This window comes from Pedobacter sp. B4-66 (assembly GCF_018492665.1).
In the GTDB taxonomy this organism is placed as follows: domain Bacteria; phylum Bacteroidota; class Bacteroidia; order Sphingobacteriales; family Sphingobacteriaceae; genus Pedobacter.
The window spans coordinates 57,672-173,014 of record NZ_JAFVME010000003.1 but is presented as its reverse complement, the minus strand read 5'-3'; the positions used below and the strand labels follow the sequence as shown (position 1 = coordinate 173,014).

108 protein-coding genes and 1 tRNA gene (2 of these 109 cut by a window edge) are annotated in these 115,343 nt (G+C 38.0%); 43 read left to right on the top strand and 66 right to left on the bottom strand.

All coding sequences use genetic code 11. The annotated features are described in order from the left end of the window. Positions 1 to 588, top strand: partial view of a hypothetical protein gene (locus tag J1905_RS05280; protein ID WP_214226186.1) — the 3' portion only. 69 nt of this gene lie to the left of the window's left edge; 588 of the gene's 657 nt are visible here — the last part of the coding sequence; its start codon lies beyond the left edge, outside the window; it ends in the stop codon at positions 586 to 588. Positions 589 to 735: 147 nt separating this feature from the next. After that, a complete protein-coding gene (locus tag J1905_RS05275) occupies positions 736 to 1,692 on the top strand; it encodes a protein NO VEIN domain-containing protein (RefSeq protein WP_214226185.1) in 957 nt (318 codons plus the stop codon). A gap of 6 nt (positions 1,693 to 1,698) precedes the next feature. Here the strand turns inward: J1905_RS05275 and J1905_RS05270 are convergent, their stop codons facing one another. The 21 genes from J1905_RS05270 to J1905_RS05170 form a co-directional block, all read right to left on the bottom strand. Then, positions 1,699 to 2,607 carry a DUF4231 domain-containing protein gene (locus tag J1905_RS05270; protein WP_214226184.1) on the bottom strand — a complete coding sequence of 303 codons (909 nt, stop codon included), beginning with the start codon at positions 2,605 to 2,607 and terminating at the stop codon, positions 1,699 to 1,701. Next, positions 2,604 to 3,008, bottom strand: a complete 405-nt coding sequence (locus J1905_RS05265) for a TIR domain-containing protein (RefSeq protein WP_214226183.1) — start codon at positions 3,006 to 3,008, stop codon at positions 2,604 to 2,606. The genes J1905_RS05270 and J1905_RS05265 overlap by 4 nt, the downstream gene beginning before the upstream one ends. Beyond that, positions 3,008 to 4,228: a tetratricopeptide repeat-containing protein gene (locus tag J1905_RS05260; protein ID WP_214226182.1), complete on the bottom strand. Its 1,221-nt coding sequence runs from the start codon at positions 4,226 to 4,228 to the stop codon at positions 3,008 to 3,010. Before J1905_RS05260 ends, J1905_RS05265 begins: the two co-directional genes overlap by 1 nt. Positions 4,229 to 4,235: 7 nt before the next feature. After that, complete coding sequence (locus tag J1905_RS05255; RefSeq protein ID WP_214226181.1) at positions 4,236 to 4,823, bottom strand: TIR domain-containing protein; 588 nt, start codon at positions 4,821 to 4,823, stop codon at positions 4,236 to 4,238. Positions 4,824 to 4,832: 9 nt separating this feature from the next. Then, a complete protein-coding gene (locus J1905_RS05250) occupies positions 4,833 to 5,366 on the bottom strand; it encodes a toll/interleukin-1 receptor domain-containing protein (protein ID WP_214226180.1) in 534 nt (177 codons plus the stop codon). Positions 5,367 to 5,530: 164 nt separating this feature from the next. Then, on the bottom strand, positions 5,531 to 5,683 hold the full coding sequence (locus tag J1905_RS05245; RefSeq protein ID WP_214226179.1) for a hypothetical protein: 153 nt from the start codon (positions 5,681 to 5,683) through the stop codon (positions 5,531 to 5,533). Positions 5,684 to 5,931: 248 nt separating this feature from the next. Next, positions 5,932 to 6,732: an endonuclease/exonuclease/phosphatase family protein gene (locus J1905_RS05240; RefSeq protein ID WP_214226178.1), complete on the bottom strand. Its 801-nt coding sequence runs from the start codon at positions 6,730 to 6,732 to the stop codon at positions 5,932 to 5,934. A 17-nt stretch (positions 6,733 to 6,749) separates the two neighbouring features. Next, a complete protein-coding gene (locus J1905_RS05235; RefSeq protein ID WP_214226177.1) occupies positions 6,750 to 7,397 on the bottom strand; it encodes an OmpA family protein in 648 nt (215 codons plus the stop codon). A gap of 14 nt (positions 7,398 to 7,411) precedes the next feature. Further along, positions 7,412 to 8,062 (bottom strand): TerD family protein, encoded by a 651-nt coding sequence (locus J1905_RS05230; RefSeq protein WP_214226176.1) that lies wholly within the window; start codon positions 8,060 to 8,062, stop codon positions 7,412 to 7,414. A 15-nt stretch (positions 8,063 to 8,077) separates the two neighbouring features. Continuing rightward, a complete protein-coding gene (locus J1905_RS05225) occupies positions 8,078 to 8,644 on the bottom strand; it encodes a TerD family protein (protein WP_214226175.1) in 567 nt (188 codons plus the stop codon). A gap of 2 nt (positions 8,645 to 8,646) precedes the next feature. Further along, positions 8,647 to 9,909 carry a hypothetical protein gene (locus J1905_RS05220; RefSeq protein ID WP_214226174.1) on the bottom strand — a complete coding sequence of 421 codons (1,263 nt, stop codon included), beginning with the start codon at positions 9,907 to 9,909 and terminating at the stop codon, positions 8,647 to 8,649. Positions 9,910 to 9,913: 4 nt separating this feature from the next. After that, positions 9,914 to 13,798 carry a hypothetical protein gene (locus J1905_RS05215; protein ID WP_214226173.1) on the bottom strand — a complete coding sequence of 1,295 codons (3,885 nt, stop codon included), beginning with the start codon at positions 13,796 to 13,798 and terminating at the stop codon, positions 9,914 to 9,916. Between the two features lie 7 nt (positions 13,799 to 13,805). After that, positions 13,806 to 15,443 carry a hypothetical protein gene (locus tag J1905_RS05210; RefSeq protein WP_214226172.1) on the bottom strand — a complete coding sequence of 546 codons (1,638 nt, stop codon included), beginning with the start codon at positions 15,441 to 15,443 and terminating at the stop codon, positions 13,806 to 13,808. A gap of 18 nt (positions 15,444 to 15,461) precedes the next feature. Continuing rightward, positions 15,462 to 15,800, bottom strand: coding sequence for a hypothetical protein (locus tag J1905_RS05205; RefSeq protein WP_214226171.1), 339 nt, complete (start codon positions 15,798 to 15,800; stop codon positions 15,462 to 15,464). A gap of 34 nt (positions 15,801 to 15,834) precedes the next feature. Next, positions 15,835 to 17,376, bottom strand: a complete 1,542-nt coding sequence (locus J1905_RS05200; protein WP_214226170.1) for a hypothetical protein — start codon at positions 17,374 to 17,376, stop codon at positions 15,835 to 15,837. 37 nt (positions 17,377 to 17,413) lie between these two features. Next, positions 17,414 to 18,430: a TerC/Alx family metal homeostasis membrane protein gene (locus J1905_RS05195; protein WP_214226169.1), complete on the bottom strand. Its 1,017-nt coding sequence runs from the start codon at positions 18,428 to 18,430 to the stop codon at positions 17,414 to 17,416. Next, positions 18,427 to 18,738 (bottom strand): membrane protein insertion efficiency factor YidD, encoded by a 312-nt coding sequence (yidD, locus tag J1905_RS23790; protein WP_214226168.1) that lies wholly within the window; start codon positions 18,736 to 18,738, stop codon positions 18,427 to 18,429. The genes J1905_RS05195 and yidD overlap by 4 nt, the downstream gene beginning before the upstream one ends. Continuing rightward, positions 18,710 to 18,976: a hypothetical protein gene (locus J1905_RS05185; RefSeq protein ID WP_214226167.1), complete on the bottom strand. Its 267-nt coding sequence runs from the start codon at positions 18,974 to 18,976 to the stop codon at positions 18,710 to 18,712. Before J1905_RS05185 ends, yidD begins: the two co-directional genes overlap by 29 nt. 311 nt (positions 18,977 to 19,287) lie before the next feature. Next, on the bottom strand, positions 19,288 to 19,956 hold the full coding sequence (locus tag J1905_RS05180) for a response regulator (RefSeq protein ID WP_350027968.1): 669 nt from the start codon (positions 19,954 to 19,956) through the stop codon (positions 19,288 to 19,290). 6 nt (positions 19,957 to 19,962) lie between these two features. After that, the gene (locus tag J1905_RS05175; protein WP_214226166.1) at positions 19,963 to 21,657 is read right to left on the bottom strand and encodes a tetratricopeptide repeat-containing sensor histidine kinase; all 1,695 of its coding nucleotides are present in this window, start codon (positions 21,655 to 21,657) and stop codon (positions 19,963 to 19,965) included. A gap of 65 nt (positions 21,658 to 21,722) precedes the next feature. Continuing rightward, positions 21,723 to 21,884 carry a hypothetical protein gene (locus J1905_RS05170; protein ID WP_214226165.1) on the bottom strand — a complete coding sequence of 54 codons (162 nt, stop codon included), beginning with the start codon at positions 21,882 to 21,884 and terminating at the stop codon, positions 21,723 to 21,725. Positions 21,885 to 22,164: 280 nt separating this feature from the next. On the opposite strand from J1905_RS05170, the gene J1905_RS05165 reads away from it, so the two are divergent. Both J1905_RS05165 and J1905_RS05160 read left to right on the top strand, forming a co-directional pair. After that, positions 22,165 to 22,938, top strand: a complete 774-nt coding sequence (locus J1905_RS05165; protein ID WP_214226164.1) for a hypothetical protein — start codon at positions 22,165 to 22,167, stop codon at positions 22,936 to 22,938. A 116-nt stretch (positions 22,939 to 23,054) separates the two neighbouring features. Then, positions 23,055 to 23,726: a hypothetical protein gene (locus tag J1905_RS05160; RefSeq protein WP_214226163.1), complete on the top strand. Its 672-nt coding sequence runs from the start codon at positions 23,055 to 23,057 to the stop codon at positions 23,724 to 23,726. Positions 23,727 to 23,951: 225 nt separating this feature from the next. On the opposite strand, the gene J1905_RS05155 is transcribed toward J1905_RS05160, so the two are convergent. Continuing rightward, the gene (locus J1905_RS05155; protein WP_214226162.1) at positions 23,952 to 24,644 is read right to left on the bottom strand and encodes a hypothetical protein; all 693 of its coding nucleotides are present in this window, start codon (positions 24,642 to 24,644) and stop codon (positions 23,952 to 23,954) included. 20 nt (positions 24,645 to 24,664) lie between these two features. Next, a complete protein-coding gene (locus tag J1905_RS05150; RefSeq protein ID WP_214226161.1) occupies positions 24,665 to 25,570 on the bottom strand; it encodes a hypothetical protein in 906 nt (301 codons plus the stop codon). Between the two features lie 145 nt (positions 25,571 to 25,715). Here J1905_RS05150 and J1905_RS05145 point away from each other — a divergent pair, with 145 nt between their 5' ends. The 10 genes from J1905_RS05145 to J1905_RS05100 all read left to right on the top strand — a co-directional run bounded on the left by J1905_RS05145 (position 25,716) and on the right by J1905_RS05100 (position 35,065). Then, positions 25,716 to 25,946, top strand: coding sequence for a hypothetical protein (locus J1905_RS05145; RefSeq protein ID WP_214226160.1), 231 nt, complete (start codon positions 25,716 to 25,718; stop codon positions 25,944 to 25,946). A 3-nt stretch (positions 25,947 to 25,949) separates the two neighbouring features. Continuing rightward, positions 25,950 to 26,591: a hypothetical protein gene (locus J1905_RS05140; protein WP_214226159.1), complete on the top strand. Its 642-nt coding sequence runs from the start codon at positions 25,950 to 25,952 to the stop codon at positions 26,589 to 26,591. A gap of 98 nt (positions 26,592 to 26,689) precedes the next feature. Further along, positions 26,690 to 27,709, top strand: a complete 1,020-nt coding sequence (locus J1905_RS05135) for a glycoside hydrolase family 5 protein (protein WP_214226158.1) — start codon at positions 26,690 to 26,692, stop codon at positions 27,707 to 27,709. Between the two features lie 200 nt (positions 27,710 to 27,909). Then, positions 27,910 to 28,662, top strand: a complete 753-nt coding sequence (locus J1905_RS05130; protein ID WP_214226157.1) for a hypothetical protein — start codon at positions 27,910 to 27,912, stop codon at positions 28,660 to 28,662. A 683-nt stretch (positions 28,663 to 29,345) separates the two neighbouring features. Then, positions 29,346 to 30,836 carry a DUF4231 domain-containing protein gene (locus J1905_RS05125; RefSeq protein WP_214226156.1) on the top strand — a complete coding sequence of 497 codons (1,491 nt, stop codon included), beginning with the start codon at positions 29,346 to 29,348 and terminating at the stop codon, positions 30,834 to 30,836. Then, positions 30,833 to 32,173, top strand: a complete 1,341-nt coding sequence (locus J1905_RS05120) for a hypothetical protein (protein ID WP_214226155.1) — start codon at positions 30,833 to 30,835, stop codon at positions 32,171 to 32,173. Before J1905_RS05125 ends, J1905_RS05120 begins: the two co-directional genes overlap by 4 nt. A 39-nt stretch (positions 32,174 to 32,212) precedes the next feature. After that, positions 32,213 to 33,262, top strand: coding sequence for an alpha/beta hydrolase (locus J1905_RS05115; RefSeq protein WP_214226154.1), 1,050 nt, complete (start codon positions 32,213 to 32,215; stop codon positions 33,260 to 33,262). Then, complete coding sequence (locus J1905_RS05110; protein ID WP_214226153.1) at positions 33,246 to 33,812, top strand: alpha/beta hydrolase; 567 nt, start codon at positions 33,246 to 33,248, stop codon at positions 33,810 to 33,812. Before J1905_RS05115 ends, J1905_RS05110 begins: the two co-directional genes overlap by 17 nt. A 49-nt stretch (positions 33,813 to 33,861) precedes the next feature. Beyond that, on the top strand, positions 33,862 to 34,551 hold the full coding sequence (locus J1905_RS05105; RefSeq protein WP_214226152.1) for a hypothetical protein: 690 nt from the start codon (positions 33,862 to 33,864) through the stop codon (positions 34,549 to 34,551). 79 nt (positions 34,552 to 34,630) lie between these two features. Continuing rightward, entirely contained in the window at positions 34,631 to 35,065 is a 435-nt protein-coding gene (locus J1905_RS05100) for a VOC family protein (RefSeq protein ID WP_214226151.1), read from the top strand. 19 nt (positions 35,066 to 35,084) lie between these two features. Here the strand turns inward: J1905_RS05100 and J1905_RS05095 are convergent, their stop codons facing one another. The 3 genes from J1905_RS05095 to J1905_RS05085 all read right to left on the bottom strand — a co-directional run bounded on the left by J1905_RS05095 (position 35,085) and on the right by J1905_RS05085 (position 38,135). Beyond that, positions 35,085 to 36,506, bottom strand: coding sequence for an RtcB family protein (locus J1905_RS05095; protein ID WP_214226150.1), 1,422 nt, complete (start codon positions 36,504 to 36,506; stop codon positions 35,085 to 35,087). 40 nt (positions 36,507 to 36,546) lie between these two features. Next, entirely contained in the window at positions 36,547 to 37,641 is a 1,095-nt protein-coding gene (locus tag J1905_RS05090) for a slipin family protein (RefSeq protein ID WP_250318010.1), read from the bottom strand. Between the two features lie 434 nt (positions 37,642 to 38,075). Then, positions 38,076 to 38,135, bottom strand: a tRNA-Ser gene (locus tag J1905_RS05085). A gap of 435 nt (positions 38,136 to 38,570) precedes the next feature. On the opposite strand from J1905_RS05085, the gene J1905_RS05080 reads away from it, so the two are divergent. The 3 genes from J1905_RS05080 to J1905_RS05070 all read left to right on the top strand — a co-directional run bounded on the left by J1905_RS05080 (position 38,571) and on the right by J1905_RS05070 (position 41,492). Continuing rightward, positions 38,571 to 39,617, top strand: coding sequence for a helix-turn-helix transcriptional regulator (locus J1905_RS05080; RefSeq protein WP_214226149.1), 1,047 nt, complete (start codon positions 38,571 to 38,573; stop codon positions 39,615 to 39,617). Positions 39,618 to 39,701: 84 nt separating this feature from the next. Further along, a complete protein-coding gene (locus J1905_RS05075; protein ID WP_214226148.1) occupies positions 39,702 to 40,517 on the top strand; it encodes an SDR family NAD(P)-dependent oxidoreductase in 816 nt (271 codons plus the stop codon). Positions 40,518 to 40,595: 78 nt separating this feature from the next. Then, complete coding sequence (locus J1905_RS05070) at positions 40,596 to 41,492, top strand: helix-turn-helix domain-containing protein (protein ID WP_214226147.1); 897 nt, start codon at positions 40,596 to 40,598, stop codon at positions 41,490 to 41,492. Between the two features lies 1 nt (position 41,493). Here the strand turns inward: J1905_RS05070 and J1905_RS05065 are convergent, their stop codons facing one another. The 3 genes from J1905_RS05065 to J1905_RS05055 are packed head-to-tail and all read right to left on the bottom strand — an operon-like array spanning position 41,494 to position 46,918. Beyond that, complete coding sequence (locus tag J1905_RS05065) at positions 41,494 to 44,646, bottom strand: error-prone DNA polymerase (RefSeq protein WP_214226146.1); 3,153 nt, start codon at positions 44,644 to 44,646, stop codon at positions 41,494 to 41,496. A 14-nt stretch (positions 44,647 to 44,660) separates the two neighbouring features. Continuing rightward, complete coding sequence (locus tag J1905_RS05060; protein ID WP_214226145.1) at positions 44,661 to 46,169, bottom strand: Y-family DNA polymerase; 1,509 nt, start codon at positions 46,167 to 46,169, stop codon at positions 44,661 to 44,663. 11 nt (positions 46,170 to 46,180) lie between these two features. After that, entirely contained in the window at positions 46,181 to 46,918 is a 738-nt protein-coding gene (locus tag J1905_RS05055; protein WP_214226144.1) for an ImuA family protein, read from the bottom strand. A 239-nt stretch (positions 46,919 to 47,157) separates the two neighbouring features. On the opposite strand from J1905_RS05055, the gene J1905_RS05050 reads away from it, so the two are divergent. Continuing rightward, a complete protein-coding gene (locus J1905_RS05050) occupies positions 47,158 to 47,598 on the top strand; it encodes a pyridoxamine 5'-phosphate oxidase family protein (RefSeq protein ID WP_214226143.1) in 441 nt (146 codons plus the stop codon). On the opposite strand, the gene J1905_RS23575 is transcribed toward J1905_RS05050, so the two are convergent. Beyond that, a complete protein-coding gene (locus tag J1905_RS23575) occupies positions 47,595 to 48,110 on the bottom strand; it encodes a helix-turn-helix domain-containing protein (RefSeq protein WP_250318009.1) in 516 nt (171 codons plus the stop codon). The genes J1905_RS05050 and J1905_RS23575 overlap by 4 nt on opposite strands. 562 nt (positions 48,111 to 48,672) lie before the next feature. Here J1905_RS23575 and J1905_RS05040 point away from each other — a divergent pair. From J1905_RS05040 to J1905_RS05010, 7 genes are all read left to right on the top strand, one after another. Beyond that, entirely contained in the window at positions 48,673 to 50,316 is a 1,644-nt protein-coding gene (locus tag J1905_RS05040) for an alpha-L-fucosidase (RefSeq protein WP_214226141.1), read from the top strand. Next, positions 50,300 to 51,403: an endo-1,4-beta-xylanase gene (locus J1905_RS05035; RefSeq protein WP_350027967.1), complete on the top strand. Its 1,104-nt coding sequence runs from the start codon at positions 50,300 to 50,302 to the stop codon at positions 51,401 to 51,403. Before J1905_RS05040 ends, J1905_RS05035 begins: the two co-directional genes overlap by 17 nt. Continuing rightward, a complete protein-coding gene (locus J1905_RS05030) occupies positions 51,404 to 52,261 on the top strand; it encodes an alpha/beta hydrolase (RefSeq protein WP_250318008.1) in 858 nt (285 codons plus the stop codon). Positions 52,262 to 52,381: 120 nt separating this feature from the next. Further along, positions 52,382 to 53,686 (top strand): sensor histidine kinase, encoded by a 1,305-nt coding sequence (locus tag J1905_RS05025; protein WP_214226140.1) that lies wholly within the window; start codon positions 52,382 to 52,384, stop codon positions 53,684 to 53,686. A gap of 152 nt (positions 53,687 to 53,838) precedes the next feature. Beyond that, on the top strand, positions 53,839 to 54,102 hold the full coding sequence (locus tag J1905_RS05020; protein WP_214226139.1) for a hypothetical protein: 264 nt from the start codon (positions 53,839 to 53,841) through the stop codon (positions 54,100 to 54,102). A 236-nt stretch (positions 54,103 to 54,338) separates the two neighbouring features. Further along, on the top strand, positions 54,339 to 54,935 hold the full coding sequence (locus tag J1905_RS05015; protein WP_214226138.1) for a hypothetical protein: 597 nt from the start codon (positions 54,339 to 54,341) through the stop codon (positions 54,933 to 54,935). 186 nt (positions 54,936 to 55,121) lie between these two features. Continuing rightward, the gene (locus J1905_RS05010; protein WP_214226137.1) at positions 55,122 to 57,494 is read left to right on the top strand and encodes an ABC transporter permease; all 2,373 of its coding nucleotides are present in this window, start codon (positions 55,122 to 55,124) and stop codon (positions 57,492 to 57,494) included. 35 nt (positions 57,495 to 57,529) lie between these two features. Here J1905_RS05010 and J1905_RS05005 read toward each other — a convergent pair whose 3' ends face one another. From J1905_RS05005 to J1905_RS04990, 4 genes are all read right to left on the bottom strand, one after another. Then, positions 57,530 to 59,101, bottom strand: a complete 1,572-nt coding sequence (locus J1905_RS05005; protein WP_214226136.1) for a YncE family protein — start codon at positions 59,099 to 59,101, stop codon at positions 57,530 to 57,532. A 12-nt stretch (positions 59,102 to 59,113) separates the two neighbouring features. Beyond that, the gene (locus tag J1905_RS05000; protein ID WP_214226135.1) at positions 59,114 to 59,956 is read right to left on the bottom strand and encodes a ribonuclease E inhibitor RraB; all 843 of its coding nucleotides are present in this window, start codon (positions 59,954 to 59,956) and stop codon (positions 59,114 to 59,116) included. A gap of 155 nt (positions 59,957 to 60,111) precedes the next feature. After that, positions 60,112 to 60,819, bottom strand: a complete 708-nt coding sequence (locus tag J1905_RS04995; protein WP_214226134.1) for a peroxiredoxin family protein — start codon at positions 60,817 to 60,819, stop codon at positions 60,112 to 60,114. 54 nt (positions 60,820 to 60,873) lie between these two features. Further along, positions 60,874 to 61,620, bottom strand: a complete 747-nt coding sequence (locus J1905_RS04990) for an LCIB family protein (protein ID WP_214226133.1) — start codon at positions 61,618 to 61,620, stop codon at positions 60,874 to 60,876. A gap of 883 nt (positions 61,621 to 62,503) precedes the next feature. Here J1905_RS04990 and J1905_RS04985 point away from each other — a divergent pair. After that, positions 62,504 to 62,860, top strand: coding sequence for a hypothetical protein (locus J1905_RS04985; RefSeq protein ID WP_214226132.1), 357 nt, complete (start codon positions 62,504 to 62,506; stop codon positions 62,858 to 62,860). Positions 62,861 to 62,889: 29 nt separating this feature from the next. Here J1905_RS04985 and J1905_RS04980 read toward each other — a convergent pair whose 3' ends face one another. Beyond that, positions 62,890 to 63,546: a hypothetical protein gene (locus J1905_RS04980; RefSeq protein WP_214226131.1), complete on the bottom strand. Its 657-nt coding sequence runs from the start codon at positions 63,544 to 63,546 to the stop codon at positions 62,890 to 62,892. A gap of 172 nt (positions 63,547 to 63,718) precedes the next feature. On the opposite strand from J1905_RS04980, the gene J1905_RS04975 reads away from it, so the two are divergent. Together J1905_RS04975 and J1905_RS04970 are read left to right on the top strand one after the other, a co-directional pair. Further along, entirely contained in the window at positions 63,719 to 64,657 is a 939-nt protein-coding gene (locus J1905_RS04975) for an alpha/beta fold hydrolase (RefSeq protein WP_250318007.1), read from the top strand. A gap of 45 nt (positions 64,658 to 64,702) precedes the next feature. Beyond that, on the top strand, positions 64,703 to 65,386 hold the full coding sequence (locus J1905_RS04970; protein ID WP_214226130.1) for a hypothetical protein: 684 nt from the start codon (positions 64,703 to 64,705) through the stop codon (positions 65,384 to 65,386). Between the two features lie 16 nt (positions 65,387 to 65,402). Here J1905_RS04970 and J1905_RS04965 read toward each other — a convergent pair whose 3' ends face one another. The 15 genes from J1905_RS04965 to J1905_RS04890 form a co-directional block, all read right to left on the bottom strand. Further along, positions 65,403 to 65,888 (bottom strand): hypothetical protein, encoded by a 486-nt coding sequence (locus tag J1905_RS04965; RefSeq protein WP_214226129.1) that lies wholly within the window; start codon positions 65,886 to 65,888, stop codon positions 65,403 to 65,405. A gap of 81 nt (positions 65,889 to 65,969) precedes the next feature. After that, complete coding sequence (locus tag J1905_RS04960) at positions 65,970 to 67,106, bottom strand: efflux RND transporter periplasmic adaptor subunit (RefSeq protein WP_214226128.1); 1,137 nt, start codon at positions 67,104 to 67,106, stop codon at positions 65,970 to 65,972. Between the two features lie 2 nt (positions 67,107 to 67,108). After that, positions 67,109 to 71,440: a CusA/CzcA family heavy metal efflux RND transporter gene (locus J1905_RS04955; protein WP_214226127.1), complete on the bottom strand. Its 4,332-nt coding sequence runs from the start codon at positions 71,438 to 71,440 to the stop codon at positions 67,109 to 67,111. A 74-nt stretch (positions 71,441 to 71,514) separates the two neighbouring features. Continuing rightward, on the bottom strand, positions 71,515 to 71,901 hold the full coding sequence (locus J1905_RS04950; RefSeq protein WP_173087491.1) for a hypothetical protein: 387 nt from the start codon (positions 71,899 to 71,901) through the stop codon (positions 71,515 to 71,517). Positions 71,902 to 71,952: 51 nt separating this feature from the next. Next, a complete protein-coding gene (locus tag J1905_RS04945) occupies positions 71,953 to 72,411 on the bottom strand; it encodes an SRPBCC family protein (protein ID WP_214226126.1) in 459 nt (152 codons plus the stop codon). A gap of 37 nt (positions 72,412 to 72,448) precedes the next feature. Beyond that, positions 72,449 to 73,513, bottom strand: a complete 1,065-nt coding sequence (locus J1905_RS04940; RefSeq protein WP_214226125.1) for a glycoside hydrolase family 5 protein — start codon at positions 73,511 to 73,513, stop codon at positions 72,449 to 72,451. 242 nt (positions 73,514 to 73,755) lie between these two features. Continuing rightward, positions 73,756 to 74,646, bottom strand: a complete 891-nt coding sequence (locus J1905_RS04930; RefSeq protein WP_214226123.1) for an N-acetylglucosamine kinase — start codon at positions 74,644 to 74,646, stop codon at positions 73,756 to 73,758. A gap of 16 nt (positions 74,647 to 74,662) precedes the next feature. After that, on the bottom strand, positions 74,663 to 75,955 hold the full coding sequence (locus tag J1905_RS04925; RefSeq protein WP_250318006.1) for a sugar MFS transporter: 1,293 nt from the start codon (positions 75,953 to 75,955) through the stop codon (positions 74,663 to 74,665). A gap of 4 nt (positions 75,956 to 75,959) precedes the next feature. Beyond that, positions 75,960 to 77,894: a hypothetical protein gene (locus J1905_RS04920; protein ID WP_214226122.1), complete on the bottom strand. Its 1,935-nt coding sequence runs from the start codon at positions 77,892 to 77,894 to the stop codon at positions 75,960 to 75,962. A gap of 22 nt (positions 77,895 to 77,916) precedes the next feature. Then, positions 77,917 to 79,761 carry a beta-N-acetylhexosaminidase gene (locus tag J1905_RS04915; RefSeq protein WP_250318005.1) on the bottom strand — a complete coding sequence of 615 codons (1,845 nt, stop codon included), beginning with the start codon at positions 79,759 to 79,761 and terminating at the stop codon, positions 77,917 to 77,919. A 27-nt stretch (positions 79,762 to 79,788) separates the two neighbouring features. Further along, positions 79,789 to 80,607 (bottom strand): N-acetylmuramic acid 6-phosphate etherase, encoded by an 819-nt coding sequence (locus tag J1905_RS04910; protein ID WP_214226121.1) that lies wholly within the window; start codon positions 80,605 to 80,607, stop codon positions 79,789 to 79,791. A gap of 7 nt (positions 80,608 to 80,614) precedes the next feature. Continuing rightward, positions 80,615 to 82,873, bottom strand: coding sequence for an alpha-N-acetylglucosaminidase (locus J1905_RS04905; RefSeq protein WP_250318004.1), 2,259 nt, complete (start codon positions 82,871 to 82,873; stop codon positions 80,615 to 80,617). A 30-nt stretch (positions 82,874 to 82,903) separates the two neighbouring features. Further along, entirely contained in the window at positions 82,904 to 84,118 is a 1,215-nt protein-coding gene (locus J1905_RS04900; protein WP_214226120.1) for a BT_3987 domain-containing protein, read from the bottom strand. A 20-nt stretch (positions 84,119 to 84,138) separates the two neighbouring features. Then, positions 84,139 to 85,953, bottom strand: a complete 1,815-nt coding sequence (locus J1905_RS04895; protein WP_250318003.1) for a RagB/SusD family nutrient uptake outer membrane protein — start codon at positions 85,951 to 85,953, stop codon at positions 84,139 to 84,141. A gap of 31 nt (positions 85,954 to 85,984) precedes the next feature. Beyond that, a complete protein-coding gene (locus J1905_RS04890) occupies positions 85,985 to 89,035 on the bottom strand; it encodes a SusC/RagA family TonB-linked outer membrane protein (protein WP_250318002.1) in 3,051 nt (1,016 codons plus the stop codon). Between the two features lie 206 nt (positions 89,036 to 89,241). Here J1905_RS04890 and J1905_RS04885 point away from each other — a divergent pair, with 206 nt between their 5' ends. After that, positions 89,242 to 89,991 carry a DeoR/GlpR family DNA-binding transcription regulator gene (locus tag J1905_RS04885; protein ID WP_214226119.1) on the top strand — a complete coding sequence of 250 codons (750 nt, stop codon included), beginning with the start codon at positions 89,242 to 89,244 and terminating at the stop codon, positions 89,989 to 89,991. Positions 89,992 to 90,057: 66 nt separating this feature from the next. On the opposite strand, the gene J1905_RS04880 is transcribed toward J1905_RS04885, so the two are convergent. The 6 genes from J1905_RS04880 to J1905_RS04855 form a co-directional block, all read right to left on the bottom strand. After that, positions 90,058 to 90,822 (bottom strand): hypothetical protein, encoded by a 765-nt coding sequence (locus J1905_RS04880; protein ID WP_214226118.1) that lies wholly within the window; start codon positions 90,820 to 90,822, stop codon positions 90,058 to 90,060. 121 nt (positions 90,823 to 90,943) lie between these two features. After that, complete coding sequence (locus J1905_RS04875) at positions 90,944 to 91,285, bottom strand: hypothetical protein (RefSeq protein WP_214226117.1); 342 nt, start codon at positions 91,283 to 91,285, stop codon at positions 90,944 to 90,946. A 47-nt stretch (positions 91,286 to 91,332) separates the two neighbouring features. Further along, positions 91,333 to 93,753 (bottom strand): DUF5916 domain-containing protein, encoded by a 2,421-nt coding sequence (locus J1905_RS04870; RefSeq protein ID WP_250318001.1) that lies wholly within the window; start codon positions 93,751 to 93,753, stop codon positions 91,333 to 91,335. A gap of 65 nt (positions 93,754 to 93,818) precedes the next feature. Continuing rightward, on the bottom strand, positions 93,819 to 94,340 hold the full coding sequence (locus J1905_RS04865; RefSeq protein WP_214226116.1) for a hypothetical protein: 522 nt from the start codon (positions 94,338 to 94,340) through the stop codon (positions 93,819 to 93,821). Further along, complete coding sequence (locus J1905_RS04860) at positions 94,337 to 95,506, bottom strand: SGNH/GDSL hydrolase family protein (protein ID WP_214226115.1); 1,170 nt, start codon at positions 95,504 to 95,506, stop codon at positions 94,337 to 94,339. The genes J1905_RS04865 and J1905_RS04860 overlap by 4 nt, the downstream gene beginning before the upstream one ends. A gap of 156 nt (positions 95,507 to 95,662) precedes the next feature. Continuing rightward, positions 95,663 to 96,691 (bottom strand): glycoside hydrolase family 18 protein, encoded by a 1,029-nt coding sequence (locus J1905_RS04855; protein ID WP_214226114.1) that lies wholly within the window; start codon positions 96,689 to 96,691, stop codon positions 95,663 to 95,665. Positions 96,692 to 96,806: 115 nt separating this feature from the next. Here J1905_RS04855 and J1905_RS04850 point away from each other — a divergent pair, with 115 nt between their 5' ends. The 8 genes from J1905_RS04850 to J1905_RS04815 all read left to right on the top strand — a co-directional run bounded on the left by J1905_RS04850 (position 96,807) and on the right by J1905_RS04815 (position 103,721). Continuing rightward, entirely contained in the window at positions 96,807 to 98,063 is a 1,257-nt protein-coding gene (locus J1905_RS04850; protein WP_214226113.1) for a hypothetical protein, read from the top strand. A gap of 61 nt (positions 98,064 to 98,124) precedes the next feature. Beyond that, positions 98,125 to 100,035, top strand: coding sequence for an ATP-dependent DNA helicase (locus J1905_RS04845; RefSeq protein ID WP_214226112.1), 1,911 nt, complete (start codon positions 98,125 to 98,127; stop codon positions 100,033 to 100,035). Next, complete coding sequence (locus tag J1905_RS04840) at positions 100,036 to 100,746, top strand: DUF92 domain-containing protein (protein ID WP_214226111.1); 711 nt, start codon at positions 100,036 to 100,038, stop codon at positions 100,744 to 100,746. It abuts the gene before it with no gap. Positions 100,747 to 100,766: 20 nt separating this feature from the next. Continuing rightward, positions 100,767 to 101,006: a hypothetical protein gene (locus J1905_RS04835; protein WP_173087447.1), complete on the top strand. Its 240-nt coding sequence runs from the start codon at positions 100,767 to 100,769 to the stop codon at positions 101,004 to 101,006. Positions 101,007 to 101,274: 268 nt separating this feature from the next. After that, a complete protein-coding gene (locus tag J1905_RS04830) occupies positions 101,275 to 101,664 on the top strand; it encodes a hypothetical protein (RefSeq protein ID WP_214226110.1) in 390 nt (129 codons plus the stop codon). 83 nt (positions 101,665 to 101,747) lie between these two features. Continuing rightward, positions 101,748 to 102,311, top strand: a complete 564-nt coding sequence (locus tag J1905_RS04825) for a hypothetical protein (RefSeq protein WP_214226109.1) — start codon at positions 101,748 to 101,750, stop codon at positions 102,309 to 102,311. Further along, positions 102,284 to 103,093 carry a sensor histidine kinase gene (locus tag J1905_RS04820; protein ID WP_214226108.1) on the top strand — a complete coding sequence of 270 codons (810 nt, stop codon included), beginning with the start codon at positions 102,284 to 102,286 and terminating at the stop codon, positions 103,091 to 103,093. The genes J1905_RS04825 and J1905_RS04820 overlap by 28 nt, the downstream gene beginning before the upstream one ends. Further along, on the top strand, positions 103,086 to 103,721 hold the full coding sequence (locus J1905_RS04815; protein ID WP_214226107.1) for a response regulator transcription factor: 636 nt from the start codon (positions 103,086 to 103,088) through the stop codon (positions 103,719 to 103,721). Before J1905_RS04820 ends, J1905_RS04815 begins: the two co-directional genes overlap by 8 nt. Here J1905_RS04815 and J1905_RS04810 read toward each other — a convergent pair. Beyond that, a complete protein-coding gene (locus J1905_RS04810) occupies positions 103,716 to 105,083 on the bottom strand; it encodes a PhoPQ-activated pathogenicity-related family protein (protein WP_214226106.1) in 1,368 nt (455 codons plus the stop codon). The two genes, J1905_RS04815 and J1905_RS04810, sit on opposite strands and share 6 nt — an antisense overlap. 121 nt (positions 105,084 to 105,204) lie before the next feature. On the opposite strand from J1905_RS04810, the gene J1905_RS04805 reads away from it, so the two are divergent. Continuing rightward, positions 105,205 to 105,576: an iron chaperone gene (locus tag J1905_RS04805; RefSeq protein ID WP_214226105.1), complete on the top strand. Its 372-nt coding sequence runs from the start codon at positions 105,205 to 105,207 to the stop codon at positions 105,574 to 105,576. A 7-nt stretch (positions 105,577 to 105,583) separates the two neighbouring features. Here the strand turns inward: J1905_RS04805 and J1905_RS04800 are convergent, their stop codons facing one another. Beyond that, a complete protein-coding gene (locus J1905_RS04800) occupies positions 105,584 to 106,051 on the bottom strand; it encodes a rhodanese-like domain-containing protein (protein WP_214226104.1) in 468 nt (155 codons plus the stop codon). A 113-nt stretch (positions 106,052 to 106,164) separates the two neighbouring features. Here J1905_RS04800 and J1905_RS04795 point away from each other — a divergent pair, with 113 nt between their 5' ends. Genes J1905_RS04795 through J1905_RS04785 form a run of 3 tightly spaced genes read left to right on the top strand, consistent with a single transcriptional unit; the run spans position 106,165 to position 108,380 of the window. After that, the gene (locus J1905_RS04795) at positions 106,165 to 106,833 is read left to right on the top strand and encodes a class I SAM-dependent methyltransferase (protein ID WP_214226103.1); all 669 of its coding nucleotides are present in this window, start codon (positions 106,165 to 106,167) and stop codon (positions 106,831 to 106,833) included. A 21-nt stretch (positions 106,834 to 106,854) separates the two neighbouring features. Continuing rightward, entirely contained in the window at positions 106,855 to 107,277 is a 423-nt protein-coding gene (locus J1905_RS04790) for a DUF1801 domain-containing protein (RefSeq protein ID WP_214226102.1), read from the top strand. Positions 107,278 to 107,321: 44 nt separating this feature from the next. Beyond that, positions 107,322 to 108,380 (top strand): carboxypeptidase-like regulatory domain-containing protein, encoded by a 1,059-nt coding sequence (locus J1905_RS04785; protein WP_214226101.1) that lies wholly within the window; start codon positions 107,322 to 107,324, stop codon positions 108,378 to 108,380. A 14-nt stretch (positions 108,381 to 108,394) separates the two neighbouring features. Here J1905_RS04785 and J1905_RS04780 read toward each other — a convergent pair whose 3' ends face one another. After that, positions 108,395 to 109,108: a YqjF family protein gene (locus tag J1905_RS04780; RefSeq protein WP_214226100.1), complete on the bottom strand. Its 714-nt coding sequence runs from the start codon at positions 109,106 to 109,108 to the stop codon at positions 108,395 to 108,397. Positions 109,109 to 109,216: 108 nt separating this feature from the next. Between J1905_RS04780 and J1905_RS04775 the strand changes: the two genes are divergently transcribed. Together J1905_RS04775 and J1905_RS04770 are read left to right on the top strand one after the other, a co-directional pair. After that, positions 109,217 to 109,432 carry a hypothetical protein gene (locus tag J1905_RS04775; protein WP_214226099.1) on the top strand — a complete coding sequence of 72 codons (216 nt, stop codon included), beginning with the start codon at positions 109,217 to 109,219 and terminating at the stop codon, positions 109,430 to 109,432. 104 nt (positions 109,433 to 109,536) lie between these two features. Continuing rightward, positions 109,537 to 109,731 (top strand): cold-shock protein, encoded by a 195-nt coding sequence (locus tag J1905_RS04770; protein WP_173087421.1) that lies wholly within the window; start codon positions 109,537 to 109,539, stop codon positions 109,729 to 109,731. A gap of 237 nt (positions 109,732 to 109,968) precedes the next feature. Here J1905_RS04770 and J1905_RS04765 read toward each other — a convergent pair whose 3' ends face one another. The 7 genes from J1905_RS04765 to J1905_RS04735 all read right to left on the bottom strand — a co-directional run. Further along, a complete protein-coding gene (locus J1905_RS04765; protein ID WP_214226098.1) occupies positions 109,969 to 110,331 on the bottom strand; it encodes a DUF2784 domain-containing protein in 363 nt (120 codons plus the stop codon). 29 nt (positions 110,332 to 110,360) lie between these two features. Beyond that, positions 110,361 to 110,921 (bottom strand): hypothetical protein, encoded by a 561-nt coding sequence (locus tag J1905_RS04760; protein WP_214226097.1) that lies wholly within the window; start codon positions 110,919 to 110,921, stop codon positions 110,361 to 110,363. Positions 110,922 to 110,923: 2 nt separating this feature from the next. After that, positions 110,924 to 111,400 (bottom strand): RNA polymerase sigma factor, encoded by a 477-nt coding sequence (locus J1905_RS04755; RefSeq protein ID WP_214226096.1) that lies wholly within the window; start codon positions 111,398 to 111,400, stop codon positions 110,924 to 110,926. Positions 111,401 to 111,472: 72 nt separating this feature from the next. Further along, the gene (locus tag J1905_RS04750) at positions 111,473 to 112,702 is read right to left on the bottom strand and encodes a family 8 glycosyl hydrolase (RefSeq protein ID WP_214226095.1); all 1,230 of its coding nucleotides are present in this window, start codon (positions 112,700 to 112,702) and stop codon (positions 111,473 to 111,475) included. Positions 112,703 to 112,706: 4 nt separating this feature from the next. Then, positions 112,707 to 113,483, bottom strand: a complete 777-nt coding sequence (locus J1905_RS04745; protein WP_214226094.1) for a hypothetical protein — start codon at positions 113,481 to 113,483, stop codon at positions 112,707 to 112,709. 72 nt (positions 113,484 to 113,555) lie between these two features. Beyond that, on the bottom strand, positions 113,556 to 114,746 hold the full coding sequence (locus tag J1905_RS04740; RefSeq protein WP_214226093.1) for an FG-GAP repeat domain-containing protein: 1,191 nt from the start codon (positions 114,744 to 114,746) through the stop codon (positions 113,556 to 113,558). A 39-nt stretch (positions 114,747 to 114,785) separates the two neighbouring features. Beyond that, positions 114,786 to 115,343, bottom strand: partial view of a PVC-type heme-binding CxxCH protein gene (locus tag J1905_RS04735; protein WP_214226092.1) — the 3' end only. The gene runs 2,991 nt beyond the window's last position; only the last 558 of its 3,549 coding nucleotides appear in the window; its start codon lies beyond the right edge, outside the window; its stop codon occupies positions 114,786 to 114,788.

Below are 115,343 nucleotides of genomic sequence, written 5' to 3'. Positions count from 1 at the left end.
ACCGCCAATGACAAGCTCAAAGAATTAAGTTCTAAACTACGTAAGCAGCATGTATCCCTAATTGTTGTAGTATTTCTATTTACAATAGGCGCTAAGAGTTCAATTGAATCATTTCAGGTTGGTCCAGTATCAATTAGCGATGTAAGTATTATTATTAAACTTCTTCCAATACTATTTTCATATCTTCTTTTGGATATATTTCTAACTTCCAACCATAAATCTGAAACCTCAACCGCTGTGAAAATGGTCTCCATGGCGATTTATAATCAGGAGTCTAGTTATAAAGATATACATAACAAAAAATCAAATCTCATATCAAGAATTCTATTGCCATTCTCTTATTCTATCGAACTTACAAGATTTAATAATGATAAGACAAATATCTTTCAAGTCATTTTTAAGTGGGTGGTTTACTTTCCCTTAGTTTTTTCCATTGTGTTACCTGCTTCTTTCGAATATTATATGCTGCAGGATATATTTCGGAATCATTTTAATGATGTTCTTGGAAAAATTTCTTTCATTTCAACAATATGGATAAATCTAATCACGATCTACTATATGATTAGCAGTGCTAATAGTAAAGAATAAATTTCGAGTTGAAAATTACTTTAAGATTGTTCCAATTCACTAATAGCCTTAATTAGGCATTGCTCTATTATATCTTTTAATTCCAACAGTATCTCATTTATTTGATTCAAACTTCAAAAATTTGAAATTATAACCATAGTTTTGGTTATGGCTCTTGATAATTATAGAATTTTAGTCGAAAACGAGATATCAGCGTGGGATGATGAAACTGGTGTAAGGTATCATTTTCCAAAAAACAGATACTTCAATCGGTTAAAAACGGGTATGAAATTCGTTTATTACAAAGGCAGAACAAAAACCAGTAAGCCACAATATTTCGGCTACGGTGAGATCGCTAACATTTACCCAGATCCAGAAAGTCAAAGTGACTATTATGCTGATATCACAAATTATATTGCATTCGAAAGGCCATTAGATTTTAAGCGAAATGGTGAATACTTAGAGGATGTTTTAATATCAAATCATTTCAGGCAAAACTCTGTTAGACCAATTAGTGAGGAGAAATTCTATAGAATATTAGAGCTGGCACAGTTAAATTTAAAAAGAACAGGAAGTCCAGAGCAACCAGTTATTGTCACAGAACTCCCTGCAATTGGGGATGTAAGTATAAGCATGGCTTCTACTTCTTTGATAAAAACTACTACCCCAAAATCTAAAGAACCAACTAATGGATCTTCACAGAACTTCTATAATCCTTTAAAATCAACTAAGCATGGTAATCAAGGTGAATTACTAGTTCTTAAACACCTCAGAGCTACCCTAAGTGAAACAGAGGCTAATACCTTAAGGCATCATGCTAAGGAAAACGAAAAGGACGGCTACGATATTTCTTATACAGATTTGAATGATAAGAAGATCTATATTGAGGTTAAAGCGACAAGCGCTCCCTCCTTCCCTAGTTTTATTATCACTATTAATGAATTATTAGCTGCTGAAAGATATGGTGTTGCATATCAGATTTATTTAGTAAATAAAGTGACATCTAAAGATGTCAGTATTCAAATTATTGAAAATATAGCTGGGTTGTTAAAAAAAGGAGATTTTATTAGAACAGCGATGAGCTTTAAGATTGAAAATATCACTAAATTATATATCATAAAATAGTACGATCTACGATTTATTATCTAAGTATTCGGAATTACCTCTACGTGCGAGCCACATTGTGTGTTCTCTAGATATTGCCAACTCTGCTTCTGAAACGAACTCATTAAGTTCTTCATCATTTTGTATTGCCCCAAATCTTGCTCTAATGAAGAGCAATTCAGATTTTGTTAAAGAATACGATTGATAAAGATCCTTGTGTTTATTTAATTCTAACAAGGTAATTGTCGCAGTGGAGAGAAAAATCATTATCTCTGCTAAATTTAAAATTTTTAGATACTCATAAAAAAAGAAAAGATACACTGCTGCTAATAACTGAAAAATGACTAAAAGTGCACCATAAACATCTGCATAGCGCTTGTTAAGGACACTTTTCTTCTGATACCAATTGATTTGATTTTGTATTCTTTCTCTCGAATAAATATCTTTACGTTCTAAATAATTCAACCTGCGAATATCTTTCATTTTTTGAGTAACGATTTCTTGATGTATATCGTTAGATTTGGGAATAAAATGTTCCTTTTGGGCTTCATTCATTATGTCTTGAAATCTTAAGGAAAGCTCATTGATGTCTAAACTTTCATCCGAATTATTAAACGGTTCAGATTTCATAATAAAACGCCAAGTTAATGTCCTAACAGATTCACTAACTGCGCGACCAACATACCAATTTCTTTCTGGTTTGAGCCAAAACATCAGTGTCGAGCCGATAGCTGTTAGTAATAATAAACCTGCACTAATCTTATTTGGAAGATTTGAGTAGATATTAAACATACCTGAAGCGCTATTATAAAACGTAGTAATAAAAAGCAATATCAATATGGCATAGGTAATCCTTTTATATATTCGCTGAGCTGTCAATGACGATCTATCACTATCCAGATAACATGAGGGAAAATCTACTTCTTCAATTTTCATAATGAATGGGTCCTAATTGCTTTTACTATGCTTTCTGTATTCCACCTAACAATTTCTTCCGCATAATTTTGCACGATTTTAGATACTCTTTCTTGTCCATATGGTGCAATTCCAACGATTGGAATATTATTGTTGAAGGCAGTTAGTAATTCCCAATTCATCCAGTCGCTGTGTGTCGCATAGACCCCAGCTATACCTAATACAATATGTGATGAGATAATCTTTTTCTTTAATACTCGCTTTATATATGGTGCGTGAAGTGAATTAATAGGAATATCAGCCGTAGCCTCCAAGAACTCAACATTAAAGTATCCTCTTGTATTAAGAAGATTTCTTAACCTTATAAGGTCATCATGATATGTCCATGAGTGACTGATAAATATTTTAAAATTTGTTGCCATTATAAATCATTTAATTCCATAAGCTCTTTTTTTGTGGATTCAAAAGTTTTAATCTCCCAGTTTAACGGATTTTCATTTATAAACTTTTGTTCATATTCATTTGCTTTAGACAAGTCCCCAAGAGCTAGATAGCAATTAGAAAGTGTAGCGGATCTCCACTTAACTTCTTCTAATTCTTCTTCAGGTACAGACAATAAAGACAAAACAATATTTATTACATCTTTCCTAGTTCTTTTTGCCTCAATTTTGTAGTAAGTTTTTATCTCTAGATCAGCCTCCTTAAGCGCTCTTTGTTCTAAACAATTTGAATAATTTTCACCAGTATAATAATCACTAAAAAGACTCCAACCCTTTTTATATGTCTCTATTGCGATATTTAAGAACTCAATGTTTCGTGTCTCTTTCCATAGATTTTTATTAATTGCACCCGCAATTCCTAGTGATTCCGCGTCATTAAAAGGTTTCAATTTTTCAATAATTGTTAAAGCCGTGGTCAAAGCGACCAATTTATTAGGCACATTACTTTTATAAGTGCAGAGTGCGTATTGTTGGACAAAAAACGAGTCATTTTCAACCATCTCTCCTAATCGTTTCCATTTCAGAGCTGCATCAACGAAGTTATCTTTAGCCATCATTTCTTTTGCGTTCTCCATTAGTGAATAGATAGAGTCTTCTCTTTCACGTAATTCACCTATAATTTCATCAAAATCTTCCTTGGCTAATGTAGGTTGTACCACTTTTGGTATAAAAGAATAGAGAGGACTATCTATCAAAGGGCTACTTGTTACTGTACTAATTAAATTTTTCAACTCTCTAATGCACCTTTTTGCTTCCAGGGTGGATATTTCACTCCCTAAATGTCTATAGCTCAATGTTCTGCTATGATTAATATCAAAAGGATTAATATCTTCTTCCTCTTTAATTATAATTGTGGAGTATGGGCGTACAGCATGTCTAACACCAAGCTCATATAGGGCATTAGGATTATAGGTTGTAATATCAGCAATAACTAATTCGGCATTAATCAGTAATGCAAACATACTACGGTCGATTATACCACTGTCTGAAATCTCATCGGCCCTAACGCAATTGTAATTGCAAGCTATTACCGAAGGCTTTATTATTTTTTTGTATGTTTCATCTAAATCTATTGTTCTGTTCGAAATGGGGTCTTTTTTCTTACCAAATCCCATTATTACAAAACATATTTTTTTTGACATCAGAATACTATTTAGGATAAACTTTAATTTTTTCGACAATAGAATGGTCTCTTTTTGCAAACGCAATTTCAATGTATTGTTCTGGATTAAGAACGAAGTCCCTCCATTTTACCAATACACAGTATCTATCGTCTTCAGAATGACTACATTTATTATTAGGAATATAATAATTATATGAAAACTCCTTTATTACAGTAGTATCATTAATATTAACAGTATTGTGTGAGCTATTACAATTGGAGCATGTATAAGTCCCTTTATAGATGACTTCCTCCATCCCAGGCAACACTACACCTAGTATACCGTTAATGGTATTGCCGTCACCGTGATATAGTGACGCCTGCAATTCCCTTTTTATATAACGCTGTTCATAATCACCTCTGTTTTGTGCTCCATAAGAGCCAATTAGATGTATAGTTACAGTAGAGTCAGAAAGATGGTCTTCTCTGATCTTTCTCATTATATGATTTTCATCATGAGAGTTTATCGCATAATCTAAAGACTTATCAATCATATCGATTTTCAAATCTTCTTGTATAATTCGTTTGTATTCTCTATCCTCAGTTTTAAAGGATATAAAGCATTTTCTCTTCATTTCTTTTGATTAGGACCTTAACCAGTCAATTAACTTAACAGTACTACCATTGGGATAAGTAATAAACCAATCATTATGGTCAGCGACACTAAAAACATATTTACTAGAGACCTGACCGTATATTTTACCATACTCTTGATCTCCAAATGAATTAGAATCATTAGTTAAAGGTAAAATGGCTACATTAGTATAGTTCACAATACGATCACCAAGCCCCAGCTCCCAAGGCATCCACTTTGACTTGCTACTATTCGGAGTGGCAAGACAGAGAAATTTTGTACAATTACTTATATGGGTCCTCAGTTTAACAGCAACTGATTCAGAGGTATTATCCTCCAAAGTCTGATCCAAGTAATCTACATAAATAGAAACTCCTAATCCTGTCAAAAATGCCACAATTGATTGGACCCACTCACGGTCCTCTCTTCTATATGAGAGGAAAACACGTTTACCACCATAAGAACTATTACCATAACTAAGATTCACTGCTTCAGACTTATTAAAAGTCTGCTGTCGTAGGTTCCCGAAGGTTAAAAAAGCCATGTTTTTTTATTTGGTTTGATATTGAATAATTCTAAGATTATATTACTTATGCTGATAACAGTATCCGCCCCCTTTAACCATGCGTTTGCATTGAGCTCCTTTTTTAGTGGTCCCCTTACATTGAGAGCTAGCTGATGTAGTACTTTTAGGTTTCGGTTTAGAAATTAATGTATTGGAAGATGACGACTTAGGGGAGCATACGCCACAACTCCCTCCAGAATTACAATGACCGCAGTAATTGCAAGAACTACATGCCCTGCAATTATCAGCACCTCTACAAGTTGCCACATATCCATAACCAATAGTTTTCTCAGCAAATGCTGAAATATTAGTAAAAGAAAGCATGCTGCAAAACAGCATCAATAATAAAAGATTTTTCATGATGGAGTAGCGTTAAAAAATCTATTTGCATCCCTACGATACAAATACAATATCTGGTTAACTCAAATATTACCAATTTACCTCAGAAAAACAACAATTAACTCAAAATAGTTACACATCAACTAAAACGCAAGTATTATAATATCAAATCTTCTCATTCTTGCCTTAAAACAAAAAATATCTGCTATTTTATTTCAGCAAAAATCGGGATATGATCAGAGATCAGACGAGCAGCTCTTAGACTAGGAAACGACCGATAGAACTCAACAAGGCCACTTCTTACAATGCTAATAAAACTTGAATTGTAATAAAAGTTATCAAATTCTGAAGCAAGGCAACCTTGTTGAATACATTTCTGCCGTAACGTAGTTTTTTGACCAACTAAAACCGACCTGTATCCCATTTTTCTTAACGGATTAAAAACAGTGTGGGATTGTGGAAGATTGAAATCCCCACAAAATATTAGATTATCATTTGAATAAAGTCCTGGAAAAAATTTAAAATATTTTATTTCTGACTCTGGATGCTTAGCTTTTGTGATGGAATGATAATTCACTATGGTAAATATCTTGTCTTTTGATTTAAATCTGCAAAAGAAAGGCTCTCTATCAATTTCCTGAGCATAATGCAACGACAACCAGGATTCACCTATTTTTTTGACTTTACTCGTTTTCCATAAGAAAGCATACCTTTCAGCGCTTCCAGTAAAACCCGATGTAGGATTGCTGATAACGTAATCCCACTTGCTATCCATACGATTCAATTCATCAGCAAGCCTCGCCACTGCTTGAGGACCGCCAGGACCTGCCACCACTTCTTGCAAAGCCACAACATCAAATATCATGATGGTTTTAGCAATAAATTGAATTTCAGAATTACTCTTTGACTTTCCAAAGTCTTTTAAGTTCCATGAACAAATAGAAATATTTTGTCCGAGACAGTTGACCGATATAAAGCATAGAATAAGAAAAATATATTTCTTCATGATATTTACAATAGTAATTATTTGATATCAATTTCTACCCGTCTATTCTTTTTTCTCCCGGCTGCTGTCTGATTTGAGGCAATTGGGTTTTCTATACCTTTCCCCAGCGCCTTTATACGGTCCTCTTTTACATTTTTAGATAGCAGATAATCTTTAAAAGCATCAGCTCGGGCTTGCGAAATAGATTGGTTTATTGCTAGTGATCCCTCACTGCTTGCATAGCCACGAATTTCTAATGATGATTCTGGATTAGTAGAAAGGGCCAATAAAATATCATCTACAGCTGATTGATTGATAGTATCAAATGTGATAGCTCCACTTGAAAATGAAACTGGTATTTTATTTTTTATTGGTACTACATTTGAAATTTCATTAGATGTGATTGCCTTATTATTTTGAGTGGCTGCTGGCGTAATTTTAACGGAATCAGTTGACTGCGCTCCCTGGATGGATGAGGAAGCATTATCCAGCTTCGGCTTATTGTTAAAGAATAGGTACCAACTGCCAACGGCAACGATTAAAAACCCAATTACAATATATACCAAAGTCTTGGTCTTTCCGGTAGTAGCATCTGATTCCACACCAGGAGTATCACTTTTTGAAAGATTAAATTTTGAATTAGCTGATTCGTCGGAACCGTCGCTTTTATTTAAATTGAATGCCATGATCATATTTTTTATTAGGTGTACATATCTACCAGAGTTTGCAAACTTCCCGTATGCGCTCTTCCCATTGCCTCAAATTCCCAACTATCACCAACTCTAAACAGCCTACCGAACTCTACAGCATCTTCGTTGGTGTAGTGGTCTTTTAAATCGTACCTCATGATTTCCTCTCCGTTGAGCTGATTGACAATTCTGATGTAACAATCGTCAACCTGACCAAAATTGAGGTCTAGCGTTCTCCGGTCTTTCTTGTTATCATGGGGGTATTTGCAAATTGTACAGCAAATAATAATCTGTTCAACTTTTGGGTTAACCTTTGTTAGATCGATAAGCATATCTTCATCATCTTCTCCGTCACTCCTGGTTCCGTCAGGATCGTCGATAGCTCCGATGATAGACTGGTCATCAGTGATAGGTCTGTCCAAATGTGTTTCGACAGTATCCTTGATACAATTCCCCATTCTTACCTGCCCATAAAATACGAAGTAAGAATCCGAAGGAATTTTAAAGCTGCTGTTGATTGCGAACGCAGAAACGTCAAGATCAAAATCAGGGCCATTGGGCTGATCATTTGGGTCCCACCCCATACCAATTTTTACTACAGATAGACCAGGTGCGGCCTTCGACAGAGAAAATCTGTCTCCTTTAGATAAGTTAAAACTCATTTCTTTATGATTTAGTTATTGATATAATTCGACTAATGTTTCCAGCCCGCCGGTAAACGCCTGACCCAAAGCTTCAACATCCCAATCGCCATTATTCTTTGAAACAGCAGCGAACACCAAGGAATCCTCATTCGTAAAACTCTCGTCTAGTTTGTATTGGCAAACAATTGAGTTGTCAGCAGAATTTCTGATATTGATATAGGAGTTTTTTACATGACCAAAATGATGTCCCCGCTCTTCCGATTGATCGATGGTAACAGTGAAATAAAGAAACTCTACACGTACATCAATCTTTGCGAGATCAATCTTTATAATCTCATCATCTCCTTCAGCTTCTCCGCCTCTGGAATCGCCTGGATAAAATGCTGAACCATCAGGACTTTCTGTATTGTTATAAAAAACAAAAAATTCATCTGCGATCAACTTTCCATTGGCGTTTAACATAAATAAAGAGATATCCAGATCAACTGAATGTCCGTTGACAACGGCAGGGTCCCAGCCGAGTCCTGCAACAAAGCCCTTGATTCCGGGTGTTTCTTTTGCCAGTGATACTGGTTTTTTCTTTTGTAATTGTATAGCCATTTCTATTGGTTTTTCTTGGGTGGTAACGGTGGTAGTTTAATACTTTTTGTAGGCGCCTGAATGTTTATTTTAGGTTCTGGCAATTTTGGTTTTACAGCTACCACCTCTTTTGCAAGTTCTTTCTTTTGCGGAAGTGGTGGTAAGCCCGGTTTAGTCACTACTGATGGAGCTGCTGGAATTTTAAGACGAACAGCAGTATCGGAAAGATCGATCTGAGAAAAAATATACTTCATCGTATCTTTTAAATGAGCCTGTTCAACGGTCTTAACCTTAGGATACTTTTTTAACAGCTTGTCCAAAAAGTATGTGGTATTTAGCTCTTCGCTACCAAGAATAATCGTTACGTCATCTGTACTTACACTATTTGTTTTGAGGAGATCATCTATTGCAGAATAGATAACCATGTCATTGGAATAGTATTTAAGGCGCTCGTTTAAATTTCTGGTGGTGATTCTGAACCAATATTTATTTCCGTCCGTTAATTCTGCTTCTCCTGTAATGATGGGTATTTCTCGGTCAAGCAAAACTTTACAAAAAGGAAGCAGTACTGCCAGTTCCCTAGTGTTGTCTATGCTTAAAAAAGGATTCAAATTGACGATATATTCGAGGATCATCTCCGCTAGTATTTTAACCCGCGCATCAGCGCCATAACCATCCAATTGAATGCGGGCCGGGTAATCACTAAATCCATTTTTATACAGCTGCATAAAAAGTTTATTATCTATACTCGTTAGTAATAAAATAGAACTCTCCTTTCTAATAATACCGGCGGCTGTTAAGACGGTAAAAAAAGCGGCTGTAAAATCCTCTCTTTTTACGTTGTAATAACCTGCTTCGGTAAAAAGGGCTTCAACTAATACCTTTTCCTTGTCTTCAATGTCTGTATCAAATAGAAACCTCAATGGAAAATGACGGTACGACTCAATAGAATCACTTTTATATAAAACAGTGTTAATGAAATGTGATAAGAATTGTTCAACACCATGATAGAAAAGCTGCTTGACAGGCTTTTTATTTCCATAGATATTGAAATGCTTACTGGGATCTTTTATAATCTCAAAATAGTTACCAAAAGCATTGGGGTCATTTTTATAAAATCTTTCTTTTGCCAAATTGCCGAAGAAAAAATCATTTCCATGAACATAAAAGTACAGGGGTATGCTATTCGTATCCCGAATAGTCAGGGGTGCATAAGGACTTCCCTCTGTTTTATACCAGAAAGAAACGATCCGTTTGGAAACTTTTATGAGGACACAGTAACTCATTGATCTATGGTTTTTGAATTCCTCTTAGTAAGTGCTTCTCAAAAAATTTCATTCCCTCAAGAATGATGATTGGTGCGACAAAATCAAACTCCTTTTTGTCCTCATGTTTTCTTTTTTGAGCCTTGATAAAGCCCGGGTCCCCTTTGATGTAATTTTCAATATTCATATCCAGAAAACCAGCCATGAATTCCCCTGGATTCATTTTTAACCCAAACATAGAGGAAGACACCCTATAAAAAAGATCAGCAAAATCCATGAACCTTGGGCAGTGAGGTTTGCCTTCTGGTGGAAGACAGATAAAATGGTTCCCTACATGTTCCAGCATTTCAGCTGTGATTGAATTTGTGGATTCCAGATACTTGAATGTTCCCTCCGGAGTGACAATGCAGAAATTGTCCTCTCCCAATATTTCAATTGCCTGCTTATTGGTAGGAACCAGAATGCTGGTGATATTCGTTGGAATGGCCAATCCTTTGGACACCTCATATTTAACATCTGAATTGTCTGTCCCTCTTTGGGAATTGATATCGATCACCTTTAACGGGCTGGTTGATATCGGCCGTATCGTGGTCTGTGCAACAGACATTCCCCCCATTCCTCTGATAAACATGTCTGTATAGTACTGTTCAGCTGAATTTGCATTGACTGCTGTAAACCAGTCAAATATTCGGGCACCTTTACCCGCAAAAGCTATTTTAATTTTTGGAGGTAAAGCTTTAACAGAATCTGGAGCATCGTCAGATCTGACAATCTCAGTTCTCAGTTTATAAGCAAGCTGACCAGCATAGAACATAATCAAACCGGTAACGTAAAGGTTGACACTCATCATCTCTTTACAGTCGGCTGCGATCAAGAGATAAAAAGTCTCGAAATCAGCAGCCTCCAACCGGTCAACCACTTGTTCAAAGTAATAAGGAGCCGTGTTTTCTGAATATTTGTTAGTGCCACTGTTTAACCCCTGAATGGAGATCTTCTTTATCTCGCAAATTCTTAATAAGACATTTTTGAAGTTGGGCGAGTACTTCGTTGCTTGTGCAACCCGCTCAGCAGCAAATCTGATGGAGTTTTGCTTTATCATTGCTTTACCTTTCTCCATGTGACATAAAGCAGTGATATCTGTGGTACTTCCTCCGATATCAAAACACAAGACCAGCTCACCGGGATTAATGGCATACCCGCCATTTGGTCGCACCAGATAATTGGCAACTGCGCAAGCTTCTGACAAAGACTCTTCGTTGCTTAGCGTTTTGAAATTGAAACTAATAGGTCCGGTCTCTGAGGCGATGTTTATCGTATTTTTTTGCGGTTGAGGAGTAGTTTGATTTGGAATACTGGTTGGGCTATTTCCCCAACCACTCTCGTCAACTGAACCCCAGCTTTCTTCGGCAACGACTACCGGTGCAGCTCCCCATCCTGTTGAAGTTTCTACCGCACCCCAGGCACTCTCCGATGTAGTGTCTCCGATATCTGATAAATCTGAGGGCGGATAGGTTTTAAGTTTGACATTGCTGACGATTGGCGAGATGTCTCTTAGCGAATCCCAGATCGCCCTGTATTCACTCAGCAGTTCTTTACCCATTGATGAAGGGTAAGACCATTTCAGTGTCTTTGGCTCATGGTTTTCTATAAAAAGCTGTGCGTATACATGCAGTAGTAGCGAGCTCAAATAAGCTGTCTTGTAGCTTTTATCGATGGCCTGAGTAGACCATTTCATATTGTAAACAAGCTCGGCGCGGCCAACTCTGCTGTAGCCTAAAATGTACCGGTCATTCTCTGCATTTTCAATGGGTAGATTCTTTTCAAAACACGGGAACCCTCCTTTTACTGCCTGTGCCATCAATGATTCGGTCAGCAGATGATCATCGTTGACAACCCGCCTGGAGTCGTGTACAGTCAGTACCGATTTAATTGAGTTGGTTAAGATTTCATCGTTTTGAAAAAAGAATATCTCATCTTCAACTGCCGGGCGTACATCGTTATTCTTCAGATCACTCCCAAGTAATGAAACGCGTTTATTTGTTAATTTCAGACTATCACAAACCTCATTTCTATAATCGGAGAAATAGGCTATTGATGAATTCGTACTGCCGAAATCAACTCCCAAAAATGCCGGATATAAAGTTTTGGGAGAGTTTAGCATATTGACAGGCAAATCCTGAGTGTTGCCGGAACCATCATATCTGATGATCCCAAATCCGCAATCTATTCCGGCATGTGCGAATTTGATCCCTTTAAAAGGCTGATTGCTTTCGTAAATCTCGTACTTATATTTGTTGTCAGAGACTGCGTTATTAGAAGAGATATGTAATTTTGATTTGATATCGCCATATTTAGGATCAATTTTAGCCGCTTTTCCATTCTCTCCCAAGTAGAGCGGAATACCCTTTTCATCCAATGCAATTCTGAAAAAGTCGTCCTTAACATTTCCGACAAAAGGAGTAGCCTGAAATTTGGCATCATTGTGTGGAATCTCTGAATAAAGGAAATACCGGTTCCATTGTTTGGAAATGAAATTGGGCCAGGTGAGGATGTCCTTACCGGCAATGGATTCATTGGTAACCCGGTAGACTACCTGTTTGACTATCTCGTTGCCGCTTTCTGTATAGAGACTTAAATTGACAATGAGACGTTCTCCGTCTTTATCATTTGGATCGTATAATCCCGTAATGCGTGATTTAACGTTTGATATCGTGGAAATACCGACCAATGCATCTAAGGTCGCGCCAAATACATTAAGTGCAAGTGGCGTTAATGGCAAAGTAAAATAGGCGTAACTATTAGGTTGCCCTTTAGTTTCAGCGGCTAACAATAAAATCGGCTTATTTTTGAGGTAATTCTTAGTCTCTATTCCTTCTTTCCCAAAATCAATTTGAGCGATCTCGGTCGTATCCGGAAGCAGCAGATCTTTCGGATCAAATACAATTGAACCATCTCTGGATTCACTATAGATGATTCCCTCGGAGCCAAACAGTTCGGTAGAATAGTTGAACAGCAAACCAAATGGATAATTAAAAACAGATCCGATTTCAGGAGGTGACTGGTTATCCAGTTTAGGATATCCCTTCTCTTCCTGATATTTCTGCATGTCTTTTAGCCAGCTTTCAATAGTCCCGGAGATATTACCATACTTAGGGGTTATAAACTCTTCTACCCCGTCAAAATTCCTTCTGAAGCTTTCAATATTATTTAAGATATGCTTCGCATAACCATACAAATTGAACAATTCCTGAGGCGTAAGATCTGACTTTAAAGGGTCAATAAATTTACCGGTCTTTACATTTACAAATGGCAGTTTGTCTTTGATCAAATAAGAAGCAGAGGTAAACAGAAAACTATCGGGAGATGTTCCCCCAATTACTACCCCTTTAAAAGAAATAACATCTATAAATGGTATTTTATCTGTGTTATTTGCTAGCGACTGATCGCACCACAGTGGTTCTCTTTCAAACAGCATATTACCAAATGCACCTGTTGGCTCATAAATATTTGCGGTATCCATGGCTTTTTTACCATCTGAATATGCCAGGTGAATCCTGTTGACTTCAATGTCTTTATAGTTTAAGGCAATGCAGCTGATAAAGCCCTTCCATTCGCTGATCAAAGACTTATAAAAAAGCATTAAGCCCGAAACTTCTGCTTCTTTATCTTGAATGTTATCCAAGGCATTTTTAAACAAATTTGCCCTTGCAAATACTGAAGGGACACCAGATACAATTGTCCCGATGTTAGCAGCGGAATCTCCATGCTGATCCACAGCAATTTCCGGTATTAAAATATGCTTGGTAAAAACTTCAAGTTGAGGAATTTTGTCCCATGCAAACTCCACTCCATTTGGTTCCGTTTTGGGATGAACTTTAATCGCAAGGGCTTTTATTTTTTTATCAGACATCTTCCTGTTAATTAAGGTTGAAATTTTGTGAAATGGTTAGTGCATTATAGATGTGAGCCAGAAACTTCTCTTTTGTCGTATTTACTTTCTGTTCATCTTTTGGTCCGCTATTGATCAGTTTCTTTACAAAAGAATCGTACCTACTGCCAAAGAGCCCGCCTTTAGGCCAATGGTGCCTATCATCTTGAAATATGGCACCCACATCAATACTCTTCAATTCATTTCTGTTGCTTACAAAGGCTTTGCTGTCAAAGATGAATTTACCCGGAGCAACCGTACCTCTAACCTGATAAAGCCAGCCTGGAATGAACTTCGTGTCGTTAAATGAATACGCGAATAATTTAAAATATTCATTGATCTCTTTACATTCAATATCAGTTATGGTACTATACTGATCTAATTTCTGTTCCTGACATCTATTGACAAATCCTTTGATACCGATATCACCATCCGCGGCTCCATTTAAGGATAAGGAGATGTGGGCTAAAGAGAACAGGGCACCTAGTCTGTTTACAAAGTTTTCACCAGCATTATTTTCCTTGCCCACAAAATCATCGAAGGAGAAGTTGAAGGAATTATCTTTAAACTCTACAGCTTTGTACAGGTAATCTGCCTGTTCGTTATCAAAACCTGCAGTTCTGGTAAAAAAGTCATAGGCTGCACAGGCACACAAGAGTTCAGTAATATGACAAGGGTTCTTTTGCTCGCTTCCTCCCGTAATGGTCTTATTTGATCCTTCACCAACTTTTTTACTCTCTATTGGCCAGCCGATATGGTACAATAATTTATAACATTTCTGGACAGTAGGATCGCTTTGATAGAACTGAAGCGCCGCCTGGCTGTTGATTGGAAAAAAAGAAGAGTCTGCTATAATACGGTCACTCTTAGCCGATTTTTGCTTTTCGTCTGGTTTGCCAAAGGTGAAGTACTCCGTCAACAGCGTAGAACCAAATTTGGCTTTAGAAAAGTCTATGCTGGACGCCCCTTTTGACCTTATTTTAACAAAGTCCTGAAGGGCTTTTGGGATTACCGGAATGGATGAGGCTCCTGTTCCGCCAAATACAGATCCAAAGATAAAAACTCTTGCATTTGCTCCAGCTAGTTCCAGCTTTGTCATAAAGGCTTCCAGTTCCCGCTCTTCGATTTGAACATTGGTGCCTTTTAAAATATTTCTGGCTGCCTCAACTATTCCATGATACATGAGCATAGAACCAAGATGTGTCTGAGCTCTGTAACCATGTGCCAAATCGAACTCCTGTACGGTGTCATTATCCAAAAACAGATCGGAGATCAGCTTATTGGCTTTTTGCTGTTCAGGAGATCCTGTTGATAGTTTACTGAGGTTTTTATAACTTTCTCTGCCCGCAGCCGAGTAATTAGTCCAGAACCTGTGGAGGTTTAATTTTGCGGAGAAAAAAGTATTTGCATTAGGCGTGCCTCCACCGGAAGCTCCGGTAGTCTTAATCCTGCTGTACAAAGTAATCAGCTCTTCTACCCTTGCCTTATTTCCGTTATTTTGATCTGTATCCAGGGTAAGCACTTCGATTTCCTGATTGTCGAACATGCCGATGCTGCACAAATGCGTAAAGGACTCCAGGCAGCGCATACCAGTACCACCGATGGCGATGACAAATAATTTATCCATGATATTCTTTTTATAGGGTTAAAACCAGTGACCGATTTTGCCGTTTTTAAAGACCTTGCTCAACACGAACCCGGCGATGATATAGACAAAAAAACCAACTGCCGTGCCTATTCCTAATGCAGCAATATATTTATTGACGATCATGATGTTCGCATCCGGTTTGAATATACAATAGCCCAGCAGGTAAATCACCACAGGGTTTAAAAGTGCCAGAACCCAAAACCAGGTTTTGCGTTTCTGAGCATCTTTAGGCCTACTTCCTCCCTCAAATTTTATAGCGGTTGAAATAAAGGCAGCCAGCAATAGAAAGATAAATGCGATACCAATTGAAATGATGTAAGCGGATACGGATTGCATATGAATGTAATTTAAGGTGTTTGGTTGAGGTTAATTATTGTTCTGTTGTTTTAATGTAGTAGGAGTAAATTACCTGGTTATCAGGTTTGAGATCCTGCAATGTGTTAACAATAGATTCGCGAAGCGCTGTGTTTGGTACACCACTTACGTTGATCCATTTAAACTGATCGAGAATGGGGTTCGATAAATTCGGTTGAGCACTTTTAAGAACCACATCTACCCTTATTAAGCCTTTAGGATTTTGAATATTCTTAACGTTAAACTTAGGATCGAATGAAACACCCAATTCGGTCTTCTTCTTATCGCTGCCTTTCGTATTCTTAAAAAGCAGTTGGTTGAGTGTGAACACTTCAGTTTGAGCAACGGGATTTTTAGGGCTAAATTTCCATTCCGCTTTCAGGGAACCATCAGGATTATAGCATCCTATGGCTATCGGGTCTGTTTCATTGTCAGCAAATTTAGCTTCGCCATCATTTCCTTTGCTGAGTTTGGGTTTATGGTTTTTCGCTTCCAGGCATTTAGAGAATTGCTCAAAATCTTCCGACACATCGTATACCTTTACCTCAAAATCACCATATAAGTAACTATCTTCATTACTTAAGTCAATCAGCAATTTTCTAAAAAAGTCGTTAAACTGGTTCTGTTCTTTATAACTGTCGTGGAGTTCAGCAATAGTTTCCCAATTTACTCCCAGGGGGTAAAACTCAAAATTGCTCCTCTTTTTTTGACCATTTACATAACCATCCTTCAAGTCCAGGACATTCTTTGTGCCTTCGGATTTTCCATTTGCATCATAGAAGATACCACCGGTTTTTTCGCCGGAATAATCTGTGCTTAGTTTAAATGACTTAGTGGAAAGATCAAATTTTGCATTAAGAAGTGATAGCTTCGGTTCCAGCTTACTCAGTAGGCTTTGCGCATTTGAAGTTCCGTAGCTAAAGACAGTAAAATAAATGTGCTTGGTCACTTTACCCTCAGCATAGTTTGCGACGAAGAAATGTATTGAGTTTCCTTTTGCCAGCCACTTTGAGAATGGAATCTTTAAATAAGCTGTACTGGTAACTTCTTTATCACTCTGAAATTCTTCGAAATCAGTGATCAACAAGGCATCATTATTTGATGCAACGATTTTCTCTACAGCCTTCTGGATCGGAGCTCGCTTATTAAGGTATTCCTTAGGGTCATTAACTTTTTGGCCCAGCTCAGTAGAGTTCGTTACCTCTAATGGCGTGACCTCCCCGCTAACTAACCTATAGACATCAAATTTATCTGCTAGGATTGCGTTAAAGCAATCCCCCGTTAAATTCTTGATTTCCGGGTTTGCAAATGCAGTATGCATGCCTGCTGAAAAATCTATGTAAAGAGCTATATTTCCACTTTTGCCGGTATTCAAGTTTGCGAATGTGGCGTTATGATAGGCTTCAATCTTATTGCCTAGTCCAACAGCATATGGATCGAATTCTGAAAATGGATCTTCAGCTGGCTGATTATTCTTATTATTGCATCCATAGCTTCCAATGATCATGAATATCACCATGGCATTAAAAACTGCATAATTTGTGTATTTCTTTTTCATTACTTTATATGTTAATTCCTGATTTATCTATAAGACTTTAAGGATTTTCCGAGGCCTCCTCAATTGCCGCTTCCGGGAAGATTATAGAAAGGAGTACCGAGAGGCACAAAACTGCACCAATCACCAGGAGAGAATAAATCGACTCGATGTGGTAAAATGGTGCGATGATCATCTTCAAGCCAATGAAGGAAAGAATAATGGCCAATCCATATTTCAGCTTGCTAAACAAATGAATGAAGTTATCCAGAAGAAAGAAAAGAGCTCTTAATCCTAGTATGGCAAAGATGTTGGACGTATACAGGATAAACGGATCATTAGAGATGGCAAAGATTGCTGGGATCGAATCCACAGCGAATAGCAAGTCAGTGAACTCAATGACTGCAACAACTACTAAAAGAGGAGTTGCGAGTTTCTTTCCATTCTGGATTGTAAAGAATTTATCGCCATCATATTTATCACTCACACTAAAGAATCTGCGGATTAATTTTGCGCCCCTCGTGTTATTATAGTCCTCTTCATCATCGTCATCTCCGGAAGACCAGGATTTAATCCCAGCATAGACCAGAAATAAACCAAAGAGTGTCATGATGATATTGATATCATATTTTAGGCCTGCAAGGCCAAACAGGGCAAGCAGCTTATTCAGGTAGGTCAGTTCTATTAAAAATGCACCGGAAAAAATAAAGATTGCCCTAAGAACTAATGCTCCGATAATTCCCCAGAACAACACTTTGTGCTTGTTTGAATTGGCGACATCAAAGAATTTAAAGACGAGTATGAACACAAAAAGATTGTCTACAGAAAGTGCTTTTTCGATCCAGTAAGCAGACTGGAATTCGAAAAACTTAACGGATCCGGCTACATAATAAACGAGACCACTAAAGGCCATTGCCAGACTGATCCATACAAGTGACCAGCTTACGGCCTCTTTATTGGACACGACATGGCTTTTTTTATTAAAAACGCCTAAGTCCAGCAATAGCATAACAACAACAGCAATCGCAAAAATTATAATTAGGCCGGGATGCTCTGAGAAAATTGGGTGTTGGTTCATTTTGATCTTGTTGATATTGAATGTTCTTTTTTGATAAATCGTTCTGAAATCTCATTTTGCGGGATAATCTGGCCATTGCGGAGGATCATCAGAGTTGTGGTTTCTGTTGGGTGTTCAAATACTTTAAATCCAGCCCTGCAATTGGAAAATCGATACATGAGGGCCCGAAGACCCTCATAAAGACCGTCTTGTGACGTCTTACTGTATACATATTGAGAGCAAGTGACATTAAAGATACATGGTCGTCTTTTCTCCTTCGGAATTAAGGACCAATAGATCCTAATGACCAGAAGGAGCAGCGCTTTCATGACGAGTTTCTTTGCTAAAAACAACCATCTGGTAAGATGCCATATAACCAGGCTTCGCCCCTATTCCAAAACATCCTGAGTCTGGCTGCACATAAGTAGAAACACCCTCTAACCTAACATACTTCCAGCCCTGGTTACTGTAGCGTTCTATCAGTTTACCTAACTGCTCTGCTACAACCGCTGTAGTTTCTTTTTTCTGATCCAGGGTAGCGGTGAATGGTACTACTTTATATTCCATGATCGAAATAGCTAACTAGTATGACAAGTTGGTGAGCAGTAATAACAGCCGTCAGCTTTTGAATAGTGTCGTTTTGCGGCTGCAACGGCGTCTGCACATGAAGAGAATTCTCCTAAATACAATCTATTAGCAACATCTGGTAGACGGTAGCAAGTTTCATTGTGAACTTCATGGTCACCGTTTGATTGAGCCTTCTTGTTTACGTAATACTTTTTCATAATTTAAAAATTTTAGTTCCTAATTATGATTCGAAAGTAGGCAGGTGAAGAGAGCTTTCCTTACGGGAAACCGTAAAGTGAGAAATTAAGGTATTAGATAATTTTGAAATCTTTACAATAAGCAATAAGTTGCTCATTAGTTGAAAAGCCCAACACCTCTCTAATTAGATTGAGTCGTTTTTCAAGACTACTTAAACCAGATGGTATAATCTTGTTTTCTTGAAGATATTGTGGAATTTCTTTTTGTTTCGCGCCTTGGGCAAGCAAACGTATAATAGTTGTATCGTATGTTGTAAATGCAAATGAATTGTTTTCTCGTGTATTTTGCCTGATTTGAATAGGAAAATAAGTTTTCCCTTTAGCAATCGCCTCTATAGCTGATCTAAGCTCCTGGACATCATGACGGGCCTTACGCACATAAGCATTGATCCCAAGGTCTTTGATCAAAGAAGTAATGACTTCAGGCCTGCCCTCTGCAGAAAACACCAATATCTTTAATTCTGGTTGAATCTCTTTAACGGCCTTAATGAGAGTTGCACCATCAGTAATCTCCTGAATCGTATGGTCTTCTACAAATGAAAGATCAGTGATAAATAAATCATAAGGTTGGGCAATGCTTAATCCTTTTCGAATCCAGGATAAGGCTTGGTCACAATAGGATACATATTTAGGATCCTCAACTCCCAGATCAATTAGAGCCCGTTTAACGGATAGACTGGTATTTTCGTGATCCTCAGCAATTAATACGCGTTCGAACATCATATCTGTTTAGGTAGTAGGAAAAAAAATGTGAATACTTAATCCCCTTTCGTTATTTGAATCAAAAGTAATCTCACCACCTATACTTTGAATACGGTTTCCCGTATTGGTGAGCCCATTATTAAAGTTTGGTATCCCTTTGATGCCAATTCCATCATCAGTATAATAGATATTCAGCTGTTTTTTAATACGCTCAAACTTTATCACCACATTACTTGCAGCACTGTGCTTATCCATGTTTACCATCAGCTCCTGAAGAATGTGCATTATTTCGTATTTGGCTTGTGCACTTACCTGTTCCCATAGCTCATCCTCATTGCCAACAAGAGACACTCTTCTTTTCTGAGTGCCATAGGATGCAATGAGGCTATTAATTTTCCCTTTAAGATCAGGTTCAATAATGGGAGTTTCATCATAAGCGTCATAGGTAATGCCCCGGGATCTTTCATAGAGTATTTCTATTCTATCCAGGATTTTTTCCTTATCCAGCTCTTCCTTATTCTCAATTTCAGACATTACAGTATACAGGCCATTTGCAACAACATCATGTACCTTTTTATGAATTTTTAACTTGTTGTCCCTAATAGTATTTTCAGCCTCCAGTTCTATTTTTTGCTTCCTTTTTTTATACCAAAGCAGACCGATAACTGATCCTCCAATTATTAAAATCAATGCGCCAATAATAAGAAACCGTTGCCTGGTAATCTGATACTTCTTCTCGTTAACATCTTTCTGAAGATTTAGATTTTCGGCTTTATTCTTTTCCGTTTCATAACGAATCAGTGCAAACTGATTTTTAGCTGCACTACGGACAACCTGCACACTATCGTCAAGATGCTGGTAGATTTCAAAATAACGCTTGGTATCTTTGATTGGACTAAGCTTTATCAGCTTTTGAAGAGAGTTGAGTTGATCATCGGCACTTCTTATTGCCTGAGCAATTTTATACTTTTTATGGGTATAGAATAAGGCAGAATCTGGCTTTACATCAATATAGTAATCGACAAGATGGCCTAGACTTGCATTTTGTCCCCACAAATCCTTTTCCCGTTCTCTTATATTTAAGGCTTTTAGAAAATCTGATACTGGTTTATAAGAGGGATTTTGCATCCATTTGGTTTTCGCACTATTGGACAGTATCCGAGAATACGTGATCGGATTCCCTCTGACTCCTTTTTCACCCATTAATTTCTCAAAATATTTCAGGGCTTCGCTATACTTCCCATAACTGCTTAAATTGATCGCAATATTATTGAAATAGATCGCTCGGGAGTTTTCATTTTTCGTGAACTCGATTGATTTCAGATAAAACTGATTGGCCTCCTCATATTTTTTTAAAACATGGGCCATTTTACCCAGGTTGTTGTAGTTCGAGGATAGTATTTCTCTTTGTTCCTGAATACTAGGATTCAGATAGGCAATTGCAGAAAGTGAGATTTCCTGACTGCCAAAATAATCCCCTTTATCGCCGCTAATAATTGCCATGTTGATTAGACATTTGGCAACCTTTACTTTATCTCCATCTTTCAATGACTTCTCTTTCGCTTTATTGAAGTAAATGAAACTACTGTCCGGAAGATTATTGTCCAAAAAAAACCATGCACGATCATAGTATGCATTATCAGCCAACGGCTTTTTTTGCTTCTTTTCTTGATGGCAAGAAATGAGCAGGAACAATAGAAGAGACGTAATTAGTATTTTCAATATTTTTAATTATTCTCCTAATTTATAAAAAATGCGGGCAAAATTTCGCCCGCATTGAAAGATGACTATCTTCTAGGAGGATTGTTACCTGTTTCGCCACCATGATCACCAGGAGGAGTAACTGGAGGATCGCCAAAGGTTGTTACAGTACCGTTACCACAATCTTTTGGAGTAGTATGTTGTGGGGTTGCGAATCCCATTAATAAGGCAAATAAAAATGCAAACATTGTCAAAAATTTTAGAATTGAAATACTTGATAGGCCTCCGCGAGCCATACGCGGAGGTTACTACATTGCATTTCAGAAGCGCTTCTGAAATTTTTGGGAAGTAGATGAGATTCCATTGCGGGAGGCAATAACTGCTTCCCAAACCGATCACGTCCTACCGCAACTTCTTCTCATTTTTTGCAATCTGTTTGTACATGAGTTACGATAGCTAATCGACCCTCGAACTGATTACGAAAGCAAATGTATAGGGGCTGAAATGGTTAATTAGCAAGCGGTTCCGATGATTCCGATAAATCCGCCGGAATTCCGGAAAACCGTAAAAGAATCCGAAAATTCCGGCTACATTTACTTATCAATTATTTGGATAATGCTCGAGGATTATAAAAAGGCGGTGATTTCTAATTACCACCACAAGAAAGAAAAGGGATTACTTTCTTTAAATTTAGCACACCCCACGCCTGCAAAACTGCGGAGTGAATCTCTTGTTGCTTTAAGATCAAGAACCAAGAAGGAGGATGACGCCTTTATCAAAGATTTTTTCAATTTCGGCATCAAATCAGAGGACTATAGCCGCAGTATTGAAAGGTTTGACGCAGATAAATTAAGACCCCTAGTTAAGTTCTTAAAAGGCTTAATAGAAGACACGGACCCCAGAAACGTGGAGCTTCTGGCCTGGCTTATAGATTTCGAACCGAGACCTTATAAGTTTGGAGTAGATTATGTGGATATCAAACTGGACGAAGAACCTAGAGTTCCCGATAATAATGAGGAAGAAGAACCTGAACCGAATGGCCCTAATCCCCCCAGAAAAAACAGGTCGATAACCAAAAAGTCTATTGTGCCGATGATGGTACTTTCATTAGTAACTATCGGGGGGTATTTGTATATAGATCATGGAGCTAAGGCGTACATATGCGATAAGGGTTCTGCCAGAAAGTATCATCTAAGCGATAAGTGCCCAGCTTTGAAGAATTGTAAGGATCACTTTGTTCAAACAACCATAGCCGAGGCGGAGAAAAATGGTAAAACGCTGTGCGGTTTTGAGTTTAAGTAAATCGATGCATATGTAGTACACTGCTTTACTTATGATCAATAAGTAAGGTAAGAAAAGAACTGACCGTGATTAATCAAGAAATCATTATATTCAAATGGGTTTCCAATTATCTCTCCATGAAGAAAACAATTCCATTTATTATATTGCTCTGCTTGTGCTACTCTGCAATATTCGCGCAAGTATCCAAATCAACGAAAAAGCAACTAGCAAAAGCCAAATCAATTGCCAATTGGGAGAAGGATTACAAAGAAGAATACAGTAATTGTGCGTACTACAGTAAATACACTGCCAAACAACGCCTTGCGAAATACCCTTTTTCGAAAGCAGCAAAAGTATTGGCCGTGTCGTATAAGTATCGCGGCTTTGGTCAAGAACCAGAGGACAAACAAGATAATTCCCCTAGAAAGGGTCTATATGTCAACAATGGGGTATTGGACACAACTACATTGATCGAAATAAAACAACTAAGTAAAAAACAGATTAATGAACTTACAAGTCTAATTTTCAATACTGATTATAAGAAAAGAGATGCGACACATTTGGTATCATTTGGAAAATGTTTTGAACCCCGAAATGCTTTTATCTTTCTGAGTGCAAACGATCAAGTGCTGGATTACATTGAAATCTGCTTTACATGCAATCAAAATCAGTCCAGTTCCAATAAAATCGATATTGGTGTTTTGTGTACCCAGAAGTACCAGATGTTTAGCAACTATTTTAAGAATATTGGCGTTGTTTATGGCACTTTAGGAAGGGATTACGACGAGGAAGACATAAAAGTGGAGTAAAGACTTAAAAAAAGTCCTATGAGTTTTAAGATTGCGAATTGGATCTCATAAATAATACTAATGAAATTCGCCATAGCTCACCCTTGATTCTCTAGGCTTTACCCATTACATGGGCAAAAGCAGAAAAGGAAATCATCTGGTGCTAATGCGCAAAACGAGTAACAAAAAGCTAAATTCGGCGCTAATAAGGATGGATGATTTGATCTTACATTATAATGGATAAGCTTATTGGCTATTTAACAGTGCAATCTGTCGTCTCGCCTCAATCTCATAAAGTGTTTTAGGGTATTTTTTAAGGAATGTCTCAAAGCCCTCGACTTTCTGCTCATCAATGGCTTTGTTCCAACTACGGGCTAATAATACTGGATCATGACTAAATGAGCTACCTTCCCTCTTTAAAAAGTGGCAAAGAGTAATGAGTGTATTGTAGAAAGACCATGTTTCATAATCAGAAGGTTTATCTGATCTATGTTCAATCTTTTTAACGTGAAAGTCTACATAATTTTTTATTGTCGATTTGACGAATACCCCCACACTATCATAAATATTTACATTAATATTCGATGCGAACATGACACGAAATACAGTGACCCGCTCGTACGAGTCAATGCGTGAGACTGATATCGCTTTCTTTAGGTTGATATTATCTATTAATTCAAGAATATCCGTCCTGTTTCGGTACTTGTATACCGCCATAGAAGCTAAACGGCTACTAACCAATAAATTGAAGTTTTTTTCTGAAAATTGAACCATAACCTCCCCTTCATCATTTGTATAGGATAGGGTGTCTGCTCTAAATTGCTTCTGACTAATTTCGGCAGACAATGAATCCAGGATTTTGTAAGGAACGACCTGACTTCTTGCTGAAATTGCTAGCTGGGAAATGAATATCATGATCAGTATTATCTTCTTTAACATGCTTGATGATTTTATTATTTCTACTCTGTATAAATGAACTTTTCGATATATCCTTGAGCTACTATTTCCTTTCGCAATTCAGATGCTTCTTTAAGACAGTCTACTTCTTCATCGAAAGTCGACTGTTGTCGCAGGGTGTATTTATCAAATTCCATTTCGTTATAATTAAAGTTGTTAATATGAAGTTCTTTTGTCGTTACTGACACTTTTCCATCGACAATAAGAGCTTTTCTTCTTAAGTAAAATGTAAAAACACAGACTTCTTTTTTTTCCACAGTGTATTCAAGATAATATCTATTTGCATTGTAATACCTGACTAACTTTGGTGCCGCTTCGAAAGGTCCAATCTCCATGACAGTTTTTCCATTTTCATCAACGAAATAGCCCTTGTCGTCCGTTGCCATGTAAAACTGGGATTTCTCATCAGCAAGATTTAATATTTCTACGTATTTAGGTTCAAAAATAACCTTACCTGTTTCACTTTTCATGCCAAACCGCTTCAGGCTATAGTCATAAAATTGAATTAATTTTTTGGGGTCATCTTTCTTGGCAACTTGATTTGATTTGTCCTTGCTGGGTGTGGGACGTGGCACATTTGTAATTTCAAGTACCTTACCTGTTTTGGAGTTTTCAATTCGCTTTTTTTCTTGTGCAGCGGCAAATAACTTAGCTTTTGCCACCTTTTCCCTATCGAATTTCAACTTAGCTGCAGCTAAGTTTTTTATGTCTTCAGCTTGCTTCGCTTTAGTTTCTAACTTAAGCTCATTATCGCAAGCAGCACATCCACCTAATCCCTCTACTGAAATAAATTTGGGTTTTTTCACATATTTACACGCCGAAAAAGCTTTTAGATTATGGGATTGGGCAAAACACATGGAAGACAGGCAGGAACAAATTAGCCAGGTAAACAGTAATTTAACTATCATATGGAAAGAAATAAAAGCGTAATATATTAACCCTTACTAAAGATAAGAAATTCCCATGAGTTAAATGGAGTTATTTCATCTCGGGCCTCCCGGTATATAACAAAAAATTCTATTTTTGAATACATTCGAATTTAACGCGTATCTCATGTACTTCAAAACTATCCCCATCCCACTAGATTTAAATCAGCCTCAGGCAGAAGCATCTTTGAGAAAAGCTTCAATAAAGGAGAGCATGACGCTGGATTTCAAGTTTAAAGCTGTTGACATTGGTGCAGATAAGCTATTTTATGGTCTGGAAGGTAAAAGAGACCTGAAGCTTTTTCTTGAGATTAATATCACTTTGCACAAAATAAATAAGGCGTTTAGTAAGCCATAGAATATGGGAGCCCTTGATGCTGATAACATGCTGGAAATAGAAATTAGGCCTAACCTTTTAGACAGGGACCGGAAATTGGTCATCAGTCAGGATATTGTTACTTATGAGGATTCAAACTGGAAAGACATCCCAAATACAACATTTAACAAAGATGAGATTGAAGGTCTTAGATTCGGTGTAGAACCTATTCAAGGATATGTCTTTACTATTGGTTGTCGATACTGCGTAGACATTAAGGGTTTTGATGGCAGCCTTATGAAAATTAGATTTACATCTTTGTATGGAATCAGAAACAAAAAATTGTACGAAAAGTATATGAGTATTCTCAACGTCTTATTCAGTACCCATCAGGAAGATATTATCAACCGGCATATAGAATCATTTAATAGAAATTCATTAGTAGAAATTCTGGGAACAACTTTCAAAACAGAAGGGGTGACACTAAACGGAAATAATATACTATATGATGATTTAGGATTTAAAGAATATAAAGGATCCTACGCCCTATTTTCCAAAAGCAATCCAAAGATTTATAAAGTTTATAGCTATTTAAAGGACTGGAATTCTGCAGTGGTTTACAGTATTTCAAAACAGTTATTGTTGGCCAGCGCCGTAACCTCTCCAACGACAATTTCAGCCAGATGACGGTCTAAAAAATCAAATTAGGATTAACATTCCAAGGCCTGTTTTTTATCAAATGGATCCCGCTAGATAGCTATCTTGCCATTTCATCAGGTATTTACATGACAACCAGTAAACATTACATCATCAAGATTTCAGGAGTAATTCTCCTCCTGTTATCGGCAATAACATTTTGCAAAGCACAGCACGTTAACGCAGTGGCCTCACACGGAGCGTTAAAAGTTGAAGACGGTAAAATTTTAGACAGCCACAACAAACCAGCACAACTGAGGGGAATAAGTTTATCTTGGAGTATATGGGGAGGGCGAAAATATTATAATGCGGAAGTGGTCCAATGGCTAAAGAAAGATTTCAAGATCAATCTATTACGGGTTTCCATGGCGGTTGAGCCCGACAACGGGTATTTGAAAGATCCCATCGGTCAGGAAAAGCTCATTACAGCAGTTATTGATGCAGCGTTAAAAGAAGGGATATATGTTTTAATAGATTGGCACGATCACCATGCAAATGTGAATGTAAAGGAAGCCAAATCCTTTTTTAAAAAGATGTCGGCAAAATATTCAGGTGTTCCTAATGTTATTTATGAAATATGGAATGAACCTGAGCGCATAGCATGGAAAGAGGTAAAGGCTTATGCCTTGGATGTTATCGCCGAAATACGTAAAAATGATAAGGAAAACATTATTGTAGTTGGCAGTCCCAGTTGGGATCAGGATATCGACATAGCGGCAAAAGATCCCATTAAAGGTTTCAAAAACATTGCTTATTCTTTTCATTTCTACGCATCTGATCCTAACCATCAGGAGAAATTGATGAAGAAAGCAGATGAGGCGCTTAATCTTGGGCTTCCTGTTATAGTGACCGAATGGGGAGTTGGAGAATCTAACGGAAATGGCATATTTGATCAGCAAAAAAGCGATAAATGGCTGAATTGGATGGAACAGCACAAGCTAAGCTTTGCCAACTGGAACCTAACTGACAAAAAAGAAACGACCGCGCTGCTTTTACCCGGCGCCTCGGCCTACGGACAATGGCCATCGACCATGCTTACGCCAGCCGGAATTTATATCAGACAGTGGCTCATTAAGCTTAATGAAATTCAGACCAAGAATGATAAGTGAACTACCTTTATATAGTTCTATGGAAAGTGGGAGAAAATTCAGGCTTTGTATCCTTTTATTTGCTCATATTACATGAACGATGAACGAGTTTCCTTTGAATGAACATGCCATAATTCTAATTTGAGATATTCGAAAACATAGTAAACGCGTAGTTGTTATTAATTTAATGATAAAAATTTCGCACCACTATTTAAAGTATTATGGAGATTATTATTGATAAATACAATTTAAATAGGGCGATTTCAGAGAATAAAGATAAATACAATACTTTCTGTTCTATTATAAACTATACTGACTCATCTTTACACTCGGTACCTTCAAAAAGATCAATAAATATTGAAAAATACTTGAATCTCAATGAACGAGAAAAGTTACGAGAGTCTTCACATTTAGTTTTAATTGGAGAAAATTTAGACTACAATAAACCAGCACAACATCTGTTTTCAAATCTTAAATTAAATGAATTTCCCTCACTTAATTTAAAGCTAGATTTTTACAGATCCATAGAAGATTTCATTGTTAATTACGCACCACTAGTTCAATACATAAATGAAGACTGGATATTCACCAATTTAGATTACACATCAATTGGTGAATCTGTTGTGAATTATTTAAATTCATTTAATCAATTCAAAATACAAAATTGGCTTAAATTATTTACAGATTCAAAAGTTAGTAATTACACTATATTATCTTATAACCATCTACATGACGGCAATGAAAGTAGAACTATTTGCGAGCTATCTAAAAATCTTTATAAAATTAATCTGCCTATCGAGGCAGAACTGGAAATCCAAACAATCCATGGAAGTAAAAAAGTAATTACAACCGAATACTTCGCTCATCTCACATTAGAAATAATAACATGTGACAAAAGAATAATTGATCTTCAAATTAGCTGCATAAAACTACTTTCACCTATTTACGAGCACCCGGATTTGTCAATTTATTAAATGTTCATAATTAGCTGGAAAAGCTTCAGGTTAATTACTTTCAAACATTCACTGTAATATATTTATCTTTAAGCAATTAATGCTGAAAATTGCATGAAAAAGGAATCGCCATCGGAGCTAACTCTACTAATCTAAGACATACTGCTCCATTGATTAATAATATTTATTTACTCATCAGACATAATCATACACCTGAAGAAAGAAATCTTAATAGAATCACTTCCGATCAAGTGATTTACTGGGAATTTTCGGTGTGATTCTTAAAGAAAACTCCTTTAAAGTTCTTAGGTTCAATTTATATGGATAAGAGATAATTTTTATTGTATAGATTAAGGACTAAGCACCTTTTTCATAAACAGTACTTTTTTGACCACTAGCAGGTTGTCGTATTTCGTTTCACTAAATATCTTTGACGATAAGATTCCCAAATTTCTATGACGATGCTCCGATTAAGTTTGAAGTAAGGTTTTTAGCATTGTTTCAGTTAGTAGCGCCTTTACTTGTAAACTGCTCCTTATCTAAAGTACATTCTAAATCAAACCGCCTCATGAAATCGCCCTGATCATTTTCCAATTCTCTGGCCTTGACGCCTGACTTATGCTTTCATAGAATATCAATTATTCTATGAAGTCCATTTTACTTATTTAAGTTTTCTTTAATTCAGCTAGATTAAATTCATACAAATGGCTCAATCAAATAATAATTTGGAAAAACTCTTGAAAGAGAGAATGAAAGAATATGAAGATCTTATCCATCTGCTACCACTTGACGAATCAAAGAAGCAGCAGATCAATGTATGCTTTATAAATTTCATTAAAATCATAGAGAGACTTGCGGATAAACACTTGTTCTTAAATACCGTCACCAACATTACGGTAATCATCCTAAGTGCGATCGTTCCAGTTTTAATTAATATTAATACAGATCGAGCTGATGCCAAGCAAATTTTAATCCTGGCTACTATATTCAGTGTGGCTTTAGCCATATTGAATGGCTTTAGGCAATCCTATAAATTCAACGAACGATGGCAAAATTATAGGGAAACTGCTGAGCATTTAATCTTGGAGGGGCAAAGTTATTTTGCACTGAGTGGTAAATACTCTATTTTTCCGACTCATGATCACGCTTTTAGCAAATTCATTGAAAATGTTAATGCTTTAAGAACCAAGCAGATCGCCAGTTATATCAGTCAATTGATGACAGTTAACGACAAAGAGATCGCTAAGTCTGTCACAGAGGAAGTAAAAGCACGTCTAGTTGAAATTGATGCCGTTAAAATAGAAAATGCTATTGCCCCTATTCGATTAGAACTGATGAAAATAGAAAATGTGGTTAGTGCGCCGCTGATTTATGAGAATGGTATTCCTATCTTGAAAGTTCATGTCAATGACAATTTTAATACAGATAATCTAATTCCGAATAAAGTATATTATCAGGGAGCTGATAATTCACAAAAAGAAATTGCTGTATCCATTGTACATGATGTGAACCCAACAACTCATGGATTAGTTGCCCCCGGGGACGAAATTGCCAATGATAATCCGTATAAAAACTATAGCGGTTCAGCAGGTGGAAGGCTATATGATTCAAGTACCAATGAAGAATATTTTATTACCTGCTATCATGTCGTAAAATCACCAAGCCACAGTTGGGATCCATTCATACCTAACGGCAATGAGATTGTAAATATTATTAAAGATGGAAGTGTAAGGTGTGGCAAAATCATCAAAGCATTTCATGATGATAAGGTTGATGTTGCTGTTATAAAACTAATAAATAACTATCGGATACAAGGCGCAATTAATGGTATTGGTACGCCGTATTTCAAAAGGCCCCCTAATCCTAATGACAAAATCTATCAAACAAAGGTGAAAATGTATGGAGCCGTTTCTAAGTTTTCAGTTGGTTTCATAGCTGATATAGAGCAGTTGGTGAAATTAACTTATAAAAAAGTGGATTCTGAAGATTTAGAAGTCCATTTAATTCGTGATGTCATTTTTGTCCATGCCCTTTCAGATGACACCTTTTCAAAGCCTGGCGATTCAGGATCATTTGTTGTAGACGAATACAATTATTTGATCGGGATTCTTTTGGGCGGATTTAAGGATACAAGTTACGTTATACCAATTGATTCAATTCTTGATAGAACCAAAACTAAATTAACGAGATCATGAAAAAATTTTCTTTAATTACGCTCTCCCTGTTAGCTTACTTAAATACAGTTTATGGGCAAAACAATACTATTGTTGTTGGTGTAGATATGGTTGAACCAAAAACACCAACTTTTAAGGTTACCTCCGCTTTGCCGCTTACTGCTGATTTTTCTAAACCAGTAATCATAAAATTCGATGGGACTACCCTACCTGCTGGCTACAAAGTAACTAAAGCCGCAGAAACTACTGATGATCTTATTCAAGACACTGGAGACCTGAAGATTTATACAATTACTGTTAAGAATCTGAAGGCGACTGAAATTAAGTTAAAAATAGACGCTACAGATGTTCCAACTCTTGATGTAAGTATTAAAAATACAAATGTACCAAATGAAAAAATTGGAACCGGATCAGCATCTGCGGCATATAAATTCTTCAAAGCTCACTTCGGCAGTATGTTTACTGATTTCGACAATAGATACGATCGAGACGGTAACAAAGCATACTTTTTCTTTGATGAAAATGGAACTCCAGTTGGCCCAGTTCCAGTTAATGTGGATGCAGATGATTATATGATTGTTTATGTAGCTATTCCCAAAGGCACAGATGGTATATATGCCATAAAAGTTGAAGGTGAATACAAAGGGAAAGATCTGGTATTCAGGCCTGGTACTCCGATCCCAACAGGTGCAACTCAGGGTAAGACACCGGAAGAGGACACCGGTTATGATTATATTATTGGAGAAGCTGGACCATTTTCTCCTGAAAAAGCTACAATTAAAATATTCAAAATGGGTGATGAACTATCCAGCCTGAATGTACCAATAAACGAACTCTATCATGGAGCTTTTGGAGTTTCATTTATTTCAACTAGGTTGGAAAAACCTGTTTTTGATGTTTTTCCGATCAATGGGACTGATGACAATACCATTAATACCACGAATAAAGGCATTCGAACTCTGGTTACATTCAACTATATCTTTTACTGGAAGCCATCTATAGACTGGCTGGAAGGAAAATTAAAGAAATCCTCTAACATTACCCGAGGACGAGATGTTTTAAAGGAAGCAACTTTCTTGGAGAGGTTGAATCCAATGTTCGGCGTGTCAATTAATAGCGAATGGAGAGAAAACTTCTTTGTTGGTGGCAACTTTGAATTTGTCAGAGGAGGTAGCATCTCAGCTGGTTATCACTATGGAAAAATACAACAGTTGGTAGATAAAAGTTTTGTGCTGGGACAAGATGTATTTACAGGTACAAAGGCTGATATAAAACTAACGGATGCGTGGAAATGGGATTTCTTTTTTGGCCTTACATTGGATACTAGGATTTTCAGCAGAATCTTTGCAAGAAATTAAAATAAATATGTTTTAAACCATTTCTCAATTGCAAAAAAAATGGATTTAGATTTTTCTTTTGAAATTACGTCTTTATCATTTCCGCCAGACTTCAAAATCTATGTGGATGATCACTTAATTGAAGGTAGTCAGTCAGGTGAATTCCAAGAAAAGACAAAATTGTATTACCAATTAATTGACTGCGATAAACCTCTTATCTTCATCAGAAGCGTTTTGCAAAAGGGAGATAACGTTGTCATCCACGTAAAATCAAGTAACAGGAAAGGATTTCCTAAACTACATAAGGACATTTATAAAACAGATGAAACTGAACACTTATTTATAATCCTTGTTAATGGTGGTTTGAATCCTCTTGCCGATAGCATGGATCCAACTGAATCCAGTTTCAACGATCCGTTGCCACCTCCGGGTTCGTTTCATATTAAAAAAGATAATAATGGACTCCCAACCAACCAAAGTAATGGATCTAAAGATGATCCTTTTCGAAATTTAGATCTGGGTGGATTGATATTGCATAAAGGTTCTTCTAAAAAACATAACCCTATGGACGGCGGAATCTTAGATAAGCTCAAGGGGCTTTTCCAAGACAACGATAGTTACGAAAGATACAAACAGCCTCCTTTTGAAGGAAACCTTACTCTAGTAAAGAAGAATGGCGAGAACGCTGAAATTGAAGTATACTATGCTACTGAACGCAACCTAAAAGACTCCAAAAACCCAAAGATTATAAAATTTGGCAATAACAGGGCTGATATTAGTTTAGGTGTTTGTAAAGTGAATATCCCCAAAAAAAAGAGGCAGGGTGAAATTCCCAGACCAACCTGGTGGAAATTCGAGTTCAAAGCTAGCCCAGATAAACATATGCTGATTCTGGAATCAAAGCTCTTGGAGCCAAAAACCTTTTTTGAAACACTTCAAGCTAAAGTTCAGGCTTCAAAAGAAGCATTCGTATTTGTACATGGCTTTAATGTAAGTTTTGATAAGTCCATACTTCAGGCAGCACAGATTGCACATGACCTTAACTTTCAGGGCGCTCCCATCGTCTATAGCTGGCCATCAAAAAAAAAAACTATTGGGCTATGTTGTTGATGGCGAAAACAGCAACTATAGCGTCAAAAACATCGTAATGTTCTTAAAAGACGTACAGCAAAAAACCGGAGCCGAGAAAATACATCTCATTGCCCACAGTATGGGCAACAGAGCATTGACAGATGCCCTGATGCTATTGCACCAAGAAGAATTCCACAAAACATTTTTATTCAATCAAATCATACTAGCTGCTCCCGATATTGATGCACAGCTATTTTTAAGAGATATTGCCCCAAAAATTATCAACTGTTCAGGTAGGGTTACCATTTATGCTTCATCAAAAGATAAAGCATTGAAAGTTTCTAAAAAACTTCATGGCAATCTGAACAGAGTCGGACAGATAACCGATCAGATTTTAACCATCAAAGGCATTGATACAATTGATGCAAGTAAAGTAAGAACAGACTTGCTTGGACACGGTTACTTTTCCAGTACAGCACCTTTGATCCAGGACATCTTTCATTTGACTAAAAATAACCTTTCGCCGCAAGAAAGGAATTTAAAGAAGATTCAAACAGATAATGGCCTATACTGGGCGTTTAACGACTGAGTAAAATCATTTATAATTAGAGTTTTTGATAATCAAAACAACTAACCACATGGCAGATAGCTCATCAAGTGAAATCATAAAAATAATTCTTTGGACAACTGATAAACTATTACAGTTAATGGGACTGGATTATCAAACAGGAAAGGATAGATATGAAAACATTTTTAGCCCGGCATTTTTGGCGATGCAGGAAATTCATGAAAACTACATTTCCTTAATCAATAAAGTGATGGAATTATTACCAACCGATATTGATGAAAAGTATGCGTATATAAATGAGTTTGACAGAGATTTAAAAATTACGAAATATGGTGTCAAAGTAGAAATTGGTTCTGATAAATACTTACAAAATAAACTGGCTTCAATTGAACTGGTATTAAGAGAGCGAAAACTAAATAATAATGCTCGAATTGACGCTAGAACTAACTCGGCAGAAATAATTAAGAAGGCCCATAATAAATTTGAAAAGAGGTTTTGCTGGGCTGTAATAAATTACTTTTTAGGGCAAAGTATTTTTGAAGATAAAGTTGCTGAAGAAGAATTTTTGGAAAGATTAAAAACACAAGGTTTTCATCAAGAAATTAATACGCCTTCAGTCCTTATAAAGGATAAACTTCTTTCAGAAAAAGATACCAAGAAATCAAGAGATTATTTGATACAAGTAAAACGTAGTTTAGATCAAGGTTTTTTAGAAATTACTCATGCATACGGGCATTTAAAAAGAAATACCTATAAATAAGCAAATCAGGAGTGATTGAAGGCTGAAAAGTAATGCTTATATTAGAAATACTAATTGGCAACAAAAAAACAGAAAACTCATGGCAACAACAAACACATACCTAAACTTCAATGGAGATTGTGAAGCTGCATTTAACTTCTATAAATCTATATTTGGAGGAGAATTTAACTATATCGGACGCTTTGGTGAAATGCCTGAGACTGAAGGGTACACTGTACCGGAAACGGATAAAGGTAAGGTGATGCATGTATCACTACCTATCGGTAGTTCTATCCTGATGGGAAGCGATTGCGGCGGAGAATGGGCACCCTCATTTGTACAGGGAAATAACTTTGCCGTTTCCATATCCGCGGACAGTAAAGATGAAGCCGATCGCATTTTTAGTGCGTTGTCAGCAGACGGAAAAGTAACCATGCCATTAGCGAATACTTTCTGGGGTGATTATTTTGGAATGCTGACTGATAAATTCGGTGTGAACTGGATGATGAGTTACAATGAGCAAAGCAAAAAATAGTCGGCATTTCACATGATTATTAATCCTCACGACTACCATCGTCGGCCATCCTTACCATTTTAGGTGTGAATTTGGCTACTACATCAATCAGATCTTTTTGAGCTTCCATCACCAGATTGATGTCTTTGTAAGCCATAGGCGCCTCATCTAGGCCTGCTCCTATTAAGGTTACGTTATGGTCTTTCAATATGGCCCGCATTTCGTCCTTGGTGATACTTTTAATGGCCTTTGAACGGCTCATTTGTCTACCGGCACCATGTGAAGCTGAGTTAATCGCATCAGAAATACCTTTGCCTCTAACCAGAAAGCCTGGGGCCGTCATTGAGCCGGGAATAATTCCCATCACACCTTTGCCCGCTGGTGTAGCGCCTTTTCTATGAACAATAACTTCCTCGCCGTTCCAGGTTTCCTTCCAAGCAAAGTTATGGTGGTTTTCAACCTTTGCCAATACTTGGGCTCCTATTGCCTTACTCAGTTTGTTATGGATGATTTCATGACAGGCAGAAGCATAATCTCCGGCAAGGTTCATCGCCAGCCAATATTCCTGACCGGCTTCCGAGTTTAGGTCCAAGTAAGCCAGGTTAGCTGCTTCAGCAGGTAATTTGCAGTTTTCTTTAGCGAGCTTGGTGTAATAGCCAGCAAGGGTTGCACCAAATCCACGTGATCCTGAATGACTCAGCAAGGCTACATATTTCCCTTTTTCAATACCCAATACCTCATCTTTTTTCTCAAATTCTATAATTCCCCATTCCACAAAGTGGTTTCCACCCCCTGAGCTTCCAAGTTGGAAATAAGCTTTGTCCTTTAATTGTTTTAACATTGGGGTCGCGTTAAAACCATTGTTATCCAGGATTGCATGATCCGATTTTTCTCTTCCATGGAAGCCATGACCAGCACCAAACTTAGTATGGGCAAGCAATTCCCGTTTGTACTTTGCTTCGTTCCCATAAAAATGGCTTTCCGGGATGTCGAAAATAGAGAGCGCCATTCTGCAGCCGATGTCTACACCAACTCCGTAAGGGATAATGGCGTTTCTGGTAGCCAGTACCCCGCCAATTGGCAATCCATACCCTTGATGTGCATCTGGCATCAGTGCTCCGGCTACCGTTACAGGCAGTTTCATGGCAATGTCCATTTGTTTTCTGGCACCTTCTTCAATAAAACTTTCACCATATCGTGCATATCCATCTGAATGGACTTTTAAAGGAATCACTTCGTCTATAGGCGCGTTGGCGGCTTCAATGATTGCAGATGCCAATGGCTCCATGACTTCATCGTCCAGATAGTTTTCCGGATGATCCTTTACGTTCCCTAACAAATCGGTGGCTTCCTTAAAAGTCAGTTCATTTAATTTTAAAGCCGTTTTAATGGCTAAGCCTAATATTTCTCCTGGTTTATAACCTATGGCTAAAAGGTCATTCCCGTTTATATTTCTTTTCATTTCATTCCTTTTTAAAGGTAATGTCCTTTGAGAACATTACCTATTTTACAAAAATTTGTTTCAATTGATCTACAATTTGTCCACTACCCGACAAGCTGATATTGTTGATCTTTTCTGCAATTTTCTCTACGTATTCCATTTCTTTCAATTTGTAGAGCATTGCATTGTCTTCCATTAACTTCGCGGTATTTAACAGGCTTCTTGTAGAGGCTGTTTCTTCCCTTCTGGTGATCAGGTTGGCTTGAGCCCTTTTTTCGGCAACGAGCACCTGATTCATAATCTCCCTGATGTCTCCTGGCAATACAATGTCCTTCACGCCACAGTTGAGCAGTTCGATTCCAAGTGAGTTCACTTTACCCCCTGCAGTGGTCATGATGCCTTCGGAGATTTTTTCCTTATTCTCCATCAATTCATCAAAGGTCATTTTTCCAATAAATTCCCTTAAGGCCAACTGGATGATCACATACAATTGTTTATCGAACTCTTTGTTTTCCAACAATGCTTTGCTGGCATTTGTAACTTTGTATTGTACACTGAAATTGATTCTAAGCTGGGCTTTGTCTTTAGTCAGAATTTCCTGTCCAACAATTTCCATATTTAATTGCCTCAAATCAGTTTTCAATACCTGGATGGTCGTACTGTTTTTCCAGAACACATAATTTCCTGGCTTCAGTACGCTTTCAAATGCTCCATCTACGATCATCAAGCCCGTTTCATAGGTTTCTACTTTAAATGCTCTGATATGCGCTAACATTGGCGATTTCTCTAAAGTATTTTTATCGATTTGCTCTGTAATCACATATTTAGTCAGATCGGCAGTTAAGAAAGTATACTTATTCAAGCCTTTCCAGAATGCATACTTGCCTGCAGTCAACACCTGTTTAAAGTTGTTGTTCTGATAAACCAGTACGAGTTCCGTATCTTTTACTTCTACAACCGTTACCAGGTCCTGGAAATCTTTATTTAATAGTAAAACGTCTAATTCCACTGAAGCAATGAATGTTTTTGACATGTCATATACGACTACTGTTTCGTTGAAACCTAACCAGTAGTTCCCTGCGGTCAATACGTTTTTTAATTCTCCTTTTTTGTAAACCAATCCAACAGAATTGGTGTTAATTGTTACTCTTTTCATCTCTGTTTGGTTTTAATTGTTTGTTATTAATCCACTACTTATTGTGGGCTTATTTTTCTGTTTATTTTATAAGGCACTTAGAAAAACTTTCATTTGCTTTGTGCGGAAGAAATTTCTTTTCCTGGGTTTATTACCATTACTTGACTCAGAACATGTGAACCTTGAATGCTTTTTGTGTCAGAGCTTGAGAACGTCGGAGCGTTACCACAATTAAGTATTCAATAGTTTTCCCTGTTTAGGAACTAAGTGTGGGCAATTTTAATCAGACTTGTCCATTTCCTGCATAGCACATCGCAAATTGTCAATATCACTTTTAAAGAGTCTATTGACCGAAAGTTTTTCCTTATACCTTGCGTGGGAAATTTGAAAAGGATCCCTTCTTTTTGCTTTGGATTTTGAGCCCATTGCTTCGCTACCAATTGCGTTTCCTATTTTGGTCGGAAAGCAGGATTCGAACCTGCAATTGTTGTTACTCTAACCACTGAGTTACCCCGTTTTGATCCGGGAGCGGGAGTCGAACCCGCGACACACAACGTTAGACGATCTTTTCATTTTAAACATCAGAATATTGATGCTGATCAGCTCAATACTATGGGGCCATTGCGAAACCCTCAACTGTGGATGTTTATCCTTTAAAACCGCCATCCCCATAAGGGGGTATCTTAAAAGTACTTTTGTACTGTATATTTCTTCAAAGAACATCTGTCATTGCTGACATTACAAAGGTGCGAGTGGTATTGCGCAGCTGATTTGCGCAATAAAAAATATTTTCATTTTATAATTTAAACAACTGAATATCAGTTAAGTAATTTTATATTATTATGATTAAATGATCTGTTTCAGTCCAAATGCGCAATTCTATTGCGTAGTCCTTTGGATTTTATAGCTTTACGTATGTTTTTAAGATTAACTTTTAATGCTATTACTTTATGTCTGTTAACAAACTTGCACTGATCCGCTATAGAACCATCGATGAATGTTTAAAGAACAGATTCAGAAAATGGACCCTGGAGGATATTATTGAGCGTGTGGCACATATGCTTTATGAGTATGAAGGAATTACATCCGGTGTAAGTAAACGCACGATACAGGCAGATATTCAATTGATGCGTAGCGATAAGCTGGGATATAATGCGCCAATTGTTGTTAGTGACAGAAAGTTTTATGCTTATAGCGACTCGTCCTATAGCATCACCAAGGTTCCCATTAATGCTGCTGATGTGAACAAAATGAAGGAAATTGTAGGCATACTTAAACAGTTCAATGGATTCAATTATTTTGATGAGATGAGTGATATGATCACCAAGCTGGAGAACAATTTGTATAAGTCTACACATCCGAATGAAAACTACATTCAGTTTGAAGGGAACAAACAACTTCGTGGACTGAAACACATTAATCCGCTATATCAGGCAATTCTTCAGAAGAAGGCATTACTAATAGAATATCAGTCTTTCAAGGCAAAAGCGCCCATCCGAAATGTGTATTATCCATATCTGTTAAAGGAATACCGGAATCGTTGGTTTTTGATTGTTAAAGCCAGAGACGGAAAGGCTTTGATAACCATGGCTCTTGACCGAATTGTCGATTTTCAGACCTTAACCGAAGAAACATACAGAGCGTATAAAGGCGTAGACTTCGACCGTTATTTCGAAGATCTGCTTGGGGTAACCAAATCGGAAAAAGACAGGGCGCAAAAAGTAGTCTTAAAGGTGAATAAACTCAACGCACCTTATGTTTTAACCAAACCCATTCACCATAGCCAGCAGCTGTTAGCTGAAGATGCGGAGGGAACTACCATCAGAATTGATGTTGTACTAAATTTTGAGTTGGAAAGGGAAATTCTCGGCTTTGGTGAATGCATGAAGGTTCTTTCACCAAGAAATCTTGCTTCCAGAATCAATAAAAGACTCACCCAGGCGGCCAGACAATACGAAACAGATGACGCGATACCTAAGTTCACAACCAACCGTTAAAATGTATCATACATTCCTCCTTCTGTATAAGTGCTAAACAGTACATCTACCCTAATTTTGGGGTATCATTAAATAGAAGGAAAAATGAAAAAGACAATTTTAATTACAGGAGCTTCCCGGGGTTTTGGAAGAATATGGGCAGAAGCATTTTTGGAACGTGGTGACAACGTCATTGCAACAGCAAGAAATATAGAGTCGTTAAATGACTTGGTGGCCTCCTACGGCAATTCAATTCTTCCGCTCCAACTGGATGTAACCAACAGAACACAAAGTTTTGAGGTCATCAATAAAGCGCATCAGCATTTTGGACAGTTAGACGTAGTCATCAACAACGCAGGTTATGGCTTGTTTGGCACCATCGAAGAAGCAAGCGAACAAGAAGCCCGCGATCAATTTGAAGCCAATGTTTTTGGTACACTATGGGTTTCACAAGCCGCCATACCTTTAATGAGAAAACAGGGAAGCGGACACATTATACAGGTATCAAGTGTCCTTGGTATAGCCGCAATACCCAATTTAGGTCTTTACAATGCTTCCAAATGGGCTGTTGAGGCCATCAGCGAATCGATGGCAGCAGAAATTAAAAGTTTCGGAATACATACCACACTGGTGGAACCAATAGGTTATAGTACAGATTGGGCAGGCCCTTCTGCAGTACATAGCAAAACCATTCCTGCTTACGATGAATTGCGTACTGTAGTGTATGAGCAGCTGCAAAACATGCCCTTTGGTAATCCAGATGCCACAGCAGAAGCCATCCTGAAAGTGGTAGATACTGAAAATCCACCCTTACGCGTTTTCCTTGGTAAAACGGCACTGCCATGGGTAAGCCAGGTTTATGCTGATCGGTTAGCACAATGGGAACAATGGAACGAGGTATCGGTGGCCGCCCACGGATAACAAAAACCAAATTAAGTCATTTAAGAAAAATCTATGTGTTAATCACCTGGGTTTTTCTTATTTTGTAAAATAACAAGCATGAAACATTTCAAAACCATTAGCGAGCTGTACAAATTAAATGGTTTCCCACAACCGGAAAACCCTTTACTTAGCCTGATTACCTGTACTCAGTTAAATAGTTGCACACTTGCCTACACAGAGTTTACCAGCGACTTCTATATGATCGCCTTAAAAAAAATGAAATCAGGTACTTTTTTATATGGTAAAACAAAGTATGATCATGACAATGGTTCCATGTCTTTCATCAAGCCAAGGCAAATTATAAAACTAGAAAACATCGAACTGGAAGAAGAGGGATTTATCATTTATATACACGAGGATTTTCTGCTGAACCATGCACTTCATTCGGAGATCAAGAAATATGGCTATTTCGACTACGAAGTAAATGAAGCTTTACATTTATCGCCCAAAGAAGAAGAAATCATCTGGGATTTGTATCATAAAATTCAGACCGAATACAACAATAATCAGGATGAATATACCAAAGACATCATGATGACCCACATTGACTCGATCTTGAAATATGCGCAAAGGTTTTATAAACGCCAATTTTTAAACCGAGATGTATTGTCGGGAACAATCACTTCGAAGTTTTTGGGAATATTAAATACTTATTTTGAAAGCGGTCAGCTCAAAAATGAAGGCCTGCCAAGCGTAAAATATATGGCTGGTCAGCTGAACACTTCAGCCAGGTATTTGAGTGACCTGCTCAAACAGGAAACAGGAAAAACTGCATTAGACCATATCCATATCTTCTTGATTGAAGAGGCTAAAAACTTACTCATCAGCAATGACAACACCATTGCTGAAACTGCCTATCAACTGGGTTTCGAAAACCCTCCATACTTTACCCGCCTGTTCAAAAAAGAAGTCGGACTTACCCCAATGGAATACAAAGAACAGTTTTTGAATTAACCTATTTAAAATTCCTTCCTCCATGAAAGGTTTCCTTTAAAACAGGCAATTCCTCCTGTTCCCGCTGCACCAGTTTTCCCATAAGTTTAGTCAGATCCACACATTTGCTGACGATAACATGTACCACCTCTCCTTCCCGCTGCAAACGGCCTTCTACCATTAGCAACCTGGAATGTATAATTTCCTTTCGGTAGGTCTCAAAAAGCTTTTCAAAAACTACAAGATTACTAAAGCCGGTCTCATCTTCAATGGTAATGAAACATACTCCGGCAGCAGTTCCTGGCCGCTGTCGTACCAGAACCAGTCCGGCTACCTTTACCAATTGCCCATTACGCGCTTCCTTATTGATCTGATGGCAGGACAAAATTCTCAGCATTTCTAGTTGCGGGCGAACGAAGCTAACCGGATGTGCCTTTAATGACAAACCAACAGTCTCATAATCCTGAACCACATGCTCCCCCTGGCTCATCAGCGGCAATTCTACCTGTGCTTCCAATACGCTTTCTGAAGGTTGTCCTTTAAAAATCTCCACCGGCATATCCTGTAAAGCAGATACCTCCCATAGCGCTTTTCTGCGATCCAGATCAATAGAGCGGAATGCGTCTGCGTCTGCCAATCGTTCCAGTGTATTAATTCCAATTCCAACATCCCGTAGAGCTGTAACGGTCTTATACCCTTTTCCCTTACAATTCACCAAAACATCCATCTCCTGCTCATTAAGTCCTTTAATCTGTCGGAAACCCAAACGAATTGCATAGTACTTTCCTGATTTTTCTTCCAACAAATTATCCCAGGTGGAATAATTGATATCAACCGGTCTTACCTCTACCCCATGTTTCTGTGCATCAATCACAATTTGTGCAGGTTGGTAAAAGCCCATCGGCATGCTGTTGAGTAATGCTGTTGCAAAAGCATCCGGATAATAATGTTTCAGCCAGCAGGACACATAAACCAACAAAGCGAAACTCGCCGCATGACTTTCCGGGAAACCATAACTCCCAAAACCCTCCAGCTGCCTAAAAATGCGTTTGGCAAACTCCTCGGTATATCCCTTCGCCTTCATCCCTTCAATCAGCTTCTTTTCATATAGGTTAACTGTACCGGTATACTTAAAAGTCGCCATACTGCGGCGCAAGCCATCTGCTTCAGCCGGGGTAAATCCAGCAGCTACAATGGCAATCTTCATGGCCTGCTCCTGGAAAAGAGGCACTCCAAGGGTTCTTTCCAATATTTCTTTCAGTTCCGGAGAAGGATAAACGACATCTTCTTTCTTATCACGTCTCCGCAAGTAAGGATGCACCATATCTCCCTGTATCGGACCCGGTCGAACAATGGCAACTTCAATCACCAGGTCATAAAAACATTTAGGTCTTAACCTGGGCAGCATGGACATCTGCGCCCGGCTTTCAATCTGAAATACCCCCAATGTATCCGCCGCACTGATCATCTCATAAACTTCTGTGTCATCCTGAGGTATATTAGCCAGGGTTAAGTTTAAACCATAATGTGCTTTACACAAATCAAAAGCCTTACGGATACAAGTAAGCATACCTAAAGCCAATACATCCACTTTCAGGAAACCCAGTATATCAATATCATCCTTGTTCCATTCAATGTTCGTACGGTCTTCCATACGTGCATTAAGGATCGGGCACAGATCAGTCAACTTCCCATTGGTTACCACAAAACCGCCTGTATGTTGTCCCAATTGCCTGGGGAAACCCATCATCTGTGCTGTCAATTGGAGTGTTTTCCTTAGATGTGGGTCTTGCGGGTTCAATCCCTGCTCGGTAACACGCTTGCCCTCGAACCATTCATCGGTAAACTCCCATATGGAACTGGAGAGCCGGTTAATGGTATCTACTGATAAACCCATCACTTTACCCACATCACGTAAAGCCCCTTTTTGGTGCAGTTGAGTCACTGTGGCTACAATCGCCGCACGGTCACGACCATACTTGGTATAAATGTATTGCATGATTTCCTCTCGCCGTTCATGCTCAAAATCCACATCAATATCGGGTGGTTCATTTCGGTCTGAAGAAATAAAGCGTTCAAACAACAGCTCAAATTTCATGGGATCTACAGAAGTTACTCCCAGACAGAAACATATGGCTGAGTTGGCAGCAGATCCTCTTCCCTGACATAAAATGCCTCTGCTTCTAGCTTCCCTGACAATATCCTCCACAAACAGAAAGTAATTTGCATAATCCATCTTCCGCACAAAATCCATTTCATGGGCAATCATGTTCAGTACTTTCTCCGGGATGACCTCACCATAAAAGGCATGTGCACCTTTCATGCACAGGTATTCCAATTCTTCCAGAGGGGAGCGTCCACTTTTATTGATCTCTTCCGGATATACATATTTCAATTCATCAAGCGCAAAACTGCAGGCCTCTGCGATAACCACTGTATTGCGGATTGCTTCGGGATAGTTACGGAACAAGCGGTGCATTTCTTCAATCGGTTTCATGTAGCGCTCTGCATTCTGATGCAAGCGGAAACCAGCTTCCTGGATGGTACACTTTTCTCTAACACAGGTCAGCACATCCTGTAATTCCCTTCTGGAGGGATTATGGTAATGTACATCACCCGTGGCCACAACGGGTATCTCAAACCGTTCAGACAATTGCTGGATGCGAAAGATCAGCTTGTCGTCATTACCCAGATAGGTTCGTGTTGCAGAAAGGTAGAGTTGCTTACCCAAGGCTTCTTTATACTCCTGCAAATCTTTAACAACGGAATCGTCAAAATTAAAGTGTCGATTCAATACACCTGGCATCACAACAGTAAACAACATCCCCTTAGCGTGCTCATAAACATCTGCTTTATGCAAATGGCAGGATCCTTTTTCGGCACGTAGGTTCCCAACCGTCAATAGAGCCGACAGTCTGCAATAAGCGTCCTTATTGGTTGGATAAGCCAACAAACTTGGTCCGTCCAGTAAATCCAGCCGGCATGCCGGAATGAGCTGAATGTTTTTTTCTTTAGCTGCAGCGTGAGCACGGACTATTCCGGCCAGCGTATTTCGGTCTGTAACGGCAATCTTTTTATATCCAAAAGCTGCTGCCTCGTCCACCAGTTCATTGGGATGGGATGCTCCCCTTAAGAAGCTGAAATTAGAAGTTACCTGTAATTCGCTATATTCCATTGTCTCCTCCTTATTTAAGCAAAAAATCCATGTAAAAACCATTGATATCGCTGCTCTCCCCCGTAGTGACCTGAACGGAACAACCAGTAACGCTGTCCCAGTTCGTCTTCCACCTGGTAATAATCCCTGTGCTCCCCTACATCCAGCCACCATTCCCGCTCTATGCGTTCAGGGCCATCAGCTTTGACCACAGAATGCTGAATACCTTTATAAATAAAAAACTTAGGAGGATGATCCGGTATTAATGCCATCACTTCGATTGGGGCAGGTTTATTGAGTAGTTCGGTGGGACGTGGTCTATCTATATGCCACTCAGTGGTTGGTTTATCGGTAATTGAAACTGCCCGATTCGCTGATCTTTCAGGCCAATAACGCGCTGCAGGTACATAACGGTGAATCACATCAGCTCCCATTTTACCAGCTACCCGGTCTAGCAACTGGATCACACTTTGGTCGTCCAGTCCAGGTTTGCCTGCCCAAAGCGCTTCCTGTCCTGGTAATATCTCATCTACTTTAGGTGCTTCCAATACAAACAACTCAATTCCTAATGCCGGACGGATTTGATCGATCTTCAATTGAAAAAGTTTAAACAAATGAGGGACACTACAAGTTGCTCCACTGGTGCCTATCGAAACCTGTACTACCTCGCCATCAATACGGTAACAAGTCAGCAGCCCAGTTCTCAAACCCTTCCCTTCGTTCTGCAACCGCAGGCATAAATGCTCCAATAGTCGGCTGATCGCCATTTCAATACCTGTACGGGTTTTGATCGGTTCCAGACAGGGTAAACGTTCCTGAAAAAGAACAGGCAGTTGTAAGGGCGTAATCAGTTCATCTGCGGTACCTAAAGCCTGACCCAAACGGGTTAAAAAATCTTCTCCAAATCGCCTGCGCAATACTGAGCGTGGCATCCCTACAAAACTCCTGATCTGGTAAAAGCCTAGCTTGCGCAGCTTAGTTAGGGTAATTTCGGGTAAACGTAAGGCTTCAGGAGGCAAAGAAAGTAATGATTCTGTGTGTGCGCCAGGTGCAATCAGTGGGGTTACTTTTCCAAAACGAGCGATAGCCCAGGCCGCACCTGGGCTATCAGCCATTGCAACACGAACTGTATATCCTTTGCTTTTTAACCTGGATACGATTTCTTTCAGGTATTTCCGTTCTCCGCCCCAAAGGTGGGTACAGCCACTTACATCCAAAAATAAACCGTCTACAGAAAAATCATCAACCATTACTATAGGTGAATATCGTATACACCACTCTCCCAGTCCCTTCAGCAGTTTGGCCGAACGACCAGCTTTATCATCCAAGACCTCCAGTCCTGGACACAAGGCCTTGGCATCAGCCGCACGCATCCCTGTTTCAATTCCCTGCGAAACCGCTACTTGGCTGACTCCTGTAATTATATTACGTCCATGATCAGGAGCTGCAAAAACAAATGGCACGTCAGAAAGTTCTGGCCGGCGGATCAGCTGCCAGTCGGCCAGTAATTGGCGAAACCATATGGAAACATAACGCTTTGGCATTTCCTAACTGTTTAACCAATTTGTCGTTCGGTATGCTCGTACCATGCAGCTGTTTTCAAAGTCGGTAGCGCTTCTACAAAGCGATCACCTCCCCATTCCAGAATCCAGCTGCCTGGGTTCCCGTTACGGACTTTGGTCAGCTCTACCTTCCAGCGCGGAAAGCCCAGGCCAGGCATTCCATCTTCGGTTACGCTGGGCACCGGGCTAATCTTCCAGCGTGCCGTTGCTACTGTACTTATAGCTTTCCGGGCATCTTTACGTAAAATAAAACCGGTCACTCCTGATTCTTCCACGGCGAGCTGTAACCTACGGGATTCAATTAAACTCAATTCATTCAATTCAGCCACTACAGCAGCAAGACCTTCACATTTTAATGCTTCCTCCATGATCCAGAGCACATCTTTTTCTAGGGTAACATCCATAAAAATAATCCGATCGGGTTCAACATTGAACGTACATAAGGAAACTGGAAACAACTTTCTGGCTGTACTGATCCATACGCAGGCTGCTCCATCTTTCATCAATACCGATAGCAAGCCGCCGATAAATCCATCGCTAGCCGCTGAATGTTCCGGTAGCACTGTAATGAATTCATGAATGGCTTTTCTGGGAAAAACTCCGTTTGGAAATGCTTTTTCAATTGCTCCTAAACCAATCATTTCCTCAGTCATTGTACCCTGAGGTTTAAAGCCTTGCCACAGCAGGATATCCTGCTGTAATTTATTGACCAATTCCTGTTTTGCGTTCATGATGTCATCCCCTTTCCTAACTCATTGTATGAGTAATACAAATGAACGAACAAAGGTAATACTAAAATTATTAGTATTTACAAGAAGCTATATAAAATGTTTTTAAGATCATTTAAAATTTTGAGCGTACTAAATATCTCACTAAAGTGATATAGATCATATGTAATTCTGGATCTTCTCTTCATCTTTGATTAGTACATTCTTATATACAAATGTTTAAAATTTATTAATCATAAAAAATGTTAGGAGAACTAAATAAAAAGGAGCTTATTGACTTACTTGAAAGTCAGGTTATTGGCAGGATCGGTTGCCACTCCGATGGTGAAACATACGTAGTACCGGTTAATTACGTGTATAAAAACAATGCGATTTACGCCCATTCAGGGAATGGAAAGAAAATCGAGATGATGCGTGCCAACCCAAAGGTATGCTTTCAGGTAGACCAGATCAAGGATACTTTTCGCTGGAAAAGTGCTATTCTTTGGGGAGATTTTGTTGAACTGACCGGTGAGGAACGTCAACAGGCAATGCAGGGCATTATACACAGGATTATGCCTTTAACTAACCGGCCATCACAAGATAGTTCCCATGGAATTAAGGTTGAGGAGCATGCTAGCCTTGTCGTATACAAAATTGACCTAACAAAAGCTACCGGAAAATACGAAACTCATGGAAACTAATGGTGATTCTTATATTCACGAGGGCTCATACCCGTAATTTTTTTAAATGTCCTGGAGAAGTGAGAAAGATTTTCAAAACCGGTTTGCTGCGCAATGTCTGCGTATTTAGCATTGCTGGTCATGATCAGGTACTGGGCGCGCTCAATTCGTCTTTCTGTTATGTAGGCTAAAGGGCGGGATCCGGTATATTGCTGAAATAGTCTGGAGAAATATTCTGAATTCTGATGTATCCGGGCAGCAAGTGACGTCACTGACAGCGGGAGGTGTAGACTGACCACAATATGACTGATGGTATCCAGTATTTTTACCGGGATTTGCTGGCGTTCCCTTTGGGCAATGATTTCAGGCCCTGAAAATCTTGCCATCAATTGAAGTAAGATACCATGAGTCTCCAAAAACTGCGTAGTATTTTGCTGGTGGTTTAGTTCCTGGTATTCCTGATAATAGACGTCCTTTTCATAAATCTTTGGATCGTCAGACCGGTTAATACCACGTCCGGGATTGATCAGCAAAAGACGCTTGAAGTTGAGTATGTCGATTTCCATTGCTGGAACCTTGAAAATAGACCTGTTTTCGGCAAACAGCGATATTCCGTCAGAAGATTCTTCAAAGAACTGCACAAAATATTGGTCAAGCGAGCCGCTGCAGACCAGGTTACATAAGGTGAAGCTTGGTATAATATACAAATATCCGCTTTCGAGTTTGAGTTTCTTTTCGAAATGGGAGATCTCCCCCTCCCCACCCGCTATGTAGTATATCCGGTGGTAAGGACTCACGACGTTTTTATAGTTCCACCGAGAATCAAGTTTCACTGCATTCACATTCAACAGTGAAAAATTATGAGTAAGTATGCGCTTGATCATAAGCCAAGGTAATAAATTTTTAATAATCTGTTTTAGAAAAAAAATAGTCTGTTTTTGTCTAATTTTAACAACTAAACAGACGTATTTTTGAGTTCGAGCTGCTTTAACCAGCACAAAGATAAAACCGAATATAAACACCTTCCAGGCAAGTTTTGTTAAAAACGACTAAACACGCTAAAAAAGGCAATCGATTGCAATTGTGTAATATAATATGAAACGGAGAACACTGATTAAAGGCGGCATCGCCGGGCTGGCAAGTTTGTATGCAACCCGCTCTTATGGTAGCGCATTTTTACAAAATACATTGGCAAACAATGCAGCTGGCCCCTACCAACCAAGCTGGGATTCGCTGGCACAGTACCAGGTACCGGAATGGTATAGGGATGCGAAATTTGGAATATGGGCACATTGGGGACCACAATGCCAGCCTGAGCGTGGTGATTGGTACGCCCGCGGGATGTACGAAGAAGGCAGTGATCAGTACAAATACCATTGTGAGAAATATGGCCACCCTTCCAAATTTGGCTTCAAAGATGTCATCAATGAATGGAAGGCTGAAAAATGGGATCCGGAGGCGCTGGTAGCACTTTATAAAAAAGCAGGTGCCCGGTATTTTGTAGCCCTTGCCAACCACCATGACAATCTGGATCTCTACGATAGTAAACACCAGCGATGGAACTCGACTAATGTGGGCCCGAAAAAAGACCTGATGGCGGGCTGGGCTGAAGCAGCTAAGAAACAGGGACTGCCGTTAGGGGTCAGTGTTCACGCCGCTCACGCCTGGAGGTGGTACGAGACCGCGCAGCGCGCTGATAAGTCAGGCCCTATGGAGGGAATTCCCTATGACGGCAAGCTAACCGCTGCTGAGGGAACCGGGAAATGGTGGCAGGGATATGATCCGCAGGAACTTTACGCACAAAACCACCCGCTTAGCCAAAATAGTCTCGACGGCGGATCCATCCACGGGCAGTGGAACTGGGGAAATGGCGTATATCCGCCGAGCAAGGCGTATTGCGAAAATTTTTACAATAGAACCATCGACCTGATTGATAAATATGAGCCGGAACTGGTTTATTTTGATGATACTGCCCTGCCCCTATGGCCAGTAGATGATGCCGGTCTGCGTATTGCAGCTCACCTCTATAATAAGAGCATTAAAAAGCACGGAAAACTCAAGGCGGTCATCAATGGAAAGATATTGGATGAACAGCAGCGCAAATGTATGGTATGGGATATTGAACGGGGCCAGAGTAACTCGATAGAACCTCTGCCCTGGCAAACGGATACCTGCATCGGGCAATGGCATTACGACCGCAGGGTGTATGAGAACAACCATTATAAATCAGCAAAGACGGTAATCCATACCCTCATCGATGTAGTCAGCAAAAACGGAAACCTCCTGCTCAATGTACCACTACGGGGAGATGGCTCTATGGATGAAAAGGAACTCGCTGTAATTGAAGGCATCTCCGATTGGATGCAGATCAACAGTGAGAGTATATACGGCACGCGGCCTTGGAAAATATTCGGCGAAGGCCCTGCCATGGAATCTGCGGCAGCACTGAGCGCCCAGGGGTTCAACGAAGGAAAGGGCAAACCATTCGGATCTTCAGACATCCGATTTGTAAAGAAAGGATCAATACTCTACGCTAGTTTACTGGGATGGCCTGAAGATCGAAAGGTGCTCATCAGATCACTGAATACAACTGCCGGAAAAGTGGAGAAAATCAGTTTGCTGGGACATCAGGGCGCCATTGCGTTTAAACAAAATACTGAAGGATTGACAATTGACCTGCCTCAGCAGGCACCAGGAAAGAACGCTTTTGTATTAAAAATAAATGGAAATGTTGTTTAAAAATAGGTTTTCATTCTTGGTATGCGGCCTGGCGTTATTTTTCATTTCCGGCAGCTTGTCTGCGCAGCAACCAAAGGAAGATAAAAAAGGGCTAAAAGACTATTATAAAAACTTTTTCCCGATTGGCGTTGCGGTGACGCCGAGGCAGTTGGAAGATTCCGCCCAGCGCAAATTTATATTGAAGCATTTCAATAGTTTGACAGCCGAGAATGTAATGAAAATGGGGCCAATCCATCCGGAAGAACATCGCTACAACTGGGAAGGCGCTGATGCCATTGTTAATTTCGCTACTGCAAATGGCCTTAAAATAAGGGGTCACAATTTATGCTGGCATACTCAGGCACCAAAATGGATGTTTGTTGACAGTATCGGAAATCAGGTGACAAAAGAGGTTTTACTGGGGCGGCTAAAAGCGCATATTTATGCAGTAGTAGGGCGCTACAAAGGGAAAATCTACGCCTGGGATGTAGTTAATGAGGCGGTTTCGGATAACCCGAAGGAGTTTTTACGCAACTCCTTATGGTACAAGATCTGTGGAGAGGACTATATCGCAAAGGCTTTTGAATATGCCCATCAGGCTGATCCTAAAGCAATGCTTTTTTATAATGATTACAATACAGAGTACCCGGAGAAGAGGCAGCGCATTTACAAATTACTGAAAAAATTAAGGGATGCGGGCGTCCCTGTGCACGCGGTGGGTCTTCAGGGACATTGGTCAGTAAAAGATCCCTCGGAAGAAATGCTCAAACAGGCCATTAGCCAGTATGCTTCGCTTGGGATTAAAGTGCAGGTGACTGAACTTGATGTTTCCATTTACACTGACGGGAATATTCCGGAGCAGGCTGGTGCAGCGTCTAATTCCGCATTTACCGCTGACCTGCAGCAGCAGCAAGCAGAACAGTATGGAAAATTCTTCAACGTTTTCCGGCAACATAAAGGAACTGTAACAGGTGTAACCTTCTGGAACCTCTCCGATCGTTACAGCTGGCTGGATAATTTTCCGGTTCGCGGACGTAAGAACTATCCACTGTTATTTGATAAAGATTTACAGCCCAAAACTGCCTACTGGAATGTAATCAGGTTTTAAATGAATGTTATAATAGAAAATATACAGATGAAAAAATTGATTTTACTTTTGGTAATACAGCTGAGTTTGGCAATAACCATTTATGCACAGCAACCCGGGCTACCACCGGAAGGGTTTGATGTGCCTCGCAGCGGGATTCAGCATGGTAGCGTGGATACCATCAGTTACGCCTCCAAAACTGTCGGAACCACACGAAGAGCAATCGTTTACCTTCCCCCTGGATATTCGCAGCAAAAAAAATATCCTGTGCTTTATCTTTTGCATGGGATTGGCGGGGATGAATACGAATGGCTGAGAAATGGAAGTCCGGAGCGTATCCTGGACAACCTGTATGCCGATAAAAAGCTTGCGCCAATGATCGTTGTTTTGCCTAACGGCAGAGCAATGGCGGATGACCGGCCGACAGGAAACGTGATGGCTGCAGATAAAGTAGCTGCATTTGCAACATTCGAAAAGGATCTTTTAAATGACCTGATCCCTTTTATAGAGCAGCGCTATTCGGTGATCAAAGATAGGAAGCAGCGCGCCATCGCCGGCCTGTCTATGGGTGGCGGTCAGGCCCTGAACTTTAGACTGGGTAACCTGGATAAGTTCGCCTGGGTAGGCGGTTTTTCTTCAGCTCCCAATACTAAACAGCCTGAGGAACTGGTTCCGGATGTTAATGCTACACAAAAAAAACTCCGATTGCTATGGATCTCCTGCGGAACCGAGGATAACCTGATCCACATCAGCGAAAGGACGACTGCATACCTGGCTAAAAACAGCATCAACCACGTTTATTACAAAGCACCTGGCAAGCATGATTTCCAGGTTTGGAAAAAAGACCTGTATAACTTTTCTCAATTACTGTTCAAATAAAGTCTTTTGCTTGATATTATATTTATTTCAATTTTGATAGCGCACTAGAACTAGATAATACTTCATTTACACTGATAAGATTTCATTAGATTTGTTACTTTAAAACTGGCAACTCTTTTGATGATTAACGGTATAAGACGGCTACACTCTCAATTGATCGGCAGCAATGCTGACACACCACTGCAATCCAGGATATTTCATGAAGTAAGTCTGATTGCCATGATTGGTCTTCCTTTAGCCGTACTGGTAAATATTTTCATAAAGGTGCCTTTAGTCAATGTCGCAATTTTGGCTGCTTGGTTTCTAACCATAGCAATGTATATCAATTCCAGGTATTTTGGAAGGTTGCGCCTTAGCTTCATTTTATTTAGTACAGGCACGAGTGTACTAATGGGATTTAATTACTTCATCAACTCAGGTATACACGGCCCTACACTAATACTTTACCTCCTTTCGTTGGTTTTTACACTTTCGGTAATGCCACCCCGACAGTACTTATTTTGGATACTCATCAATGTTGGAATTGTTAGTGGATTATTGTTATTTGAGTATTATAACGGCGAATTGATTCAGGTCAGTTATGCAAAACGAAGTGATTTGTTCATTGACACAGCAACAACCTATATTTGTGTAGTGGCATGTATAGGTGCGGCACTATCCTACCTGATCATCAATTATCAGCGTGAGAAAAACAATGCACTGACGGCTTCCCTTGCACTTAAGGAAGCCAATGACGCTAAAACCAGGTTATTGTCTATTCTGTCGCATGACTTACGTTCTCCACTTAATTCTATCGCCATTTTCCTGGAGACACTTCATGAATATGAATTATCGCCAGAGGAACGCCGCTTTCTGGAAAGTAACTTGCTCAATGAAACAAAAAATACACAGGTAATGCTACACAACTTGTTGAACTGGACCAAATCACAAATGGACGGAGGCAACAGTGTAAATATGTTGAAACTAAATTTGTCTGAAATAGTAACGAGCTGTCTGCTTGTGCAGCAGGCATCGGCAGATATAAAAGCTATCAAAATCAGTATGGATATTGATCAGAACATTGAACTCACTGCTGATCTGGATATGCTTAAGCTGGTGATTAGGAACCTGATCAATAATGCCATAAAATTTACCCCAGTCGGAGAGAAAATTCACATTTACAGCTCCAACGATTCCGGCTATGTCAGGCTGCACATCAGAGATAATGGTGTAGGAATTCCAATGGCAAGACATGAAGACCTTTTTAAACTCTATGCCGTATCAACTTATGGCACAAACAATGAAAAAGGTGTGGGTCTGGGGCTGATCTTGTGTAAAGAGTATACTGAAATGCAGAAAGGCAGGATAAGCTTTAATAGTGTACCCGGCAAAGGGTCAACCTTCAGTTTGGAATTTGCCGATCCTAACGCTGAATCGTTTGTTTAATTCTATATCGTTTCCATCCATCTATATAGCAACAGAAATTTCTACTGACACAATAATTGCGGAAGAATTGTAACCTGACTGCAGATCGTATTTTTACTCTTACGATAGATGTAACACTTGGCTCCATCAATCATCTAAATACAAACCGGTTAATGATGATAAAAAAAAGGTACTTCCTGATCTGTCCTGCTTTACTACTGCTATTGAGCATTCCTTCAAAAGTTTGGTCGCAAGAAAACAAAACACTTTTAACCGACAATCCTTTAAAAAGCCACCTGGACTCCGCAGTCCAAAATGCATCAGCTACTTATATGGCTACTCCTGGCACAGTAGGTCTGTCCATTGCAGTCTATCAGAATGGACAACGCTATCTCTATAGTTATGGGGAATCAAAAAAGGGAACAGGCCATTTCTAAATGAAACCATTAATCCTGCTCATCAGTGTATTTGCGCTTTTCTCCGTGATTTCAAAATTTACAACAGGCGATTGGAATTTAGTATTTGCCGGTAACCTAGCGATGTGCTCAATGTTGTGCTGGGGTGTATTATTTCTCTATCCAAATGCTTTAAAAGCACTTGATTGAAAATTTTGTATTCAAATTCATTATAAAATGTAAGCAGATGAATTATATTGCAATAAAAAACTATCAGTATGAAATTCGCTCTTTTCTCCCTCCTTTCGTTGTCAGTACTTACTCTAAGCTGTTCATCCCAGACCTCCAAGCCATATCCGTTTAAACTGGAAATACATAAATTTAAGATTGGGGATCAAGTAGACACCTCAGAATTCAAAAAAATAGAGAACGTCTATTTCCCTAACCACCTTGATGGATGGGAAATGGATAATATTGATCAACTACCTGAAAAATATAAAAACTTGCCAATAGCAATTTGGGGATCTACCACCGACTCTACAGTTATATTAACTTTGCTTAAAAACACAGTATTAAATATAGTGCTATCTGGAATTAGCCAATCTGAGAAAGACAGTTTATCAAAAGTTTTTACGGATAAATCGGGTATAAAAAATAGGGTTAAAACTTACGAGCAAAGTCATCCACTACAATCATACATTACCTATTGGAATCTAGAAACTTGGGATACCGGCGACGTGATACTGGAATTAGGAAACTCTGAAATGAGACTACCCAAAGATCCAGCATCCAAAAAACGTTCATGGAACATGGTGTACTCTGATTTTGTACTTGAAAAGTCTATCATTAACAACTTTAAAAAGACTAATGAATAACCTTAAAATTTTAAAAAAGGATATGTCCGACACTGTACACCTATTGTTCGATAATGAACGGTTACATTATTGAAATATAACTAAATCACTGTTTTACCATCAATTAAACAACACTTCTACTCTTGGCACAAACTTAGTAAATTGCAGATCAATTGTATTTATTTAATTGATAGATAACTTGATGCCATGTTCAGACTCAATTTGAAAATCGCTTTGCGCAACCTCTGGAGAAATAAAACTTCTTCGGTGATTAATATAATTGGACTGGCAGTTGGTTTGTCGGCCTGCTTACTCCTATTGTTGTATGTGAATTACGAGCTTAATTTTGACCGTCATTACAAGGATGCAGACAAGATATACGCGGTGATGACCAACTTTCAGGATGCATCAGGAAAGATTACAAGTACAAAAGAATATCCCGGCAATGGAATTGCCATGGCCATCAGAGAAAAGGTTCCTGAAGTAGATGCTATTACCCGAATTGGTGGTGGTGATGAAACACTCATTGCCAATAAAGAGAACAGTTTTAAAAAGGTAAATCTCTTTGCTGATCCCGAGATTTTGAAAATATTCAATTACGATTTTATAGTTGGAAACCCCGCGGTTGCAATGAATACACCGGATGCGGTAGTGCTAACCGAGGGAACGGCCAAGCTATTGTTTGGCTCTACTGATGTATTAAACAAAATGGTAAGATATAGGAACCAACATGATCTTAAGGTGACTGGTGTTATTAAAGACCTGCCAACCAATACTTCACTCCGTTTTGATTACCTGATGCCTTGGTCCTTTTATGAAAGCATAGAAAGTTGGGTTAAAAATCCCGGTTGGTCTAACTTTAATTTCCTGGCAATGGCAAAGGTTAACGACGTGGCCAAATTGGATCTGATTAATTCCAAGGTGAAGAAATTGTTTAATGAGAATTATAAGGAACAAAGAAATGAAAATTTCTTATTCCCTATGGTGGATCAGCATTTACATAGTGAATTTGTGAACGGTAAAAGCGTAGGTGGCGACATAGAACGTATTTACCTATTTGTTGCACTTGCCTTTGGCATTTTACTGATTGCATGTATCAATTTCATGAACATGGCCACTGCAAAATCTGAGCGAAGAGCAAAGGAAGTGGGCATCAAAAAAACAATCGGAGCAACCAGAGGTTCCCTAATAACACAATTCCTTACCGAGGCGATGGTGCTTACTATAGTTGCTGTGTTAATTGCGCTTGTTATTGTGGAGGCTAGTTTACCCCTATTTAATAACCTGCTGAATATAGAAATCACCATCAACTATAGTAATGTTGGTTACTGGGTGGGTATTGTGTCGGTAGCTTTGCTGACAGGCATATTGGCGGGTATTTACCCTGCCGTGTTCCTTTCTTCCTTCAATCCTATTCAGATTTTGAAAAAGAAAACTGCAAGGGCAAGGCTCATTCCCATCAACATGCGACAAGTATTAGTAGTGAGTCAGTTTTGCTTTGCCATTATGCTGATCATTGCCACGCTAGTGATTTATAAGCAACTGCAGTTTATAAAGAACAGACCTGTTGGCTACAACATCAATTTACTTGCAGAGATGCAGCAAGATGGAAATTTGCGCCAGAAGTTTGAACTGTTTAAAGAGCAGGTGCTAAAGACTGGAGCAGTTACCTCGGTAAACCAATCGTCGCGAAGCATGACGAATGTGAGCAATTGGTTTTATGGTTTTAAATGGCCTGGAATGGACAAAAAAGGCGAAGAAATTGTATTTAACAGGCTAGAGACCCAATATGATCTGGTAAAAACAAATGGAGTGCAGATGCTTGAGGGTCGAGATTTCTCTAAGGACTTCGCTTCAGATACAGCTGCAATTTTACTGAGCAGCACTGCGGTGAAGATGATGAAACTGAAAGATCCGATAGGAAAGTATGTAATTTTATTTGGTAATCAGTTGAAGGTTGTAGGTGTATTCAAAGATTTCCTGTGGGATTCGCCCTATCGTTCTGGACGCCCTATGGTAATTAATTTTAATAAAGATGGGGGTGGCAATATCAATTTGCGCTTAAATCCGGCTAATAGTTTGAGCAAGAATATCGAGTTAATCTCTGCTGTTGCCAAAAGTATCAATCCGCAATACCCGGTTCAAATTAAATTTGTGGATGATCTGTACACAGCAAAACTGCAGTCGGAAAAGATTCTTGGTATCCTGGCCAATTTGTTTGGTGGCATAGCCATATTGATTTCGTGTATGGGACTTTATGGACTGGTGGCTTACAGTGCGGAACAACGCACTAAGGAGTTTGGTGTGCGCCGTGTACTTGGTGCCTCAGTTGCGAACATCATGAGGCTGCTTTCACTTTCCTTCCTGAAAATGGTATTTGTAGCGGCTTGTATTGGTGTACCTCTCGCCTATTACCTGATGAACAGGTGGCTCGTTAATTTTGAGTTCAGAACTACTATATCATGGTCAATTGTGCTAATATCAATAGCAGGAACCGCAGCGATTGCTTTTCTAACGGTTAGTTTTCAGGCGTATAAAGCAGCAAAAGCAAACCCTGTTGAGGCGTTGAAATATGAGTAATGATTATTGCTTTTTGCACCCTTTAAAGTACTATACTAGTTACCTAAAGTATATCGAAAAATTCTCGTCCTGTACTCGTTTGAAGGGAGTTTTTCTGTATTACAAAACATTAGCTGTTTATCGCTAAGAAAAATACCATTATCTAAAATCCCTTTTATAGATTCAATTTTTTTAAACGTATTGGTATCATACAAATCCCTAAAACTTAAGGCAAAATTTCCGGAAGGAGAAACGGCGGTTATAATAGCTTCAGAATTTCCATTGTAAAATTCACCTACAATGCTTAAAGATTTATCATATACTTTTTCATTTACAAATAACCGTTGCTTGATAATATTAAAAATAGGATTTAAGGAGAATCTATTACTACTCCGTGAATTTTCTAACATGAAAATATCTGAGCCTGTAGTGATTTTACTTATAGTAGCAGATGACAAGGATTCAACATGATATATTGTATTTGTGGTTGGATCAAGATCAAAATTTCCCATATGAAAACCACGTTGGGCATCGGTCATGTTATCTTTGTATGCCAACTCTTTATTAAGCGCCAGGTCAACGATACGGAACTCAGTCGATCCGCTAGTAGGTGGTGTTATATGATAGTACAAGCGGTTATTACTTCCTGCTTTGATATGATATGCTTCAGAATTGGTTTGAATTGTGCCTGCAGATGTTAGTGTTTCGAGATCAATCTTTTGAATTGTTGTACTTTCATCAGCTAAATATAGAAACCTGCCATCTAAGCTAATAGTAAAATCTGTGTATCTGATATGCTCAAACAACCTTTTTTCAACTTTTAAGTCTTTGGTATTTATCGCAATAATACCATATCCATTTAAGTTGTTACCATAATGAACGTCACCTGCAACAATTGCATATACGCGATCTCTAAATGGATCTTTCAAAAGCTTCAATATCGGGTAATTCATTTCTATAAAACTTCCACCGACTACAAACTGTTCATTGCTTTTAAGATTTCCAATTGTTTTACTTACAACTACCATATACTTGTAATCTACACCCGGTACAATCGATTTATCTGAGAAAGCGGTATCTGTGGCTTTAACCAACATACTGAGTGTATCTGCTTGATTATTCTTGTATCTTACAAGTTTATAGGATTTGAAATTCTCTTTACTGTATTTCTTCCAACGAAGAGTAATAGAATTGTCTGTCTTTTCGAGCTTTAAAAGTCTGACACCCACTTGGATTGGCAAAAATGCTTTTTTTACTGAATCCAGTTCGTTTTTTATTTCTATGCTTATGATATGGTTTTCTGCTGACAACGATGTATTAACCAATTTTAAATCTCTAACGCCCTTGACTTCTTTCAAAACCCCATCTATGTTACTTCTCCATGTAACAATAATATTTGATAAGTCACCTATCGGTTTTCCTTGTAATTCTACTTCGAAATTAATGGTATCTCCTTGAACAAAATCTGTATGTTCGGGGCGTAGAAAAGCTATTTCTATATCGCGTAATGGATTCTCTTTTGAAGTATTGTCATTTAAACCCTTATCCTTTTTGCATGCACAAAAAAAACATATTGATAAAGTTAGGATTGAAAGAAAACATTTAGAGTTAAGAAATTTTGTGATCATATGCTTTTGAAACTAAGCGCAATTTATGTTAAGCCTTTCTTCTGCATACTTATACCCTAGTTGCTTTGCTTTAGTCCAATCTAAACAAGCACCAACCTTGTCGCCTTTGCGGAGTTTAGAGTTAGCTCTGTTGTAATGCGCCAATCCGTTATCTGGTTCTAATGAAATCACAAAGCTGTAATCAGCAATGGCATTATCATGCTCTCCTGCTTCGTCTTTATTTGCAGCCCTGTTTATGATTGCATCAATAAAATCGGGAGCTAGCTCAATTGCCTTATCATAGTCTAGTCTGGCTGCTTTTGGGGTATGAAGCTCATCTTTAAGTATTGCTCTTGAATACCATGAATTAGGGTCTTGAGGTTTTATTCTGATTGCGGTCGAAAAATGGATAACTCCCATTCCCAGATTTCCTTTATAGTAGCTTTCCATTGCCAGATCAAAATAATGACTGTATAAGCCTGCATCCATATCAGGAAATGTTTGTTCCGCAGGATCATCGAATGCTCCGTATCCTTCCAGTTTACAGTCAAACTTATGCCCCTTGCAATACATATTGAGTACCCAATATACCAGATTTTCATGGTCTACTGGGAATTCTGTTGCTACGCCATTCAGTTCCCAATCATCATCTTCTTCGCTTATCTCACCAATTTCATAATTGTAATTCGTAGAAAGAAATTGTCCTAGTTTTTGGAGTTTGGTTTTACTATCAGATGTAAATACAAATTCGAAAGCTGAAAGGGAAAAGTCTCTCATACCGTCTGCTTTCCTACGCTCATAAACATCTGTGGCTGAACTTATTTCTTCAGAATAGTTTTCATTGAACTCTACTAATGTAAAGAATGTATTAGTCATGATTTGAGTAGCATTAAATCTATTTGCATCCCTATGATACAAATGCCCAATAGGCCTAACCCAAAGTTGCTATTTTATCTCAAAAAAACAATGAAATACTCAATTTAATTCACTAAAAAGATAGCAATTGGTTAAACTAGAAATTTTACTGGGTATTAAAGATAAGTATTTATTGCTCGTTTTAGAGTCGTTCCTATATTCTTATCGCTATTTATGGCCGATCTAATTACACCAGTTTTATCAATTACAAATGTAGTTGGATAAAGCATAATGTTATAGTCTTCGGTTATTTTTTTAGCATCAGTTAGTATCTGGAATTTAAATTCATGGTCCTTTTGAAAATTACGGACAGTATCTTCTTTATCAAAAGTTATTGCTAAAAACTTGACTTTAGATTTATTGTAGCTAGTTGCCAACTTATTTAGTTCAGGGATTTCTTCAATGCAGGGCGGGCATCCAGTAAACCAAAAATTAACCACAACAACCTTTCCTTTTAGATTTGACAGCGCAATCTTCTTATTATTTAAATCGACTAAAGTAAAATCTTTGGCAGGCTTACCTATCATTGCATTCATTACTTCAATACGCTTTGCTTTTGCCAAGGAGTCTTGAACGAACATCTCTCTGGACTTTTTCACTACTTTAAGAACAGTAGTGTCTTTCCCATAATTTGTTACAGACAAAATATGAGTTTCAACAAATGTTGCAAGGTCAGCATTTAGTTTTTCTAAAGAAGCAAGCTTACCTTCAGCATCATAGCAAATTACTATAGGCTTCTTTTGTGATACTTCTTGTGCTTCAGCTAATGAAAACATACAAAGAAAAAGGACAAACAGTACTGAAGCTATTGTTTTTATGATCATGAGGCGTTTACTTTTTAGTAATCCAAGATAATCGAATAGAGTGGGATTTATGAATTACACTGAAAACAGAGATAGTAAATCTTCTCTCGTGTTTTCTTTTACATTTAGAATATCAAACCTTCGAGCCGAAGAAAATGATCCAATATCGGTGTCGCTGTTAATTAAAACGGCTCCCATAATGATGATATACCTGCAATTGAAATGAGTTAGCGCTACCAATTCCTGAATTCTTTTATCAATTGCCTGATAAATGATTTCAGTAGCTTCATGAAGTTGAGACTCAGCATTTATTATCTTCTCTCTATGATTATATAGGATTTGCTCTATAGTATTCATTTGATAGTCCATTTCGGTAATATTACCTGGCTCAATTGCATTGTTGAGCAACTTCCCTAATGCACTGCTTGCAGCCCCACAGCATCCTGTATTTTGTTTCTGACCAAAACGATGAATCTCTCCCAAGACTCCTTTTTTAGAGATTCCGATATGAGGTCCGTAATAAATAAACACAGCTCCTTCGTCGGGCACATGACTTGCAAATGCAGCCATACCAGTTAAGCCCGTAAATGGAAATCCGTCTAATCCTCCCATTTTAAATGGCCCCAAAAATTCATGAGATCTAATAGGATATTGTATGCTATTCACATCATCACTGCAAATACTATCCGCTAACATGATCTTTGTAGGCTCTAAATTAAGTTGATCCTCTACATAATCAATTACTCTATTAACGGTATCGATTGTTGTAAATGCATTGGGATAAAACTTTCTTATAATCCCCAATTTGTCCTTCTTTAACATACTGCTTCCTTTTTGAGTCTATCTACACAAGATTATGCTAAGGTAATATTCTACGAGTAAAATTGGGCTAAATCCTATCTTAAAAAAGGAATTGCTGGCTTGTAGAATACTTTTTGTGTATTGTCGCTTCTTATGGCATTTACGAGAATGAAAATTATGTTGATGTAATGTTGGGGTTGAATTTTATTTACGACTTGTTTACGCCATATTTACGTCATACATGTCGAACAGGTCTTAAAGCTACATTAAACTTCTGGTGGAGTACTCATGATTATCTCAATACAGTTGATAGTGCCAACATAGTAAATAGATAAATTGCAAATAGAAGCAGATCCACGTTAGTTGTCTTTCTATTATCGTGTAGATCAGCATATCGCAAGACAGGTATCAGTTGTTTCTTTTGCCACTTAAGAGATATCCATCTCAAAACAAGAATTACTAGTATTAAAGGAAGTGTATTACGCAGTACGGTATAACCCGGCCCTAATTGGTTCTTCAGCGTCATTGAATTATAAATCAATAAATACGTACCAAAGTGAATTGAAGCGAAGCAGAGCCAAACTAAATAAGAATTGCGTTTTCTTAGTGTTTTATAACAATAAACGTAAAGCAATGATTGAGTAAGAATTCCATATAACCAAATACCAGAATCATTCTGGTGAGTCCCTAATTTACTTGATGCATAACTAAAAAAGAAAGCTGACAAAACTACATAAATGATAATGGGATAGATATATCATCGTTTGTAAGAGGATCGTTCGCAAGGAGCTTTTGTTTCATATAGATTGAGGCACTTCTTTTCATCTTCGAATATCGATAATTGTTCCAGAGTTTACGATATCGAATAATTTAGTTTTTACTAATAATTTGGTATATTGGTACTATGCTTAGAAGAACGCTCTTTCAATTGGCATTCTGCACCATAATGCTTGCAGGATGTATAAACCCCTCTCCTGTTTCTTTAGCTGGAAAACAGTTTCGTTTAATCAAACTTACATTCGACAATATAAAGTATAAGGAAACGATTTGCCAGTTTAATACTGATAAAGTGGAGGTTTGGAGTTATAATGATACGAAGAAATGGCATGCTAATCTTATTGTTGGCGGTTATTCCGTTAATAATAAGTATGTAAAATTGCCATTTGGAGAGTTTGAGACTAAACGGGCTAAGGATGGCTATTACCTATATGCAAATGGTCTAATAAAATACAAAATGGTAGTCAGTGACGGTAGGTTGTAGTTTTCTACCATAGTTTACTTGATCTTCTATTATTTAAACTTCAACGCATAAAAGCCCCCTGTTTTTGCTACCAATTCACCCATTAACTTTACAACGTTCTCCCTTGTGTCGCTTAAATACATCACATAGGCAGTAGCTACATCCTTTTTAAAGAGTGTTACCATCACACAAAATTTATATTCAGTACCGAAGGAGTTATTACCTATAGGGATAATGGTTGTGGATCCCCAATCGGCACCAAACTCTTTTTTCACAGCTTCTGGAGGGAAAGGATTAGAGCCCATACCTTGGGTAGGTCTTCCACCGGCAACGTTCATGGCAACTACAGTTGAGGTAACTTTAGCACCAAATTCGTCTTCAACCTTCGCCTCTTTGTGTGGCGTAATGCCTTTTCCGCCAGTATAGGCCTCTGCAACTGTGTATCCTACGGGAGCTATTGAATACCTGACCTCAAAAGGCTGATCTTTAAAGGTAATAGCATACTCGTAATGCATCTGCTTATTCTTAACTATGGGTATTGGCATGGCACCTTTTGGCATTAGAAATGTCATCTGTGCCAGATTCAATACGTTTTGAAATGTATCGGGTAATGCCGATTTAGTTACCCCAGACACATCTGTTGAGGATTGAGCATTTGCAGCAACAGATGCCAGCAGCAGCAATGCAAAGATTTTGAGCGTTTTCATATTTAATATTTGGTTGGTTTAATATACAGTTTTTTGACAAGTGCAATTCGGTTTTATTGGTAATAAGTTTGCTTTAGAGTAATGTCGCATTTTGCCCCTACTATTGTCGCATACATACAGCAGCGGTATAGTATTTATTTTCGAGATTTGTAATATAACAAAACCGTAAGCCATGAAAAAGCATATTATTATCAGATTCACAATTGCAATTGCTGTAGCACTGATGGCATCGTGCCAGCCGCATTCTAAAGATAAACAAAACGTTTCGGCCGGACCAAAAGAGAGGACTACCACCCAGAGCATAAAGCCTGCCGAAACTGGCTATGCAGATGTAAACGGCTTAAAAATGTACTATGAGGTTTACGGCCAAGGTAAACCCATTGTACTAATACACGGCTCCTTTATGACGATACCTTTAAATTGGTCTCACATCATACCACTGTTTGCCAAAGACCGGAAAGTAATAGTTGCTGAAATGCAAGGACACGGTCGCACACGGGATATATCGCGCGATTTTAGTTTTGAAGGTATGGCAGATGATGTGTCTGGATTGCTTAAACACCTAAAAATAGATAGTGCTGACATCTTAGGGTATAGTATGGGCGGCGGAGTCGCCTTTCAGGTAGCCGTACGCCATCCAGAGCAAGTACGTAGATTAGTAATATTATCAGGCGTGTACGCACATAATGGTTGGTGGCCAGATGCAGAGGCTAGTTTTGCTTCTATTAATGCAGATATGTTCAAAGGTTCACCCATTGAAAAACAATACGATAGCCTAGGAAATGATCCTGCTCATTTTTCAGAGTTTGTGAAAAGGGTTATGAGTATGGATTTAAAGCCTTATGATTGGTCGAAAGAAGTTAAAAATATAAAGGCTCCGATATTTATGGCTATTGGGGATGCCGATGGAGTACAATACGAACATGCATTGGAATTGTTTCGTGCCAAAGGTGGTGGCAAAATGGGGGATCTTCATGGGCTGCCTAAATCTCGACTAGCCATTATACCAGGTGCAACCCATATTGGCATGATGCAGCAAACTAATGTGTTGATACCGATGATTGATGAGTTTCTGGATTCGGATCTCAAAGGAACACCCCCTGGATTTTAGCACTGAAATTAGCAGTAATAGCAGATTTTATATTTATATTTAATTATGAAATCTGCATTATTTCTATGGCTATCTATCTTCTCCTTATCTGCTTTTGCTCAGAAGAAAGACACCGTATTTTTAAAGCCTAAGAACATAAAGGGCCATTCGATATACATTGATCCTTCACCAGACTCTGAGTATTATAATAGAATAGCAGATCTCAGCTATTCTATTAAGGATAAAGACTATAACCAAAGTATCCAAAGACTAAGTATCTATAAGACTAAAGCTTTTAATGACGTGAACCTAACAGGAATACCCCGAAATTGGTGTCCCCTGGAAATATACAAAGGCGAGTATTATGTGTATTCTCCCTCAGAATCGAGTGAAACAAGGGTATCAATTAATGATAGCACCATGGTACAACAAAACATGGAAAGGGGAATTTATCTTTTAGATGCTGTAAGTAGAACAACTAAAAATTCCTATAAAATCTTTACCATACAAGACTACACTGGTCGCAGAAACTCATTTACTATTCATATCATCGATCTAGAACGTGGTATTGCAGTATTTGAAAACCTTTTTTACAGATCGCAAGAGGAACTTTTCCGCTATATATTGATGGTCGATGTAAGCAAAGTAAAAAAATTCCCTATTGTGGTAAACTACTCTCCAACTCATAAAGAGCTTGAATTTGTATTTGACAGACCGAACTTTAAGGAATTACTGAAGAATATAAATTAAAAAGAGCTCTGTGTTACTAGTTTATTTTATCCTTTTCAGTTAGCTTAAGCTTTTTATACTTTATTTGAATTGAGGGAGTTACTGACCTGTCATGAACAATTAGTGAAGTATCTCCTATAATTTTACACCCTACTTTCGCAGTAGTATCTGGATCGGATGCACTGGATTTCCTATCTATAAAAACAAGTAAAGTATCGCTTTGTATAAAGAGTCCTACTGTATCAGCTGTGATTTTTGGATTGGTTGAGAGATATCTATAAAAACCTCTTCTTGGTCTCCTGTTTTCAGGATCGGTTGAGAACAAATTGAGTGTATCACCTTTAGTGAGGGTTTTCCAATTAGATGAGCCAGCTTTGCTTTCTACCTCTCTCCATTTTGTTAGATGTACAGAATCAACCGGATCGATGATTATCGGCGGGTCAACTGGGTCTTTAATGCATGAATATAAGAAGGATGTAGCAAGAAGAGCAAAAATACTGGTTCTCAAAAAATTGGACTTCATGTTAGGTTTTATATAATTTCGGTTAGGTGCTAAAGTAATAATTTTCCCGCTATAGAGAAAATTATTACTTGAATAAAACAATTATTCCTCTATCGTATTTTTCAACTTCATTAACAATGAGTATGCTCCCTTAACTACAATTTTGTTTCCTTTTAAATCAGAATTTATTGCTGTAAAACCTTCCTCAGTTTTACCCTTAATTACTTCCGTTATTTTAAATGAGTTGTTACCATTGCTTACAAATACATAATCCTTGTTTTCATAATTAACAAATGCATCATTTGGTAAGGCATCGATGTTATATGTTTCTACCTGTACTTCTGCATTCATATACATACCAGGAACCAGACTCTTATCGTATTGCTCAAAATTACAATGAACCTCTGTACTCCTATCGTTATTTAATGAATGACTTACCAGCACAATTTTAGTAATATACTTCTGATTAGGGAGTGAATTACTATAGGCCATAACCTGCTGTCCTATCTTTATCTTGTTAAGGTCTTTTTCAAACACAGTGAGATTTAAATGGATATCTGCAGGATTAACCAGTTCAAAAATGATATCAGAAGGCGTTACATATTTGCCAATGTTCACATTAACCTTACTTACATAACCATTAATAGGCGAATAAATGTTAATGGTGCGACTGATATTGTCTTCCGTTAGTTTACCGGGGTTTAATCCTATAAGTCTTAATCTTTCGGCCAAGCCTTTACTTTCGATACTCAAATTCTTAAAATCATTCTCAGCTTGCTGCAATACCTTATCGCTTCCAGCTTTAGCTGTATTTAGTTCTTTTTGTCTTTGATATTCCTTAACCGCATAGCTCAGTTTGCTTTTTGCACTCAGGTAATCCTGTTGCAGTTGAATATACTGTGGATCCTCAATTACGGCTAAAACCTGACCTTTGCCTACTTGTGTGCCGGCAAGCATATTTGTTGATTTTAGATATCCTCCCAAGGGGACACTTACTGATATCAGATTTTGTGGTGGCACATTAATTTGGCCGTTAAGTTTAAGTGCAGTGCCGATATTTCTGGCCTCCACTTCCTGAACTTGAAGATCGATTTGCTTTGCCTGTTCAGGACTAAGTTGCACCGTGCTTTCATCTGTTTTAGCCTTTACTTCTGACTGATCCTTGGCATTACTGCTGCATCCATAAATAAGCGCAGGAATTAATATTATGGGTAAATACTTGAAAATTATAGATTTCATGGTTATTTTGATAAAAGGTAGTTCAATTGAATAATACTGTTGTTGAGGTCTTTAATGGCATTGAAATAATCAAGTCGAAGGGCTAGGGCTTGTTGGTTGAGCACTGTCCACTCCAAATAATTGATCTCACCACTTTGTAATTGCCTGTTTAATGTTTGCGTAATTTCTTTAGCATTTTTTAAGGCAGTACTTTCAAAATCGTGCACGATCTCTTTATTCTTTTCGAATTGATTTACAGCATCTTCCATTTCGGCTTGCAGCTGCTTCTGCGCATAGGCTGTTTCATTTTTTGTAATGATTTGAAGTGTTTGCGCTGATTTAATTCTTGCTTTTTGAGCGCCATAAAAGATTGGTATCGCTAAACCCAGTTGGAAGGATTGAAATCTGGTGCCGGTACCATAGTTGATTCCATCCTGAATACTCATATTATTATAACCCAGATTAATCTCTGGCAATAGCCGTGATTTCTCTACTTTAGTTGTTGCTGCTGCAACTTTCTCTTCTTGTAAATGAAGTTTTAGGAATGGATGGTTTGCCAAAGCTGTTTGATCTATTGCCCCAACTTCCATTTTATAGTTTACCGATTGCGGTTGACGTAATTCATCACTATTGATTAACACCATCAATTGCTGTTGCAGGGCACTCAATTCCTTTTGTAAATCCTTTTGCTGAATACCAATCTGTGTCAACTGATTCTCCGCACTTGCCTTTTCTAGCATATTGGTTTCGCCCAATTTAAAACGATGGCTTGCTACCCTGAGGAATTCACGGTATGCACTATCTATAGACTTCAATAAAGCTTGCTTCTCTGCTATAACTAGCATCTCGTAAAAGACAGCTGTAGTCATTTTTTTGACTTCAGATTGCTTCAGGTCGACATTTAACAAGGCGATTTTCCATTCTTCTGACAGCTTTTGCTTCTGTCTACTGTACACAGTCGGAAAACTAAGGCTTTGACTTAAACCGATAGCATTGTCGATATAGGCACTGTTAAATTTACCATACTGCCCAGAAAGGTTAGCTTGAGGAATATCAGTTCCTGTTTTTATAAGCTGTTTGGCTTGCTCTGCTCGTAGCTTCTGGCTTTTCACTAACATATTGCCTGAAGCTGCACTATCTAGTGCCTCATTTAATTTAATTGGCTTTTGGGCACTGGCTGGAAGGAAAGCGAAAATAAGTACAACTACAGTTGCAATATGCTTTTTATGTTTACTGGGTTTTAAGCCTTTTTCAAACGCTATATACAGTATAGGCAATACAAAAAGCGTAAGCAGCGTTGCAATCATCAACCCTCCAATAACGACCGTTGCAAGAGGACGTTGTACTGCAGCACCTGCGCCATTACTCAAAGCCATTGGTAGAAAGCCTAAAGAGGCAACAAAGGCGGTCATTAGCACTGGTCTTAACCTGGTAACCGTCCCTTGCATCACCACATTCTTCATATCCATTTCGCCTGATTTTCTAATTCTATTAAACTCTGCAACCAGTACAATACCGTTTAATACCGCTATTCCGAATAGTGCAATAAAACCCACTCCTGCACTGATACTAAAAGTCATCCCCCTGAGCGCGAGCAGGAAGATACCTCCTATTGCCGATAAGGGAATTGCCGTATAAATTAGCAGGCCATATTTTATAGAATCGAAAGCAAAATACAGCAAGATAAAAATGAGGATTAGTGATACCGGAACGGCCACAGATAAGCGAGACTTGGCTTCATTTAGGTTCTCGAAAGAGCCGCCGTAGGTAATTGTATATCCTGCAGGCAATTTGATTTTTTCATTGACCTTATCCTGAAGCTCGTTCACAATACTTTCAACATCACGACCATTTACATTAAATCCTACCAAAATACGACGGCGGGTATCTTCTCTTTGTATTTGGCTCGGGCTGTCTACCAATTCTACTGTTGCCACCTGACTTAAGGGGATCTGAGTTCCGGCCGGTGTTGGGATTAACAGGTTCTGCACATCTGAGAGATCTTTTCTATTTTCGTTTTCAAGCCTCACGACCAGATCGAAGCGTTTCTCTCCTTCAAAGACCAACCCTGTACTCTGGCCGGCAAACGCGGCGTTTACATTTTTGTTGATATCTGATATATTCAGTCCGTATTGAGCTATAGCTGGTCTGTTGTACTTGATTACGATTTGAGGTGTACCTGTAATCTGCTCTACATAATGCTCAGTAGTTCCGTTAACGCTGCGAACAATATTCCCGAGCTGCTTTGCATAAATACCCAATGTATCTAGATCCTCGCCAAAAATTTTACATACTACATCCTGTCTTGCCCCGGTCATCAATTCATTAAAGCGCATTTGAACAGGAAATTGGAAGCTTGTTGTTACGCCTGGAACCTCACCGGCTGCTTTACCCATTTTCTCTGAGAGTTCGTCAAAGGAGCTTGCAGATGTCCATTCGCTCTTCTTTTTGAGGTTGATAATCATATCTCCCATATCCATTGGCAGGGGTTCTGTAGGCACCTCACTACTTCCTATTTTTGTGACAATGTTTTCGACCTCCGGAAACCGTGATTTCAAAATAGCTGAAACTTTCTGTACATTTTCTATCGTTGTATTGAGGCTGCTACCAGAGAGTACCCTTGTTTCTACAGCATAATCTCCTTCTTCAATTGAAGGGATAAACTCACCACCCAGACGGGTAAGTAGAAAAACCGCAATGATAAACAAAGTGATGACCATGGCTATGATAGCTTTGGGAATACCCAACGCACGATTAAGCAGTTTACTATAACCAGATTCTATTTTAGCCATAAGACGATCGGAAAAGTTTTTCTTGTCGCTGATCTTTTTACTTAAAAAGATACTGCTTACCATTGGAATGTAGGTTAATGATAAGATGAAGGCACCTAGAAGTGCAAAGGCAACAGTTTGCGCCATGGGTTTAAACATTTTGCCTTCTATACCCTGTAAGCTAAATATAGGCAGGTAAACGATTAGAATAATGATTTGGCCGAATACAGCGCTGTTCATCATTTTTGAAGAAGCGCTTTTTACCTCTTTGTCCATATCATGCTGTGATAGGGTTCTAAGTCCGGTAAACTTATTACTATGTACTAATTGATGCATTACCGCCTCTACGATAATTACTGCGCCATCGACAATCAACCCAAAATCGAGTGCTCCTAAACTCATTAAGTTTCCGCTTACCCCAAATAGGTTCATCATGATAATGGCAAAAAGCATAGAAAGTGGAATAACAGATGCTACCAGTAAACCTGCACGTACATTTCCTAAAAATAAAACCAGCACAAACACTACAATCAATGCGCCCTCGAGCAGGTTTGTTTGTACTGTATCTATTGCATTGCTAACCATATCTGTTCTATCTAGAAATGGCTCTATTACTACTCCCTCGGGCAATGTCTTTTGAATCTCTGCTATTTTAGCTTTAATACTTTCAATAACGACATTGCTATTTGCTCCTTTTAGCATCATAACGATTGCTCCCGAAACTTCGCCCTCGTCATTGTAGATTAATGCTCCATATCGTGTTGCAGCACCTATTTTAACGTCCGCAACATCACGGATTAGCAAAGGCACACTGTTATTGGTGTTTTTAATGACTACGTTTTTAATGTCGTCTATATTTCCAATAAGTCCCTCACTTCGAATGTAGAGTACTGTAGATTGTTTTTCTATATAGGAGCCGCCTGTATTCTGATTATTACTTTCTAGCGCATTAAACACATCTGAAATGGTTATCCCATGGGCCTGTAGTTTATTAGGGTTGATGGCAACTTCATATTGCTTAAGCTTTCCGCCGAAACTGCTTACTTCTGCAACTCCTTTTACGCCTAATAGTTGGCGTCTGACTATCCAATCCTGAATTGTTCGCAATTCGGTAATATTGAATTTGCTTTCATAGCCCTTTTTAGGTTTTACTACATATTGATATATCTCGCCGAGTCCGGTAGAAATTGGCCCCATTTCAGGCCTGCCAATTCCATCTGGAATGCTGGCTTGAACAGTAAGCAATCGTTCTGAGACTTGTTGTCGGGCCCAATAAATGTCGACATCATCATTAAAAACCAAAGTGACTAAAGAGAGTCCAAAACGACTATAGCTCCTGATTTCTTTAACTCCGGCAATGTTACTGCTGGCTTGTTCAACAGGAAAGGTTACAAGCCTTTCGATATCTGTAGCACCATAAGATGGAGCGGAGGTAATTATTTGCACCTGATTATTGGTGATGTCGGGTACTGCATCAACAGGGAGCTTTGTTAATTCAAAAACGCCATATATGATCAGCGCTATTGTAAATAGTGCTACGATGAGTTTGTTCTTTACAGAAAACCCAATGATTTTATTTAACATAAAAAATTTCAGTTTGATTAATTCTTATTACGATAAAAACTAAATCAAGGGACTGTGCCTTTGACTCAGAAGAATTAAATCAAATACTTAGGCGGCTGCCAGATACTACCGAGAAAAGCAGGAGGAATATCATCTTCCTTATAGGTAGATGGTCGGTTTATTGTAATAGTTGGGAGTGATTTTATAACGAATCTATTAAATGTCGGAATTGCCGGACTCGTTAAAACAGACTTTTGATCTACTGATTTAAAAGGCAACTGATTGTCGCGATCCTGATCATCGTCGGTATGGGGAATTGAGTTATAATGATCAAAAAGATAAGTAGCAAATGTAATGTCCTTATTTATAGCTTTATGCTCGAAATAGTGCTGAAAAAGCAAAGGCAGCTTGATTAGTTCCTGCAATTCGGTAGAAAAAATGAGGAGGATAAACGTAATAAATATGGAGATCAGCTTCTTCAACTCCCCAAATGTATTATTTTCTTTGTTTTAAAGGAAGCGAATTGTAAAAGTTTAACTCTTCTTTCCTTCTGCGTACTTTTTAATTACTTCGTTTCGTTGGATCAACAACTCCTTCATATAATCCCGAAGAAATAGTCCATCAGCCAATTTCCCGATAACTCCTACTGGTGAAACATAAGTAAATATATCCGTCATCAAAGTGCCCTTACCTTTTGCTTCAAAAATATGCTCATGCCTAAAAGACTTAAAAGCTCCGGTTACCATTTCGTCAACAAAATAATCAGGACTCTCCATCTTTGTAATTTTGGAGGTTAATTGCTGCAGAATTCCAAAATGTCTGGCTTCCCAAGTTACCGATTCATTCAAACCGATTAGTCCGGATGTTTTGCCTCCAACAGCCTTTTCATTGGTTTGCGCAGTGGATACCTGATGTAAATCGATATCTCTGGACAAGTCGAAGACTGTTTCTTGACTAGCTTCAATGAAAGTTTCTAAGCGAATAATTGGCATACACAAATAAAGCAATATTATTAGATACAAGTAAAGCTTAATGTTGTTGTAATAGTGTTAGCATTTTTCTGTCTAGTTTATGGCCTTTATACAATTCGTATTCTACATCCTCCCTATTGCTATCAAGAATACCAAAGCCTCCTCTTAAGTTCCATAACGACCAACCCCAGCCGTTTTCTTTCCATATTTCGAGATTGTCTTTCATCCAGGCAAGCGCGACCTCATGGGGTGTATGTTGATATGCTCCCCATTCACCGACATGTATCCCTGCTCCCTGATCAGCCAGTTTTTTCCATGGATCAAATATATCTTTCTTCAGTCTATCTTTGTCCCAACGGTCCTTGCCATCAGGATTTAAAGGCCACGTTGGAATGCTCCATTCTGCTTTTACCCAAGATGCCTTGTAATGACTTACCTGCATAGGACCATACCCTCTGGTGCTTTGTCCGACATTCAAGTCGACCGCTCCAAATACAGGCTTAGTTCCGTATTGGAGTCCATCAATAATAATTAACCGATCTGGATCCTCTTGCCTAATAGCGCTAACTATTCGGGTAATTACCCTTACATAATCAGCCTCTTCTACGTTGGATGGTTCATTAATCAAATCAAAGCTCAATTTACTGTTGTTGATGCCTTTATATCGATTTGCAAAGGTTTGCCAATGAAAGGCCGCGGCATCCAAAGCTTTATCGTCCTTCCATAAATTGAGTGGTTCGGCAGGCGGGTTAACACAATAGCCAGGAATGCGATGTAAATTAAGGTTAACGTGAATTTTATGTTTTATTCCAAATGCAATTGCCTGGTCTATTTCCTTCAACACCTTTTCATCAATTTGTAACCAATCATCTGGCTTTGACCAGCAGTGGTAAGACATGGGTAGTCTGGCAAAATTAAAACCCCATTTGGCCATCATTTCAAAATCACCTTCTCTGTAAGATTGGTTATCTGCGCCGTTAAATTTCTCGAGCAGATTAAACCCACGCCAAAGTGGTAGCTTATTTTTTACAATTAATGGGTTCGATTTGGCTAATAATACAGGAGTAAAAAGGCTTGCAGCAGTTAAGCCCACACCCAATTGAAGGAATTTTCTTCTTTCCATTTAGTTTTGTGGTGGTTGAGGTTCGGTTTATATCCTTGAATATAGCAACATTGAAGGATAATTTCATTTAATGTTTAGCAATAAATGTACTCCTTAAATAATAGGAAGCCCCCAATGGGAATGTAACAATTATAATAATCCAAAGTATTTTCTCTACATAATTCACCTCCTTATTTTTGAAGGCATGAACAAGCCCATAAATTACATAGCCAATATAGATTACGACTAAATAGATCATTTAGTTATTGATTGCGTTTACCCAAAGCTAAATATTTATATTCAAAAATCACACATGTCTGATGGTAATCAACTAGCTCAGCAATCAGTGAGGGTACAATTAATCCAGGTGCCATATTAAATTCATCTAAAACCTCTAAAAGGATACTCTTGAAATGATAAGCAATGGACCCAACGCAGTTGAATGTGTATTCGGTATAGTTTGGATAACAGCTAACCAGATTTTCGAAAAATTGTCCGAAGGATGCTTTTACTAGCTTATAACTGTAATCTGCATCCACGCCCGGGTGATTAAGGAATTTAGCGAATTGAGCGCAAAACCGATTTGGCATTGGTTCTACATAAACCTGATGTATAATTTCTTCGGCCGACAACTTGTATACCTTTTCGAATTGCACACAAACAGATAGAGGCATCTTATTTCTTAGATAATCACTAAGAATTCTTTTTCCAATAGCACCGCCACTTCCTTCATCTCCAAGTATAAACCCCAGAGAATCTATATTTTTAGTAATGTTGACTCCATCATAAATACAGGTATTCGTTCCCGTTCCTAATATTGCTGCAAAGCCAGGTTTTCGTCCTAATAATCCTCTTGCTGCTGCCAGCAGATCTACTTGAGCATTTAATTGTTTACAACTACTAAAAACCGAACTTAGTACCTCTGTCATAACCTCTATTTTATCGGCCTCGCAACCTGCCCCATAGAAATGAAGCTTAGAAATTTCCAGCGGATCTACATGAACAGAAATGCTATTGCGAATGGATTGTATCATATCAGATTTAGTCGAAAAATAAGGGTTATATCCTTCACTTTTAAAATAAAGGTCGTTGCCAGAATTTCTGATAAGGCACCAGTCTGTTTTGGTTGAGCCACTGTCGGCTATTAAAATCATCTATCTTTTATTAAAATTAAGTATTCTTCTTTCCAACTTTGTGGCCAGCTACAGCATAATATCCAACTGCGAGATAACATGGAATTACCATCCAATAAGCCTGCTGAGCATTTACATGATCAGCGATGTATCCATATAAAAGTGGCAACACTGCAGCACCCGAAATAGCCATCACTAAAAGCGAGGAACCCGTTTTGGTAAATTTACCAAGACCAGCAATTGCCAATGGCCATATAGAAGGCCACATCAATGAATTTGCAAGACCAAGCAGCGCAACAAATACAACAGAGATAATGCCACTGGAGAGTATTGCTAATACTGCAAACAAGATACCCAGGACGGCTGAGCTCTTTAGGGCCGTTTCCTGACTGAAATATTTAGGAATACATACAATCCCTACCAGATAACCTACAAGCATACTAATTAACGTAAAAGAAGTAAAGAATTTAGCTGTAGCTAAAGGAATTCCCTGGTAAGCTCCATACCCAATAATGCTATTCCCCGCAATTACTTCTACACCTGTGTATCCAAATAATACCAGTACTCCAATCATTAGGTGGGGAAATTGAAAGACAGATGTTTTAGTAGTTTTTTCTAATACCTCAACGCCCTCATCCAACTCTTCTTCATTCAATTCTGGTAAAGTAGAAAAATAGATAATAGCAGCTAACACTATAAGTATTAATGTAATGATGGAATAAGGTAGAATTACTTTACCAGCCAAGTCATTTAATTCGATTATCTTTTGCGTAGCGTTTAAAGAGCTTAGCTTATTCTTTAATGCATCTGCATCATTCAAGATTACTGCACCTAAAATCACTGGAGCTATAGCACCAGCAATGCCATTACATATCCCCATAAAGCTGATCCTTCGGGCTGCACTTTCTTTAGGACCTAGAATGGTAACGTAAGGATTTGAAGCAGTCTGTAATACTGTAAGTCCAGCTCCCTGTACAAAAAGTCCGAACAGAAAAAGTGTATACTGTCGGTTTAAAGCTGCTGGTATAAAAAGCAACGAACCCACCGCTACAAGCAATAAGCCAATAGACATTCCCTTTTTAAATCCTGTAATTTTTAACAGCCAACCAGATGGGACTCCCATCACAAAATAGGAAATATAAAAAGCAAATGCCACCAGGTAAGACTGGAAGTTATTAAGCTCACAGGCGATCTGAAGGTATGGAATGAGTACTGCGCTAAGCCAGGTAACAAAACCAAAAATAAAAAACAGTATCCCAATGATAATTAACGGACTGATTAGCCCCTTTTCTGCTCTAACAGCAGTGATTTCTTTAGTCATTACAGTCATGTCCTTAGTAGTTTTTATCCTTTATTTTATCAATTACTGTTTCGTAGACTGACTCTGGGAATATTGAAGGCTGAGCATACCAAAAAAATGAGCCGAAACCTTCATAAGTACCAGCTTTGATGTGCTTTGAGGTAGGTAGATAACTTGAAACATCGTTACAGTAACCTGCAACGCTCACTAACTTATCTGGCCATAACTTTTTGACACCAAGGCTGTAATCCGTTACGACCTCTCTGGATAATCCAACTAGTTTCCAATTGCCAATATTGAAAGTTTGGATGTATACCGGCATGGAAACAGGCATTTTATTTTCTTTATTAAGCTGAAACATATGATCTGCCCAGCGAACGTTCTTTTCCTCTTCAACATCCTGATTATTTTTATCGTTTTCCTTTCTGAAAGCCAGTATTTCTTGCTCAGTCCACTTTTTCACAGGAAAGTTGATAGAATCCATATAGAAACTGATTTTACCCTTGAGCTTTTCTAAAGGTTGATTTAAAACAGCTATGATGTCGGCAGCAAGTGCTTCACCTGTTTTATGGTGATTATCATCAACGGGATTGATATCGCCTCCACATCCTTGCATAAACATTGCATTAGAAACACCTACTTTTTGCTTAAGTAATGCTCTTGTAACCCCCGGAAAATTAGGACCAATAGTATAGCTTTCAGCACCCTCATTTTTGAAAACAGCATGACAACCCGCTAAAAACAAGACAGTTTTCTTTTGATCTTTTTTTGTGACTACACTCAGTACATCGACATCATTGTCGTAAGGCACATTTTCACCTGTTAAGGCTCTATTTGCCCCTATAGCGGTTTTACCTCTGCCAAAATACAGGTCGGCAGGCTGCATAGCTTTAATCGCTGCTCCAACGGCTTTAACTATAGCGGGCCGTAATAGGTCATTCATATACAAGCTGTCGGGTTGCTGTACAAATTCTGGCCAGGCGGGCCAATGCTGAGCTACAGGGCCAAAATGTGTATGCGATGAATTGATCATTAAGGCTGTTGCAGGAAGATGGTATTTTCTGGTAATCTCTTGCTTTACTAAACTCACGAAATCATAACCCAAGCCACAAAGATCAGCGCCTACAACTACAACTGTTTGCTTCTCTGACGATACGGCCAGCGCTGTAACTGAAAGATCGCCGGTTGTTAAGTGTTTACCAGAAAACACCACATTTTCTTTAGTGAGGCCATACAAAGTATGATTACCTACGGCAATGAATTTGAGGTGTACATCAAATGAAACGCCGTTATACCTTGCGATTTTTGTCCAGGCAATATTTTTATGCTTCAGATTTAGCTTCATCAGATCATCGTTTACAGTTAAACCGTATAAGCTACCATCATAAGCAACAAGACTGACAACCCCGTTTAAACTAGTTAGCTTTGTCCAGGTAAGAAAATTACCTGCTATTTTAGAAAAACTGATGGCTCCCCCCTTATCTGCAACGTAAAGAATATCATTCTGCACAGTGATGCTCTGGGCATCTTTAGTCATCCCAATCTTTTTCCAATTTAAATTTCCAGAGATTACTGATTTTAGTATTTCTCCTTTTTTATTTATCACATAAAGCGCTTTTTTACCAGCAGCCATTAAGGCGATATCAGTCCCATCCCCTATGTTCTTCCAGTTTAGTTTCTTGGTCGCTTTTGCAGAAATCAACTTTCCATTACTTACAGCAAATAAGACATCATCGTTGCCTGCAAAAGCAGTACAGCTCTCCAGCTTCCCCCTTTCAATCCAGTCAAGACTAAAGCGCCCATCCCTTGGATAACCATATCCTGCCAGCGAAAGAGAGAACGGATAGTTTGCCGGTTCAATACTGGTCTTTGCAAAACCAGATTTATAGGCTACCTGTGCAATCCCCTTAAAATTGGTATAACAAAGACTTAAAAGAACAAGACAGGTAGTTTTAACTAGTAATTTCATGTGCATATGAGAGTAAGAATGGTTATGGATTTTTAAATATGGTTGTTGTGTTAACGCTTCTCCTTCCTGATGGAGTAATCACTATCGACTTTAATGCTCTACGCTCACCCTTATTTAAGATGATGCGTATCGGCTTTTCATAAAGAAAATCAGTTTCCCTGGCATCCTGCCCTTCGAAATTATAGTAAATTTTGGCACCCTCAACAGAAACTTTTAGGTCCAGATTAAAATCAGCTCCAATCAAAGTGGTATCAGAAACTCCAATTGGACTGGGTACCCGGTATATTTTATCTGTTTTATCCAGTTCTGCCAGATGTTTTGGCAAACGTTGCTCAAAAAAGCTGACTGAATCCTTCTTTTCAGGGAATGTCCAGGCAATCTCTGCCAGCGCCATTAAACGAGGATAGAGCATATATTCCACTTTCCGATAGGTATCCATGTGTTCGGTCCATATTGCAGCTTCAACACCAATAATATGCTGTTTTTCTTTCTCTGAAAGTACTGTGGGTGTAGGATCATATCCATACACTCTTGACAGAGGATTGTAACCCCATCCGATAGCTAGAGGTTCTAATTCGCGCTTACCTTGTATAAAGTCGAAATAAACATGCGAGAGAGGCGACATCACAACATCATGCCCCTGCTTTGCAGCTTTGATACCCTCATCAATAGTACGCCAACTCATTACTGTTGCATTTGGAGCCAAACCTCCTTCCAGAATCTCATCCCAACCAATGATCTTCCTCCCTTTGGAATTGACAAACTTCTCTATCCGTTTTACAAAATAGCTCTGCAATTCAAATTCATCTTTCAGATGATTGTCTTTAATCCGTTTCTGACAGTGTTTACATTTCTTCCAACGCTCCTTTGGGCATTCATCTCCTCCGATGTGAATATAAGGCGAAGGGAACAGTTCCATAACCTCGGTGAGCACATCTTCAAGAAATTTAAAAGTATTTTCTTTACCTGCGCAATACACATCTTCAAATATCCCCCATCGTTCCGCAACCTTAAAGGGACCGGGATGATCTCCACAAGCCAACTCCGGATACGCAGCTAATGCGGCTAAGGAATGGCCAGGCAACTCTATTTCGGGAATAACAGTAACATGTCGTTCTGCTGCAAAAGCAACTATCTCCTTAATTTCCTCCTGTGTATAAAAACCTCCATATGCCAAGTGATCATCACCATTGAGTGAATCGACATAATTACTGATCTGCGTACTGGCACGATAAGCACCTACTGAGGTTAATTTGGGATACTTTTTAATTTCAATGCGCCAACCATGATCCTCGGTAAGGTGCCAATGGTATACATTCATCTTGTATTTGGCAAGCATTTCAATTTGACTTTTTATAAAAGAAACCGGATATATATGATAGCCAACATCCTGCATAATACCGCGATAAGCATAACGAGGTTTATCCATGATTTCCAAACAAGGAACTTCGAGCTTTTGGCCTTTCACCTTGATGAGCTGAAATAGCGTTTGCAAACCGTAGAACATCCCCGTGTCATCACCTGAAATTTCGATTACCGAAGGATCTGCTTTAAATGTATAGGATTCCTTTCCCTTTGCCTTCGAGGAAACGAAAGATATTCCCCGATCAGACTTTTCAGTCCTCCGGGAAAGCAGCTTCAGGTTTAACCCGTAATTTTTAAACAGGTACTCCTGCAACTGAACTGCATTCTTCTTAGATATTCCATCTGTATAGCGGATTACCGTATTCTCATCAACAATATGACTTCCGTTTTTGATCACCATGCTAGCAGGTTCCGGAATTAAATGCACTCCAGATACACTAGACTGTCCATAGACAGGCACCGCCAACAGAGCCCATAAATAACAAATAAAAATGTATTTCAATGTTTTGTATTTAGAATCTTAAAATATTCAGTCTTGATTTTTAACTAACTTCTCCATCGCATTTTTTACAGTGCCATATTGCAACAGCAGAGACTTTGCCTCGTCATAACTATCAATATCGGCCTTTTTCATTAGCATTTTAACACCACGATCCATGATCTTATCGTTAATTAGTTTTACATGAATCATGTTGTTCCCCTCTATCCTGCCCATTTGAATCATTACAGTGGTTGAAATCATGTCAAATAACATCTTCTGAGCTGTTCCACACTTCATTCGGGTACTCCCAGTGATAAATTCAGGCCCGGTAAGCACTTCTATCGGATAATCTGCCTGAGCAGCAATAAGTGAATTGGGATTGCTAACAATACAGCCCGTAGTGATATTATGGGCACGACATTGTTTTAACCCCTCAACGACAAAAGGTGTACTTCCACTGGCAGAAATACCTACAACGATATCTTTTTCTGATATGTTTGCTGTACTAAGCCTGCTCCATGCCTCATTGAGATCATCCTCCATTTCCTCAAGTGCATCTATAAGTCGGTCTTCACCTCCTGCGAGTATCGCATTGTATATTCCTTTAGGTAAACCGTAGGTTGTAGGTAGCTCAATCACATCAAGCACTGAAAGCCTGCCTCCACTGCCGGCTCCGAGATAGAACATTCTTCCTCCATTCTTTAACTTACTGACAATGGAGGTTATAAGGTTATTAACCTGAGGTAAAACTTCTTCAATTGCTTTTGCCACCTTATGGTCTTCCTGATTGATAGCGCTGGTCAATTCCTGAACTGATTTAGTTTCAAGGTTATCGTAAAGGGATGATTGTTCTGTAATAGGTATCATATGTAAATTATTTTTTATTCTTCGTTAATTTAAGTTCCTTATAGGCAGCAATGATTTGCTTGTTGTATTTAGCATACATCATTTTAGATATTGCAGCGGCATCTCCCGATGGCTGATCTGGATACAGCTCTGTTCCATTTACCCAGTCCCATTCCCAGTTTTTTATTTTTTCGGTAAATACTTTTTGATCAAAAGTCTTTTTCGACTTTAAGGCATCACTAGCTTCAGTAATGAACATCTTCCATCGTTTTCCATAGAAGCCATTGAATAAGCCAGACCACTGCTTATTGGCATACTCATGTAGCACAGCATCCTTTCCTCCCCAAAGTGTGATCAAGTCTCTTGCATTTTTCTCATACAAACGGGTTTCAGCAGTGTTTGTACCCCACTTTTTTGCGTCGTTAAGCCATTTACCAAGTAACAATTCTCGCCTGGTGCCCATCAGCTGATCCATATCAGCAATCAGCTGCATAAACTCCGTAGTATGTTGTTTAAATGCTGCACTGTTTTTTTGCTTAAAATCCTTGGCGAACTTTTGCTGAACTACCGAAGCATAATTGGCAAGAACCTGTGTGCCTACGCTTACAAGATCAAACTGATAACAGTCATTATTTTTAAACTGATCAGCAGCTGCAAGCATATTTTGCCATGCAGGAATCAATGCTGCAGCATCATACGGTAGGTCTGTAGCAGCCCACTCATTGTCTTTTTCAAAGGTTGGTCTTGCTACTACAATGGTTTCATAGCTACCTTCCTTTGCATAGACTGTTTTATGCAATATGTTCCAGGCCTTTTCCGTATACTGGTTTCTTTTTCCATAGCGGCTATGTGCGTAGCCGATAAGCCAATCGCCCACATTCACTGGCTTATCATTCCATACATGATTGAGCATCAATGAATATACCACAGGATTCTGTTCAATACCTTCAGGTACTAGTCCTATACCTGAAAGCTGACCTTTATTGGGATCATAAACCATTTCTGCTGGCTCTTTGGCTATATAATCCAGGTTTCCGTACAATGGATTTCGCCCGCCAAAATTATGTAGCATGCACCAAATCCATGGCTTTCCAAAAAAAGATTTGGTTTTAGTCCAAATCGGCTGCTCATCAGCGAAAAGATCCAGAATGATCAATTTATCATCAGGTACACCACTTAGGTAATTGTTGATGCGCTCTGGTTTCCAGAAATCTCTTCTATCCCAAAACAACCAGCCTTGCATTACCCAAATTGCGTTTGGATCGGTTTTAACCATACCATCATACACGGCTTTACCAATTTTACGTACATAGGCAGAATCCTGATGTGGAAGATCCATTTCATTGAAGGTATCTGCCCCATACAAATGGTTTTCCAGTCCAAAGGTATTTTTCTGTTCCTGCATAAATTTATCTGCGATCTGCTGAAACATAGGATCTTCCGGATCAAGCACGTAAGCATCAGCAAAACGACCTTCCCAATTTACTTTATCCACTTTAGCATTAGGAAATCTCTTCTTGAATGTTGGAGGTACGTGACCACTAAAAGCAGGGAGAATAGGCTTCATGCCCAATTCCCTTTCACGAAGTAAAATCTTTTTCTGGAGTTCTTCATGGCTTTTCATCCAGCTTTTAGGTAAAGGACCATTTAATCCATCAATATTGCCCGCCCAGAACCACATGAAATAGGCCGGTCCGGTAAAAAAGGCATCCATATCTGCGTCATCAAAACCAAGACTTCGGTAAACACGATCCCATAATGCATTCTGACCAGTCATAGAAAGCGGCATATTGATGCCATTTAAGGCCATAAAATCAATTTCCCACTGCCAACGTCCCCAGTCCCACCAGGACGCGGTATAATTGAATGTGCAATAGTTAAAATAATGACGATAATCGTGTGGCGTAACCTTATGTACTTTCTCTTTGACCATAGGAAATGGTTTTGGAATTTCCAGATTTGTACCGTTCCAGCTAATATCACAATGTGCATAATTTTTAAGCCAGTAATTAAGTGCACTGGCAACCGAAACCCCATTATTGCCTTTTAAAATAATCTTTTCACCTTTGCTTTCCAGTTCAAAAACATCCTTGTTGTTTTCCATTGGGATGTAAGCAACCAGAAAACGGTCTGCATATTTTGGAAGGATCCTTTTAATAAGTGCATAAGCAGCCTCCTCGTTCAATGAAGCACTATCATTTTCTTTAGCTCCTGCTGTTTGGACTGCAAAGGTTAAACAAAACAACAGCATAGCAATTGTTCTACACATAACTGGCTTTTTTTTCATTATTATACTTTTGTAAATCATTATTAATTGCTATTTCTTTAAAGGCCATAAGCCTTCAGGGTTAAATTTATATCGCCACAGGTCTCCGTTCGCATCCAATGCAAGCAGATCTGTACCTGCAGTAATTATCTTAATATATATATCCCAACCTGTTCCAATCTTTTTGCGTGTTCCAAATATACCATCATCAGTAAGTGGATATTGCCACATATCGCCGTTATTTTCAATGGTTATCAGTGAGTTTTGGTAAGGAAAAACATGGGCTAATCCACCCCATCCGCTACCAATCTGTCTGATGTTACCATAATCAAAATCACCATCTCCATTTAGAGGATACTTGGTCATGTCACCGTTGGCACCTATCCCTAACAAAAGCCCCTTAAACGGAACTATGGTAGAGATTCCCCCCCAGCCCTGACCAACTTCACGTTGAGCACCAAATGCTCCATCCTGACTAAGGAAGTATTGGTTAATATTACCTCCACCACTGGCAAATCTGGCGATCAAACGGTTACCTCCAAAGGAAAATACTTTATCCATCACATTCCATCCGGTACTGATGGTTTTAGGTGGAGTAATAAATTGCCCACTAGTTGGATCGGCTTTATAGAAGAGCAAATCGCCATTTACTGGATCTTTACGTAAAAAATCTCCGTTAAAGTCAACTAAAAAAGAACCTGCATCGGCACCCATTGAAAGCACTTTCTCACGGGGAACTTCGCCCGGAGCGTATGAACCTGTAAACACGAAATAAGTAGTGCTAAGCTCTTTGTTTAAATTAACATCTGTAGATGTCGAAATACTTACGGGAAGGAGGTAGCTTTCAAATGCTTCTAGAAACCCCTTGGTTTTAATTGCCAACTTAAGAATTCCCGTGCCTTGTGAACCTTTAGAGATCACAGCAGATGAACGCTCTAGTGTATAACTTCCTTCAGGCATTAGAGTATAAGTCGTATTGTTTTTCTGGTTATAGGCTGCCACCATTTCAGGAGAAACCTTAAAATTCACAGAAATATCAGTCTGAGCAGTTAGTGGGCCACCCAAATGAGCTGCATAGGGCACCTCATAAACCTGATCGGTGATGCTGATTCCCATGCTAATTGGATTGTTTGCTGCCTGCGACATGTATAGCTGAGCATAATTGCCTGCTTCTGGGATATCCAGATCTACCAAAACATCCTTATTGCAGCCAGACAGGAATATAAAAGCACTTAGTACTATTGAAGTTAAATTTATCTTGTTCATGGTTTTATATTTAAGAATCATTACCAGCCTGGATTTTGAATAATATTAGGCGTCTTATCAATTTCACTTTGAGGGATTGGGAATAAATAATGTTTAGGTCCTTGAAACACCCTCTTTTCAACTACGGTACGTTTATAATAAGCATCATCCTGCAGGTTATTTCCTGCACTAATGTTCATTCCATAGATGGGGCCGTTATCAGTTTGCGTTGCTATTTTCCACCGATGACAATCGAAATAGCGATGTGTTTCATAACTCAGCTCAACACGGCGTTCATTCCTGATTCTTTCTCTCATCTGATCCGCATTAAGACCTAAAGGAAGTACAGGCATACCAGCTCTTTCTCTTATCAGGTTCATATACTTATAAACATCAGGTACAGGTCCATCCGATTCATTTAGAGCCTCAGCATAATCAAGATAGAATTCTCCAAGTCTAAAAAATATCCAGGTTTTAAGAGAAAACCTGCCTTGTGCAATATTGGCAGTTGGATCAATAGACTTTTTAAGCAGGTAGCCAGTTGTATTGTAGTCCCTGCCTGCATTTCCCCTTCCGTCGGCACCCGATGACCAGAACTCCAGACGGCGATCGATAAAATAAGCTCCATTGAAATTGATTGAAGCATAAAATCTGGGATCACGGTGTACATACATATTGCTTACCCCTTCCATCCAACGTCCGGCCATTGCAGTATTTGTATATCCTGCCTCAGTATATCCTGATCCTTGATTAATAATTGGCGACCCATCATTGTTATAACCTAGAACCGGGACTTTTCCATTATCCATTTCGTAAGCATCCACCTGCTGTTGTGTTGGATTATATCCGTTCCAGCCACCAAGACTTCCTGGAAAAGCACATTTCTCGGCCATCCCCGGATAATAACCACCAATATCTGGTGTCGTACAGTTGCGGGCAAGAATTACTTCTACGTTATTATTTTCCAGAAATATTTGCTGGTAATTCTGTACCGGATCAGCATATTTTTTAAAGAGTTGATATCCTGCAGCCTCACATTTATCGATGCATTCTTTGGCAGCTATAGCTGCTAATTTCCATTTTTCTTGCTCATACTGTGCAGGGAATAGCTTAACTCCTTCTTTATCGCTGAAACCTGCATAATCAGGATTACCATTCCATAAAGGACTTGCAGCGTATAAAAGCATCCTCGCTTTTAGCGCCAGAGCTGCAGCAGCAGTAACCCTTCCAATATTCCTGTCTGAGGTAACTTTCATTGGCAACAAAGTAATAGCCCGGTCGCATTCTTTGGAAACGAATTCAATACACTTATCAAGCGGCTGGCGCTTTATCTTAGTAAAATCATCGGCTACACCGGCATCATAATCCATAATTGGTATTGGACCATAGATGCGCATTAACCAAAAGTGATAGAAAGCACGCAAGTACACAGCCTCACCAATCCAACGATCTTTATCTTGTTGTGTAAAATCCTTACCAAGTGGAGTCTTATCAATATGCTTAAGAAAAATATTCGCCTTACGTACGCCTTCATACATATTGCGCCATTGTTGACTGGCCACATTGTAAGCATTCCAGGATCCTTTATTCATCAGCTTTGCAAATTTCTCTGGCCAAGGCACATTCATCTCATCGGATGCGACAACAAATGGATTAGGATCCACCATGTCTGTAAACCAGTTTTCAAGAGGAAGATCGGCATAAACATCCGATAAAAAGGCCTCAGCATATCTACGCTGAAGAAAAGCTTCTTCAATGGTAATGTCCTCTTCAGGACTTTTATCCAGAAAATCTTTTTTACAAGATGAGAACATCAGAAGCTGTACTAACAATAATCCACAGATTAAATATTTCATGTTAATTTCTTTTATTATGGTTGCTGTTATACTATTTAAAATCGATTTGTAAGCCTGCGTTGAATGATCGCTGTAAAGGATAACCACCTGTTCCATCGTTAGATTCAGGATCGATGATCTTTATGTGATCCCAGGTATAGAGATTCATCCCATTCACAAAAAACCTGAGAGAACTCACTCCTATTCTGCCAGATAACCGCTGAGGTAAAGTGTAACCTATTTCAAGATTACGTAACCGGAGGTAATTTCCGTTCTTCATCCATGTAGTAGAATTCAAGAAATTATTCGGGTTATTACCTACATCAATAGCAGGGTATTTCCCATCTCTGTTCTCGGGAGTCCAACGGTTGTTGTAATACTCAGTAAGTACATTATTTACGCCTAAGCCATCATAAAAAGGCCACATAGAAGTTCCACTTAGGAAAATACTTGATTTGGCTGCCCCTGTAAAGTACAAGCTGAAGTCAAAACTTTTATAAGAAATGGTACCACCAAAACCGAATGTCATTTGAGGAAGACGAGGATAGCCAACGGGAATTTGATCATAAGAGTCAATTATCCCATCACCATTGATATCCTTGTATTTAACATCTCCTGGTCGTGGAATAGAAAAACTCTGTTTTGGGCTTGTTGCAATATCCTCCTCACTTTGAAATAGTCCTTCTGAAATGAAGGCAAAACTCTGATTCAATGGCAGGCCTTTACCAGACAGATAGGAATATCGTCGCGTAGGTTCGTCATTTTCTACGATGGTATTCTTTGCGAAAGTAAAATTACCACGCAAAGAATAGAAAAACCCACCAGATGTAGTATTCCGCATTTCTATTAATCCATCTATTCCTTTGTTTTTAATAGCTCCGATATTTCCATAAGGAATAGACCATGGAAAGAAACCAGTTACATAAGGTACTGTTTGGCGTTGCAAAAGAATGCCGGTACGATCTTCATCAAAAGCATCAACCTGTATTGTTATTTTGTCATCAAACAAACCTAGATCCAAACCAAGATTCCTTTTGGTTGCACGTTCCCAGGTTACATCCTGATTACCGATCTGATTTTCCTCCATTCCATAAAAAAGCTGTTGATCCGGACCGAATGGGTAAGATTGCCCAAGAGTTTTTACAGTACTTAAGAATAAAAAGCGTTGATTGATTTGATCATTTCCTACTTTTCCGTAAGAGGCTCGAATCTTTAAATTACTTATTGAAGGTACATTCCAGAATTTTTCATTAGAAACAACCCATCCAGCCGAGAATGCAGGAAAGAATCCAAATCGCTTACCTTTGGGAAAATTTTCAGAACCATTATACCCAAAATTAACCTCAGCCAGGTATCGGTTATCGTAATTGTAGGTAAGCCTACCAGCCAATCCCATCCTGCGGAAAGGTAGATTTGAAACTGAGTTACCCGCCGTAAGATCTACATAATCTCGCTGATTGAACAAAAGCATCGAAGTAACATTATGTTTTTCAAAAGAACGTTCGTAATTCAACTGAGTTTCCATGTAGATCGCTCGGTTACTTCCATTCTCTGTAAAATAACCCAATGGTTTTTCTTCTCTAAATGGAGCACTATATAAATCCTCTCCTGTATCCGGATCTTTACCGAGATATCGTTTTACTTCAAATTCCTTTATCCTTACATTATTTGTCTGACTATAGCGATCATAGGAAAATAAGCCTCTCAATGACAATCCTTTGGTAACCAGTTCAGACATGTCCCATCTAGCGGCAAAGGTTCCCTGTAAGGTACTCCTATCTTGTGTACTATAACCTGATTGAGAAACCCTTCCCCATGGATTCCATCCTACAAAAGTTTGGGCACCACCAGGTGTTCCATCAGGATTAGTAACCGGGAATGCAATTGGTGATATAACTTTTAAAGATTGAAAAATATCTGGAGCTGAGAATCCCGGGTAATTACCGTTCTGAATAATACCGCCCAATCCGAGTTGCATGGTAAGACTTTTTGAGAGATTCAGGTCGACATTGCTTCTGAAATTGTAGCGTTTTATATTGGCATTTGTATTGAATTTATTGGTGGCATCTTGTTTATAGATCCCATTTTGAAGTGTGTAACCCACATTCGTATAGTATTTAATGATCTCGTTGCCACCAGTTACACTAAGGTTGTTGATGGTTTGCCAGGTATCTCTTTTTAATACAGCGTCAGTCCAGTTTGAGTTAGGATATAAATAAGGGTCTGATCCATTCCCAAATTTCTCAAGCTCTTCAGCTGACCATCTCGGTTGTTCACCTGAGAACACTCTTGCCTCATTCATTAGTGAAGCATATTGCTGACCATTAATGTATTCCGGTAATCTTAAAGCATGCAAAGCCGCAGCTTCAGTACGGAAGGTTACGGCAGGTTTTCCTGTAACTCCACGCTTGGTACTGATAAGAATAACACCATTAGCGCCACGAACCCCATAAACTGCAGTAGCAGAGGCATCTTTTAATATGGTAAAGCTCTCAATTTCTTGTGCATTGATGTTGTTCATGTCTCGCTCAACCCCATCTATCAATATCAGCGGAGCATTGTTTCCAAACGTAGATAACCCTCGTATATAAACTTGTGCTGCATCATAACCTGGCTCTCCACTTGCCTGACGGGTAATTATTCCTGGCAATTTACCTGCAATTGCATTAGATAATGCTGGTGTTGAAACCCGCTGAATCTCTTTAACAGAAATTGAAGATAATGAACCCGTAACTGAAATTTTCTTTTGTATGCCATAACCAACTACAGTTACCTCATTCAATTTATTCTCCTCGTCGGGTTCTAGCTTAACTTTAAGCTCCTGCAATTTGCCAACCTTAATGGTTTTGTTTTTATAACCAATAAAAGAAAACTGAAGGGTATCATTTTCAGAAGCCACCGAAAGAGAAAACTTACCCTTTTCGTCAGTAACAGTTCCCTGTGCGCTACCTAGTAGCCTTACAGAGACCCCAGGTATGGGTTCATTTTTTTCATCAACTACCTCACCTCGGATGATGCGGTCGGCAGTTTGAAGTGGCCAACTTTTGGCTTTTGCATCTGTTACCAGGAACAGAATGATCATAAATGCTAAAATTTTATTCATACAGTTGTTTGGTTTAGTTATATTGAAAACGCAAAAAAGCAGCACAAAAAAAGATAAAACTGATTAATGACTTATCCAAATTGATCAAATCATCCTATTTGCGGTTTTTATGCGTTTTACTACACAAGTATAACCGCAAATAAAATAACATCCAAATATTTAACAGAAAAAAAAATTACTTTTGTCAAATCCGTTAAAAATTGCATATGCGAAAAGAAGAAAGACACAAGCTGATTATGAGGGAAATCAACCTCCACAATAAGGTTCTATCTGCAGATTTGAGCACCTTACTGAACATCTCTGATGACACTGTTCGACGTGATCTAAAGGAGTTAGCTGAATCAGGCAAAGTATTAAAGGTTCATGGAGGTGCTGCGAGTAAGTCTTTTGTTGCTCCCTTTAATTTGCAAAACGAAGTATATGCCCTTGCAGAAAAGAAAAAAATTGCAGAAAAGGCACTCAAGTTGATCAAAAATGACATGGTTGTTCTCACTGAAGGCGGAACAACTATTCTGGAATTGGCTAAAATGATTCCAAAAAGCTTAAAGGCAACCTTCTTTACTGTTAGTCCGCAGGCAGCCATAACCCTATCAGAGCACAGTAATCTAGAGGTGATTACCATAGGTGGGAAACTCAGCAAAAACGCAAACCTGCATACAGGAACAAGTGTTATTAACCAGCTATCTGATCTTAAAGTGGACCTTTGCCTGCTCGGCGCGAATGCATTTTCAGTTGAAGAAGGCCTTACAGACATGGATTGGGAGATTGTACAGGTTAACAAGGCTATCGTAAATGCTTCAAGAAAAGTTGCGGTTTTGGCTATTGCAGAAAAACTGAATACATCTCAACGAATAAGGATCTGTCCGCTTAACCGAATAAATTACTTAATTACGGAACTACCTCCAGAGAGCCCTTTCCTTTCCAATTTCAGAAATGACGATTTGAAATTACTTTAATGTATACTCAAGTTACCTCTGAAATCTGTTTACCAGAAGTAACTTGAGTATTCTTTTTAAAGATTACTAACGATTGTAAGCATCCACGGCGTTTTCCAGATGGCGCGAACCTGATAACTGTATAGAATATCCTCCAGCTACAAAACCAAGCCCTAGCCCCAGAAACACTAAGGTAGATGTAAAATTGGGTCCTTTTGCATTCATGTCAAAACCTTGTCCACCAAACCCCTCACGTTCAAATTTTGCTTTTTGACTTGTGCCTTTAACTATAAAAGAAAATATCCCTGCAACAAGTGATGCTCCTGCAGCCGCATACATTATTTTACTCGTATTCATACTTCTCCTATAACCTTGTAGAAAATCCATACTTTGGGTATTATCTGCCATATCATTTTTTAAATTACTATAACTCACTTTCTTAAGGTTATCAAGCTCCTTATTATAATACATTCGAAGGTTAACAGCCGGCTCCCTTCTACCCCTATATCGGTATTCCCTCCCATACATAAACTGGTCGTATGGAATCTCTTGATAAACATTAATCTTGCCTTCAACAATACGCTCAGAAAATTCGGTACCACGACCGAAGCTAAGCCTCCCGCTATTGGCAAAAAAGCCATCTTCATTACTAAAGAACTTTACCAGTTCCGGCCTAACCCGTTTGGAATCGGCCTGTAGTTGCCAGGTACCTGAGAAATTGGGTCGTAGTCTAACCCTATCAGCATAAATCACAGAATCGGAATAAAGGCGGAGGAAATTTCGGGATTCGTGCTCTTGAGCACGGGAAGTCAGGCCATAACAAGCCAAGACAACCATGAGTAGTTTTTTCATAGAAGTTTACATTTGTGTGTATTCAATACTACACAAATAGAACCCAAAAGTTGCTTTGTAAACAACAAAATACATTGAGTCTGAGCAAGTTTATTTCATAATGCAAATTATGCCCGAGTTTTTAGAAGGTAGATACTTTTTCGTTTCGTTCGTGATACAGATTCTTTAAAACAAAAACACAATGAAAGTCGAAAGCGCGAAACCCTTCATTTTTAACAAACACCTTCATTCTTGGTTTAATAGCTAAAAACAAGGAAGTACAATACAACTCGAAATTATTTAACACAAATTTCTTTTGGTAGTCTGGAGACAGCCCATTAAAATCAAAAGTTAAAGCCTTGTTATTTAATACGATTAAATGATCAAAACGAGTCAAAGCTTTACTTAAATGCTTGTTTTCCGTAATCCAACCCGACATCAAGCGGTTAAATGAGAAAATTTGTTCTTCTGATAGCTTTACCATAACCACAAAACTACTCAAACTTATGTTATTGAGATTTTTAAGGAGCTTTATTTTCTTTTCTTGCGGAGGTTTAGATAATCGATGTAGTATAAAACCTTTACAGACAGACTGGTATTTTGCGGTGCAGACAGAATGTTTTCCAAATTTCTGTTATATCGTTGAGTATAAAAATTATCATTTGTTTCGGCAGCTTGCTTATATGATAAAGTCATTTCACTACCAGGTGCAAATTGCCATGTATAGATTAAATCGACGTTGAAAACATTGTAATTTCTATCAGTTCCAGTTAGTGGCTCCCCTTGATAAGCAGTTAATGTTCCCTGATTTGTTAGCAGATAAAATTCTTTATTTCTCCTATCACTCCAATAATGTCGAACCACCACCGAAACTCCCATTTTATTACTGAAAGAGTATTTTGCATCAAAAGAGTTTTCGACTGTGTTCCGGTTATAACGAGAGAAGATAGCCTGATCTCCCTGTGCCTTAATCCAGCTCACATAGTTGTAATTTGGGTTAAAATTCAAATCCAGACCGAAAGCAATTCTATCATTTAGTCTTAAATTTTGGAAGAAATAGAAGTTATACTCCTGTCCATTAAAAAGTTCCCTTCTAAAGTATTTTACATTTCCACCAAAATTATATGCTTTGGCCCTATTAGGATTTACATAAACTGACGCGCCGAATTTAGCAGGAGCTTTATACACCTGTCCATTTCTGGATTCATAAAAATCATTCCCTTCTGCACCATATTCCAAATCCGTTTCAACCGACCAAAAGCTTTTAAACTGCACCCAGGATCCAGTAACAATCCCAAAGCGCTGATAGTCGCCTGGATTAACGCGCCTTGAATATTCTATATTAAACCAGCTTTCCAATTGATTGTACCATGAAGTGGGCTTATAATTATTATATCCAAAACTTAAATGCTGGTCTAAAAAATTATTATTCGTAAAGAACCCCATATCAGACTTATCAAATTTGTCATCAGCATATACTTGATTATAACTCCACCTGAAATTTCCACTTTGCTTACCTCCTTTGAATTCATAATTGAATCCTGTACGACTGCCAGTCCCTTTTATATAACTCATTTTACCTGCTCCATTAAAAAAATAAACGTTCTTCTTATCATTTAGGTTAAATAGTAAAGCGCTTACATTGGCGTCATAAGCAACACCTTGCCTTAAAACATTGGTATTGATAAAAGTTGCAGAACTGTTGTTTTTTAGAGATTGATCGAGCACCAGGATATTATAATTAGTTAATGGTTGAGTCTCGATCTCTTGTGTGTTTCCTTCCTGATCTTTAACCTCAGTTTGCATGGCTTTAGTGATAGCATTAAAAACACCAATACCCAGTCCTCCTGCCGTACGTCCGGAGATTTTGGTAGCATTTAATACTTTGGCTTCACTTTGATCTTTAATGATTGTTTCAGAACTGTTTATTTTAGAGTAATCATAATATTTTGGAATGGAGCCAATACGTTTTGAATAAAACAGATCACCTTTGTTAAACAATTCAGTTCCTTCGGTAAAGAACTGTCGGTTTTCATTAAACTTCACTTCAAATGGTGTTAGGTTTAGAATTCTGTTGTCAGACTGTACTTGCCCAAAATCTGGAACCAACGTCATATCCAATGTAAAACTATTGCTAATACCATATTTTACATCCATACCTCCATTAAAACGCGCTGTTGTATTTTTTATTCCAGGAATATTAGCGGGATAGTTATTTACATAAGCAGAAAGATATGGGGAAAAGGACAAGCGTAAGGGAGGTTTTATATCCTTAACTCCCATCCAAAGCCCTTCTTGATTCATGAAACCATTTACATTAGGACTAACAAAATTCCAAAAGGTCTGAACATTGGACCGTTGTATACGACGGCTAAAGTTTAAGCCCCAGTTTTGAATATCCTTTGCTGAAAAACGCAAAGCAGAGTAAGGGATTTTTATTTCGCAAGTCCATCCTTTGTCGTCAATTTTCACGGCACTCTCCCAAACAGCATTCCAGTTAGGATCTTCATCGCCAATTTGTGAATATTTAGCATCGAACTGAACTCCCGCAGCTGTTACAAAAAAGCCATTACCGTTCATTTTATCGTAAAATGGATCGAATACGATAGAGATAAAATCAGCATTACCGATATTATCACGAGAGACCAATTCATGAGAAACACTATCCGGATGATCGTACATTCGCGCATAAACGTAAACAGCGGCATCATCGTACAACACCTTCATTTCTGTGCGTTTGTCCTTACCTTCTACTCTACCCGGCACAGGTCTGATTTCAAAAAAATCTGTAGCTATTGGAACATTCACCCAACAATGATCATCAAGGCTACCATCTATTTTTGGGCTTTCAGTAGTTCTTACCGCTTGCAACTGTTTTTGCACAGAAGGATCTTGTGCCTGACACATCAAGCTGTATAAAAACAAGAAGAACAGAATTAGGTAAGGTTTCATTTAAAGCGGTTAATGTCAATAAGACACCGCTAGATTATAAATGTTGCATGATAAATCATTGAACTCTATACAAGCTTCTCAGTCCTATCTTTTCGTTTCATTGTTAACAAGGAAATCAGGAAAACCAATATGGCAAATCCAATTAAACCAAACTTTACTAATGATAGCCAATTAGTTGCCCAGTATTCGGACTCTGAACCTATATGCTGAAAATTATGTAGAATCCTAACGTTCTCTATAAAATCTAGTAGCCCTGCCAAGACAGTAATAAAAAGATTAAAACGTAATAACTCATTAAACAACATTCTCTGCTCCCGCTGCATTTGCCAGTTGGACATTGAAATGATGAGCGAAACATAGGTGAAAATAAAAAGAAAATCTAATCTGGTATGATTGCGGGCAACATCCAGCAGCATTAACTCTCCGTAATGACATTGATGCCACTCTTTTAGAATTTGTACACCAAGTTCAGTGTTTGCCAGTTCAAGATGTACGATCCCATAGTTACTGTTTTTAATTAGGATATGATCCTGAAAACCCAAAATCGAAACCACAATAATAAATATAATCCAGAGCAAGGTTTTCATATTTTTTCGATTGAAGGAGGAACCTCATAAACCAATCCATTTGCGGATGGCACACCATTAATACAGTCTATAAATACTTTCCCGACCTTCCTGAAATTCTCAGGTAGCGGATGGAGCTCATCTGTCCAGCCATCTCTCCCAATTGCACCTCTGGAGTCTATATGAAAGACGCAGTCATAACCAACTATCTCTTTAAAAAATTGTCCTGTTTCAATCATCATTTCATTAAAGAGATAGATCATGGAATACATAATGTCCTCTTGTATATTAGAATCAGAAATTCCCCTTAAATCCAATGGCGTTTTCAACCAGCTGCCATGCCCAAGAAACATCCTTGCAAACGGCATATACCAACGCCAGGGCTTAAACCCGAAGCCTAATTTCCTACTTGGTATTACATAATCATAGCCCTGAGTGATGATCTTGATATTTGGAAATTTACCATTGGCTGGATTTCCAGTTCCGGAGGTGAGGATGCCATTAAAAAGAGTGTAATATTGAAGCTGAAAAAACATCAATAATGCGAAGAAGTCTTTAGATAGAAATTTAAGCCCTCTATTGAACTTATGCGGATCAAATTCTGTTTTGGATTTGCGCATCACTCCCTGAGCCCATGGACTATTGATGAATTCATCTGATTCTCCTTTCGGATCTACCATGGCTGCAATTCTATTACTACCTACCAAATCGTTCCCACCTCCACTTATAATGAATACATCAGGATGCATAGTTGAAAGCTGCTCAACATACCTTCTCGCACTAAGCATGTTCAATAACCAATCTCCACCGGAGGCCAGACTATAAACAGCCATATTCTTCTCCATACCTATCCAATCGATGACATCACTCAATAAAATCGGATAATTAAACCAGGAATCTCCTTCTACAAGTATTACTTTATTGCTAGCATTTTTTCGAAAACCATCCTTAATTTTGCTTAGGAACTTACCATTACGCTGGCTGTTTTTTACCGCATCAATTTTTGCCATTAAAGGTCCTAGTGCCGCAATCTTCCTAACCTGTGTATCATTTAAATCATATATTCGTTGAATAATGAGAGATAGATCCTGCTCATTAACGGCTGCAAGAAGTGAGTGAAATCCCGCAAGGGAGATTCTATTAGCAAGCAATTCCTTAATGAAAACTTCCTTTAGTGCCGACGTCATACCAAATGGTTTAAGCTAATCTAATTTACCATAATTAATTCAATTAAGATATTACTATAATTAGATTCAAAAGATACTACTAAACCAGAAAAAGATGACTTTTTCTTCTACGGTGAAAGAGCTAAAACACTAGAGAAAGAACAATAATCAATGCAGTTACTTCCCTTTAACTCCTGAATAAACTGCATTACGTAATTCTCCATCTTCAGTATCCGCTGTATAATCCCAATACATAGCACCCAACATCCCCTTATCCAACAGATAAGTACATTTTATAGCAATGGACTGCGGGTTTTCATAGGTTAATACAAATTCACCAGCATCATTAGTCAGGTACGGAGCTTTAGCTACATCATCCCATTTTTTGGTATAGCCATTTAATTTTACGATGTCTTTATAATCTATGTACCAGGCAATATCTCCTTTTCCATGACCATAAAATGGAATCCCAAGAACTAACTTATTAGCTGGAACACCTGCATTTAGATGTGCAGTAACCCCTTCATCAACACTAATATCCTTAGTGTATTCTGAGTGATAAAGTCCTGCATGATGATTGGGAGGAGTTCCCATATCATAAGTCATTACATTTACAAAATCTACTATTGGTGTTATGGCTTTAAAATCGATGTATTTTGCATTTGAAACAGAGGCTAGTGTAAGTAGTTTTTTCTTGCCAATTTTATTTCTGATTCCCGACATTAATAAAGTGTAGTTTTTGGTATCATCTGGAGATGAAGATATTCCAGCTTCTGAACTAGTTGGATATTCCCAATCTATATCTATTCCATCTAGGTTAAATGCGTTTACTACGCGTTGGCAATCCTCTACAAATTTATTTCTATTTTCTTCTGACGCAGCCATTTCACTAAATCTGCCACTTTTCCATCCACCTATTGAAAGCAATACTTTTAATGCAGGATACTTTGCCTTTAATGCTGTAATATCTTTCAAACGACCTTCATTCTCAATAGTCACTCCATCAAATGTTTTATTTACATGGCCAAAAGCATAATTGATATGCGTTACAAGTTTTGGATCAGGTAAAACCTTACCCCATGATGTAACATAAGCTACAATTACCTTATTCTTAGTGCTTTTTTTAGGGGTTTCTTTTTGTTGGGCATTTGCTGTACTTAATATTGTTGTAAGTAATGCCCCCGCAATGATGTAAATAAGTTTCATGGTTAAATTGGTTTAGGTGCCTAAATTTAGAAAAAACACGCTTCTTATCCACCAAGATAACAACTATTTTCTTACTTTAACGATTGCTTATTGTAATTACAACCGAAAACAAAACATGATCAAATACGTCTCTCTCATTTCAACCAGATTCCTGTTTTTACTTTGTTCTTTTTTTGTTTTATGCTTTAACAATGGAGGTTTACCATTCCTATATTATATTGAAAGATACACCACACCTGCCCTTCAATCTTTCATTCCATGGTTTGCCCAGAAATATTTAAATCTTCCAGAACCAATTACTGTTTTCACTAATGGTAGCGGAGACACCACTTACAATTATGTGCTATTGCTCTGTGTATTATTAATCGCTTTGTTTGGAACATTTATATGGTCGATTTTAGATAGAAAACGAAAGAGTCACGACCAACTCTTTTACTGGCTTACCGTTTTGCTTAGATTCTATGTAGGTTTTATGTTAGTCCACTATGCTATTGCTAAACTCAACGAAGGCCAATTCCCTTCCCTCTATCTTAGTCAGCTTTCAACTACTTATGGAGAGTCATCCCCAATGGGCCTTGCCTGGCGATTTTTAGGATTTTCTGAGGGCTACAAATGGTTTATGTTTACAGCCGAATTGATGGGTGTTTTATTGTTTTTCAGAAGGACTGCTACAATAGGTGCTTTCCTATGCTTAATGACCTCAGCAAATATTATGGCCATCAACTACTTCTTTGATGTACCTGTAAAAATTATAAGCACAGCGCTTGTAGTCATGTGCCTAATCATACTGTCGCCTAACATTATAAATCTGATTAGATTTTTCTTTAAAGGTGAACTGGTAAAACTAAACCAACTAAAGGCCCCTATTTTTAAAGCGAAATGGGTACGTATTTCCAAGTTGGTATTAAAGTATGCCGCAGTATTATTGTACGCAGGAGCACCATTATCTATGGCTTTAAAAATTGCCTTGCTTGACAAAAAAGTTAACGATAAATCGCCTGTTTACGGAGCTTACACTATAGAATCATTAAAATCAGAAAAGAAAGATTCAATTCCAGATAGCTCTTTTTTAAGTCGCAAATGGAAACTTCTGATATTTGACAGAAGCACCTACGCACAGATTCATTACAATGACGATGAAACTGCCTGGTGTACCTATGGAGTTGATTCTGCATCCAAGTCTATAAGTATTGCTTTCACTGACGATCCAAAAGTAAATTATACGCTTAATTACAAATTTGTCGACAGTAATAAACTGATTCTTACAGGTAATTTATTTGGCACGCCAGCTACGATCACTTTAAATAAACAGAAATACATACTTACAGAAAGAAAGTTTCGCTGGATTAATGAACATCCTTATAACCGATAAAGCTGCCTAATACATTTCAACATTAGGTTAAACAGCAAAAAATTTCAATTAAATTTGCCATATGAGTAATGGCGGTTTTTCTAATTCAATTTTCGACAGAGTTTTATCTTTTATTGACTATACCAATCAGAATATTTTTCTGACTGGAAAAGCCGGAACAGGAAAAACAACCCTACTGAAGCGAATTAAAGAAAGTAGCTTTAAAAAAATGGCTGTGGTTGCTCCTACCGGAGTTGCCGCAATGAATGCCAAAGGAACCACAATCAATTCCTTTTTCCAATTACCTCCCGGCTCCTTTTTTCCAGGTGACATTAGTTTGGAGAACCTGCAAGCAGGTATACTTTCTATTCAATCTATGGTTTCTGATTTAAGTTATACCAAAGACAAAACAAACCTGTTTAATGAACTGGAACTGCTTGTTATTGATGAGGTATCAATGGTGCGGTGCGACTTACTTGATGTAATAGATGCTATACTAAAATCTGTCAGAAAAAACACCATGCCTTTTGGAGGTGTTCAACTCTTACTAATTGGCGATTTATATCAATTGCCACCTGTTACCAAAAGAGAAGATTGGGCTTTTCTAAGCAAAGCATACCCATCTCCTTATTTCTTTGATGCACTTGTAGTACGCAAAAACCCACTTTTACAAATAGAGCTTACCACTGTATTCAGACAAACTGAACCTGAATTCATCAATATTCTTAATGACATCAGAAACAATCAAATTAGTGAAAGTAGTTTGAATCTTTTAAATAAAAGATACGATCCTCAGTTCAGCTCGACCGATGACCTAAATCCTATTATCATTACCTCACATAATGCAGAGGCAAATACAATTAATAAAGGAAAATTGGATGAACTTACTGGTGAAGAGTATACTTTTGAGGGCGAAATTAGTGGAGAATTCAGAGATCTTGGCTTGCAGGCAGAGCAGACACTAAAACTTAAGGAAGGTGCTCAGATCATGTTCATAAAAAATGATACAGGTGATGATCGGAAATTCTACAACGGAAAAATAGGAAAAGTTAAATCCATTAAAGATGGTCAGATCTACATCTCCTTTCCGCAAGAAGATGATCTACTCTTAGAAAAGACATCATGGCAATCTTTTGAATACAAGGCCGATCCTGAAGAGGCTATTGTACAACAACAGGTAGGAGAATTTTCACAATATCCAATTAAACTAGCCTGGGCAGTAACCATCCATAAAAGTCAGGGATTAACATTTGACAATGCGGTAATTGATGCAGGAAAATCATTTGTAGCTGGTCAAGTATACGTGGCTTTAAGTCGTGTAAGGACATTAAACGGGCTAATTTTAAAGTCCAAAATCAGCACAGAGAGCTTACGGTCAAATACTGAGGTTATCAATTATATGAAACCTGCCAAAGAAGAAGAATTAGATAGTATTCTGATTACAGAACAAGAAAAATTCATTCTTCAGGTAGTACTAAACCATTTCTCGTTTAACCGAATACTTAGTGGATTGGAAACTATCAGTTCAAATTCTGAGATCATTAAATCACACCTTCCTGAGTTTAAATCTTTACTCTCGCAATTGAATAAGTCAACCACCGACCTAATTGCTTTATCAGACAGATTTCAAACACAAGTAAAACAGTTGCATAAACAAGCTGGTTTTAAAGATCAGCAGTTACTACAGGATAGAATAGAATCGGCATTGGCTTACTTCGGCAAGGAAATAACCATGCAACTTCTTAATCCTGTAAACAAAAACATAAGAATTAAGCCTAAAAACAAAATCCAACAGCAAATACAGCACTTGTTGCAAAAATTTAGACAAACAATTGAAGCAAGGATTTCCCAAATACAATATGCTTCTGGTTTATTAAAGGAGCCAATTAAACCTGAAGATTACCTTACCTGGATTAGTAAACATAAGGCAAGAACCAGTACTAAAACCAGTTCTTCTTCGACAGAGCCAACGGTTAACTTGCAATTGTTTTAAATGAACTTACTTGCTATTACTATCTTACTTATTGCCATGATGGTGATATGTGTAAGAGCCAAAAAACTAACACTTCCGGCATCCATTGCAGCAGGGCTCATTGGTTTTTTGGTATACATTGGTGCTAAAGAAAAAGGTATTCTGATGCTTGTTACCTTTTTTATTCTTAGTGTATTAGCAACATCACATAAAAAGCACCTAAAAGCCAAATATCATCCAGAAATTTCAGAGAATAAAGGAAGAAATATCGGACAGGTGTTTGCCAACGGAGGTGTTGCTGCGATACTCGGCGCTTTGGCAATTGTTGACCAGAATCATTCAGAACTCTACATTTTAATGATGGCCGCAAGCTTAGCATCTGCCCTTGCCGATACCCTATCCTCAGAACTGGGTATGGTTTATGGCAGTAGGTTTTATAACATACTAACGTTAAAAAGGGAAGCCAATGGCTTAGATGGTGTTGTTAGTATTGAAGGAACACTTATTGGTGCTTGTGGTGCTTTTGTAATTGCTTTCATTTATGTAGGTTTTGATAAAAAATGTCTTATTGTAGCTGTAGCCGGCATCCTTGGTAATCTAATAGATTCCATACTTGGGGCTACAATTGAACGAAAAAATTATGCAGGAAATAATGTGGTGAATTTTCTAAATACACTTCTGGCTTCAATACTTGCCATGGTGCTTTATTGTGTTTTTATTTCCCTAACTTAGCAGCCCCAATTAAAATCATTATGGCAGTATTACATAGAAAAGAAGAGAAAATTGAAGCAGTGTTAAGTAAACTTCCTGAGGGCTACACAGACAAAGACTTTGTGGACATGTTTATTAAACTGTATTCTAAAGATTGGGGTAAAATAAAAGCGAACTATATTAAGCAATCTCAAGACAAGGAACCTGGCACAGTAATTAAAATGCCTAAACCGGAGCTTTATTTAAAGCATCTGTTGACTAACTTTCTTGAAAATAATTAATCAGTAATCCCCCATACAGCTGTGGTTGTTACTGCCACACGAACTCAGATGTGACAGTAAAACCAAGCTTTGCAAAGAGCGTACTACGCATTTCTTTTGAATTCTAACCAGAACCAACCACTGAGAGCAAAGTTCAACAACGTAAAGCACATTAAATCTCTGTTAAAAACGGTAATACTCATAGTGTTTTAAACATAAAATACGTGAAAAACACCCTATGCTTTTAAGCTGAAGAAAGAATAAGTTTACATAAACAAACTATAACATTATGTCAAACGAAAGCAAATCTCAATTTTCAGTGACTTTTTTTAACCAGGAAGTTCCATACGAACTCGCTGATGCATGTATCGATGAGTACTTAAAAGTACCGAATACAGGTCTTCTTCCAAGAACAGATTACATAGAATTCACTAAAGATCCATTGAATGACTGGATGGATAGATTGAGCGCAACTACTGATTATAAAACGGTAAGAGTATCATTAGGAATTTATACTAAAGAATTAATCACACATTTTAAAGCAGATCCTAAATTGATTGGCAGAGTAACAGTGTTTTTCATGCCATATAATGGTGCAAATGCAGCTGAGATTACATCTGGTGTTGACAAACTTAGGGGCAAGGCGAATCCATACAACCTTGGAGAAATTCACCCTTAATGAAGTTAAGTGTACAACATTATTTCGAATTTTTGAGTTTGCTGGTGTCATTAATATACATCAAAAAGCTCAAAAGTTCTTTTATGATTTCTTTTGTACCATATCTTCTACTGGTCCTTGCAATTGAGCTTTTGGCTAAATATTTGTATGTAACCCATGCACTTAGCACGGGTTGGATGTATAATATATTGAACCTCATCTCCCATTTTTTTTATGCTTATATCTTTTATAGGTTCTCTACAGCTAAAGAGCACAAGCAAACAATTATTTTGCTGACAACAACCTACATTACATCCTCATTAATCTATTACACTTACACCTCCTTCGCTTTTAACAACTACATCATTGCTTATGGCGGAATAATTCAGGTTGTTTTTGCATGCCTGCACTTTTATGAATATTTACTTCACGACAATTACGTAAAAGAAAAACACTATTCAGCAGGATTGTGTATAGCATCCGGTGTACTTATTTTTTATTCAGGAATAACCATTTGCCTTTCGTTATACAACTACATTTTATTAAATCATCTTATGATTTTTAACACACCACTGTATAATATAATTCCGCGTTATTTAAGTATAATTTTGTATAGTTGTATATCAATAGCGCTTATCGTATGGAGAAAGCCAATGACGACATCGTAATTGCGATAATTATAGCAAGTGTTGGAGCAGTTGTACTTGCTGTGTTCACTTTGCTTTTTTTTCTTGTCTTTGTACGCAAAAAACGTATTCTTAATAAAAAAAAGGAAGAATTAACGCGCACTTACGAAAAGTTAATACTACAAACTAAACTGGAAATCCAAGAACAAACGCTTACCAATATTAGTCGTGAAATCCACGACAATATAGGCCAGGTGCTATCATTTGTTAAGCTTTCCCTTGGCACTTCCGCCAAAATGAAGGATGGAGATCAACAAGAAAAGATTAATGAGAGTGTTCAACTTATAGGCACCGTAATTAACGACTTAAGAGATTTATCAAAAAGTTTAAGCCTCGATAGAATTAAAAAGGAAGGACTTTACCAAGCCATAAAGGACGAGGTAGAACGATTAAACAGAAGTGGTATTATCTGCGCTCATGTTGTTTTAAATGGCCATCCTTTTCAGTTTAATGTACAAACCGATATGATTCTTTATAGAATTTTTCAGGAAATAGTGAACAACACTTTAAAGCACGCTGAATCAGAAACCTTAACTATCGACTTGACATATTCCTTAAATTTATTTACTTTAACACTGGAAGATAAAGGAAAAGGATTTAATACTGTTGAATTAATCAAATCTAAAGGGCAAGGGCTAGAGAACATCAAGCAAAGAGCAGCACTAATTAATGCTGAAGTTGCCGTAAATAGCACTATAGGCTCAGGTTGTTTAACCAGTATAACGTTAAAACACATTCAAGAAAATATTACCTCTGATGAGTAAAACATCGATTGCTCTTGTTGATGATCACCGTCTTTTTAGACAGGGAATTGCTTCATTAATTAATACCTTTTCAGATTATGAAGTTCTATTTGAGGCCGGAAGCGGCGAAGAATTCTGTAATAAAGTAAGTCAAAAATTCAAACCAAAAATTGTACTGCTTGATTTAAACATGCCAACCTTAAGCGGTCAGCAAACGTCAGAATGGATTAGAAAAAATCACCCTGACATATACATCATTGTTCTTTCGATGGATGGAGATGCAGAAACCGTCATTTCAATGATAAAAACAGGCATAAAAGGATATCTGCTTAAAGATTCCGATCCATTGGAATTTAAAACTGCACTAGATGCTGTTACCAACGACAATGTGTACTTCCCTCCTTTTGCTGCTCGATATATGGCCGAAAGTTTCAATAAACCTGATGAAAATATAAAACTAAACAACAGGGAAAAGGATTTTTTAAAACTGGCAAGCTCAGAACTTACTTATAAAGAAATCGCCGATAAAATGTGTGTAAGCTCCCGAACAGTTGACGGCTACCGCGACACCTTATTTGTTAAACTAAATGTAAAAAACCGTGTTGGCTTAGTATTATATGCCATTAAAAACAAATTGATAGAGCTATAATAGCTTTTTATCATCTGTCATAAACACCCTTGTACTTTCCATATATTCGCCACCTTTAGAGTCTTTATACTTTAAATTGATATAAAAAGCACGATAGCCTGAAGGAGGATACAGTTCAAGGGTACTAATTTCCGATTTAGGCTCAACATCTAATTTCTGCGAATCCCACTTATCGTTTCTAAAATCCAAATCAGGAGAATCAGCGCGCCATAAAGTGACATTTATGAGTTTATCAGCGGTCGTTTTAATATTAACCTTCACTCCTTTATCTGTCTGAGAAGACTTCCAAATACATACAGGATAAGAAGATTTAGACATGGTAAGGCCAAAAAATGAACTTAAAGTTGTCATGGCTTCCTTTCCGTCACCAAGGCTATGTCCCACATTTGGGACGTAATGAATTAGATTTTGTCCGGGAATACTGTCGTAATAATTCTTGATATTATCAATTGGCCAATACTCGTCATTTGTTCCCATCACTATCATTTTAGGCATTGTCAAAGCTTTGCGATAGGCATATGGATCAATCATAGTGGTCAAATCATTGCTACCATTAGTTCCCAAATCCTGTACAAGGCCAAGTTTAACATAATCCTCAATTTGAATACTGTAATCCTTCCAAACCTTGATCTGATAATTCATACTCACAGGCATGTTTAACATATCAATAACCATTGGTGCTATGGCTGTAACCCGTTTATCTACCGCACCGGTAAGCCATGTTGTCCAGCCACGTTTAGATGCACCCGACACAACAAACCGATTGATACTATGACGCAATTTCTGCTTTGAAAAGTCCTGAACAGCATCCATTGCACTTTTTGCCGATTTAACCATCGGAAACAACAATGGCCAACTGTAATCGCCATCTTTCTTGTAATTATGAAGCGTATAAGATATCAAAGCGTCCTCCGTTAAATCGCCATAAAGAGGTTGGTTAGGAGTTTGCTTAAGTACAGCAACAACAGCACTATTTTCTTTGGCTATAGCACTAAAACTTCTCACCAAACCATCTCCTTTGTCACTCCAATTCGGCAATCCCTCTTTATTGATGCTTCCACCTGTAATAAATAACAAAGCGCCGTCATGCTTATTTTCTTTAGGCACAATTATACTCAATTGGTGAGTCCAGGTGTATTCTCTCCATTTTTGCGAAGTAAGCAGAATGCTGTAAACAGTAATATCCTCAAGACTATAAGAATTCTTTATCTCCCATTTATACGTATTGTCTCCGTTATTCAAATAGCGAGACAACGCATTTTGAGGTGTTGTAACTGATGGTATTATTGCTGTTTGAGCATAAGTAAACAACGTAACAAAGCATAAAAACAGCGCGGAGGCGACAATCCTTTTCTGAAACATTTGCATTCATTTTATACCCTAAGATAACAAATATAAAGGCACAAATTTTTATTTGTATTTTTGATTACAGATATTTAACCAGATTTTAACACAATGTGTTTTAACCATTTAATTTATAGAAATGAAAAACAACACGGTTATTGATGAATACATTTCTGTATTCCCTGAAGAGGTTCAAGTTAAACTTCAAGAATTTAGGAAAACAGTAATTAAAGCGGCTCCAGAAGCAGAAGAAAAGATTGGCTATGGTATCCCTACTTTATTTTTAATGGGAAATTTAGTACACTTTGGTGGATTTAAAAACCATATTGGCTTTTACCCTGGACCTGAGGGTATCTCAGAATTTAAAGACCAGTTAACTGATTACGAATTATCTAAAGGAACAATAAAGTTTCCTCACAACAAGCCGCTACCCGTAGACCTAATTACTAAAATAACTCAGTTCAGGGCAGCGGAAAATCTTAAAAAAGCTTTATTAAAGAAACAAAAATAATTAAGGCCTATTTAACAGATGTAGCTAACGGATACCCCTTGCTAATCCATTCTGTTTTCAAATTAACAGTTAAATTAAGTAAATAAGCTTTTGTAAATTTTTGATTTTTTAAGAGCTGAAAGGCAGGTCTGATATTTGGGCATTTATCCATTGGGCAGCAACCGCAATACACTACAATTGCTTCATTTTTTGGAAGTCCTTTTAATACTTTACTTAGCTTTTCTACATTCAGTTTTTCGCTTGCAGCACCTAGATGCGTCGCTCCTTTAATATCCTCAACTACACCAATATTGTAAATACGTATTTTCTGCCCTTTCTCAATCATATTAGCTAAAACAGACGGCTCCATAAGTTGAGCTTTAGTCCATGGATTGCTTTGTAATTGAGCCGACGGAATTTGTTGTGCCTTAGAAAAATTTGCGTTAGCTATCAAAAAAGACAGTACAGCAATTGTTTTGAAAAGTAGGTTCTTCATGTGTTTAAATTATTTGGCCAAAATAACGATAACTCTTGACATCCTGCCCTTATATCATTACTTTTAGCTATAGTGATTTCATTTACAAATCTTTACACAATAACCATACTTTAATGAGCACAACCTGGAATGACAATGATTTAAAGGAAATGGCAAACCAGTTGAGTTCGCCTAAGGGAGAAGATGGAAAGAAAACCGGTGAGAGAATGGCAATTTCTAACCAAAACATGATTGCCCGCACCATACAGCAATTAAACCTCACAAAAGATGATCATGTTTTGGAAATTGGCCATGGGAATGGAAGTCATGTAAATGATTTGATAGCCATTGCAACAGGACTTCATTATTTTGGCATCGACATATCAGAAACAATGAATACTGAGGCAACCAAAATAAACAAGGACCTCGTTAAAAAGAATATCGTGGCTTTTGAATTGTCCAATGGTAATGATATTGATTATCCTCAGGCCTCATTTGATAAGATTTTTACAGTAAACACCATTTATTTTTGGGAGAAACCAGAGGCCTACGCCAAAGAGATATACAGAGTATTGAAACCCGGTGGAAGTTTTTGTGTTACTTTTGGCGACAAGAAATTCATGGAAAAGCTTCCCTTTACTAAATGGAAATTCCAATTGTATGATAAACATACAGTTTCGGCCCTATTAACTAATGCAGGATTTATGATTGCTGAGATAAGTGAGGAAACTGAAACTGTTAAAAGTAATATTGGCGAAACAATAGAACGTGATATTGTAATCATAAAAGCTGTAAAAGAATAATTAGACTAACTTCCCTATACTGTGGCAAAAAACAAAACTGTAGAAACAACCGGCAACGTTGTTGATTTCATTAATCTGATAGAAAATGAAACCAAAAGAGATGACAGTTTCAAAATTACTGAGATTTTTAAGGAACAAACGGGCTTTGAACCAAAAATGTGGGGTCCAAGCATTATTGGTTTTGGAACCTATCACTACAAATATGATAGTGGTCGCGAGGGTGATGCTCCTTTAGCTGCTTTCTCTCCCAGAAAAAATGCCATTTCTATATATTTAAGTTCAACCTTTGATGGTAGAGACAAATTGCTTGAAAAGTTTGGTAAGCACAAGACTACAAAAGCCTGTATTTATATAAATAAACTAAGTGATATAAATATTGAAGTGTTTAAAGAAATGATAGTGGCATCCATAAACCAATCCAAAAATTTAAATCAGGGTTGTTAGATTTAAAAGAATCTTAAACAACATACAAATTAACCGCGCTCCCCATGAAAAAATCAATTATTTTGATCCAATTCATCCTGTTTTATATTAATGTAAATGCCCAGGAAACTTTTACCATAACAGGAACTGTCACTAATGCTAAATCTGAGCAAATTGAGGCAGCAACAATATTCATAGATGGATCTCAAAAATCAACCAAAACAGATGCTAAAGGAGAATTTAAATTCTCAGGCCTTGGTCCTGGTACTTATCAGGTTGTAGTAAGCATGCTGGGTTATGGCTCCATTAAACAAAATGCGGTTGTTTTAGAAAAATCTGTCGTACTGAATTTTATATTAACAGAAAAGCAAATCGTCTTAGATGAAGTGATTATTGGTAATAATAATCAGCGAAAGAACTTTCTCAAGACATTCACTAAATATTTCATGGGGGAATCTAAAAATGCGAAGGAATGCAAGATATTAAATACAGACATCATTGATTTCTCTACAGAAAAAGATGTTTTAAAAGCAAATTCTTCGGATTTTCTCATTGTAGAAAACCGAAAACTTGGATATCGCATTAAGTATCTACTAAGGAAATTTCAATACAATAAAAAAGTAGACGCAACCATCTATGACGGAGAATCTATTTTTGAAGATATTAAGGGTTCAAAAGAAGAACAAGAGATTTGGAAGGCAAACAGGAAAATGGCATATGAAGGATCGCTTATGCACTATTTAAGGGCACTTTATAAAAACAAAACTCAGGAGGAAGGCTTCCTTACTCATGTTATCAAAAATCCTGGTTTTCCTTTAATGATCAATCCAAATCCAGTATACACAGAACAACTTATTGAACGAGTAGACAGTAATTTTATCACCTTTAAATATAAAGAGCGACTTTATACAGTTTATGACAAAAAAAAGGTTTCATCGCTTAAACTTTCAAATGTAAACTGGGAAATCATTGAAATGGACGAAACAGGTTCTGTTTTACAACTTGATGCTCAGATTGATAGTAAAGGTAGCTATGCCGGATACAAAAACCTACTGATTCAGGGATTTTGGGGTCGTAAAAGGATAGCAGATCAGCTTCCACTGGAATATAATCCGGACATATAATAAATGGCAAGCACTTAAAAGCGAATAGTATTCTTTCTTTCTACCGAAATCTCAGAACCCTCAACCAGCATTACTGAAGCTGGTTGTTGTTGATTAAGAAATTCAAATTCAGAGCCATAAACAAGTCCAAAGTCGACATCAATATCAAAAGACCTCACCTTATATTGTGCCCATCTTGGATGTTTCACTTCATACTCATTAGTCTTATCGGCGTTATATCGCGCATAACCCCAATAATGCTCTGTAATAAACTCCGTTTCAGTCCCCGTTTGAATCTCTGACAGCGCCTTATTAGCCTCAATACTAAAACTTTGCCAGCTATTTTTATACCTCCATTTATATTGAACACTACGGGTATCATCATTTTCAAGTAAGCAATGGCTCATCGGCATTGCTTCATAATTTTCATTATAAATGGTGTTTGCTACTATAGATAAAGCAAATTTTGGCACTATCTCTTTTATAAATACTACGCCACGCTTTATCACTCCATTATCGTTATACTTGATGTAGAACCGAAGGTTTACTTCTTCGAAGTTCGCATGAAACGGGATACTGAAGCCTAAAAGCTTTGTGTTTTTAAATAGAAATCCAATTAAGCTTACATAGCAGGTGTCGTTCCATAAGTCCAGCTCAGTACCTGCTGGCAAATACGGTATAAGTAAATTCTTATCGATGGCATAATTAGCAATCGCCAACTTTCGCCACTCTGCTGTTAAAAAACTCATTATGCAAAATACTAAGAAATTACGATGTAGCAACCATACTTTGAAACAAACATTTCCGCTACTATTATGTTATATACAGATTGGATAATGTAAATTAAAAAAATAGCCATGAATAAGACAATAGCTTTAGTAATGATAATTCTTGGTGTTGTAATGCTGATATGGACAGGTTTTACCTATACAAAAAAGGAAAAGGTAATAGATGCCGGCCCTATTCAGATCTCAGCTGATAGGGAAAAAAGTGTAAACTGGCCTCCTTATATAGGAGGTATCGTTTTGATTGCAGGTGTGGTTATTCTGATAACTTCAAAAAGGTCTAAATAGACCTCCTTTAAGACCGAATTGAAGAATAAATGAATATATTTTCAATAAATTGCTGTTTTTCAATAAATTAAACTTACATTTGAAAATAATTAAATTACAATATAATGCAACAAGGAACAGTAAAGTTTTTCAATGAGACAAAAGGTTTTGGATTTATCGTACCATCTAATGGTGATAGCGAAATCTTTGTACACACTTCAGGTCTAATTGACAGCATTCGTGAGAATGATTCAGTTAGCTATGACGTTGAGCAAGGTAAAAAAGGCTTAAACGCAATTAATGTTAAGATCAGTTCATAAACTCATTTTATAAATTAGAAAAAGCATCCCCTCAAAAGGATGCTTTTTTTGCTTTAAATCATTTTGTTCTGAGCAATCCTATCACCTAAGAAGGTAACATGTCAGACTCAACTCAGACTCAACTCAGACTCAGGTCAGAGTCTGTTAGACTTTTATCAAAGCAGACTTTCTACTAAGTGTCAATAGAGTCTGTTATTAGTAAGACTTTAAGTAGCCCCTCCCTACTCAAATAAGTGTCTATTTCTTTTTAATGAAATTTAAATAGACTGATAAGCACAATGCTGAGATAAAACATGAGGCAGTAGCAATATCAACAAATATAGAAGACACATCTCCCCCAGTTACATTATCGACGAAGTACTTTATAAAGGAATTCGGCAGATTAGTTGCGCCAAGTTTTTCTTTAATTTGCCACTGCCAATCGGTTATTGGACAATAGCCAAGTCCAAACCAAATACCCAATATTAGCCAAGAACCGGCTGTTAGCAGCACACAAGCAAAATGAAGCTTTCTAGTTTTCCTCCAAATCCAGCCTAATAGATTAAATCCAATAATTATTAAGTGTAATATTGTAAAAAACCAATCAAGAAACACGTACATACTATATATTTAAGTAGATCAAATGTGAGTTACTGGTTCTCATTTTCCAAACTAAATTCTTTAATTGTCTTGCCTAGTACTTTAAGTCGCTTTGACCATAAAACGAATAACCAACGCAACTGCACTAAGGATACTGCGATAACTCCAGCCAACAAAACATATTTGCTTGTTGTAAAGTTTATATTATAAGTAAAAAAGACTAGAAAACCAGTAATAAGCACAACTCTGGAAGAGATGGAGATTGCCGCATAAACTTTAATTTTAGATAAGTATCTTTCTAATGACAGCTTAATCGTATCACCATTAATAAGATATTTGGAAAAATTATAGCCCAAAATATTATGAATAAGCGCAAAAAGCATAGATACTACTAATAATACATTAATAGCAACAGGCTTTTGATCGCCATCAAACATTGTATAATAGCAAAGCAAAAATACCGACCATCCAATTATCTCTATTGTAAATTGTTTTCTAATATCCTTAAGCACCGGATGCTTACTTTCGATAAGCATTGAGCTCAATTCTTTATTCGTTTTAACAGGCGTTTGTATAGTATTCCACGCTAATTTAAGTTGATCAGGTTCCATAATTATCTGATTAAAAGTTTTTGAATTTTTATTTTTATACGATTGAGTTTAACCCCCAGGTTGTTCTCATTTATGCCAATTATTTCAGCAATTTGCTTATAACTAAGATCATCAAGATAAAGGGCAATAATGGCTCTTTCACTTTCATTAAGTTGTTTTAAGGTTGCAAATAAGCTTTTTTGTCGAACTGCATAATCCTCATCTACCTCATCATCGGGTAAATCCGGTAATATAGGATGGTATTCAACATCAGGTGTTTTTTTACGAAATGAGGCAATAGCAGTATTGAGCGCAATGCGGTACATCCATGTACTTACCTTAGCTTCGCCTTTAAATGAGGAGAAAGACTTCCATAGTTGATAGGTGATTTCCTGAAAAAGATCTTCCCGATCTTCCTTACTGTCGCGGTATAATCTGCAAATCTTATGGATAATACCCTGATGTTCCTGAATCAGTACTAAAAAGGGCTGCTCATCCATAGATTAATAATTAAATACATATTTCTTCAATTTCTCAATAAGTTGCAGAAACTGAGAAAAACTTACAAACAATTATGGCATCCACCAATTCCCGGAGGCAGTAATCATACATAGCATCGTAATGGAATCGCCAAAATAGCTTTTATTGTTCTTTACTGCGTTGTCCCACAGTTTGTTTAACCATTGCTGATTTTTTGCATCTATCATCGCACTAACCATAAATGGAGATTGATAGGTAAGGTCCTGATAACCTCTGCCATCCATTACTTTTCCGTCCAGATAGTAACCCGAACGAATGTTATTAGGATCGTCGGATGTTTCAGTTCTTATCCAGGAATTTAAAGCTGTAAGTTGTGTTTTTATACTTACATCACCGGTTGTTAAATAATCAGTAGCTAACCTCCAAGGGGCTCTGGCGGCATTATAGGAATAACAACCATCAGTTGGGGCTTCAAGTAATTTACCAATTGCTGGGACAAATTTTCCATCTTTATACTCTGCAAAATCAGGAAGCAGCCCTGTTTTAGGGCTAAAATCAGTAAAAATATGATTGACAATACTGTATGAGTTTTTCGCTACAGCATCCCAAATTACATCTCCTGTAGCTTTTTTATAAGATTTAAGGTGCTGTAACATAAAATCAGAAGGTCTGGTACCATCGGTGCCTCTTGCTCCTTCACTCCTGGCCCAGTCGCCCATTTTTAAAGTTTTATATTTTGAGTGTACAGTGGACTCCTTTAATGCATTGATAATCGAAACAGCCTCTGCTTTATAGTCTATTTTACCTTTGCTTCCCCACTGTTTATCAGCTAGTAACAAGGCATAAGCAATATCCATATCTCCATCAGTTGCACAGCTTCCGCCAACAGATACTACTTTACCATCCTTTATGGCTTGCTGCCAATTCATTAATTTGGAATTACCACTACTCGGGTGTTCTTTAAAAAAGTAAAACATACCATCAAAATAGTCTTTAGCTTTGGTATCCTGTCCCGCCATGTAAGCAAATGTTACCATACCATATCCATGAGCTTCTGAACAGGTAACGGCTCCTTTTGGCTGGTATTTGATATAATACTGTCCCTTTTCGCCAATATCTTCTGTAAGATAGTTTTTCTTCCAGCGTTCATACACAAAAACCACTTCGGTATCCAATTGAGACTGCGTTTTGTGGTTTGGTTTGATGGTACCTTTCACATAAACAGCATGTTGAGGAAAAGGCCTTTTGTCATTCAAAGTACTTCCTTTACAAAGGGAACGACCGAACAAAAACAAAGGTAAAACGAAGAGCAGTATTTTCATTTAATTAATACATTTGATACTCATAAGTAAATCTAAAGGTTCCTCCACTAGGGCCAGATTTAAGAGTATATTCTGTTAACAAAGTTACAGGAAAGCCATCGTCATCGTAAGTAAAGGTGTTTTTTTGGTGAAGTTCCTCCCCGTTGTCATACTTTCTAACTGAAGAAAGTAAATCATTAGCTGAGAACCTATCGAATCCTTCAATGCTTATGTTATACTTTAATCTCGAGTTATAATAAATACTTTTCTTGGTTCCATAAGTAAGATCTTGCGTTATAAGATCACCAGTCTGGCTATCATTCCTTACGACATTACCACCTGAATATCTATTGAATATTTTTTGCATTACCGTACCAGACTCATTCACATGTGATTCAGTAATCATATCGCCTGTATAAATGAACCCTTTTTTTCTTTGTATTTTTAAATCCCCATTTGTATAATATTTGTAAGCTACACTTGCCGGCCTACCATTTTCGTATGTAACTTCTGCTACATTTTTTTTATCTCCAAATCTTGTTTCTATACTGAATAAATCATTCCCGTGATAGGTGTAGGTAGTAGTGCTAGAACTTCCAGTTTTTATTGTACTTATCCTTTTTTTATCATCGTAAGTAAATGTTGTGAATTTTGTGGTTGGCGTTGGAAATCCACTTACCTCTATTATCCTTGATAATAATTTAACAGGTTTTACCTCAGGCTCATCAGATCCTGATTTCTTTCTGCATGTCACCATCAATAGAGATGCAGCAACAATTAGGAGCGTTAATTGCTTTTTCATTATTTAAATATTTGGTTATCATAAATATACAAAAAAACTCCACAAACTGCACTGCATCTTTGCTAAAACATATTACTTCTTTAACTGTTCGAAATAAAACACACCTTTTTTATTTCCAATAACAATATCAATCAGCTTATCTTTATTTACATCTTTTGTTGTAACCTGTAAACCTATCCCGGAATTGTCATCAATCAGATGAGGTATCCAGGTTGGAACTTTACCTGGTTTAAACTCAAACCAATAAATAACAGCAGGCTCTTCTTCACCCGGATCATGACCATTATGTGCATAGAAACGCTTACCGGTTACCAAGTCTGGATGCCCATCTTTATTTATGTCCACCATTGCAAGGCCGTGTGTTTGCGAAAATTCCTTAGAAATCTCATGACGCTTCCACTCCACATTTCCCTGTGCGTCTTTTACTTGTTCATGCCACCAAATTCCATAATTATGTGCTGAAGCACTCACAACATCCATATCGCCATCGCCATCTAAATCCATAGCATACATTTGAGAACATTCGTCACCGAAATTAGCAGGATGCCATGTCCAGTTAGTTTGAGTACGATCTACCGGTGCTTCCCACCAACCACTTCTAATAAATACATCTGCACGACCATCTTTATTGATATCAGCATAACCCAAACCATGTGTAAATTGATGCGTACCTCTGTCCTTTACATCACTAATTACATGAGCGGTCCATGTTGTATCTCCTTTTAAAACAGGAGCCTTTAACCAAACCACCCTATCCCCCTTAGTGTCGGCACACAACAAATCAGTTCTCCCATCACCATCAACATCTACAAAAGCTGGTGACTCATTTCCTACTGATGAATATAATGTGCGCATTTTCCAATGGCCTTCTTTATTCTTCGGATTTTCGTACCATACTGCAGCTTCTCCCGGAAAATCTATGCGAATAACATCCAACCAGCCATCCTGATTTATATCCATTGCATGATGAAGAAATGAATTACTATAGGAAGTTCTCCAGTCAAACTTTTTAGGGGCATCAATCTCGTGTCGTTTCCAATCAGGAGCCTGAAACCAGTAAGGACCTGCAATGATATCAAGTTTACCATCCTTGTTTATATCACCTACTGTAGCTCCTTCAGTAACAAACTCATCCAATAGAACGTGTTTCTTAAAGTGTATTTCTTTAGTTTTCTTATTCTTTACCTGTGCAATTGCATCATTGCCAAACAATCCGATTCCGGCGAGCAAACATGCTATTAGGGATTTATTAATATTCTTCATTTTTTATATGTTTAAGATGGATAATTTAATATTTGGTCTTTATTCTTTTACGCTAAGCAAGTACTTAAGCAATGCATCAAATTCTTTCTTAGATATGGTTTTACTGAACTGATCTGGCATCAGTGTATATTTAGAAGGCTTTCTTTCTTTAATTTCATTCTTAGGAACAGAAAACTCCTGTCCACCAGGATTAGCAAATACCAATACTTCACCTTCCTCTCTACGATACAAACCTGTTAGTACCTTTCCATTTTTTAGCACAATATTATAGGTTCTAAATGCTTGCGAAATATTACGATTTGGGTCTAAAACCTTTTCAGTTAATGCCTTTTGCCCCCAGTTACCAATACCATCAAGCTGAGGCCCAATCATACCTCCATTTCCTTTAATCTGATGACACATGCTACAGTTTTGCGTAAACATTGCTTTGCCAGATTCAACAGAAACAGAAGCAGGATCAAAATCGGCTAACCTTGCAAGAATTAATGCCTTTCTGGCCTCACTTTCTGATGCTTGCCCTAAGCTCATTTGATCCAATTGTTGCTGCTGTTTAGCACTTATATTTGCCGCCAATCGTTCTTTTACTGATAATTCAGA

What these genes read in the sequence shown, in the direction of transcription:
- J1905_RS05035 (WP_350027967.1), top strand. Translation starts at nt 50,300, where the DNA reads ATGGAAATGTTGTTTAAAAATAGGTTTTCATTCTTGGTATGCGGCCTG.
- J1905_RS04765 (WP_214226098.1), bottom strand. Translation starts at nt 110,331, where the DNA reads ATGTACGTGTTTCTTGATTGGTTTTTTACAATATTACACTTAATAATT.
- J1905_RS04960 (WP_214226128.1), bottom strand. Translation starts at nt 67,106, where the DNA reads ATGAAATCTATAATTTTCAAGTATTTACCCATAATATTAATTCCTGCG.
- J1905_RS04895 (WP_250318003.1), bottom strand. Translation starts at nt 85,953, where the DNA reads ATGAAATATTTAATCTGTGGATTATTGTTAGTACAGCTTCTGATGTTC.
- J1905_RS05005 (WP_214226136.1), bottom strand. Translation starts at nt 59,101, where the DNA reads ATGATCACAAAATTTCTTAACTCTAAATGTTTTCTTTCAATCCTAACT.
- J1905_RS05200 (WP_214226170.1), bottom strand. Translation starts at nt 17,376, where the DNA reads ATGAAAAAGAAATACACAAATTATGCAGTTTTTAATGCCATGGTGATA.
- J1905_RS04970 (WP_214226130.1), top strand. Translation starts at nt 64,703, where the DNA reads ATGAAATCTGCATTATTTCTATGGCTATCTATCTTCTCCTTATCTGCT.
- J1905_RS05160 (WP_214226163.1), top strand. Translation starts at nt 23,055, where the DNA reads ATGAAGAAAACAATTCCATTTATTATATTGCTCTGCTTGTGCTACTCT.
- J1905_RS04945 (WP_214226126.1), bottom strand. Translation starts at nt 72,411, where the DNA reads ATGCCAATTATTCGCTTAGAAACTTTCATTGAAGCTAGTCAAGAAACA.
- J1905_RS04785 (WP_214226101.1), top strand. Translation starts at nt 107,322, where the DNA reads ATGAAAAAATCAATTATTTTGATCCAATTCATCCTGTTTTATATTAAT.
- J1905_RS05065 (WP_214226146.1), bottom strand. Translation starts at nt 44,646, where the DNA reads ATGGAATATAGCGAATTACAGGTAACTTCTAATTTCAGCTTCTTAAGG.
- J1905_RS05095 (WP_214226150.1), bottom strand. Translation starts at nt 36,506, where the DNA reads ATGAAAAGAAATATAAACGGGAATGACCTTTTAGCCATAGGTTATAAA.
- J1905_RS05000 (WP_214226135.1), bottom strand. Translation starts at nt 59,956, where the DNA reads ATGACTAATACATTCTTTACATTAGTAGAGTTCAATGAAAACTATTCT.
- J1905_RS04985 (WP_214226132.1), top strand. Translation starts at nt 62,504, where the DNA reads ATGCTTAGAAGAACGCTCTTTCAATTGGCATTCTGCACCATAATGCTT.
- J1905_RS04955 (WP_214226127.1), bottom strand. Translation starts at nt 71,440, where the DNA reads ATGTTAAATAAAATCATTGGGTTTTCTGTAAAGAACAAACTCATCGTA.
- J1905_RS04815 (WP_214226107.1), top strand. Translation starts at nt 103,086, where the DNA reads ATGAGTAAAACATCGATTGCTCTTGTTGATGATCACCGTCTTTTTAGA.
- J1905_RS04870 (WP_250318001.1), bottom strand. Translation starts at nt 93,753, where the DNA reads ATGAAACCTTACCTAATTCTGTTCTTCTTGTTTTTATACAGCTTGATG.
- J1905_RS05135 (WP_214226158.1), top strand. Translation starts at nt 26,690, where the DNA reads ATGACAACCAGTAAACATTACATCATCAAGATTTCAGGAGTAATTCTC.
- J1905_RS05145 (WP_214226160.1), top strand. Translation starts at nt 25,716, where the DNA reads ATGTACTTCAAAACTATCCCCATCCCACTAGATTTAAATCAGCCTCAG.
- J1905_RS05265 (WP_214226183.1), bottom strand. Translation starts at nt 3,008, where the DNA reads ATGGCAACAAATTTTAAAATATTTATCAGTCACTCATGGACATATCAT.
- J1905_RS05040 (WP_214226141.1), top strand. Translation starts at nt 48,673, where the DNA reads ATGAAACGGAGAACACTGATTAAAGGCGGCATCGCCGGGCTGGCAAGT.
- J1905_RS05070 (WP_214226147.1), top strand. Translation starts at nt 40,596, where the DNA reads ATGAAACATTTCAAAACCATTAGCGAGCTGTACAAATTAAATGGTTTC.
- J1905_RS05225 (WP_214226175.1), bottom strand. Translation starts at nt 8,644, where the DNA reads ATGGCTATACAATTACAAAAGAAAAAACCAGTATCACTGGCAAAAGAA.
- J1905_RS05105 (WP_214226152.1), top strand. Translation starts at nt 33,862, where the DNA reads ATGGCAGATAGCTCATCAAGTGAAATCATAAAAATAATTCTTTGGACA.
- J1905_RS04760 (WP_214226097.1), bottom strand. Translation starts at nt 110,921, where the DNA reads ATGGAACCTGATCAACTTAAATTAGCGTGGAATACTATACAAACGCCT.
- J1905_RS04745 (WP_214226094.1), bottom strand. Translation starts at nt 113,483, where the DNA reads ATGAAAAAGCAATTAACGCTCCTAATTGTTGCTGCATCTCTATTGATG.
- J1905_RS04990 (WP_214226133.1), bottom strand. Translation starts at nt 61,620, where the DNA reads ATGTTAAAGAAGGACAAATTGGGGATTATAAGAAAGTTTTATCCCAAT.
- J1905_RS05165 (WP_214226164.1), top strand. Translation starts at nt 22,165, where the DNA reads ATGATTCCGATAAATCCGCCGGAATTCCGGAAAACCGTAAAAGAATCC.
- J1905_RS04845 (WP_214226112.1), top strand. Translation starts at nt 98,125, where the DNA reads ATGAGTAATGGCGGTTTTTCTAATTCAATTTTCGACAGAGTTTTATCT.
- J1905_RS05205 (WP_214226171.1), bottom strand. Translation starts at nt 15,800, where the DNA reads ATGCAATCCGTATCCGCTTACATCATTTCAATTGGTATCGCATTTATC.
- J1905_RS04820 (WP_214226108.1), top strand. Translation starts at nt 102,284, where the DNA reads ATGGAGAAAGCCAATGACGACATCGTAATTGCGATAATTATAGCAAGT.
- J1905_RS04930 (WP_214226123.1), bottom strand. Translation starts at nt 74,646, where the DNA reads ATGATTTTAATAGCCGACAGTGGCTCAACCAAAACAGACTGGTGCCTT.
- J1905_RS05255 (WP_214226181.1), bottom strand. Translation starts at nt 4,823, where the DNA reads ATGAAGAGAAAATGCTTTATATCCTTTAAAACTGAGGATAGAGAATAC.
- J1905_RS05210 (WP_214226172.1), bottom strand. Translation starts at nt 15,443, where the DNA reads ATGGATAAATTATTTGTCATCGCCATCGGTGGTACTGGTATGCGCTGC.
- J1905_RS04855 (WP_214226114.1), bottom strand. Translation starts at nt 96,691, where the DNA reads ATGAAACTTATTTACATCATTGCGGGGGCATTACTTACAACAATATTA.
- J1905_RS05115 (WP_214226154.1), top strand. Translation starts at nt 32,213, where the DNA reads ATGGATTTAGATTTTTCTTTTGAAATTACGTCTTTATCATTTCCGCCA.
- J1905_RS04875 (WP_214226117.1), bottom strand. Translation starts at nt 91,285, where the DNA reads ATGGTAAAGCTATCAGAAGAACAAATTTTCTCATTTAACCGCTTGATG.
- J1905_RS05130 (WP_214226157.1), top strand. Translation starts at nt 27,910, where the DNA reads ATGGAGATTATTATTGATAAATACAATTTAAATAGGGCGATTTCAGAG.
- J1905_RS04800 (WP_214226104.1), bottom strand. Translation starts at nt 106,051, where the DNA reads ATGAAGAACCTACTTTTCAAAACAATTGCTGTACTGTCTTTTTTGATA.
- J1905_RS05185 (WP_214226167.1), bottom strand. Translation starts at nt 18,976, where the DNA reads ATGGAATATAAAGTAGTACCATTCACCGCTACCCTGGATCAGAAAAAA.
- J1905_RS05030 (WP_250318008.1), top strand. Translation starts at nt 51,404, where the DNA reads ATGAATGTTATAATAGAAAATATACAGATGAAAAAATTGATTTTACTT.
- J1905_RS05275 (WP_214226185.1), top strand. Translation starts at nt 736, where the DNA reads ATGGCTCTTGATAATTATAGAATTTTAGTCGAAAACGAGATATCAGCG.
- J1905_RS05215 (WP_214226173.1), bottom strand. Translation starts at nt 13,798, where the DNA reads ATGTCTGATAAAAAAATAAAAGCCCTTGCGATTAAAGTTCATCCCAAA.
- J1905_RS05090 (WP_250318010.1), bottom strand. Translation starts at nt 37,641, where the DNA reads ATGAAAAGAGTAACAATTAACACCAATTCTGTTGGATTGGTTTACAAA.
- J1905_RS04995 (WP_214226134.1), bottom strand. Translation starts at nt 60,819, where the DNA reads ATGATCATAAAAACAATAGCTTCAGTACTGTTTGTCCTTTTTCTTTGT.
- J1905_RS04890 (WP_250318002.1), bottom strand. Translation starts at nt 89,035, where the DNA reads ATGAATAAAATTTTAGCATTTATGATCATTCTGTTCCTGGTAACAGAT.
- J1905_RS05195 (WP_214226169.1), bottom strand. Translation starts at nt 18,430, where the DNA reads ATGAACCAACACCCAATTTTCTCAGAGCATCCCGGCCTAATTATAATT.
- J1905_RS04885 (WP_214226119.1), top strand. Translation starts at nt 89,242, where the DNA reads ATGCGAAAAGAAGAAAGACACAAGCTGATTATGAGGGAAATCAACCTC.
- J1905_RS05060 (WP_214226145.1), bottom strand. Translation starts at nt 46,169, where the DNA reads ATGCCAAAGCGTTATGTTTCCATATGGTTTCGCCAATTACTGGCCGAC.
- J1905_RS04770 (WP_173087421.1), top strand. Translation starts at nt 109,537, where the DNA reads ATGCAACAAGGAACAGTAAAGTTTTTCAATGAGACAAAAGGTTTTGGA.
- J1905_RS04830 (WP_214226110.1), top strand. Translation starts at nt 101,275, where the DNA reads ATGTCAAACGAAAGCAAATCTCAATTTTCAGTGACTTTTTTTAACCAG.
- J1905_RS05250 (WP_214226180.1), bottom strand. Translation starts at nt 5,366, where the DNA reads ATGGCTTTTTTAACCTTCGGGAACCTACGACAGCAGACTTTTAATAAG.
- J1905_RS05050 (WP_214226143.1), top strand. Translation starts at nt 47,158, where the DNA reads ATGTTAGGAGAACTAAATAAAAAGGAGCTTATTGACTTACTTGAAAGT.
- J1905_RS04740 (WP_214226093.1), bottom strand. Translation starts at nt 114,746, where the DNA reads ATGAAGAATATTAATAAATCCCTAATAGCATGTTTGCTCGCCGGAATC.
- J1905_RS04840 (WP_214226111.1), top strand. Translation starts at nt 100,036, where the DNA reads ATGAACTTACTTGCTATTACTATCTTACTTATTGCCATGATGGTGATA.
- J1905_RS04825 (WP_214226109.1), top strand. Translation starts at nt 101,748, where the DNA reads ATGATTTCTTTTGTACCATATCTTCTACTGGTCCTTGCAATTGAGCTT.
- J1905_RS04910 (WP_214226121.1), bottom strand. Translation starts at nt 80,607, where the DNA reads ATGATACCTATTACAGAACAATCATCCCTTTACGATAACCTTGAAACT.
- J1905_RS04795 (WP_214226103.1), top strand. Translation starts at nt 106,165, where the DNA reads ATGAGCACAACCTGGAATGACAATGATTTAAAGGAAATGGCAAACCAG.
- J1905_RS05230 (WP_214226176.1), bottom strand. Translation starts at nt 8,062, where the DNA reads ATGAGTTTTAACTTATCTAAAGGAGACAGATTTTCTCTGTCGAAGGCC.
- J1905_RS05015 (WP_214226138.1), top strand. Translation starts at nt 54,339, where the DNA reads ATGAAATTCGCTCTTTTCTCCCTCCTTTCGTTGTCAGTACTTACTCTA.
- J1905_RS04775 (WP_214226099.1), top strand. Translation starts at nt 109,217, where the DNA reads ATGAATAAGACAATAGCTTTAGTAATGATAATTCTTGGTGTTGTAATG.
- J1905_RS05075 (WP_214226148.1), top strand. Translation starts at nt 39,702, where the DNA reads ATGAAAAAGACAATTTTAATTACAGGAGCTTCCCGGGGTTTTGGAAGA.
- J1905_RS05100 (WP_214226151.1), top strand. Translation starts at nt 34,631, where the DNA reads ATGGCAACAACAAACACATACCTAAACTTCAATGGAGATTGTGAAGCT.
- J1905_RS04975 (WP_250318007.1), top strand. Translation starts at nt 63,719, where the DNA reads ATGAAAAAGCATATTATTATCAGATTCACAATTGCAATTGCTGTAGCA.
- J1905_RS04755 (WP_214226096.1), bottom strand. Translation starts at nt 111,400, where the DNA reads ATGGATGAGCAGCCCTTTTTAGTACTGATTCAGGAACATCAGGGTATT.
- J1905_RS05120 (WP_214226155.1), top strand. Translation starts at nt 30,833, where the DNA reads ATGAAAAAATTTTCTTTAATTACGCTCTCCCTGTTAGCTTACTTAAAT.
- J1905_RS04965 (WP_214226129.1), bottom strand. Translation starts at nt 65,888, where the DNA reads ATGAAGTCCAATTTTTTGAGAACCAGTATTTTTGCTCTTCTTGCTACA.
- J1905_RS04750 (WP_214226095.1), bottom strand. Translation starts at nt 112,702, where the DNA reads ATGAAAATACTGCTCTTCGTTTTACCTTTGTTTTTGTTCGGTCGTTCC.
- J1905_RS05240 (WP_214226178.1), bottom strand. Translation starts at nt 6,732, where the DNA reads ATGAAGAAATATATTTTTCTTATTCTATGCTTTATATCGGTCAACTGT.
- J1905_RS04850 (WP_214226113.1), top strand. Translation starts at nt 96,807, where the DNA reads ATGATCAAATACGTCTCTCTCATTTCAACCAGATTCCTGTTTTTACTT.
- J1905_RS05010 (WP_214226137.1), top strand. Translation starts at nt 55,122, where the DNA reads ATGTTCAGACTCAATTTGAAAATCGCTTTGCGCAACCTCTGGAGAAAT.
- J1905_RS05235 (WP_214226177.1), bottom strand. Translation starts at nt 7,397, where the DNA reads ATGGCATTCAATTTAAATAAAAGCGACGGTTCCGACGAATCAGCTAAT.
- J1905_RS04940 (WP_214226125.1), bottom strand. Translation starts at nt 73,513, where the DNA reads ATGGAAAGAAGAAAATTCCTTCAATTGGGTGTGGGCTTAACTGCTGCA.
- J1905_RS04860 (WP_214226115.1), bottom strand. Translation starts at nt 95,506, where the DNA reads ATGACGTCGGCACTAAAGGAAGTTTTCATTAAGGAATTGCTTGCTAAT.
- J1905_RS05170 (WP_214226165.1), bottom strand. Translation starts at nt 21,884, where the DNA reads ATGTTTGCATTTTTATTTGCCTTATTAATGGGATTCGCAACCCCACAA.
- J1905_RS05055 (WP_214226144.1), bottom strand. Translation starts at nt 46,918, where the DNA reads ATGAACGCAAAACAGGAATTGGTCAATAAATTACAGCAGGATATCCTG.
- J1905_RS05020 (WP_214226139.1), top strand. Translation starts at nt 53,839, where the DNA reads ATGATGATAAAAAAAAGGTACTTCCTGATCTGTCCTGCTTTACTACTG.
- J1905_RS04905 (WP_250318004.1), bottom strand. Translation starts at nt 82,873, where the DNA reads ATGAAAAAAAAGCCAGTTATGTGTAGAACAATTGCTATGCTGTTGTTT.
- J1905_RS04880 (WP_214226118.1), bottom strand. Translation starts at nt 90,822, where the DNA reads ATGAAAAAACTACTCATGGTTGTCTTGGCTTGTTATGGCCTGACTTCC.
- J1905_RS04805 (WP_214226105.1), top strand. Translation starts at nt 105,205, where the DNA reads ATGAAAAACAACACGGTTATTGATGAATACATTTCTGTATTCCCTGAA.
- J1905_RS05260 (WP_214226182.1), bottom strand. Translation starts at nt 4,228, where the DNA reads ATGTCAAAAAAAATATGTTTTGTAATAATGGGATTTGGTAAGAAAAAA.
- J1905_RS05150 (WP_214226161.1), bottom strand. Translation starts at nt 25,570, where the DNA reads ATGATAGTTAAATTACTGTTTACCTGGCTAATTTGTTCCTGCCTGTCT.
- J1905_RS05125 (WP_214226156.1), top strand. Translation starts at nt 29,346, where the DNA reads ATGGCTCAATCAAATAATAATTTGGAAAAACTCTTGAAAGAGAGAATG.
- J1905_RS04900 (WP_214226120.1), bottom strand. Translation starts at nt 84,118, where the DNA reads ATGAACAAGATAAATTTAACTTCAATAGTACTAAGTGCTTTTATATTC.
- J1905_RS05025 (WP_214226140.1), top strand. Translation starts at nt 52,382, where the DNA reads ATGATTAACGGTATAAGACGGCTACACTCTCAATTGATCGGCAGCAAT.
- J1905_RS04865 (WP_214226116.1), bottom strand. Translation starts at nt 94,340, where the DNA reads ATGAAAACCTTGCTCTGGATTATATTTATTATTGTGGTTTCGATTTTG.
- J1905_RS05220 (WP_214226174.1), bottom strand. Translation starts at nt 9,909, where the DNA reads ATGAGTTACTGTGTCCTCATAAAAGTTTCCAAACGGATCGTTTCTTTC.
- J1905_RS04835 (WP_173087447.1), top strand. Translation starts at nt 100,767, where the DNA reads ATGGCAGTATTACATAGAAAAGAAGAGAAAATTGAAGCAGTGTTAAGT.
- J1905_RS04780 (WP_214226100.1), bottom strand. Translation starts at nt 109,108, where the DNA reads ATGAGTTTTTTAACAGCAGAGTGGCGAAAGTTGGCGATTGCTAATTAT.
- J1905_RS05155 (WP_214226162.1), bottom strand. Translation starts at nt 24,644, where the DNA reads ATGTTAAAGAAGATAATACTGATCATGATATTCATTTCCCAGCTAGCA.
- J1905_RS05140 (WP_214226159.1), top strand. Translation starts at nt 25,950, where the DNA reads ATGGGAGCCCTTGATGCTGATAACATGCTGGAAATAGAAATTAGGCCT.
- J1905_RS05270 (WP_214226184.1), bottom strand. Translation starts at nt 2,607, where the DNA reads ATGAAAATTGAAGAAGTAGATTTTCCCTCATGTTATCTGGATAGTGAT.
- J1905_RS05080 (WP_214226149.1), top strand. Translation starts at nt 38,571, where the DNA reads ATGTCTGTTAACAAACTTGCACTGATCCGCTATAGAACCATCGATGAA.
- yidD (WP_214226168.1), bottom strand. Translation starts at nt 18,738, where the DNA reads ATGAAAGCGCTGCTCCTTCTGGTCATTAGGATCTATTGGTCCTTAATT.
- J1905_RS05180 (WP_350027968.1), bottom strand. Translation starts at nt 19,956, where the DNA reads ATGATGTTCGAACGCGTATTAATTGCTGAGGATCACGAAAATACCAGT.
- J1905_RS04920 (WP_214226122.1), bottom strand. Translation starts at nt 77,894, where the DNA reads ATGAAATTACTAGTTAAAACTACCTGTCTTGTTCTTTTAAGTCTTTGT.
- J1905_RS04980 (WP_214226131.1), bottom strand. Translation starts at nt 63,546, where the DNA reads ATGAAAACGCTCAAAATCTTTGCATTGCTGCTGCTGGCATCTGTTGCT.
- J1905_RS04925 (WP_250318006.1), bottom strand. Translation starts at nt 75,955, where the DNA reads ATGACTGTAATGACTAAAGAAATCACTGCTGTTAGAGCAGAAAAGGGG.
- J1905_RS04810 (WP_214226106.1), bottom strand. Translation starts at nt 105,083, where the DNA reads ATGTTTCAGAAAAGGATTGTCGCCTCCGCGCTGTTTTTATGCTTTGTT.